Consider the following 114,086-nt stretch of genomic DNA (forward strand, 5'->3'; position numbering starts at 1 on the left):
GAACTCGACGATCGAGGGCGGTTGTTCACCGCTCAGGACCGGGGAGCGTTCCTCGACCATCTCCGTACCAAGCTGAGCGACAAGCATCCCGGAGCTCGTGCGGCCGATGAGTTGCAGGCCGGCAAGACAGTCCCGTCCAAGCAGTTGATGGCTCTGGCGGCACAGGAGGTCCGCGAGCGCGAGCAGTTCGTCCTCCTGGACGCGCAGCAGGTCGCCTACCGGACCGTGCTCAACGCCGTCCGCAAGGCGAAGCGGTCCGACCACAAGGAGGTCGTGGTCGTCACCGGCGGACCGGGAACCGGCAAGAGCGTCATCGCGCTGTCCGTGCTCGGAGAGCTGTACCGGCAGGGTGTTCCGGCCCTGCACGCCACCGGGTCCCAGTCGTTCACGAAGACTATGAGGAAGGTCGCCGGCGCGCGCAAGCGCGAGGTACAGGACCTCTTCAAGTACTTCAACAGCTTCATGACCGCCGAGAAGAACACCCTCGACGTGCTCATATGCGACGAGGCCCACCGTATCCGTGAGACCTCGGCGAACCGTTACACCACTGCCGCCCACCGCACGGGCAAGCCGCAGATCGACGAACTCATCGACGTCGCCCGCGTTCCCGTCTTCCTCCTGGACGAGCACCAGGTGGTGCGTCCTGGTGAGATGGGCACGGTGGACGAGATCGAAGCGGCCGCGACCCGAAAGGGAATCACCTGCCAAGTGGTACGACTCGAAGAGCAGTTCCGCTGTGGCGGCAGCGACGCATATCTGCGCTGGGTGGTACGGCTGCTCGGCCTGGAGCCGGGGGGACCGGTCCTCTGGGAGCCAGACGACCGCATGCACCTGCACGTCGCGCGAAACCCGCAGGAGATGGAGGCATTTCTCGAAGGGTGCCGCGTCAATGGCCAGTTCAGCGCGCGCATGTCCGCGGGCTACTGCTGGCCCTGGTCACCGGAGCCCAAGCCCGGCGACCCGCTCCCGGCGGACGTCGTCATCGGCGACTGGGCACGCCCCTGGAACCTGCGCGGCGAGCGGGCCGTCTCCGGGGCGCCGCCATCTGCCCTCTGGGCGACGGACCCAGCCGGCTTCGGGCAGATCGGCTGCGTCTACACCGCCCAGGGATTCGAGTACGACTGGTCCGGCGTCATCATCGGCCCTGACCTCGTCTGGCGCGGCGACCGCTGGGTCACCGACCGTACGAAGTCCAAGGACCCCGTCTTCAAGAAGGCCACATCCGACGCCGACGTGGACCGCCTGATCCGCAACACCTACAAGGTCCTGCTGACGCGCGGCATGGTCGGCACGGTGCTGTACTCGACAGACCCGGAGAGCCAGGAGAAGCTGCGCGAACTGGTCGAGGGAGAGCGGATCACCGTCCCGAGCTGATCACGCCCTGGAATGTCGCGCCCTCCGACAACTACCCGTCAGACGCAAGCGCGATTCCTTAGGATCTTGCCTACCGGTCGCGGCCCGACGGGCTTCCCCACGTGGACATGCCCCCACCCGCACGAGTCACTCGTGCCTGGGGGATCCCCACGTGTCAATGCTCCTGCTGAAGCTGTCGGCAAAGGACCTGCTCACTCTGAACTCGCGGCGTCGGATGGTGCCGCACCTGGCTGCCCGGTGGCAGCATTTTCTCCGAACGCAGGCATCTCTGCCGGAACGGTCCGCGTGGGCAGTCAGTCTCATAGAGCTCGCGAAAGATCTGGTGGCCGCAGACCGCGGTGACATCGAGATGATCGTCGAGTGCGCCGCGACAAGCGATACTCCGGAGACCGGCGGTCAGCCCCGACTGATCGATGTCGTCCTGATCGGCCAACACCCGGCCAGCAGGTGCCTGTCGGTCCAACTGGTCGAGCTGAAGCAGTGGTCGACCGTGACCAGCCTGGATGCCGCCACAGCAGAGCAAGTCCATGTGCCGGGCATGGGGCCGAAGAAGCACCCTGCAGTGCAACTGCGTGCGAACTACGAGCTCTTCACCGGAGCATCGGGGTGGCTGAACGATGTGACCTACGAGTGCGGCGGCTTCGCTTACCTGCACAACGCGACCGACGAATCCGTTCAGCCCCTGCTCGACGTCGGCGCGCCCACCGGCCCCTACGCGCGCACGTACACCAAGGACAGCCGTGGAAGGCTCCTCCGCGACCTCCGAGAACACTTCGCACAGGACGGCAGCGACTCCGCAGCCGAGACACTGCTGCGTCGAATGAACCTCCGGAACACTCCGCTGCTCGACGCCATGATCAAGTCGCACGGAGAAGACACCGTCTTCACTTTACGAGGCCGCCAGAAGCAAGTCGCGGACGATGTGCTCGATACCGCAGCACACTTTCTCGGCGATCCGACGCAGGGAGAAATCCTTCCCGACCCGAAACGGGCTGTCTTCCTGGTCACCGGTGGTGCCGGTACCGGGAAGAGCGCAATCGGCCTGCAGCTCAAGGCAGAGTTCGAGGCTGCAGGACGATCAGTCAAGTACGCCAGTGGATCCCGGGCCTTCAACGCGGCGATCCAGGAGCACGTGGGGTACGGAGACACAGAGTTCAAGGAGAGCTTCGTCTATTTCAGCAGCTTCGTCGCTCCGCCCGAACTCCCGCTGGACATGCTCATCTGCGACGAGGCACATCGGTTGCGCGACCGCTCCAGCAACTACCGACTCCCGCCGGAGAAGCAGGGCACGCAGCCCCAGGTTGACGAACTGCTGGACGCGTCTCGCCTCACCCTCTTCTTCCTGGACGAGAGCCAGTCGGTGCGACCCAACGAGGTGGGCACGGTACAGCTGATCGAGGACGCTGCCGAACGTCGTGGTGTCCCGGTGACCCGCTATCGGCTCCAGGAGCAGTTCAGGTGCGGAGGCAGCGACGCCTACGTGCGCTGGGTGCGGAATGCCCTCGGGCTGGCCGAAAACGACGCGGAGGAGTGGACTCCCGACGGACTGATGCACGTCGAGGTCGTCGACAGCCCGGAGGAGATGGAGCGGATCATTCGCGCGGAGGCCCTCGCAGGTGCCTCGGCCCGCATGGTCGCCGGCTATTGCTGGCCCTGGACCGAACCGCAGGGGAAGGAGCGCCGACTCGAGGCCGATGTTCGCATCGGCGACTGGCACCGCCCCTGGAACGCTCTGAGTGAGAGCTTCTGCGAGAACAAGACGGTGCCCCCGTCGAAAATCTGGTCCGTGCATCCTGCCGGTCTGGATCAGATCGGCTGCGTGTACACAGCACAGGGCCTCGAATGGGACTGGTGTGGCGTGATCATGGGGGAAGACATGGTCTGGCGCAACGGAGGCTGGGTGTTCCAGCGTGGCAAGAAGAGAAGGGACGCAGAAGCGGGAGTTTATCGCGTACGCGTCCCGGGATCGTTCGATCCCAAGGTGCGAACAAGCAGTCTCAGCGATGACGACTTCGCCCGCTGCGTCCGGAACGCCTATCACGTGCTGATGACCCGCGCGAGCCGCGCCACGGTGCTCTACTCCACGGACGAGGAGACCCGGGCGCATCTCAAAGAGCTCGTGGGGGACGTTCACATACACGGTCTGCGCCCCACATGGGAAAACCTCCCGCCGTCGGCACGTGTGCACCGCCAGGGTCGGCCCCGAAGGGGCAGTAACCGTCGGCGCAAGCGGGCCCGCGCGGCGCAGAATGATCAACAGCCGCTGTTCTGACGAAGGCAGCACACTTGGTCGGCCAGGGAAGGGCGACGCCCGCACGACGTCAATGACGTCAGCCCTTGGTGAATGGCGTGTGATGTGGCGGGCTCCCCGGACCCGCCACTCTGCTCGGCTCAGCCAAGCAGACGCGCTGCCGCCGTCAGCAACTCCAGCACGAGGCTGGACATGACTCCGCCGGCGGCACCGACCAGGACCTCACGGAACCAGGTACGGCGCGCAGGCTTGTACTCGACAGGGTTCATACAGGGACCACTCCTCGGGCGTGAGCTCGGAATGGCAGGGATTGCCCTACCGGGCATCCGCCCTCACGCGAGTGAGGTCCACGAGGTGGATCGCCGTTCGTCGCCCGCGGCCGGCGGAACCGGGCCGTGAACTCCGCGCTCGTACCCTCCGGGGAGGTGCGCAGCCCAAATACCGTACCCCACCGCGAGCTTCGGTCCTAGCGGTGCTCGAAACGGTCGCTCGAAAATTAGGTTCGACTGGCCGTCTCGCCGGGTCACGCACGCCGTCCGCGTCAGCCCTTGGCGCTGGTCAACTGCTCAATGACGAAGCTCATGTGTTGGATGTGACCTACCCGGATCCATGTCTCCGCATTGCCCGTTCCGGCCGAGCCATCGCCAGTCGCGCAATCGACCAGCCAGCGTTCGCCCTGGCTCGCGCCTGGGCGGAATGCCTCCGCCTCGGTGATCTTCCGCGCAGTGGCCCGGACTCGGTCTGCACGGTGTGCACCTCGTGTGGGGGCCGGAGCCACCAGAAAGGCGTCAGGAGCGCTGTAGCGCATCAGAGCCCATGGTGGTCCGGGTCGCTGTATAGACGGGATGTTGGCGCGCAGAGCATGCTCGGCAGAGTAGTCGCCGTAGAGGAGCGGTCTCGGGAACCCTGGGCGCGAGGCGCGGACCAGTCGATGCATATGCCAGTCGTGGCGGGGAACGACAAGCGGCAAGGGGCTTTCGCGGTGCTCGACAGCGCGCGGAAAGGCGCCTGCGGCTAGGACGACCGTACGCCAGGGGAGAAGCCCGCCGAGTAGGTCAACGGCCGCCAGTGCCGTCTTACTCGCGTCGGCTGTATCCGCCACCGGACCGAGGTCAAGCAGGAGATCGAGCTGCGAAGGGGGGAGGCAGACCCTGTCGACAAGGTCGAGGAGCTCAGCCGAGCGGGGTTCCTCAGGTGGTTCGTCCAGCAGAATGCGGATACCCAAGCCTCTCCCAGTGAGAAATGAAAGGTCTGCCGCATACCGCTGAAGATTATGGTCTCGTTCAGGGCCAGTGACCAAACGCAGACGGCTTCTGGTCGCCAGGTGCCACAGGCCGATCGCAGAGGCGTCTACGAGTCGTTCGACATGCGCGGTGTCGACCCAGCCAGTGGCACCGGAAGACGCTTCGAGAAAAGCGTCGACGCGACCGATAAACCAGGGGGCGAGAGCTGCGGGATCCTCGTCGGGATCGGCTGCAGGTCGGTCCCCACGTACCCGTTCGGGGCCGGTGCGCGGCACAACGCTCCAGAGCGGAGCAACGCGCCCGCGGAGGCGAGCGTCGAGGCGTTCGTACGCCTGCCAAGCGGCGCGTCTCATGGGTAGGAGAGGTACATAGACCGGATCCACCAACGCAGTTCCCCCGTCGTCTCTCGCCACGACGCCTTATGGACGAACCACTCTCGGTAGAAGGGTGAGCCAGGTCTGCGGCGGTTGATAGAGGGCCTTTCAGGCCATTAGAGACCCACAGATGCACTTTGAGGTGTAGATCGAGGCCAGAGTTGACCGTCTCGCGCCTACTGAGACGACGCGAACATCGATCGCGTACCTGATGCGATGCGCTTCGGCATGTCGCGAGCCCTCAGGGTGCGCGTTAGCGGTGAGCAGGATTGAGCACGTCAGGCGCCTGATTCCTTGGGAGCCATATGGGAGCCGAACCGCTCCCCGAGACCTCGCGAGACCGCCCCAGCCTCACTCAGCCCAACCCTCTGACCTGCGGCAACGCCAAATGCCCAGGCAGCGGCCCGGGTTCGACGGCATTCGGCACGAAGAGGGTGTGGGTTCAAAGTCTCACCCAGTCGGCTGGTCCTGATGCATTCCCTGCGAGCGTCTATTTACTTCGTACGCTTGGTCCGGGCATCACCAGGGCGGAACTCCGTCGTGATGGCGAGGCACGTGGGTCACGGTTGACCGGAGGCGCCGTGTGGCCAGGACAGTGCGACTCTCCGCCGCGGCTGATCGATGTCACTGACGACGACCTCGACCTCATCGCCGACCTGGACCGGGCCGTCTGGTGAGTGCGGTGGCGCGCCGTCCGGGTCCTCGCGCTGGTGGACCAGTCCCTCGATCCCGTGGGCCACCTCCACGAAGATGCCGAACGGGACGAGCATGGTGACCCTTCCCCGGAGTCCTTGGCCTACGGAGGTGGCCTCGGCGAACGCCATGAGGGGGTCGGGCTGCATGGCTTTCAGGGAGAGACGGGCCTCGCCGTTCCACGTGTCGAACTGGAGGAATTCGCATGCGACATGCTGGCCGACTTGGACGACGTCCGTCGCCGTGTCGAAGTGCGCCCAGGATAACTCCGCGTATGAGATGAAGCCGACGCCGGGGAAGACCGGGTGATCGGGGCCCTCGTCGAGCGCCACGAACACGCCGAACCGCTCGATCGACGCGATGGTTCCCGTCAAGGTCTCACCCCGCCGCCGTCCCTTCAAGAAGGCCCAGAGGTCGGGGTTCTCGGTAGCCGTCATCGCCAGTCGCGCGCAGCACGCCTCCAGGTCGATGCCGATCACTTCGGCGGTGATACGCTGCCCGGCCTCCGGGGGTGCGACTGCCGACGACCGTCCCCACGACCGGTCGGAAGAGAAGACCCTGCCGAGCGCGCGAGCAGGGAATCCATCGAGGATCACGGACACCTCGTGCCGTGGCGTGAAGTCGCTCACCGTCCCACCGCAGATGTCCCCGACGCCGAGCGTCGAGAGGAACTCCCTTGCCGCCGCCTCATCGTCTGCGGATCCGTTCATGGCGATCAGCTTCCCACGGCTGCTGCGCGTCCGGCAGATGCCTGGGTGTGCAGGTGAACGCAGGGACAGCGCCTCCCAAATGCGTGAGCGATGCGTGAGCGGACGTGCTGGCATTCGGCATTAACCGCCGGACGCCGTGGCAACGGGAAACTCGCTGACCTGCGGGTTTCGGAAATACCGGCACCCGCCACCACCCGCCAGCACGCCCCAAGCAGGCCTCGTAATGCGTAGGTCTCGGGTTCGAATCCCGAAGGCGGCTCCACCGAAAAACCCCAGGTCACGGAGTATGTGGCCTGGGGTTTTGTGGTGGGCGGGGGTCAGGTGGTGAGGGTGACGCCGGCGTAGGCGGCGGCTGCGATGAGGAGCCATGAGCCGAGGCCGAGGAGGGCCATGCGGGGGCCGCCGGAGCGGGCGAGGGTCGGGAGGTGGACGGCGCTGCCGAGGCCGAACAGGGCGGCGGCGAGCAGGAGTTGCTGGGTGGTGTCGGCGGCGTCGAGTACCGCGGTGCCGAGGATTCCCGTGCTGCGCAGGGCGACCGTCGCCAGGAAGCCCACGACGAACAGGGGCAGCAGGGCGGGGCGGTGGCCGGAGCCGTCGACGGGGTGCCCGGGGGTGCGGCGGCGGCTCAGCGCCACTCCCGCGACCAGCGGCGCCAGCATCGCGACGCGGATCAGCTTCACCAGGACCGCCTCGGTCAGCGCCTGCGGGCCCGCGGTCTGGGCGGTGGCGACGACCTGCCCGACGTCGTGCACGCCGGCGCCGACCCAGCGCCCGAACTCCGTCGCGTCCAGGCCGAGCGGGGTCCTGAGCAGCGGCAGCACGGCGATCGCGAGCGTGCCGCAGAGCGTCACCAGGGCGACCGACGAGGCGACCTCCGCCTCGTGCCGCTCGTCGCCGTCGTCCTTGCCGAGCACCCCGCTGACCGCGCCGATCGCGGAGGCGCCGCAGATCGAGTAGCCGGTGGCGACGAGCAGCGCCTGGTCGTCGGAGAGGCCGATCCTGCGGCCCAGCCACCGCGTCCCGAAGAACGTGACGAGGACGACCCCGACCACCATGACCAGGGCCTGCCAGCCGAGCCCGACGACGTCGCCGAGGCTCAGCTTCAGGCCGAGCAGCACGATGCCGAGCCGCATCAGTCGCTTGCCCGCCATCGACAGGCCCGGCCGCGCGGCACCGCGTACGAGAGCAGCGCCCCCCGCGGCCCCCGGCAGATGCGCCGCGACGACGCCGAGCACGACGGCCGCGGTGAGCATCGGCACGGCGGGTACCAGCGCGTGCACCCCGAAGGCCGCGGCCACGCCGACGGCGGCGAGCGCGAGACCCGGCACGACGCTGCCCCGGCGATCCCGGCGATCCCGGCGATCCCGCCGGGGCTGGCCTTCCTGGCGCCCCTGGCGTTCCTCGCGGGAGGCAGCTGACGGCAGGGCGCGACGCGGGGACGTGCGGTGTTCGGGACGGGAGAGAGCCACGGTTCTCAGCGTGCGCCGGGCGGGCGGTGCCCAGTAGACGTGATCTTGTGGGCAGCTCATAGAGTTCTTCTATGACCCCTGAGTCCGCCGGCGGGCATCCGCGACCGCTTCCCGACCTGCACGCCCTGCATCTGCTGGTCTGCGTCGCCGAGACCGGGAGCCTGGGGCAGGCCGCCGCGCGGCTGCGCATCAGCCAGCCCTCCGCGAGCGCCCGGATGCGCACGCTGGAGCGGCGTCTGGGGCTGCGGCTGCTCGACCGCTCTCCCTCGGGCTCCCGGCTCACCCCGGCCGGGGCCGTCGTCGGCGACTGGGCGCGCTCCCTGCTCGAACAGGCCGAGGCGCTGGTCGCGGGAGCCGCCGCGCTGCGCTCCCGGCAGGACCACCGGCTCCTGGTGACCGCGAGCCTGACCATCGCCGAGGAGCTGATGCCGGGCTGGCTGATCGCACTGCGCGAGGGGGACGCCGACACGCACGTCGGGCTCACCGTCACCAACAGCTCCGGGGTGATCGAGGCGCTGCGCCGCGGGAGTTGCGACCTGGGCTTCGTCGAGGGCCCCTGGGTGCCGGACGACCTGCATCGCACCGTGGTCGGCCGGGACCGCCTCGCCGTGGTCGTGGCCCCCGGCCACCCCTGGGCCCGGCGCAACCGCCCGCTGGGCGGCCGCGAACTCGCCGACACCCCGCTGCTGCTGCGCGAGCCCGGCTCCGGCACCCGCGAAACCCTGGAGAAGGCGCTGCGCCCCTACGACGGTGTGGCCGTGCCGGTCCTCGAAATGGGCTCCACCGCGCCCTTGCGCAGCGCGGCCGCCCGGGGCCTGGCCCCCGCGGTGCTCTCCGCACTCGCCGTCCACGAGGACGTCGACCAGGGCCGCCTGGTCGAGGTCGAGGTCGACCCGGCGGTCCCGTTGCGCAGGCTGCTGCACGCGGTGTGGCTCAAAGGCCGCGAACTGCCCGAGGCGGCCCTGAGACTGCTCGCGGTGACCCGGTCGGCCTGAGGCCGGGTTCTCCGCCCATGCCGGGTTCTCCGCCCACGCCGGGTTCTCCGGCCACGTCGGGGACGGCGCCAACCGCTGGCCCGCCGTGCACCGTGACGACGCCGCCTCGCTCTTCCGCCTCGCCCTGGAGGAGGCTCCAGCGGGCAGCGCCCTGCACGGCGCCGCCGAGAACGTCACCCTGAAGTCCGTCGCCGAGACGATCGGCGCCCGACTCGGCCTTCCCGTACGGTCGCTGAGCCACGACGAGGCCGTCGAGCACTTCGGCAGCACGTTCTTCGCCGTCGCGTACGCCGCCGTCGCGTACGCCGCCGACGCGCCCGCCTCCAGCGCCCGCACCCGCGAGCTGCTCGGCTGGACGCCGACCCACCCGGGACTGCTCCAGGACCTGGACGAAGGCGACTACTTCGCCGCGCCCGCCGGCGCGTCCGCGGGCCGCTGGGCGTAAGCGACGGCGCCCGCAGGGGAGTTGCCGGTCGAGGAGGGGCGAACCGTCGGCCGGGGAAGGCAGTTACCGCCCGAGCAGGGCGGCCAGGACCAGGGACGGATCGGTGTCGCCCCGCCCGGCGGGCTGCCAGGCGCCGCGGTCCTTGCGGTACGGGTACCACAACCCGTCCGTGCCCAGGCGGAGCTGGACGTCGCCGTCCACGACCGTCCAGCGGTTGCGCCAGGTGCGCAGGCGCGGCGGCGGCCCGTCGGACCAGCCGGCGAGCAGGGCGTCGCGAGCTCGGGCCAGGAGCCCCGGCGGCGGGTTCCAGGAGCCGTCGAGCACGTCCAGGCCCGCGGCACCTCCGTGGCGCCAGGCGCTTGCCGCGGCGGCGAGCCGGGCCGGGTCGTGGCCGCCGTTCGCCGACAGTCGGGCCGACGCCTGCGGGCCGTCCGGGTGCGTGGCGGCGAGCCGGGCGGTGTCCTGCCACTCGGTGAGCAGCGCGGGGAGCGGGGATCCGGCATGGCCGGGGGAGTCCAGGGCCGACGCGAGAAGGCGGTGGGCACGTATCGCGCCGTCGGCGACGAGGAGTTCCAGGCCGACCGGGTCCACGCCGGGCGCGGGAGGCGAGGTCTCCGTGAGGCGAGGTCCCGGGCCGATACGGTCGGGCAGCGGCGGGACCGGTGGCAGCGGCGGGAGTTCGGAGCGGGAGGAGAAGACCGCCCCTGCCGGGTCGGCGTCAGGAGGCCGCGGCACGGCCGCACCCCCGTCGTCCCCGCCTCCGTCGCCCCCACCTCCGGGAGCCACGGCTTCGGCCGCCGCCCGAGCGAGGTTGCGGCGCCCGAGCTCGTCGGTCAACTCCTCCTCGCCGCGCCCCCGGAGGAGCAGCAGGACGAAGGGGTCGCGGTCCAGGAGCCGCCCGACCTGGTAGCACAGGGCGGCGGCGTGTTTGCAAGGGAAGCCCCAGTCCGGGCAGTTGCAGCGCGGCTGGAGGTCCTGGGGGCCGGGCAGCAGCGGGACCTCGGCGGCCCGCGCGTCGTCGGCGAGCCCGGGCGGCATCTCGCCGTCCAGCAACGCGGCGATGTTCGCGGCGCGTTCGGCGATCACGTCCAGGAGCCGGTCCCACTCCTCGCCGGTGAGCTGCCGCACCCGCATCGTGGAGCGGTAGGGATCCGGCCGGCTGCCCTGGACCGCGGCCGTGGCCGATCCGGGAGCCACCGTGACCCGGCCGACCGCACCGCCGCGCGCGTAGGTCCTGCCGCGTTGCAGGCGGCCGGTGTCCAGGGAGGACTCCTCCAGCGCCGCGATCCAGGCCCGGCCCCACCAGGACTCGGCGAACGGCGCCCGGCTGCCCTTGGCGGGAGGCAGCGGCTCGAACGTCCGGGCGGCGGCGGGCCCGCCGCCCCTCGGGTGCCGACCGGTGCTGCGGTGGACGCGGTGCGGGGGACCCGGCGAGCGCGGCTCGGCGGGGCTCATGGCCGCCTCCCGGGCAGCGCGACGCTCATGGCCGCCTCCCGCGCAACGCGACGAGTTCGGCCAGCTCGTCATCGGTCAACTCGCTGAACGCCGCCTCGCCCGACCCGAGGACCGCGTCCGCCAACTCCCGCTTCTGCCGCAGCATTTTGGCGACGCGCTCCTCCACCGTCCCCTCGGCGACCAGCTTGTGGACCTGGACGGCCTGGGTCTGGCCGATCCGGTAGGCGCGGTCCGTCGCCTGGTCCTCCACGGCCGGGTTCCACCAGCGGTCGTAGTGGACGACGTGGCCGGCCCGGGTGAGGTTCAGCCCCGTCCCGGCGGCCTTCAGGGACAGAAGGAAGACCCGCCTCCCGCCGGACTGGAACGTGTCGACCATCTCCTCGCGCCGCGCGACCGGCGTGCCGCCGTGCAGGAACAGCGTCTCCACGCCACGTGCCGCGAGGTGGCGTTCGATCAGCCTGCCCATGGCCACGTACTGGGTGAACACCAGGGCCGATCCGTCCTCGGCCAGGACGGTGTCGAGGAGTTCGTCGAGCAGTTCGAGCTTGCCCGAGCGGCCCGGCAGCCGCGCGTCCCGCGGCTCCTTGAGGAACTGCGCGGGGTGGTTGCACACCTGCTTCAGCCCGGTCAGCAGCTTCATCACCAGCCCGCGCCGGGCCATGCCCTGCGTCCCCTCGATCTCCGCCATCACCTCGCGGACCAGCGCCTCGTACAGGGACACCTGCTCCTTCGTCAGCGTCACCGGCTGCTCGGTCTCGGTCTTGGCCGGCAGCTCCGGCGCGATGCCGGGGTCGGACTTGCGGCGGCGCAGCAGGAACGGGCGGACGAGGGCGGCCAGCCGGCGGGCCGCGTCCTCGTCGCGCTCGCCCTCGACGGCCTTGGCGTAGCGCTCGCGGAACGCCGGGAGGGTGCCCAGCAGCCCCGGCGTCGTCCAGTCCAGGAGGGACCACAGCTCGGACAGGTTGTTCTCGACGGGAGTGCCGGTCAGCGCGACGCGGCCGCGGGAGGGGATCGTGCGCAGGGCCCGGGCGGTGTGCGCGAAGGGGTTCTTCACGTGCTGGGCCTCGTCGGCGACGAGCAGGCCCCAGGGCTGCGCGGCCAGGCGCTCGGCGTCGCGGCGCATCGTCCCGTAGGTGGTCAGGACGAAGCCGGGGTCCGTGGGCGGGGCCTGGCCGGTGGGTGCGGGCGTGCCCGTAGCCGCGTCCGTCTCCGCGATCAGGGCGGTGGCGGCCGGGCCGTCGACGTGCCCGCCCGGCTCTTCCACGTCGGGCGGGCCGGCCAGCCCGCTCAGGTCGCGGCCGGGACCGTGGAAGCGGCGGACGGGGGCCGACGGGGCGAAGCGCCGGATCTCCCGCTCCCAGTTGCCCAGCATCGAGGCGGGGCAGACCACCAGCGTCGGCCCGGCGGTGGCCGCGCGCTCCTGGCGGCGCAGATGCAGCGCGATCAGCGTGACGGTCTTGCCCAGGCCCATGTCGTCGGCGAGGCAGGCGCCGAGGCCGAGCGACGTCATCCGGTGCAGCCAGTCCAGGCCGCGCTGCTGGTACGCGCGCAGCGTCGCGGCCAGAGCCGCCGGCGGTCCGGTGGGTTCGCGGGCGGCGCGGGCCTCGGGATCGGCGATGCGGGCACGCAGCTCCTCCAGGGCGCCACTCGCGCGCACCGCCACCTGCTCGCCGTCCACCTCGACGCTGCCGGTCAGGGCCGCGCCCAGGGCGTCGATCGCGGTCAGCGACGGCCGGGAGGCGCGTGCCCGCCGCAGCCGGCGGACCAGCTCCTGGTCCACGATCACCCACTGGTCGCGCAGCCGCACGATCGGCTGATGCGCCTGGACCAGCCGCTCCAGCTCCTCCGCCGACAGCTCCTCGCCGTCGCCGAGCGCGACCCGCCAGCGGAACTCCAGCAGGCCGTCGGAGGAGAGCAGCGACGCGGCGGACGACGTCGTCGTCCTGCGCGCGGGTTCCAGGACGCCGGCCGCGGACAGCTCGCGCACGAGACCCTTGGGCCAGTGCACGGCCACGCCCGCGGACGCGAGGCGCTCGGCCGCGTCGCCCAGCAGTTCCACGGCCTCCGCGTCGGAGAGCAGCAGCCCGGTGGGCGCGGCGGCGTCCAGCAGCCGTGCGACCGGCTGCCAGGCGCGGGCGGCGCGGCGCAACGTCAGCAGGGTGTCCACCCGGGCCCGCGGCCCGAACAGCTCGGGCGCCGCGGCGGTTCCGGCCCACAGCTCGGCGGCGTCGGCCACCACGGTCGGATCGGCGAGGCTGCGGAGCTGGACGACGGCGCGGAAGGAGGGTGCTGTGCCGGAGCGGACGCCGGTCTGACCGCCGGCCCCCTCTGCCTCCTCGGCTTCATCGGCTTCCTCCAGGGGCGCGCCCCCGTCGTTCTCCCGGGCGGTGTCCGCACCGGCCTCCCCGCCCGGTGCCGTGTCCGCCGACCCGGGCGTCGGCCCCGTCGCCCCGCCTGTTGCCGCGTCCCGCAGCTGGCCCGGGTCCTCGTCGTCCCAGGTGACGGCGCCGGGCCAGGCCGCGTCCGCCAGCTCCAGCCGCAGGGAGACCTGCAGGCCGGCGTCGCGGCCGGCGGCGACCTCGGCGGCCCAGGCGCGCTGCTCGGGAACGGGCTGCGGCGTGCTCGCCGCGAAGGCCGGCCCGCCGGCCAGGTGCCGGGCGGCGGGCGTACGGGTCAGGGAGTCCGCGACGGCGTCCAGGAACGCCCGCAGCAGCGGCTCGGCCGCCGGAAGGGCGAGCGGGGACAGGCCGGGAACGGGCACGGCGCGGGCCTCGGGCGGCATGGCGGCCGCCAGCGCGGCCAGCTTCTCGCGGTCCCCGGTGTCCAGCGGCCCGACCCGCCACGCGTCGAAGCCGTCCGGTGAGACGCCCGGCAGCACCCGTCCCCGGGCGAGCAGATTCAGGCCCAGGACGGCTGCCGTCCCCCAGAACTCCGTGCTCGCGGACGCCCGCCCGCCCGCGGCCAGGGCACGGCACCGGGTGAGCAGCGGAACGGCCTGCCCCACGGGGACGCCGACGGCCGGCACCCGCACCTCGCGCGCGGACACCCCGCCGTCCTCCGGGCGGGCCACCGTCAGGTCCCGCAGCTCGACGCCGAGGTCCGGCAGGTCCCGCCCCGACGCGTGCGGCGCCCAGAACGCGACGCGCGCCAGACGCGGCGGATCCGCGGGAAGGAACACCGCCTCGCCCGAGGCCAGCTCGGGCAGTGCGGCGAGCAGCCGGCCCCGGTCCAGCTCGGGTGCCTCGACCGCGGGCGCGTCGCCGTACCCGGCGGAACCCTCGGGTGCGGCGGAACCCGCGGGGGCGTCCGCCGCGACCCCGTAGCGCCTTGCCAACCGCACCCACTCCTGGAATCCGTGCCTGTCACCGCGGCCGTGGCCGCGGTCCGCGGGGCCCCGGACGCTCCGGTCTCCAGAGGGTCCCCCTATGCCCAGGCTATCCGCCGCCGCGCGCCGGCCGCCCGGACCGGCGGAGTTACCGCCCCTTCGGGCGGCCGGGGCGGCGGGCCGGAAATCACGTGGGGGCGCGCTCGGCGGTCGTGGCACGATGGCGGGCATGACGACGAACCGAAAGGCCCATGCCGCGTAGCCGGCCCGGCCGGGTGCGGACCGGGGCGGCCTGCCGCCCGTCCTGGCAGCCGCGGCCGCACATCGACGGGTTGTCCTCGCGGGCGCGGTCCGACATCGAGCACCTCGAACACACGCGGAACCACCTGCAGCCCGGGGACGTCGGCGCCGCCCTGCGCCTGTGGCGCGAGTACGTCCACCGGCCCGCACGCCAGTTGCGGCGGGAAGACGAGTGGGGCAGCCCGCACGACTACTGCTGCGGCGATCCCCGGGAGGGCCGCGCGCTCCTCGACCGCGTGATGCAGGGCCTGCCCCGGCAGAGCGCGCGCGAACTCCGCGCCGTGGTAGGGCGGTTCGACGCCGTGTACGAGCGGTTGTCGCTGCCGCACGGCCCCGGCGACCGCTGACCATCGGGGTGCGGCCCGCGCCCGAACTCCCCTGTCAGCTCACCGCGTTCAGCACGGCGTCCAGGGCGGGGTGGACGCGCCCCGGGGTGATCGTGGTGATGGTGTACGCGGCGACCTCGTTGACGAACGAAGGGGTCCTCGGCGGCGATCCGTCTCACGGCGGCGCGGTCCACGCCGTGCGCGAGGATCGCCCCGCCGGCGCCGGTGGGCACGGTCTGCCCCGACACCAGGAACGTGCCGTCCCCGTGGTGACGTTCCAGATACGCGACATGTGCGGCGACGAACGGCTCGGCAGCCTGCTCCGAGACCGTGTAGCGCAGTGACAGCAGGTGCAGCATGGGCTCTCCGGGTCGGTGACGGTGACGGCGGCGGCCGGCGACAGGCACCGGCGGTGCGGGCACGGCGACCCGCTGCCTGCCGTGGCCGTCCGGCTCGGGCCGGTGCGTGCGGCGTCGTCCACGGCAGGAGCATCATGGCCGCGTCCCGCCGCGGTGGCGAAGCCCGCTGTGCCCGGGGCCGCCCCGGCTGTCCGGGACCGCGCCCGTGCACCCCCGGGGAACCCCGCGGATGATCGCGGCATGGCCCTTGCGCACAGCTTCAGCATCGCGACACCGCTGCCGCCGGAACGGATTGCCCATGAGCTCAAGGACATCGGCGCCGCCGCCGGGCTCCTCGACGCGGCGGTGACGCCCGAGTCGCTGCTCGGCGAGGGGGCCGTGACGGTCGGCGGCACGTACCTCCGCGTCGTGGAGAAGCGGCCGCAGCCGTGGAGTCCGCTGGTCACCGACCTCGGGATCACGCCGAGCGTGGGCGTGGCGTTCCGGCTCGCCAAGCACATGGACCTGGCCCGGCAGGAGGACGACGTCGTCCGGCTGGCGTGCGGGCTGCTGCGGCGGATCCCTGGAGACGCCGTGCTCCAGTACCACGTCGAGACCGTCTGGCTGCTGCGCCGCGGTGACGACCTCAGCCTGGACGAACGGGACGACCTGTGGTCCCCGCGGCGGCTGGGCGAAGTGCCCGCGCCCTTTCGCCGCGCCACCCACGCCTTCTCGGAGGACTGAACGGCACCGCGCACAGGGGAAGTCGGCCCCGGTGCACGCTCGTGCCACGTGCCACGTACCACGTGCCACGTGCGCCGTCGCGGACTCGGCATCGCCGGGCCGGTCACACCTTTGCCACAGTCGGGGGCGCGGCTTCGCCCCGTCGTGGCCGAGCTGGAATCATGCCGCGCATGGCGAACAACGGGGGGACGGGCGGGCAGCCCGAGGACGAGGTCACGCGGACGGCGACGAGTTACGTGCTCAAGCCGCCGGCAGCGGGGGACGGGGAGGCCGCGGCGGTTCCGCCGGCCGCCCGAGCCGAGGCCGACGTCGAGGCCGCGCCCGCAGTGGTCCCTGCCCAGTCCAACTCCACGCCTGAGCAGCCCGGTTCGCCCGCGCCGTCCGCAACCGCCGCCGTCCCGGCGCAACACGGGGATCCTGAGGCCGCCGACCGGCCGGCCGCGCCTGCCTCGGCGCCGGCTTCCGCGTCCGCCTCGGCCTCCGTCACCCCTGGTGCAACTGGCGGCGGCGGGCGCCTCGTCGGTGGGCGCTACCGCCTCCTCGAACGGCTGGGGTTCGGCGGCATGGGCACCGTCTGGCGGGCGCACGACGAGACCGTCGACCGCGACGTGGCGGTCAAGGAGCCGCGCGTCCCCGAGCACATGACGGGCGCCCAGCGGCAGACCGCGTACCTGCGGATGCAGCGCGAGGCCAGGGCCGCCGCCCGGATCGACCACCCCTCCGTGGTCACCGTGCACGACGTCGTCATCGAGGACGAACGGCCGTGGATCGTCATGGAGTTGGTGCGCGGACGGTCGCTCGCCGAGATGCTGGCCGAGGGCACGCTGCCGCCCCGGGAGGCGGCCAGGATCGGGCTCGCCGTGCTCGGTGCGCTCTCCGCCGCGCACGAGGCGGGCGTGCTGCACCGCGACGTGAAGCCCGCCAACATCCTGCTCGGCCGCCACGACCGGGTGGTCCTCACCGACTTCGGCATCGCGCAGGTGGAGGGCGAGGAGCCGCTGACGGAGACCGGTGCGTTCATCGGGTCGCCGGAGTACATCGCCCCGGAGCGGGTGCTCGGCCACCGGCCGGGGCCGGAGTCCGACCTGTGGTCGCTCGGTGTCGTCCTGTACCAGGCGGTGGAAGGGGTCTCGCCGTTCCGCCGGCAGGCCACGCCGTCGACGTTCCAGGCCGTCCTGCTCGCGGACCTTCCCGCGCCGCGCCAGGCGGGGCCGCTCGCCGGTCCCATCCTGGGCGTGCTGCGCAAGGAGCCGGCCGCGCGGACGACCGCGGCGCGGCTGGCCGACGAACTGCGGGCCGTCCTCGATCCGCCCCGTGCCGCGCCGAAGGTCGACGCCGCGGCGGCCACGCTGCTCGCCGGCGCCGGCGCCGGTCCGCACGACGCCCCCGGCGCCGACTCGGCCGCCGGCCGGGCGGTTCGGGCGCTGCGCGGCAGCCGCCGCGCGAAGGTGCTCACCGGCGTGGTCGCGGTCGCCGCGGTGGCCGCGGTCGTGCTCGCGATCGTCAACCCCTTCGCCGGCGACGGCCTGCCCAAGGGCTGGAAGACCTACCAGGAGCGCGGCGTCGACGCGACGGTGTCGGTGCCCGGCGACTACGTGCGCAGCATCGCCGACAAGAAGGTCACGTACACGTCGCCGCACGAGGTCTTCACGGTGACGCTGCACAAGACGCAGGGCGAGAAGCAGAGCGCCGCGGGCGTCGCGAACGACGACCTGCAGTGGTACAAGGACGGCGGCACGATCAACTACTCCCACACCGTCGAGGACGCAAACGGCCGGGTCACGGAGGCGCAGCAGCAGAGCCAGGCCGGTGCCCAACTCGACGTCCACTACACCGACGTGGAGGACGACGCGCACCCGGCGATGCGGGAGCTGGAACTCTGTGTCGTCAGCGGTGGCGGCGACCTGTACACCCTGGACGTGGTGATGCCCGCGGCGGCCGCGCAGTCCGCGGAGGGCCAGCGCATCTTCGACCAGATCCGCCAGCACATGACCATCCACACCCTGTGAACCACCGCGGCGCCGCGGGCTCCCTCACCGGCCGATGATTCCGCGCCCGTGCCGCGCCCCGCGCCTGGACCGTCAGGCCGACGGCGCGGCCTGGGCTGACGCGGATGCCCGCGCCGACGCCGCGGGGGACTTCCTGCGGGCCCGGTAGGCGGCGGCCTTGATCTTGTTGCCGCAGGCCTCCATGCCGCACCACTGGCGCCGCATCCCGCGGGAGCGGTCGACGAAGATGCGGGTGCACTCGGGGTTGGCGCACTCCTTGAGGAGGGGGACGTCGGGGCCCGCGAGGAGTTCGACGGCCTGGCGGGCGACGAGGGAGAGGGCGCCCTCAGGAGTGGCCTCGGTGCGGCGGCCGCCCGCGGTGAGCTGGGGCGCCGCCGCGGGGTGCCGGGCGGCCGCGTTCACCGTGGCCAGCTCGGCTTCCGGGTACTCCTCGCCCCGGCGCCGCGCCTGCACCAGGACGTAGACGGCCTCTCGCACGACCATGGCCCGCTCGACGTCGGCCTGCGTGCTGCGCGGTGCCACCGCGTCCACCAGGCCGGACTCCAGGAACCAGGCGTCCAGCCGGTCCGGGGCGGCGAACATCTCGAACCGCCTGGACCGGCGGGCGCGCAGCGTCGCGGCGAAGTCGAGCGCCGGGTGGTCGCACACGAAGACATGGTCGAGGGTCACGTCACCAGTCTGACAGGTGATGGGGTCGGGTGCAAAGCCGCACGGGCGCTGCGGGTGGCGGGCCCGGCCGCGGGGCCGTCACAGCCGGTCCGCGTCGATCACGGCCTGGGCGAACGCGGTCGGTGCCTCCTGCGGCACGTCGTGCCCGATGCCGAGCAGCGTGCGGTGGTCGTAGGGCCCGGTGAACATCTGCCGGTACGACGAGCCGTCGAGGGAACCGGTGAACGGGTCCCGCTCGGCGTCCAGGGTGATGGTGGGCACGCCGATCGCCGGCCGGGCGGCGAGAAGCCGCTCGAAGCGGTCGTAGCGGCGCTCGCCGTCCGCCAGGCCCAGCCGCCAGCGGTAGTTGTGGACCACGATCGCGGCGTAGTCGGGGTTGTCGAAGGCGGTCGCGGTGCGCGCGAAGGTGGCGTCGTCGAAGTCCCAGGTGGGGGAGACGACGTCCCAGACCAGCCGGCACAGGTCGCGCCGCTCGTCCGGGTCGTCCATGGCCTTCCGGCCGCGCTCGGTGGCGAAGTAGTACTGGTACCACCAGGCGTACTCGGCCTTCGCCGGCAGCGGCGACAGGTTCGCCTCCAGGCTGGTGATCAGGTAGCCGCTCACCGAGACCAGCGCCTTGACCCGCTCGGGCCACAGGGCCGCGATGATGTCGGCGGTCCGCGAGCCCCAGTCGAACCCGGCAAGCACCGCCTGATCGATCCTGAGCGCGTCCATGAACGCGATGACGTCCAGGGCGATCGCCGACTGCTGGGCGTTGCGGACGGTGCGCGGGGACAGGAACCGCGTCGTGCCGTGCCCGCGCAGGTACGGCACGAGCACCCGGTAGCCCTCGGCCGCGAGCAGCGGTGCGACGTCGACGTAGCTGTGGATGTCGTACGGCCAGCCGTGCAGGCAGATCACCACCGGCCCGTGGCGCGGCCCCAGTTCGGCGTAGCCGACGTCCAGGACGCCGGCGGTGACGCGCTTCAGCGGGGGGAAGGTGGTGTGCGCGCCCGGGGCGGTCGCGGGCACGGTGGGCGGCGTGCCCGGGCCGGGTCGCCCCGCTGCGGCGCCGGGGGCGGCAGCGGCCGGGTGCGCGGCCCCCACCCCGGCCAGGGACGCCGCGGCCACCCCCGTGCCCACACCCAGGGCCTTGCCGAACGAGCGCCTGTCGATCACGGGAATCCTCCAGAAATACGTGGTTTGAGCGATGTGTGCGGTAGGGCCGGGTACGAGCGTGCCGGTCGGCGGGCGGGCGGCGGCGTCACGCCACGGCGGTGGCCCGCACGGTCACCGGGATGTTGCCGCGGGTGGCCTTGGAGTACGGGCACAACTGGTGGGCGGCTTCGGCCAGTTCGTCGGCGGTGGGCTGGTCGACGCCGCCCAGGGCGAGGTGGAGGACGGCGCTGAGGCCGAACTCGCCGTCGTCGCCGTGGGTCAGGGTCGCCTCGACGGTGATGGCCGTGCTGGTGAGGCGGACGCCGCGCTGGCCCGCCGCCCGGCGGACCGCGCCCAGGAAGCAGGCGCCCCAGCCGGCGGCGAACAGTTGCTCGGGGTTGGTGGCGTCCCCTGCCCCGCCCAGCTCCTTCGGGATGGCCAGGCCCGTCTGCAGCAGCCCGTCGGACGCGGTGGCGTGCCCTCCGTTGCGGCCTTCCCCGGTCACGGTGACGACGCCGGTGTAGCTGACGGCCATGGTGTTCCTCCTTGTGTGCGGTGCGCTTCGGTATGCGCAGCCGGCCGGTTCGCGCGCCGCGCACCGGAGCGGTCCGGTGCGCGCCGTCGCGCGGGTGGGGTGCCGTCCCGGCGACCCGCCATGTGGCCGTCACCGGTTCAACTGGTGACTACCCTGGCCGAGCGCTCCGTCACCTGTCAAGTTGGTGACGGAGCGCCGATGGTGACGACGCGGGCCCAGTCCGGCGGGGTGTCGGGCACGTACGCGTAGTCGGGGTCCTGCTCGGCCCTGGCGGACGAGCGCGGGGCGCGTGGGAAGAGGCCCACCACCGTGCGGCACGGCGGGCGGCTCGACGGCCACGGCGTCTGGCCGTCCGTCAGGGCCACGATCACGTCCGGCCGGGGGTGCGAGCGCAGCGCCGCCTCGAAGCCGGCCCGCAGGTCCGTACCGCCGCCGCCGGTCAGCGGGATGCCCTCGGCGCGGCACAGCGTGTGCACCACCGGGGCCGCCGCGTCGCACGGCAGCACCCCGACCAGGTCGCGGCGCCCGCCGAGCGCACGGGAGATCGCCGCGACCTCCAGCAGCGCGCTGCCCAACTCGGCGTCGCTGACCGAGCCCGACGTGTCGACGACCACGCACACCCGCGGCGGCCGGCGCCGCAGTCCCGGCAGGACCACGCCGGGCAGCGACGCCGAACGCCGTGCCGGCCGCCCGTAGTCGTAGTCGTCTCCCGCACCCGAGCCGGCGGCCGCCGCGCGGACCGCCGCACCCAGCAACTGCCGCCACGGCTGCGGCGGATGGAACACCTCCTCGGCCCATCGCCGCCAGCCGCGCGGCGCGCTGCCCGGCCGGGCGCTGATGCCCTGCGCCACCCGGAACCTGACCGCGTCCCGCTCCTGATCGCTCAGGCCGCGCGCGCCGTCCGGGCCCAGGTCCCAGCCCCGCGCGTGGCCGTCGACCCCGCTGCCGCAGTCCAGCCAGGCCATGCGCAGGGTGAGCGGCCCGAGCCGGAACTGCCGCAGGTAGTCCTCCATCAGCTCGCCCGGGGAGAGCCCCAAGTCGCTCGGCTGGATGGCGTCTTCGGGCCAGGGCAGGCCGTCGCCGAACACGTCGTCGTTGATCTCGCAGTCCGCGGCGATGTTCCTCCGCAGCCGCTCGGCCGGCCCGGTCAGCCCCTGCTCCCGCGCGATCCGCTCGCCGCGGCCGGGATGGTCGCGCAGCAGGTGCGCCACCTCGTGCACCCACACCGAGGCCAACTCCTCGACAGGGGTGCGGTCGACGAACAGCGGCGACACGTAGCACCGCCAGTGCCGGTCGACGGCCATCGTCGGCACCTGCCGCGACTCGACGACGTGCAGCGCGAACAGGGCGGACGCCAGGTAGGGGCGGGCGCGGGCGGCGTGCAGCCGGGCCGCGAACAGCTTGTCCTCGTCCAGGACGCGGGGCGTGGTGCCGGTGGCCGCGTTCATCGGCCGGTCACGGGGGTCGCGGCAGGCGCGGCGGGCGCCTTGGGCCGGGGAGTCGGGGCGGAATCGGAGTGCCCGGCGGGCTGGGATGCTGCGGCGGGCGCGGCGGACCTGGTAGGCGCCGCCGGGCGAGGAGCGGTGCCCGGGCGGGGAGTTGCGGTGGGCCGGGACGTGCCGTTCGTCGTCGTGGTGGCGGTGGTGGTGGCGGCGGTCGCACCGGACGTTCCGGGTCCGCCTGTTGTGGCCGGCCCGCCCGTCCCGGTGACGGAAGTCGTGGCCTTGCGGCCGGCCGTGACACGCGCCGCCGCACGGTCGGCGCGCGCGGAAAGCGACACCACGCCGGCCAGGTGCTCGATCGACGCCGGCACCTCCCAGTCCTCGCGCCGCAGCGTGGCGAGCGTCGTCGCGGGGACGACGACGAGGTCCGGGGCGCCGGTCCGCGCCGCCCGCACCAGCAGCGTCCACGCCGCGTCCCAGCGGGCCCGCTCCGGGTGCCGGCGCACCGCGTCCACCACGCCGTCCAGCACCGCCTGCCGCAGGTCGCCGCGCTCGGGCAGCTCGGCGGCGTCCGGATCGGCCAGCAGCGTCTCCGGGTCCGGCAGGTCCATCCGGTCCAGGCCGGCCAGCAGTTCCAGCCCGGGACCGTCGCCGACCGCGCCCCTGACCAGCAGGGACAGCACCTCCCGCGACGAGCCGGCGGCGGTCGCGAACGCGATCAGGAACACCGTCATCTCCCAGCTCCTGGGAGACGGCCACGGGCCGCCGCGGCGGGCCTCGCTGCGGGGCATCTGGTGCACCAGCCCCGGCCGGGCGGCGAGCAGCGTGCACACCGCGCGGCGGGCGAACGCCACGGACTCCGGCAGTCGCGCCGGGTCGAGCGCGGGCAGCACGGTGCGCGGCCAGGTCCCGCCCAGGCCGCGGACGACGACGTCGTGGTCGTGCGTCCACTGCAGGTGGACGAACCGGTTGGCCAGCGGCGGGCTCAGCTCCCAGGCGTCGGCCGCCGACGCACGCGGGTTGGCGGCCGCCACGATCCTGACTCCGGGCGGCAGTTGGAGCGCGCCGATCCGGCGCTCCAGCACCAGCCGCAGCAGGGCGGCCTGCACGGCCGGCGGCGCGGTGGACAGCTCGTCGAGGAACAGCAGCCCGCGCCCGGCCCGCACCAGCCGCACCGCCCAGTCCGGCGGGGCCATCGGCACGCCCTGACGGGCCGGGTCGTCCCCGACCACCGGCAGCCCGGAGAAGTCCGCCGGCTCGTGCACGCTGGCGATCACGGTGGTCAGCGGCAGGTCCAGCGCCGAGGCCAGCTGCGTGAGCGCCGCCGTCTTCCCGATCCCGGGCTCGCCCCACAACACCACGGGCAGGTCCGCGGCGACGGCCAGCGTCAGCGCCTCCAACTGCTCGTCGGGCCGGACTTCGGTGTCGCTCGCACGCAGCAGCCCCAGCAGGGCCCCGGCCACGTCGAGTTGTGAGGCGGAGCCGGAACGGGGGGACTCGGTGACGGGGGAATCGGTGAGAGGGGTGACAGGAGTGACAGGGGAAGGAGCAAGGGGCATCAGTGATCACCTTTGGGGTCGGGACGAACGGAAGCCGGGGGTTGCGCGGCCGGACAGCCGCTCGAGCAGCGGGAGTTGGACGGACCGGGTGCGGCCCGTGGCAGGGGCGGGTGCCCGCGAGGACACGCCGCCGGGGCGCGGTGGTGGCGCGGTCCGGCGGTGTGACGGGCTGGGTCAGTGGGTGTGGGAGTGCGCCGCGACTGGGCGCGGGGAGCGGTGGTGGGCCGGGTGGGACAGGCCCGCGCGGTAGACGCCGTAGTCGATCCGGCGCAGCGCGGCCGTCTCCAGCTCGTCCCGCAACGCGCCGTGCCGCATCAGGGCGTTGGGGCCGAGCAGGGACTCGACGACGGAGAGCGCGCCCGCGGTGTCGCCGTGGTCCAGCCGCGCGCGGACGTCCTCCAGGCACTCGGGGCGGCGGTGCGCCGCGTCGATCGCCTGAAGGCAGGGGAGCGGGGTGCCGGTCAGCGCGGCCAGCAGCTCCTCGCGGCGGACCTCGTCCGGGCCGTGGTCCAGCGGGGCGAGGACCCCGTCGACCAGGCCGATACGGTGCCGGGCGCCGCGGCACCGCACGACGTGCGGTCCGGGCGGCCGCTCCCGGGCCGCCGTTGCCGGAGCGGCCGCCGCACCGCGGCCGGGCGCGAGCGCGTCCGCGACCAGTGGGTGCAGGTCGCCGGGTTCGAGCAGGCCCGCGCGCAGCAGTTCCACGTCGGGCAGCACCCAGGTCGCCGCGTCCGGCAGCAGCGGCAGCGCGCCATGCTTGCCGACCGGGAACGCCGCCGTGATCCGCGGAGTGGGGCCGCCGGCCACGTCCAGGACCAGCCGGTGCCGGGTGCCGTACCGCACGCCGACGCGTCCGGACGTACGGTCGGCGGCCGCCAGCACGAGCGCGGCCTCGGCCGCCCACCGCCCGACGGCGCAGGGGCGGCCGCCCACGAGCCGGGCGAGCGCGTCCGCGACGGCCGGATCGCCGCCGGTCGCGTCATGGACGCTTCGATCCGGCGGAACCGCGGTGCCCGAGCGGACGGCCAGGTCCGCGGACCTTCGGGCGTCCCAGAGGTGCCGGTGCAGGTCGAGGCGGAAGCGGCGGCTGGGGTGGGGGTGCGGGTGCAGGCCGGTGCCGGCCTCGGGGCGGGACGGATCCCAGAGCGCGAGGCTGACCCGCTGGCCGGCGTCCGCCCACGCGGGCGGCGTCCGCACCACCAGGTGCAGCGGGTCCGGCCCGTACCGGGCCAGGGACACGGTCAGCCCCGGACGGAGCAGGCCGTCGGGTGCGATGCGTGGCAGGTGCCAGCGCAGCAGGTCAGGTGTGAGGTGGCGGAGGTCGGCCCGTAGCCGGGTGGCGAGGTCGCGGCCGTACGTGCGGGCCGTGGACCGCAGATCGAGGTCGACGTCGACGGCTGCGGCGGCGCACGCCCCCGCCCAGTCGCCCGCGGCGCGGCGCGCGGTCGCGGTCTCGATCATGGAAGGCGGCACGGCGAAGCGTCGCACGCGCAGCCAGGAGGAAAGTCGGGGGTTCCCGTGCGTGGGGTGATCGTGCATCAGCACTCACCTTGCGCGGACGGGTCCCCCAATCTCACGGGAGTATGAGTACGCATCAGCCCGATCATAACGGGGGTGCCGCCGTCGTGGAACCCGGCCCGAGGTGTGCGGCCCGCCCCCGGCCTCGGGGGTGCCTCGCGCTGCGCGTGGCCGTCTGCTGGTCTCGTCTCGGCTGGTCGCGCCGTTCCCGGCGCCCCCTGCGGCTTCCGGGGTGCCCCCGGGCCGCCATGCCGTGTGCAGGCTTCGTCCCGCTTGAGCGCGCAGTTCCTCGCGCCCCTTTCGGTGCACCTTCGGTGGGTGGGGTCGGGGCCGCCACGGGAGTGTCTCCTCGGAACTGTGCGTGCGGCTCTTCCCGAATGGGTGCCCGGGCGGATGCACAGTTCCTGCGGGGACACTCCCGCACCGTCCCCTCCCAGCCCGGCCCCCGTCTGCGGGAGGAATGGGCCTGGGCTCCCCTGCCCACCGGGCGCACCCAAGAGCGCGGGGAACTCCGCGCCCAGCCCCAACGGGTCCGTGCCCGGCAACGCACCTCCGGGGACAGCCCGGATTCCCGCCCCGGAGGGGCGATGCTCCAGGAGCGCGGGGAACTCCGCGCCCAGCCATAGTCGACCGCTCGACGGCAACGACGCCCAAGGGGGCACCCCAGTTGCCGCAGGGGCGCGGGGAACTGCGCGACAAGCCACGGCGGACCGTTGGACGGGGAAGCACACCCGGGGGCACCCCGGGAGACGCGGGAGGGGTGGGGGGGAATTCCGGGGCTGGGTTGGCGGCTGCTTCCGGGGGCGGCCCTGGGCGCGGCCAGGAGGGGGGCGGGCCGGGGGCCCGTTGTCATGGGGGCCCGCGGCCATGCTGCGCGGGCCCGCTGGAACGGAGGCAGGATGGAAGAGTGGGTGAGGGCGCCGCGATCCGAGTGGCCGAACTGAGCAAGACGTTCGGCGAGGTCACCGCGCTGGACAGCGTGAGCTTCGAGGTCGCGCCGCGCACCATCGTGGGGCTGCTCGGGCCGAACGGAGCCGGGAAGTCGACGGCGATCCGCGTGCTGACGACGATCCTGCGGCCGACCGCCGGGCACGCCGAGGTCCTCGGGTACGACGTGGTGCGGCAGGCGGCGACCGTCCGGGGCGTGATCGGTCTCGCCGGGCAGTTCGCCGCGGTGGACCCCAACCTCACCGGCAGCGAGAACCTGCGGCTGATCGGCCGCCTGAACCATCTGCCGCGCTCCCGGGTGCGGCCCCGCGCCCTGCACCTGCTGGACCGCTTTCGACCTGGCGGACGCCGCCGACCGGCCGGCGCGCACGTACTCCGGCGGCATGCGGCGCCGCCTGGACGTCGCGGCGGCGCTGGTGCCGGAGCCGCCCGTGCTGTTCCTGGACGAGCCGACCACCGGCCTGGACCCGCAGAGCCGCACCGCGCTGTGGGCGATGATCCGCGAGCTGGTGGACGACGGGACGACGGTGCTGCTGACCACGCAGTACCTGGAGGAGGCCGACCGGCTGGCCGAGCGGATCGTGGTGATCGATCACGGCCGGGTGGTCGTCGACGACACTCCCGCGCTGCTCAAGGCCCGGCTGGGCAACACCGTCATCGAGCTGGACATGGCCGAGGCGGCGCGGGCCGCGCGGGCCGCCGCGGTCATCGGTGACGGGTTCGCGGACCGGGCGGAGGTCGAGGGCTCGACGGTGAGCCTGGCCTCCCGCGACGGGTCCCGGCCGCTGCTGGACGTCCTGCACCTGCTGGAGGGCCGCGACCTGGTGCCGCGCACCGTGTCGGTGCGCGAGTCCAGCCTCGACGACGTGTTCCTGGCGCTGACCGGCCACCGCACGGGCGACGTCGGAGCACCCGACGGCCACCCGGACGGCGGTCCGGACGGCCACCCCGACGGCCACCCGGACGGAGGCGGCCCATGACCGCGACGATCGCCCTGGAACCGGCCGCGCCCGCTGCCGGCGGGGCCGGACGGCGGCTGATGTGGGCCGCGCAGGACGGCCTGGCCGTGGCCTGGCGGAACCTGATCGGGCTGCGGCGCGTGCCGCGGCTGCTGGTGTTCTCCACCGTGCAGCCCCTCGTGTTCGTGCTGATGTTCCGGTACGTGTTCGGCGGGGTCGTGGCGCCCGCGCTGCACGGCGTCTCCTACGTCGACTTCCTGATCCCGGGGATCTTCGTGCAGACCGCCGTGTTCGGGTCGATGAACACCGCGATCGGGCTGGCCACCGACATGCAGACCGGGCTGATGGAGCGGTTCCGTTCGCTGCCGATGGCCAGATCCGCGGTGCTGGTCGGCCGGACCACGGCCGACCTGGCGCGCAACGTGTTCGTGGTCGCGCTGATGACCGCGGTCGGGTTCGCCATCGGGTTCCGCATCCACGCCGGGGTGCCGGCCTTCCTCGGCGGGTTCCTGCTGGTGCTGGCCTTCGGGTTCGCCATGTCGTGGATCTTCGCCGTGGTGGGCATGGCCGTCGGCGACCCGGAGACCGCGCAGGCCGCCGCGTTCCCGGTGCTGGCGCCGCTGGTGTTCGCCTCGGCGGCGTTCATCCCGGTGAACACCATGCCGGGCTGGCTGCAGGCGTTCGCCCAGCACCAGCCGGTGTCCAAGACCGCCGAGGCGGTCCGGGTGCTGGTGCTCGGCGGCCCGGCGACGCAGGCGGTGTGGGAGGCGCTGGCCTGGGACGCCGGGATCGTCGCCGTGTTCGCGCCGCTCGGCGTGTGGCTCTACCGCCGCGCGGTGTGACGGCGGCCGGCCCAGACCCGGGCCCAGACCCGGGCCCGGTCCCGGCCCCCGGGTCCATCCCGGCCCCGGGTCGGTGGCCGCGCCCGTCAGGGCAGCGGCGTGGGGTGGGCCAGGTAGCTCTGGGTGCGGGTGACCCAGTAACCGAAGTCGCCCGGCCCGGTCTGGTTGGTGCCGACCATCTCCGGCACGCCGTACGTACCGGTGCCGGTGCCCGCGCCGAACAGGATCGCCACCACGCCGGCCGCCGCCGCCTCGGGGATGTGCGCGCCCCAGGTGACCGTTCCGCCGCTCACCGACACCTTGGGGTCGGCGCCCGGGTTGCTGCCGTAGAAGGCGAGGTTGCTGCCGCTGGAGGTGAACGCGTCGCCGTAGAAGTACGTCGAGGCGGAGTCCTCGTCCTGCTCGGTCGTCACGTCGTCCAGGTCGGGGAAGGTCCCGGAGGCGTTCCAGTACGTGGGGCTGGGCGTGTGCGTGGAGTTGAGGTGGCCGGCCGGGATCTGCCACAGCACCGCGGGCAGCGCGAGGGACTGCCGGACGGTCTGGACGTAGAGCAGGTAGTTGCTCCAGTGCGCGGCGTTGAGATAGCGGATGTCGCCGGCCGGGTCGGGGTCGCGCAGGATGCCGAAGTCCTGCCCCCACTGGTCGAAGGCCACGAAGTCGGCCTCGTAGCCGATGTCGGCGCTCTTCACGAAGTCGGCGACCTGGGTGGCGACCTGGGTGACCGACTGCCGTCCGGCGGTCCAGCCCATGGTGTCGGTGTCCTTCAACGCGTCCCGCACGGGCCAGGTGTTGACCTGCCAGCCGACGAACGCCGACGGGTCGTACTTCTTGATGGTGTGGTCGATGGCCTCGACGAGCCCGCGCAGGTTGTTGCCGAAGGCCGGGTCGGTGCCGGCGGTCAGCACGCCGGAGGAGTAGGCGGCGCTGGTCGCGGCGGGCATCGCGGCCGCGTTGCCGCCGTAGCCGGCCGCGTAGTTCTGCTGGAGGTAGCCGAGCATGTCGGGCTCGACCACCCAGCCGACGGGCAGGCCGGGAGCGGCGGCGTTCGCGGCCTGGGCGGCGGCCTTGAGCGCGGTGAAGTACGTGGTGAGCCAGCCGGCGTTCTGCATGTTGGTGAAGTCGACGGAGGAGCCGTCGACGTTGCCGTTCATGCCGTAGTCGACGAGGACCGGGGTCATGCCGAACTGCCGGGCGTGGCCGACCATCGTGGTGGTCGTGGCCGCCCAGTTCCCGAAGTCGCCGCCGATCAGGTACTCGTAGCCGTAGTCCGGCACCGCGCCGTGCGAGGCGAGCGTGCCGAAGAAGGCGTCGACGGTGCTGCCGGGCGTGTAGACCGTGCCGATCGACAGGTACGACGGGTGCCAGGCCGGCGCCGGCCCTCCTCCGCCACCGGTCTGCGTGGTGGCACTCACCGAGGCCGAACGGGCCGACTCCCCGGCACTGTTGGAGGCGCTGACCGCGAAGGTGTACGCGGTCCCGGCGGCAAGTCCGTTGACGGTGGCGGTGGTTGCCGCGCCCGACGCCACGGCCGCCGAACCCTGGTAGACGGTGTAGCCGGTGGCCCCCGTCGAGGCGTTCCAGGACAGCGACACCGAGGAGGCGGTCGTCCCCGTCACGGTCAGGCCGGACGGGGCGGGCGGCGCGGTGGGGGTGGTGCCGCCGGGGCCGGTCAGCGACACGTCGTCGGCGTGGTAGGTGCCCTGGCCGTACCAGCCGTGCAGGTAGAGCGTGACGGAGGTGGTGGTGGCGCCGGTGGTGAAGCTGGTCGACAGCTGCTGCCAACTCGTCGCGGACGGCGTCCAGGTGGACGCGTAGCCGTCGGCGCCGAGATACACGTACGCGCCCTGCACGTAGGCGGAGAGCGTGTACGCCGCGCCCGGCTGCACCGCGACGGTCTGCGTGCACTGCGCGGTGTCCGCGCTGCCCACCGCGCCGGCCAGCGCGTGACTCCCGCTGTGCACCGGGGAGTTCACCACGCTCCCGGTCGAGCCGCACGACCAGCCGGACAGGTCGCCGGTCTCGAAACCGGCGTTGACCGCCAGGTTGGGGCTGTCGGCCTGCGCGGCGCCCGCCAGGTGCAGCCAGCCGAGCAGCATGACGACGGCCACGGCCGCCGCCGTCCAGGACCTGCGGTTCATGTGCTCCTCCTCGTCGCGCGCGGGCAGGACACGGGAGGACACCGCACCTCCGTCCAGCAGAATGGTCTGGACCTATGAGTGCCGTCAACACCGCATCCGGCCAAGCCTGTTGAGCCCTCCCGGGCGCGAGGAGGACGGGCGGATCCCGGGAGGGCTCAGCGGGCGGTGCGGTGGCTCAGCGGACGCCGCCGGCCGGGCGGAGCTGGTGGCGCCCTGGCAGCGGCGGGAGGCCGGTGACCCCCATCACCAGGGAGTAGAGGGTGGTGTCGGCCGCGAGGAACAGGCGGTTGCGTTTCGGGCCGCCGAAGCGGATGTTGGCGACGGGCGTCGGCACCAGCAGCCGGCCGAGGAGCGTCCCGTCGGGGTCGTAGCAGTGGACGCCGCCGTCCATGGCGGCCGCCCACAGCCGCCCGGCCGTGTCGAACCGGATGTTGTCGAAGTTGCCCAGGCCCGGCGCGCAGGCGACGAAGACGCCCGCGTCCGCGAGCGACCCGTCCTCGTGCACGTCGAAGACCCGGACGTGGTTGGCGCGGCTGTCCGAGACGTACAGCCGGGACTCGTCGGGCGACAGGACCAGGCCGTTGGGCCCGCGGAAGCCGTCGGCGGCGAGGTGGATCCCACCGCCGTCCGGGTCCAGCCGGTAGACGTTGCACGCGCCGATCTCGCTCTGCGCCGCGTGCCCCTCGTAGTCCGTGGTGATCCCGAAGTCCGGGTCGGAGAAGTAGATCGTGCCGTCCGAGCGGACGGCCGCGTCGTTGGGGCTGTTCAGCCGCCGGCCCTCGAAGCGGTCGGCGAGCACCGTGACCGAACCGTCGTGCTCGGTCCGCGTCACGCGGCGGTTGCCCTGCTCGCAGGTGACCAACCGGCCCTGGCAGTCGAGGGTGTTGCCGTTGGGGTGGCCGGCCGGCGAGCGGAACACGCCGATCGTGCCGGTGGCCTCGTCCCAGCGCAGCATGCGGTCGTTGGGGATGTCGCTCCACACCACGTAGCGCCCCGCGGGCACGTACAGCGGGCCCTCGGCCCAGCGGCAGTCCGCGTGCAGCGTCTCCAGGGTGGAGTCGCCGACGTGGCACTTGCCCGTGCGGAACCGCTCGTCGAGGATCTCGTACAACTGGGGGCGTTCGGTGGTCGTCCCGCCGGTCATCGTGCCGCTCCTTCGCTCGCCGCTGACGCTCGGTCGCTCAACTGCCCTGCGCGACGTGACCCTCCACGCCGCTCCCGAACCCGAATGCTGTTCGGCTTGACCTTCATCGTGCAGAATGACAGTCGTCCGATCAAGGGGAAGAGGAGATCTCGTCTTGGACGACATCGACCGCCGTCTGCTGGCGCTGCTCCAGGAGGACGCCACCCGGCCGTACGCCGCGCTGGGCGAGGCGGTGGGGCTGTCCGCCCCCGCGGCCCACGAGCGGGTGCGCAAGCTGCGCGAGCGCGGCGTCATCCGCCGCACCGGCATCGACGTCGACCCGGACGCGGTCGGCCGCGGCGTCCTGGCGTTCGTCATGGTCGAGTCCACCACGTGGATGGGGGAGTCCGGCGACCGCTTCGCCGTGATCCCCGAGATCCAGGAGGCGCACGTCATCGCCGGCAGCGCCTCTGTCCTGGTCAAGGTGCGCACCGCCACCACCGGGCAACTCCAGGACGTGCTGCGGCGGTTGTACGCCATCGACGGCGTCAGCGGCACGCAGGCCACCGTCGTCCTGGAGACGTTCTTCGAACGCCCGCTGGCCCCCTGACGCGACGCGATCCCCTCGGCGAACCGCCCGCTACAGCAACGGCGGTTCGGCCGGCTCCGCCGGCTCCGCGTCCTCGGCCAGCGAGAACCACACCGTCTTGCCCTCCGACTCCGGCCGCACGCTCCACTGCTCCGACAGGATGTCCAGCATCATCAACCCGCGCCCGGACGACGCCAGTTCACCCGGCGCCCGCTGGTGCGGCAGCTCGTCGCCGCGGTCGGAGACCTCCACCTTCAGCTCGCGGTGGCCCACCTCGCCGGTGACCGTGGCGGCCAGCATCGCCGTCTGGTCGGTGTGCACCAGCACGTTGCCGACCAGCTCGGACGCGAGCAGCACCGCGGTGTCCACCTGGTCGGGCTGCGCCCAGTCGTGCAGCAGCGCGACGACCTCGGCCCGCGCCTCCGCCAGCCCCTCGCCCTGGTCCTGGCCGATGGTGAGCACCAGGCGGCGCTCCGGCACCAGCATCCGGCGCACATCGGTGTCCCGGCGCAGCAGCAGCAGCGCGATGTCGTCCTCGTTGCGCGGCGCCAGATGCACCCGCCGCCCGCCGATCCCGTCGTTCAGGCCGGACTCCGCGGCCCCCGCCGCCTCCGCCTGCACCCGGTCCTCGGCGTCGACGTCCTCCTCGTACTGCGCCATCGGGTGCTGCACGGCGTTGATCAGCCGCTCCGCCATGCCCTCCAGGTCGTCGCCGGAACCCGGCTCCATCGCGTCCCTGACCCGCACCCAGCCGGTGAACATGTCGTGCCCGCCGGTCTCGATCAGCCCGTCCGTGCACAGCATCATGACCTCGCCCGGCTGCAGCTCCAGATCGGTCACCGGGTAGTCGTGGTCGTCCGGCATCAGCCCCAGCGGCAGCCCGCCGCGGACGTGCTTGATCATGCAGGTGCCGTCGGGCAGGCGCAGCACCGGATGCGGGTGCCCGGCCCGCGCGATGTGCAGCATGCCGGTATCCGGCTCCGCCTCGATGTACAGGCAGGTGGCGTACCGGTCCTCGTCCAGAGCGCTGAGGAACCGCGACGTGCGGGCCAGCACCGCGTCCGGCCCGTGGCCCTCCGCCGCGTACGCGTGCACCGCCGTCCGCAGCTGCGCCATCAGGCCCGCGGCGTGCACGTCGTGGCCCTCGACGTCGCCGATGACCAGGGCCAGCCGGCCGTCGGGCAGGTTGATGATGTCGTACCAGTCGCCGCCCACCACCAGCCCGCCGCCGGTCGGCACGTACCGGGTGGCGACGCTGATCCCGGGCACCGCCGGCTCCGAGGAGCCCATGCTGCGCCGCAGCCCGCGCGACAGCGCCAGTTCCGCCGTGCTGGTCCTGGTCCGCTCCAGCGCCTGCGCGATCAGCCGGGCCACCAGCACCAGCAGGCCCCGCTCGTCCGGCGTGAACGCGGTCGGCGCGCTGAACGCCAGCATGCACACGCCGGTGATCCGCCCCGACACCACCAGCGGCAGGAACGCCCACGAGCTGCGCCCGTGCCGGGCCGCCAGCGGCCAGGACTCCGGGAAACGCTCCGCGTACTCCTCCGGCGACGGCAGGTACACCGGCCGCCCGCTCCTGATCACCTCGGTGGCCGGGAACGGGTTCGCCACCGGCATCCGGAACTCCTCCTCGCCCGCGACCCGGCGGTAGCCGACCTGGCCCAGGATGTTGAGGAACTTGTCGGTCACCCCGAACACCACCACGCCGTCCAGCGCCAGACCGGGCGTGTACAGGCGGGTGACCTCCTTGAGCGCGTCGGCGAGCGAGTCGGCCTCGGCCAGCGCGTGGCCGGTCTCCAGCAGCAGCGCGTCGCGCCACCGGGACGTCCCCGCGCCGTTCGCCTCGTCCCACGGGGCCGTGCCCGCCATGCCCGCGGGCGCGCCGTGGCCGCCGGGGCCGTTCCCGTTGCTCCGGCTGGCTCCGCCGTCCGGCGCCTTCCCGGCGTCGCGTCCGTTCGCGTGGCGGCGCGCGTCGGGCTCGATCCGGTTCAGTGCCTCGATCTGCCGCAGCTCAGCGGTCTCGGACGGCTCGCCCCGCGCCCCTCCCTGCGCTCCGTTGCCCATCCGGCGCCCTCTCGCCCCGCGTGTCGTCCCAGCCGTCTCCGTACCCATGCTCCGACGAGTGCGGCGTCGCCGCATGTGGAGGCGGTGCCAGGGGGTGGACACGGGGCCGGCGCGGCCACGGCCGCGCGACAGAAGGGCAGGCGGCCCGGACGGCGCGCGCCGGCTACCAGGGCACGGGGGTGCCGTCCCACGAGAAGAACCCGCCGGTGGGGCCGTCGTCCGGCAGCAGGGCCAGCCGGACCGCGCCGGCCGCCGCCTCGGCCGGGTCGCCTTCGCTGGCGGCGGCCCGCGCGTTCAGCCCGGTGCGGCGCAGGCCCGGGGCCAGCGCGTTCACCTTGAACCCGGCGTCGGCCAGGCTCTGCGCGTAGAACAGCGTCAGCGCGTTGAGCGCCGTCTTCGACGAGCGGTACGCCGCGCCGCCGCCCTTCGACACGGCGAACGCCTGCTCCGGGTCCGCGCTCCAGGCCAGCGAGCCCGTGCCGCTGGAGACGTTGACGACGCGCGGCGCCGGCGAGCGGCGCAGCGCCGGCAGGAACGCGTTGGTGACCCGCAGGACGCCGAACAGGTTCGTCTCGTACGTCCGCCGGAACGCCTCGACGTCGCCCTCCGGCGGCGCCCAGCTGTCCAGCATGATCCCCGCGTTGTTCACCAGCACGTCCAGCCGCTCGACCTGCCGCGCGGCCGCCGCGACGCTCTCCGCGTCCGTGACGTCCAGCACCAGCAGGCGCGCGCCGCCGCCGATCTCCTCGACGGTCCGCCGCCCGCGCTCCTCGTCCCGCGAGCCGACCAGCACCGTCATCCCCGCGCCCGCCAGCTGCCGGGCGATCTCCTTGCCGATGCCCTTGTTGGCACCGGTCACCAAAGCCGTGGAATCGTCGTTCATGGCATCGACGATGCCGCGGTGCGGAGGGTGCTGCCAGGGACAGCCGATCCCTGGCGGGCCGGCCCGGCCGGGGGTACCCGGGCCTTTCGCAGGGCGGGTATGGGGCGTGGGCCGCCGATCGTTGTTCCCGGCAGGGGTTCTCGGTGCGGGCCTGCTGCCGTGCACCGGACGGCGGGGCCCGGACGGGGGTCCGGCGTGGCGGAAGGGAGTACGGCGGTGGCGCGGACGGTACGGGCGGACCTGGCGCGGTTCCTGCGGGGCCGGCGCGAGCAGCTGCGGCCCGAGGACGTGGGCCTGCCCGAGGGAATCGCACGTCGTACCCCCGGGCTGCGCCGCGAGGAGATCGCGGAGCTGGCGCACATGTCCGTCGACTACTACGCGCGCCTCGAGCAGGCACGCGCGCCGCGGCCGTCCCCGCGGATCCTGGACGCCCTCACCGAGGCGATGCGGCTCACCCCGGCCGAGCGGGCCCATCTCTTCCGGCTGGCCGGTACCGGCGCGACGCCCCCGTCCGGCCCCGCGCGCCGGGTCCGCCCGCACGTGGCCGCCCTCCTGGAACGCCTCCCCGGCACCGGGGCGATCGTCACCGACGCGGGTTACGACGTCATCGCCGCGAATCCGCTCGCGCGGGCCCTGTTCGGCGCCGGCCTGCGCGACGAGCCGAACCTCGCGCGGCGGCGGTTCCTGGATGCGGGCCGCCCCTATGCGTCCTCCGGCGCGGAGGAGTTCGGCCACGTCGTCGTGTCCCGCCTGCGGCGTTCGGCCGCGCGGTATCCGCACGACCCGGAGCTGGGTCGGCTGCTCGCCGAACTGCGCGCGGGCAGTGAGGAGTTCCGCGCCATCTGGGACGCGGATCCGGTGCATCAGCCCGGGCACCGGGCGAAGACCGTCACCCATCCCGAGCTGGGCCCTCTCCGGGTCACCTGCGACGTCCTGGTCGTCCCCGAGGACGATCAGCAGGTCGTCTTCGTCACCGCCGACCCCGGCTCCCCTTCTGCCCGCGCCTTCCGCCTCCTCGGCTCCGCCTGAGGTGTTCCCGGGTGCGGCTTCCGGTCTGCCCGGGGCCGTGCTCTCCCGTCCACGGTCCGCCCGCGCCCCTCGCGGGGTCGGGGCTGCCCCCTGGGCGCCGTTGCCGTCGTGCGGTTCGTCGTGGCTGGTCGCGCAGTTCCCCGCGCCCCTGGCGGTGCACCTTCGGTGGGTGGGGTCGGGGCCGCCACGGGAGTGTCTCCTCGGAACTGTGCGTGCGGGTTCTTTCGTGGGGTGGGCCGGGTGTGTGCACAGTTCCTGCGGGGACACTCCCGCACCGTCCCCTCCCGGGCCGGCCCCCGTCTGCGGGAAGCATTTGGACCGGGGGTCACCCATGGGGGCGCGGGGTCCCCCAGCGCTTCGCCTGGGAGGTACCCCCAGCGCGACCAGCCACCCACGCACCGCGCACCCGGCAATGCACCTCCGGGGCACCCCGGCTGCCCGCCCCGGAGGGGCGATGCTCCAGGAGCGCGGGGAACTCCGCGCCCAGCCAGCAACGAAGCATGCGACGGCAACGATGCCGATGGGGCAGCCCGGGTGCCGCGGGGACGTAAGGAATTGGGGCGTCGCCGCTGGCGGCAACTGGGGGTGCCCGCGCGGGTGTTCTGCCGTCTGCGGGTCTCGTCCCGCCTGGGCGCGGAGTTCCCCGCGCTCCTGGAGCATCGCCCCTCCGGGGCGGGAATCCGGGGTGCCCCCGGGCTCTGCGTTGCCGGGTGCGGACCCGTTGTGGCTGGGCTCCCTTGGGCGGCCCCGCCCCATTTCCTCCCGCAGACGGGGGCCGGCCCGGGAGGGGACGGTGCGGGAGTGTCCCCGCAGGAACTGTGCATCCACCCGGCCCACCCAACGGAGAGAGCCGCACGCACAGTTCCGAGGAGATACTCCCGTGGCGGCCCCGACCCCACCCACCGAAGGTGCACCGCCAGGGGCGCGGGGAACTGCGCGACCAGCCACGACGGCGGGGCAGACGGGCAGAGCACCCTCGGGGGCACCCCGGATCCCGCGACCCGGGCAGGGCGAGGCAGAGCACCCTCGGGGGCACCCCGGATCCCGCGACCCGGGCAGGGCGAGGCAGAGCACGGCCGGGGGCACCCCGGAAGCCGCACCCGGGCCGCCCGGGGAGTTGCCCCGGGAAGCGGGGAGGGCTACCGTCGAGAGAAGAAAGTAAGTACTTGCTTGCCCCAGTCGGGCCAGGCTGAGCGACGGTCGCTCGAGGGAGGACGCCCACCATGCCGACAACCCCCGCGCGGGACCCCGTCCCGACGCGGACCCGCGTGCTCACAGAAGCCCTGCGCCTCTTCGGCGAACGCGGCTACGCGGCGACCACGATCGCCGCCATCGAGGAGGCGGCCGGCCTCTCCCCAGGCTCCGGCGCCCTCTACAAGCACTTCCGCTCGAAAGCCGACATCCTCGCCGAAGGCATCACCGAGCTGATCGGTGAAGGCGCCCCGCTGCGCGCGCTGCTCGGCGGGACGGCCGAGACCCCGGAGGCGGCCGCACTCGACCGGCTGCCGCTCACCGACCGCCTCGCGTTCGTCGCCGTCGCCGGCCTGCGCCGCCTGGAGCAGGAACGCGACTTCAACCGCATCCTGCTGCGCGACCTCAAGGACTTCCCCGAGCTGCTCGACCGGGCCGGCAACGACGAGATCCGCGACAACCACCGCGGCCTCACCCGCTGGCTGGCCACCCAGGCGGAGGCCGCCGGCGGTGACCTCGACCTGGACTGGGAGGCGCTGGCCGCCGTGACCATGAACGCCACCGCGCACTACTGGCTGCTGCGGGACGTCTTCGGCGGCGAGCACCCCACCGGCGTCTCGGAGGAGCGGTACGTCCGTGCCCTCGCGGACCTGGTCGCGACGCTCGTCGCCCCGCTCGACCCGGCCCCGGCCGGCGAAGGCCCCGGCGCCCCCGGGCAGGCCGCCCCCGCACAAGGCACTCCCGCACAAGCCGCCCCCGCGCAGGGGCCCGGCAGCTCCGACCTCCAAAACCCACCACGACAGGGACAGTTGCCATGAAGGTCCTCCTCGCCGGCGCCACCGGCGCCATCGGCACCCCGCTCGCCGCCCGCCTCATCGCCGCGGGCCACGAGGTCACCGGTCTGACCCGTACCGAGAGCGGCGCGAAGCGGCTCAGCGACGCGGGCGTGGAACCCGTCGTCGCCGACGCCATGGACCGGTCCGCGCTGCTGCACGCGCTCGACGGGCGGGCCGCCGACGCCGTCGTCCACGAACTGACCGCGCTCGCCAAGCCCCCGACCCGGCACCGCGACATGGCGCAGACCAACCGCCTGCGCACCGAGGGCACCCGGAACCTGCTGGAGGCGGCCCGGCTGGTCGGCGCGCGCCGCTTCCTCACCCAGTCCATCGCGTTGGGCTACGGCTACACCGACCACGGGTCGCGGACGCTCACCGAGGACGACCCGTTCGGCGGTGTGCCGCAGGGCCCCTGCGCGCCGCACGTCGCGGCGATGGCCGAGAACGAGCGGCTGGCGTTCACCGCCGGCGGCATCGAGGGCGTGTCCCTGCGCTACGGCCTCTTCTACGGCGGGGACATGTCGCTGCTCGTCGGGATGCTCCGCAAGCGGCGGCTGCCGGTGCCGTCCGGGGTCGACCACCCGCTGCCGTGGATCCACCTGGACGACGCGGCCGCCGCGACCGCCGCGGCGCTGACCCGGGGCGAGGCGGGGACGGCGTACAACGTCGTCGACGACGAGCCGTGCTCGTGGACGCAGATGATCGCGGCGACGGCCGAGGCGTTCGGCACCCCGGCGCCGCGTGCGGTGCCCGGCTGGGTGCTGAGGCTGGCCGCGCCCTACGCCGCGGTGATGGTCCTCGACACCGCCATGCGGGTGTCCAACGCCAAGGCGAAGGCGGCGCTCGACTGGGAGCCGGCCTACCCGACGTACCGGGAAGGCACGCGGGCCCTCACCCCGAGCTGACGGTCCTGGGCCAGCAGTACCGAGCCGGCGGTCCGGAGCCGGCGGTCCGGACCGGGCGTTCCCGAGCCGGCGGCCCTGCTGTCCGTGCGCGGCGAGGCGCGGCGGCAGGACGGCGGACAGGCCCGGGACCGGTCCGGAGTCCGCCCGGCTGCCGCCCGGATGCGCGGCCCGCGCCGGGGGCGGATCGTGGCACCATGCACCGTCACCGGGCCCCGCACCGTCACCGGGCCCCGCACCCCCGCCGCGCCGCGCGCCGTCCCCGCGCCGCCGCGGCGTGAGCGCCGGCCATGGTCGCCGACCTGCTCCTCATCGGACTGGCCATCACCCTGGGGCCGGTGCACAACACGGCGTTCATCCTGCTGCTGTCCTCGCAGCGGGGCGTCCGCAACGGCCTGGCGTTCATCCTGGCCTGGCTGGCGATGCTGGTGCTGCTGATCGCGGCCGTGGTCCTGCTGACCGGCGGCCACCCGCCCAAGCACCAGAGCGCGTCGTCCACCGCCGCGCTGGCCTTCAAACTGGCCCTCGGCACCGGCATGGTGCTGTTCGCCGAGCACCGGCGGCGACGACGCAGGTCCGGGACGGCGGACGCCCGCAAGCGCAAGACCCCGAAGTGGCAGACGCGGCTGGACCGCGTCACCCCGGCGACGTCGGCCGCGCTCGGCGTGCTGCTGCAGCCCTGGGGCGCGGTCGCGGCGGGCGTCGCCACCGTGGTGCAGGCGCACGTGTCGTCGGCCGCCTCGTACGCGGCCCTGGTGGGCTACTGCCTGCTCGCCACGTCCAGCCTGCTGGTCATGGAGATGTACGCGACGTGGCGCCCGGCCGAGGCCAAAGCGCGCCTGACGGGGGTGCGTATGTGGATCGACCGGCACCAGGAGCAGGCTCTTGTGACACTGGCACTGGCGCTCGGCCTGTGGCTGATGGGCCGGAGCATCTACCAACTCGTCACATGATCGGGTGAGGTGACATGACCACTCCGCGGGATCTGGTGATCGTCGCGATGGACATGCCGTCGAGCGGGCCGGTCGAGCACGGTGACCTGTCGCTGGCCCTGGCCGGCGCCGAGGCCGTCGACCTGCTGGGCGCGGGCGCGATACGGGTGGCCGACGGCCGGCTCGTCCCCGTTCCGCGTCCGGCGGGGCCGCCCGCCGGGGAGCAGCCCGCGGACCCGCTGCTCGCCGCGGCCGCCGCGGCGCTCGTCCAGGAGCCGCCGTACGAGCCGCTCGGCGACTGGCTGTGGCGGCGCGGGCGCGGGCTGGCCCGCACCTACCTGGACGCCATGCAGGAGAACGGGCTCCTCGTCCGCGAGAACCGGCGCCGCTGGCTCGTCGTCAGGAACAGCCGCCTGGTCCTTGTCGACTCCGCGGCGCGCCGCCGGGCCCATCACCGCAGGCGGGCGGACGAGCCGGTTCTCGCCACTCTTGCCGCGGCGATCGGTGTCGTCGGCGGGGACGCGGCTCCCGCCTCTGACGAGGCGACGGCCTCGGTTCTGGGCGCCGTCGCCGACGCCGTCGCCGAGCTGTCCGCGGAGCGGCAGCGGAGGGCTCGCCGCCTCGAGGACGCGGCCGCGGACAACGTCCGGCGCGGCTACTGACCGCCCTCCGGCCCGCACCTTCCACCGTCCGACGGTCCGCCGTGGTTGCTCGCGCCGTTCCCCGCGCCCCTGCGGCGTCCGGGGGTGCCCCGGAGTTGCGTCCCCGTCGAACGGTCCGCTGTGGCTTGTCGCGCTGGGGGTACCTCCCAGGCGAAGCGCTGGGGGACCCCGCGCCCCTGCGGCAACTGGGCTGCCCCGCCGGGTGAATTGCCGTCTGCGGTGTGCGTTGTGGCTGGGCGCGGAGTTCCCCGCGCTCCTGGAGCATCGCCCCTCCGGGGCGGGCATCCGGGGTGCCCCCTGGGCCTGCGTTGCCGGGTGCGCGGTGCGTGGGTGGCTGGGCGCGCAGTTCCCCGCGCCCCCATGGGTGACCCCAAGTCCCATTCCTCCCGCAGACGGGGGACGGGCTGGGAGGGGACGGTGCGGGAGTGTCCCCGCAGGAACTGTGCATCCCCCCGGCCCACTTCACGGACAAAGCCGCACGCACAGTTCCGAGGAGACACTCCCGTGGCGGCCCCGACCCCACCCACCGAACGTGCACCGAAAGGGGCGCGAGGAACTGCGCCACAAGCCACAACGATGCCGCTCGACGGCAAAGCACCCCGCGGGGCAGCCCGGATGCCGAAGGGGCGGCGAACCGTTCGACGGGAGAGCACGGCCGGGCAGCCCGGAAGCCGCACCCCGGGCCACCTCAGGCGGAGCCGACACCTCACGACGGATACAGCGAACGCACATTGTCCCGCGGCACAGGCCGAGAGCGCCCCGCCGGCCCCACGGCAAAGGCCCGCAACACGTTCTCCGTGGCACGAGCCACAAAAGCCGCGGCCGGCGCCGTCATCCCGTGGTCGCGCCCGTCGTCGTGGCCACCGGCCATCAACCCCTCGACCCACCTCATCGTGCCGGAGGCGAACACCCCCGCTCCGCTCGGAACCGTGTAGTACGCCGCGTCGGAATAGCTGCTCTTCCCGTTGCAGACCAGCGGCGAGTGGGCGATGACCTCGATCGGCGACGGCGGATGGAACCCCGGGTTCACCCGGTCGTACTCGACGCCCACCAGATGCGGGAAGGAGTCGCCCTTGTGCACGCCGGTACCGGCGAACACCCAGTGGTCGGGCTGCTCGACGACGAACGGCGCGTCCGTCGGGAACCCCTCGTAGATGACGCCGGTCATCGAGGACTCCGGGTCCGCGCCCGGCCCCGCCCGGAAGTCCGTGGTCGCCATCGTCGGGTGCTTCGCGAGGTACGGGTCGGCGTTGTAGTCGGTCTTGTAGCAGACCACGGTGCGGGGCCGCCCGTCGCGGCGGCCGGCGCCGGTGCCGGGCTCCAGCCGGACCCGGCGGAAGCAGGTGTTGGCGCCGAGGAACGCGAGGTTGGTGCCCGCGTCGCGCGCCGCGGTGACGTGCTGCCGCTGCTCGGGCGTCCAGTACTCGTCGTGCCCGAGCGCGACGGCCGCGTGCGCCCCGTGCAGCACGGACGGGTCGAGGTGGACGTCGAGGCCCGTCGTGTAGGCCAGGGGGATGCCGAGGCGCTCGGCGAGGACGACCAGCGCGCGCTCGTAGACCAGGAACTTCTCCGCACCGCTGCCGTCGTACGGCCGGTCGAAGCTGACCGCGAGGGAGCGGTGCGCGTACGAGCCGTCCCGGCCCTGGTAGAGGCTGTAGCCGCCCCACTGGTTGTACGCCTGCCAGGTCGCGGGAGCGTGCATCAGCAGGGTGCGGCCGGCCGCACTGGTCGAGCGGACGACGAGCGGGACGTACCGCTGGTGCCCGTTCTCCGCGTCCAGCCGCAGCAGGTACGCGCCTTCGGGCCAGCCGTGCGTGGGCACCTGCAGGCTGCGCTGCCAGCCGGACGCATCCACCGTGCGGGTGGCCACCACCAGCTGCGCCCGGCCCTGGCGGTGGCCGGCCACCCGGGCCGAGCGCCACACCAGCTGCCCCTGCGTGCCGCCGTACCAGCCGACGCGGAACGCCGAGACCCGGAAGCCGGGTGCCGTCGTCGACACGTACAGGCCGAACTCCTCACCGGGCAGGACGCTGACCTTGTCGGCGTACCCCTCCACCGCGTCCGGCGGGCCGGCCGAGTGGATCCGCCAGTCGTGTGCGGCGGCGTCGGCGGGCGCGGAGGTGGTGGGGCTGGGGCCGGTCCCGGGCTTTGTGGTGGAGCTGGACCCCGAGCCGGAGCCCGACCCCGAGTCGCAGCCGGCGAGGGCGGTGGCGGCGAGGGCCGTGGCGGCTGCGGCCGCGCCCAGGAAGTGCCGCCGGTCCAGCCCCTGCCCGTCGCGGCCGTCCGCCGGCTCCGCGCCGCCGGGCGCCTCGCCGCTGACCTGCCGGTCCTTCTCGCCGTCCGCGCCCTCGCCCATCACGCTCCCGCCTTCCACGTCCTCCTAGAGCATCGTCGGGCCCCGCGCGTTGCCCCACGAGCCGAGAACGACCGAAAGGCGGGCCTTCCCCGCCCCAGGCCCCCGCCCCAGGCCCCGAGGACGGACCCGCGGTCACCCGGCCGGCCGGCGCCTACAGCAGGGCGTTGTAGATGTTCCAGCCGGGCCCGGTGGCGACGCGCGGCTTGTACGGGGTGGTGGTGTTGCCGGTGCCGGCGTAGTACCAGAGCTGGCCGGCCTTGTCGGTGGCGATGACGTCGGGGTGGCCGTCGACGGTCATGTCGCCGACGCCGAGGATGTGGGTGTAGCCCTGCCAGCCGCTGCCGACCTGGATGCGGGCGGCGTAGGGGGCGGCGGCGTTGCCCGTGCCGCGGTAGAGCCAGAGGCGGCCGGCGGTGTCGCGGGCGAGGAGGTCGTTGTGGCCGTCGCCGGTCATGTCGCCGGCCTGGGTGAGCAGGTTGTAGGTGTTCCATCCGGCGCCGATGCGGGTGCGGGCGGCGAAGGGGGCGGTGGCCTTGCCGGTGCCCTTGTAGAGCCAGAGGACGCCTGCGCTGTCGCGGGCGATGAGGTCGGGGTGGCCGTCGCCGGTGACGTCGTTGGCGCCGGTGATCAGGGTGTAGGTGTTCCAGCCGCCGCCGACGCGGGTGCGGGCGCCGAAGGGGCGGGTGATGTTGACGGTGCCGGCGTAGTACCAGAGCACGCCGTCGTGGTCGCGGCCGATCATGTCGCCTGCGCCGTTGTTGCGGAAGTCCGAGAGCGCGGTGAGCGCGGTGTAGGTGTTCCAGCCGGGTCCGACGTTCCGGCGCCGGTCGTACCAGGTGGGTCCGGAGACGTACTGGGCGCCGCGGTACTGGTACAGCTCGCCGGAGGCGTCGCGGGCGTAGAACGCGGCCAGGCGGGCCGGGGGCCGGTAGTCGGCGTCGAAGTCCAGCTCGACGGAGCCGCTGTCGTACGGGCGGCCCTGGGTGTCGAGGACCTGGAGCGATCCGATGAGCTTGCCGGCGGGGAAGCCCCACGGCGCCTTGGCGCCCAGCATCTGGTCGAGTTGGTTGGCGTTGTTCTTCAGGGTGGTCCAGTCGATGGCGGGCATGTCGACGCTGAGCGACCCGTCGGGATCGCGGCTCCAGGCCAGCGGCGTGAGCGTGGTCGCGTCGAGGCCGATGGCCGTCGACATGCTCACGTTCGAGACGACCTGGTCCGCGGTGTATCCGGCCGCTGCGATCTGTTCGGGAGCGAAGGTGACCCGGGTGTGCGTGACCGGGACGGGAGTCGTCCCCGCGGACCACATCTCGGTGTGGAAGTCCGCCAGGGCCGGGCGGGACTGTCCGGTGGTCACCGTTGTGTGCGGCACAACTTCGACGCGGGGTCCCTTGATGTACAGGATGGTGCTCGGGCGTGACACGGTCAGCTCGGTGCCTGTAGCACCGTCCACCAGGACCCCGGTGACCCACACCATCTGGAAGAGGGGGTACTCCGCGCGGACGTGCAGCCGGATCGTGTCCGCAGGCAGGGGCGTTCCGGGCACGCCGTTGCCGTCCGAGTCCTGCGCACCGACGGTGACTTCGGTGTAGTGCTGGATGCCCCAGTTTCCCGTGGCCGGGCCCAGCGGCAACTCCGTACCCGAGTCATCGGTGACATGCAGACCGGCAGGCGTACCGGCGAACTCCAGCCGCACGTACGCGTCCGCTGTGGGCGGCGACGCGATGGTGACGTCCAACTCCTGCGCGGGCCCGTACATGTCAATGGCGTGCGGGGCGGTCACCGTGACCGTGGGCGCGGGGGTGGTGTCCGCTGTGGCGGACTGGATGGGCGCGAGTCCGATGACGGCGCTGAGCACAGTGATGGCGAGTGCGATCCGTCTGGTCCGCGCGGTACGCGCTGGCATGGGTTCCCCTCCCTTGATCCCGCGCGGCGCGCGGGAACCGGCACATTGTGCCAGGGGTCACGGAGGGGGCCGGCGTGCGTGGCCGGAGGTGCCGGGAGCGGCCGAGGCGGGATTGTGGCGGAACGGGGACATACCTGGGCGGGGCCGGGAGCGGGGGGCGCGCCTAGGCTCGGACGTATGGGCACGGGGGATGACTTGGCGCTGGTGGCCGTGGAGCCGGGGAAGCGGCGGCTGCGCGGCGGGGAACGGCTGCGGTTCGCCGTGAGGGCCGCGGAGTTGGGGGATCTGCTGGCCCAGGGGCGGATCGCTGTGGGGGAGCGGCGGATCGAGGTGGTGGATCCGGAGCGGGTGGAGGACCGGCGGCTGAACAACGTGCTCCACAGCCTGGGGACGGCGGATCCGGCGCCGAGCCTGGCGGAGTGGCTGCGGGCCACGCCGCGCGCGTTGACGTACGAGTACCTGTCGCGGCTGGAGGACCGCAAGCTGGTGCGCGTGCGGCGGTGGCGGGACCGCGGGGGCCGCAGCCACCACGACATCCTGTACGTGGACGCGGCGCACCGGCGCGAGGTGCTGGAACGCCTCGACGGGCCGGACGACGGCGGGGGTGACACCGGTCAGGGACACCCGCTGCTCGCCGCGCTGGTCCAGGCGGTGGGGCTGGCCCACATCGCCTACCCGGGGCTGCGCGGACGTGCGGCCCGGCGCCGGCTCGCCGCCCGTACCGAGGCCGCCGGCACCCTCTCCTCGGCCATCGGGGGCGCCGCCCGCGCCGTGGACATGGAGAAGGCCGCGATCGCGGCCAAGGGCATCGACGCCTTCTCCCGCCGCCTCTTCGGTGAACTCACCACGCTCTACGCCGACTTCGGCACCGGCGGCCACGGCCTCGGGCACGACCTCAACGCCGGGACCTGGACGTCCGCGGACCCGAGCGGGGGCCATCACCACGGCGGACACCACGACGGCGGCGGCCACCACGGAGGCGGAGGCGGGGACGGGCACGGCGGCTGGTGAGCGCGCGGCCCTGAGGGATGGGATGCCCGACGAGAGGCTGAGCGTCCGGCCGGGAGAAAAATGGGGGCGGCCCGGTCCGATCCCCTGCTCCGGGCCGAGCCGCCCTCCGAGGGAGGTGGCCAGCTACGGGTTGCCTCCGTAGGAACGACCATGGTCACAGCCGTCCGCCCGCCGCGTATTGGAGAAATGCGCTCCGGTTCGTGCGGTCCCGCCCCCCGGCCGGCCCGCCCCCCGGGCTGGGTCACCGCACCAGCGCGCTCGTCACCCGCCCCGGCATCCGGTCCACCGGGCGCTTCACGGCCGCCCGCCGGAGGCGGAACTCGCCGGGCGTGCAGCCGGTCATCGTCTTGAAGTCCCGGTGCAGGTGCGCCTGGTCGTAGAAACCGCAGGCCGCCGCGGCGGCGGACGGCGCGGCCCCGGCGGTCAGCATCCGCAGGGCCCGCTGGATCCGCAGCACCCGCGAGGCGGTCTTCGGGGACAGCCCGATCTGCTGCCGGAACCGCAGTTCGATGTGGCGGGCGCTCCAGCCGGTCACCGCGCTCAGCCGGCTCAGCGGCACCAGCCCGTCCGAGCGGATCAACTCCGACCACGCCCAGATCACTTGGGGCGCTGGAGTGCGGCCCTCGGACTGCCGCTGCCCCAACAGGGCGTCCAGCACGGCGAAACGGTCGGACCACTGCGGTGTCCCCGCCAGCCGCTCCTCCAACTCCCCGCTCAGCGACCCGAGGACGTCGGACAGCGGCAGCATCAGGCCCCGCACGTCGGCCATGTCGGTGCCCAGCAGCGTGTACGCCATCCACGGCGCCAGATGGATCTCGACGCCCTCCACCCGCCCGCCGTGCTCGCCCATCGTCGCCTCGGAGCGCGGCCCGTTGACCAGCGACGCGAACGACCTGGCCGCCGCCTTGGCACCGTACGCCCCGGCGCCGGAAGGTGCCGCGCCGGTCGCCCCCGCGCCGGTCGCCCCGCTCATGGCTGGCCCCGCCCCCGAACTGCCCTTCGCCGCACCGGTGTCCACCGGACCGATCCGTACCTGCCCGCCGATGTTCACGACCATCGTGATCATCCCGCTGGCGAACTCGATCCTGCGCTCGGGCCGGTTGAGGTCCAGCCGGAACCCGCGGTAGCTCAGCACGCCGGGCCCCAGGCGCCGGCTCGGCGCTCCCGGCACCAACTGCCAGAACCCTTCGTCGGTCCTGCCCTGCGAGCCGCGCATCGACCGCTCCTCGTCCTCGGCGTCGCCGCCTTGCCGTCGCTCTCGACGGTACCCACCACGGGGGACGCGGTGCGACAACGAGCAGCCCCCAGGCCGCCGAAGGGGTGCCACCCGCACCGGGCCGATGGATCGGGTCTGGCCACTTCTCCGCGGCCGGTTCGACGTCCGTGGGCTACCGGCCCGGCAATCAGGACAGTTTGCGCCCGAGCTGCGCTCGCCGCCGGACATCCTTGCAGTCCGAACGTGTCTGCGAACACCAGCTTGAACAGCGGGGCCGGCCCGCCTGCGGCGGCCGCCGCAAGGAAGGAGGACACACGGGTCCGGGCGACGCGCCGGGTGGAAAATGCCTACCGTCCGCGGCCGGCGAGGGCGGAGACTCGGGGCATGTCTGACATGGGGTCCTTCCGGGATGCGGTGATCGCGTGGGCGGCCGGGGCGACCGGCGACGAGGCGCGCGAGCTGGTCGCCCGGGTACCGGTACGGGCGGCCGTGCTGCTGGAAGGGCCGAGCGACGTCGCGGCGGTCGACGCCCTGGCCGCGGCCCGCGGCCGTGACCTCGCCGCCGAAGGGGTGTGCGTGCTGCCGATCGGCGGGGCGATGAGCGTCGCCCGCTTCACCCGGCTCCTCGGCCCGCCCGGCCTCGACCTGCGCCTCACGGGCCTGTGCGACGAACGGGAGGCCGGCTACTACGCCCGCGCCTGGGAGCGGTCGGGCGCGACCCAGCAGGACTTCTTCGTCTGCACGGCCGACCTGGAGGACGAACTCATCCGCGCTCTCGGCGTGACGCGCGTCCAGCAACTCGTCCGCGCGGAAGGCGACCTGCGCGCCCTGCAGACGTTCCTCCAGCAGCCGGCGCAGCGCGACCGCACCCCGCAGCAGCAACTCCGCCGCTTCTTCGGCACGAAGAAAGGCCGCAAGATCCACTACGGCCGCGTCCTCGTCGAGGCCCTCACCCCCGACCGCGTCCCCGCCCCCCTCGACGCCCTGTTCAACACCCTCTGAACCGGGCCCCCGTCACGCGCCCAGGTCGCCCCTCTTCACCGCCGATATGAACGCCGCCCACGCCGCCCGCGGGAAGACCAGGGCAGGTCCCTCGGGGTCCTTGGAGTCGCGAACGGGGACTCCGGCGGGGTAGTCGTCCACGACTTCCAGGCAGCTGTCGTTGTTGTTGCCGCTGCGGCTCGACTTGCGCCACCCGGTGAGGGCGGACGCGTGCGGGATGGTCTGCTCATTCATGGCGTTCCTCGTACTCCTTCGCTGCCGCCCGCAGGAGGTCCAATGACTCCTTCTGTGGAAGTGCGTCGCTCAGCGCGAGAGCGTACATGCCCTGCATGTGCTCCACCGTGACCGGACTGTCGTGCAACTTCCCGACGCTCAACGCCTCCGTGTACGCGGCAGGAGGCTGGTCCTCGAACCGCATCAGCGACAGCATGCCGGACATGAGGATGTGTGATCCGGCGGTGAACGGCAGGACATGGGCCCGGGTGCGTCCCGACTCCACCAGATGAACGATGTGCCTGATCTGCTCGGCCATCACCTCGCCGCCGCCCACGGGGCGCCGCAGAACAGCTTCGTCCAGCAGCGCCCACACCACCGGCGTCACGGGGTCAGCGAGGATGCGGGAACGCTCGAGTCGTGTGACGACGTTCCTGTCACGCTCCTCCTCGCTCACGGGCGGGTACCTGGTGCTCAGAACGGCGCGTGCATACGCCTCGGTCTGGAGGATCCCAGGCACGTACGAGATGCCGAACTCGTGGATCTCCACCGCCTGTTGTTCGAGTTGGCGGGCAGGCTCGAAGTAGTCCGCCACAGTCGCGTCTTCCTGCGGCAGAAAACTGCTGAGCACATCCCCCGTACCCAGGGCCTTGTCCAGGCGCCGCGCGTCGTCGCGTGAGGGGATGCGGCGGCCGGCCTCGATGTGGGCGATGTGGGAGCGGGTCATGAACGCGCGGTCGGCCAGCTCCTGCTGGGTGAGGCTGCGGGCCTCCCGCTGGGCCCGGAGCCACTCCCCGTATCGGTTGCTCACGGTCAACTCCTCTGTGACGAAAGGGGCGTCACCTGCATCTCTCTGGCGAGCCTAGCCCCAAACCTCTCACTGTGTGAGGTGATCGCTACAGAGCGATACGACGGGCATCGCCCTTTGACTACAGGGAGTTGGGAACGTGGTGGGTGTGACGGTCGGGCGGCTGCTGCCGTGGACGACGGCCGAGGGCAAGCCGTGCTATCTGATGGGCGGCGACCGGGGGTACGTGTCCCGGGTCGCGGACAACGTCGAGAGCGTCCAACTCGGCATGGCAACAGACCTGTTGGACCACGCGGCCGATCTGCTCGCGGACGACGCGGCGACGCCGCCGCAGATGCGGTTCCTGTCCGAGCGGCTGGCGGAGTCGCTGCGCGAGGTGCACCGGATCGCCGAGAGCCGGGGGGCGCGGCTTCCCCTGCCCGCGGAGGACGACGAGGACGACGAGGACGGCGGGGGCGCCGGGGACGACGAGGGAGCCGAAGGAGACGACCTCCTTGGTGGGGGCGCGGCCGGATGACCGGCCGGCCGCGCCCCGGCAGGCCCGCACCCCCATGATGCGGGCCTGCGGTCTACTCGGCCGGGCGCACCTCGATGAGGTGGGTGCCGGGCGCGAAGCCGTCCATCACCACGTAGCCGTCCTCCAGACGGGCCTGGTACGCCTTGGACTTGACCCCGTTCCAGGCGATGCGCCGGTCGACGTGGACGGTGACGGCCTGGCCGCCGGTGGGCACGGCCACCGTTCCCGACGTGCCCTTGGGCGAGGTGACGGTGAGGGTGAAGGTGCCGGCCGACCCCTGCTGCCAGTCCGCCTGGACCGGGCCGTGCGGGCTGGGGGCCTGACCGCGGGCCCAGGCGACCGAGCCCGGATGCGGGCGGACCGACCAGGTGGCGTAACCCGGGGACGTCGGCCGGATACCGAGGAGTTCGTTGGTCAGCGCGGGCAGCACGCCCGTCGACCAGCCGTGCGCCATGCTCGTGTACGAGCCCTCGTAGAGGGACCCGTCCGGGCCGATGCCCTCCCACGCGGTGATGCCGGGGTCGTGGGCGTCCATCCAGCCGTAGGTGCGGCGGATCTGGTCCAAGGCGGAGTCGGCGCGGCCGGTCTGGAAGCGCGCGACCAGCTCGGGGTAGGACGTGAAGGCGTACACCCGCTGCGACGCGCCGTCGAAGATCGTGTCGTTGTCCATGAAGGCGTTGCCGTACGGGCGCACGGTGGTGGCGTCCAGGTGGGACAGGGCGGAGGCGGCGCGGGAGGCGTCGGCGACACCCGCGGTGATGGCGATCGCGTTGCCGTCCTGGGCGTGGCGGGCGGGCCCGCTGCCGGAGTCCAGGTAGGCGCCGGCGGCCGCGTCCCACAGGTGGGCGTTGACCGCGGCGGCGACCGTCTTCGCGCGGGCCGTCCAGCGGTCGGCGTCGGCGCTCTTGCCGAGTGAACGGGCCATCGACGCAGCATCGTTGAGGGCCTGGACGTAGTTGGCGTTGTAGTACGTGATGCGGCCGGTGCGGCCGAGGAACGCGTAGTCGCCGTACCCGGACGTGCCGTTGAGGCCCTTGCTGAGCAGGCCGTCGGAGTCCGTCACCGACGGGTACCAGGTGTCGAGGACCTTCAGCAACTGCGGGTAGTAGCGGGCGGCGTAGGCCAGGTCGCCGGTGTAGAGGACGTAGTCCCAGCTGCAGGTCACCCACCAGAGCGGGTAGTCGAAGAGCGGCAGCGTGTACCCGTTGATGGAGGCCGGCGGGATCCAGCCGTCGCCGCGCTGGTGGTCCGCGAGGTCGGCGAGGACGTTGCGGGCGGCCGCGGCCGCGTCGTCGTGCGTCAGGTACAGGGTGCGGCCGGACACGGCGAGGTCGCCGACGTACGGGTCGCGGTCCCGCTTGGCGCCGTCGTGCAGCACCAACTTGCCCTCCAGGCCCGCGGTCGCGGCGCCGCGCGGGTCGATGTCGGTGGCGCGGAAGGTGTCGGTGACCAGCTCGTTGGTGTACGCCGACCCGTACCAGTAGCGGTTGAGGTCGTCGTCGGAGCACAGGAACCAGCCGCGGTACGTGTCGGGCGTGCCGACGTACGCGGTGAACTCCAACCACACGGCGTCGATGGCGACTTCGCCGTACGGCAGGGCGGCGGGCGCGTCGGCGGGCAGTGCGTCGAGGCTGATCTGCAGGTAGCGGAAGCCGTGCAGGCCGTCGGCGTAGACCTTGGTGCCGCTCTGGTAGCCCTGGGTGTCCTTCCAGTCGGCGCCGCCCGCCGGCACGGCGAACTGGTCGGTGCCGTGGCCGGGTGCGCCGGACTGGTCGGAGCGGGTGAAGTCGCTGCGGTCGGTGAGGAATTCGAGTGTCTCGGAGAACGCCAGCCGCACACCGGGGTTGTTGGCGGAGGCGGACGCGAAGTGGACGTGCGGGTAGCCGACGACGACCTTGCCGAAGTCGATGACCACGCGCGGGATCTCGTCGTCCGGCAGGACCGCGGGGTACACCTCGTTGACGCGGGTGAAGTTGCCCTTGGACGTGTTCTGGTCGGCGGTGACGGTGATGCGGACCTGCGAGGTGTTGACATCGTTGTCGAACGGCACGGCCCGCTGGACGGCGGTGTTGCCCGTCACCGTGGCGGCGGTGTGCCACGCGGAGCCGTCCCAGGTCTCGACGGTGAAGTCGGTGGGGACGCCGTCGGCGTTGGACAGCAGCGTGATGCCGGGCAGCGTCACCGCGGAGGGCGTGGTGATGGTGAGGACGTCCGGGTACGCGTTGATCGTGTCGTCGTTCCAGAACGTGTCGGTGTTGCCGTCGATGGCGTTCGAGGCGTCGTACGTCCGGGGCTTGCCGTCGTTGCCGTTGTTGGGGGCGTGGGCGGAGGACGCGGTCGCCGTGGTGCCGTCGGGCCACCGGGGCGGCGGCGTCGGCTCCGGGCGGGTGAGGGTGGTGACCGCGCCGCCGGGCTTCAGCAGCGCGTCCGGCGCGGTGACCTTGCCGATGGACTTCTGGATCCCGGTGGGGCGGACGGTGGGCGTCGCCGGGCCCTGGACGTAAGCCTGCCAGCCGCCGGCCGCCGCGGGGCCGGCTGCGGCTCCGGGGGTGCCCGCGGGGGTGCTGGCGGCGGCGGAGGCCGCGGAGCCCAGGGTCAGACCGGTCGCGGCCAGGGCGGCGCTGCCGAGTCCGGCGAACAGGACCGTGCGGCGCTCGATGCCGTGCGGCGGCTTGGGGTTCGGGGTGTGCGGCATCTGCGGCTCCCTGAGGGTGAGGTGGCACTGGCCGTGCGGGCTTTGGGTTGTGGTGCCGGTGGTGTTCCTGGTGGCGCTTGGGGTGGCGCTGCGCCGTGAAACGATTCAAGTCCGCGCTGCGGGGAGAGACTATAGGGGACGCTTGGCCGCGTCCATACCTTGCGCATTCTGCGGTTACCTCATTCCTTTGAGCGAGGGCTCGGCTCTGAATCGATCACGGGATCTGGGTAACTCTGCTTGCTGGCGCTCCTCGGCAACTGGGGTGCCCCGCAGGGTGCTTTGCCGTCGTGCGGTCTCGTCTCGGCTGGTCGCGCGGGGGGCGCCTCCCGGCGAAGCCCTGGGGGACCTCGTGCCCCTCGGCAACCGGGCTGCCCCCGGGGGGCTTTGCCGCGTGCGGGTCTCGTCCCGCTTGAGCGCGCAGTTCCTCGCGCCCCTGGCGGTGCACCTTCGGTGGGTGGGGTCGGGGCCGCCACGGGAGTGTCTCCTCGGAACTGTGCGTGCGGCTCTCTCCATTGGGTGGGCCGGGGGGATGCACAGTTCCTGCGGGGACACTCCCGCACCGTCCCCTCCCGGCCGTCGCCCGTCTGCGGGAGGAATTGGGGCGGCGGTCACCCCAGGGGCGCGGGGTCCCCCAGCGCTTCGCCTGGGAGGTGCCCCCAGCGCGACCAGCCACCCATGCACAGCGCACCCGGCAACGTGGGCCCGGGGGCACCCCGGACCCCCGCCCCGGAGGGGCGATGCTCCAGGGGCGCGGGGAACTGCGCGCTCAGGCGGGACGAGACCCGCAGCCGGCAAAACACCCGCACGGGCACCCCAGTTGCCGCCAGCGGCGACGCCCCCATTCCTTACGCCCCCCGCGGCACCCGGGCTGCCCGATCGGCATCGGTGCCGTCGCATACATCGTTGGTGGCTGGGCGCGCTGGGGGCACCTCCCAGGCGAAGCGCTGGGGGACCCCGCGTCCCCATGGGCGGCCGCCGCCATATTGCTTCCCGCAGACGGGGGCGGGCCCGGGAGGGGACGGTGCGGGAGTGTCCCCGCAGGAACTGTGCACACACCCGGGCAACCCAATGGAGAGAGCCGCACGCACAGTTCCGAGGAGACACTCCCGTGGCGGCCCCGACCCCACCCACCGAAGGTGCACCGCCAGGGGCGCGAGGAACTGCGCCACCAGCCACGACGAGACCAGCACACGGCCAAGCGCAGCGAGAGGCACCCCGGAACCCGGGGGCGCGAGGTGTGCCCAGCGAGGAACATCCACGGTGAACCGTGGGACGGGGAAGCGCCCCGGGGGCCCGCGACGCTCTGATGGTCGCCGCCGGGTCGGCCGCGGCCATCCCGGCGATCTTCGGCGATCCGCAGGTCGGCGGGGTCATGCTGATGGAGGTCGCTGGGGTGGGCGGCCCGCGGACGTTCGCGGGTGCTGTCGGCCCCGCGGGCCATGGCGGAGGGCGCGGCTTTGGGGGAGTCGGGCGGGTGGACACGCCCACCGACAGGGGAAGCCGGAGGAACGAGGCATATCGGATGTTATGACCGTCCCGACCTTTCCCCGCGGCGAACTGGAAACAGGAATGACACCGCGTCTGCAGATCTCACGGACCGCCCGCACCGCTCGGCCGGTCTCCCCTCCGACCTCCGTCCCCGACTCCCTTCCGGCCGGCGCCGCTCCCCGCCTTGCGCGGCGCCCCAAGACAGGTCTCCGGCGCGGCTGGAAGGCCGTGCTGCTCGCCTCGCTGCTGCCGCTGACGGCCGCCGCGCCCGCGTTCGGCAGCCCGTCCCTCGCGAATCCCGCGCCGGACCCGACCAAGACCGGGCTGATGGAGAAGAAGCTCGTGCCGGACCTGGTCGGCACGATGCAGAAGCTGCGCATCCCCGGCGCGATCGTCTCGGTGACGATGCCGAAGTGGGGCACCACGACCGCCGCGCTCGGCACCGACTACCTGGGCAGCGGCCAGCAGATGGACGCCGCGGAGCACCTGCGGATCGGTGACGTCACCCGGACGTTCACCGGGACCCTGGTCCTGCAGCTGGCCGGTCAGCACCGGCTCGGCCTGGACGAGCCGGTCGCGGCAATCGTCCCGGGCGTGCCCGGCGGCAAGCGCATCACCGTCCGCCAGCTGCTGCAGATGACCAGCGGGCTGTACGACTACGCCGAGGACCCCGCGCTCAACCAGACCCTCGACCAGCACCCCGACACGCAGTTCACCCCGCGGCAGCTGCTGGCCGTCGCGTTCCGGCACAAGCCGTACTTCGCGCCGGGCACGGGGTTCCACGACTCGGCCACCGACAGCGTGCTGCTCGGCATGATCGCCGAGCGCGTCACCCGGCAGCCGCTGCAGACGCTCCTGGAGCAGCGGATCTTCCGCCCGCTGGGCATGAAGGACACCAGGATCGACAACGGCGTCGCGATCCCGGCCCCGCACGCCCGCGGCTACCAGTACGGGCCCAACGCGGCCGGACTGACCGCTCCCGTGCTCACGGGGAAGGACGCGGCCTGGGCGGACTGGTCGGCGGGCAAGCCGGTCGACGTGACGACCGCGAACGCGTCCTGGGCGTGGGCCGCGGGTGCCGCCAGCTCCACCCTCGCCGACCTCAACCGGTGGGCGCCGGCGCTGGCCACCGGCAAGCTGCTGAGCCCGCAGATGCGCAAGCAGCAGATGCTGTTCGCGAAGCTGTCAGGTAAGGCGGGCGCGGCGGGCACCCTGGCCTCGTCGTCGTCCCCGGCCTCCGGTACCGCCGCGTACGGCGCCACCGGGTACGGCCTGGCGGTCGGCGACTACGCCGGCTTCGTCGGCAACGCGGGCAGGATCCCCGGCTACTCCAGCTTCGTCGCCTACGACCCGGTCAAGCAGGCCACGGTCGTGGTGCTGGCCAACTCCAGCCGCTCGCCCGACGGCACCGTGCCGGCGGCCGAGCTGATGAAGCGCGTCCTCGCGGACGTCTTCGGCGGCTGACCCCCGCCGTGCCGCCGCCGGCCGCCGTCCCCGTGCTGGGGCGGCGGCCGGCGGCGCGTAGGGAGCGCGCCCCGGCGTGATCGTCAACTCGCCGCGTCCATCGCGTAGGTGAGGAACGGGGTGCGGGTCGCGTGGCGGTCGTAGGCGGACCGGGCGCGGTAGTTGTCCTCGGCGGTCCGCCAGCGGACGTTCGGCCAGCCCTCGGTGGCCGCGATCCGGCGCAGCTCGGTCAGCAGGGCGTCGACGGCGCCGCCGCCGCGGTGGGCGGGGTCGACGAAGATGTCGTCGAGGAAGCCGCGTTCACCGTGGAGCGCCGACTCCTCGACGCGGAAGTGGGCCAGCCCCACGGTCCGTCCGTCCGCGGTGCGGGCCAGCAGGCACCGCGTGGTCCGCGCGGGGTCGTGGATCCACCGCCAGGCCCGGTCGAACTCCTCGTCGGTGAGGCTGACGGCGTAGAACTCCGCGTATCCGGCGAACAGTTCACGCCACCGCAGGTAGTCGTCGGGGCGGGCGGGCGTGACGGTCAGGGTGTCCATGCCGGGGACGCTAATCGAAGGATTGAACTAGCGTCAAGATAATTCTGCACTAGTGCAATGCGGCGCCTGCTGTCAGGCGGGGCGTTCGCGGGTGACCTCGCGGGGGGACTTGTCGTCGCGCAGACCCAGGTAGCGGGGGTGGCGGAGCAGGCCGTCGCGGGTCCACTCGGTGAACGCGATCTGGGCGACGAGTTCGGGCTCGACCCAGGTGGCCGTGCGGTCGGCCGGGGCGGGGGAGAACGGGGAGGCCGGGCGGCGCAGTCCGGCCAGGCGGGCGCCGAGGCTGCGCAGGGTGCGCCCGGAGAACCCGGTGCCGGCCTTCCCGGCGTACCGCAGGCGTCCCTCGGTGTCGTAGTAGCCGAGCAGCAGTGCGCCGAACTCGGCCCGGGAGCCCGCCGGTTCCGTGAAGCCGCCGATCACGAACTCCTGCCCGAGCGAGCACTTGAGCTTCAGCCAGTCGCGGGAGCGGCGCGGCTGGTAGGGGGCGTCGGCGCGCTTGGCGATCAGCCCCTCCCAGTCCTTGGCGCACGCCTCGTCGAGGTCGGCGGTGTTGCGGTGGGCGGTGAACCGCAGCGGGTCGCGGAAGTCGACGGCCGTGCGCAGCAGCGACTTGCGGGTGCGCTGGGGCAGGCGGCTGGTGTCCCAGCCGTCGAGCGCGAGCAGGTCGAAGAGGTAGTACGTGACGGTGACCGGGCTGGCCCGCACCGCCCGCGGATCCGTCAGGCCCATGCGCTGCTGCAGCAGCGAGAAGTCGGTGCGCCCGCCGCGCAGGGCGACGATCTCGCCGTCGACCGTGAGGCCCCCGCGGTCCTGGGCGGCGAGGGCGGCGACCACCTCCGGGTAGGTGGTGTCGACGACCCGCCCGGTGCGGGACAGCAGCCGCGGCCCGTCCGCGTCGCACACCGCGAGCGCCCGGACGCCGTCGAGCTTGCGCTCGAACAGCCACCGCTCGTCGAAGGACCGGCGGTCGGACAGGGTGGCCAGCATCGGGCCGCGCGGCGGCAGGCCGTCGGCCGGGCGCAGCAGGGCCCGCTGGGCGGCCGGCAGCCGGTCCAGAGGGGACGTGGTCACGGCGTTTCCCACACTGTCCGGCTCCCCGGCTGCGGCACCGGCAAACGGCGCCCTCCGGGTGACGCACGGCCGTCCCCCGCGCCAGGCCGGCGGGCCGCGGCCGCGCCGAGCCGGTCGCCCCGGCGCCTAAGACAGAGCGGTCTAGGCGTGCCAGAGGCGCGGTGCCCCTCGCCATCTGCCCGAGGTACCCCTGCCGGCCTGCGCTTCGGCACACGCGTTTGACGCGAACAGACAGGTCTGTCTAATCTAGGGCTCGCACTAGACAGGTCTGTCCAATCAGGGAGCAGCCGTGACCACCGCCGCCACCGTCCAGCAGCAGAAGCAGGCCGCCACCCCGCGCACCGCCAGGTCCGGCACCCGCGCCGAGCCCGGCCGCCGACGAACCCTCGGCCCCACCGCGTCCCTCGTCCTCATCGCCTCGCTCCTCGTCACCTTCCTCGCCGCCTCCAGCGCCCCCACCCCGCTCTACGCGGTCTACCAGCAGGAATGGGGCTTCTCGCCGATCACCACGACCGTCGTCTTCGGCGTGTACGCGCTGGCCGTGCTGGCCGCGCTGCTGTTCTTCGGCAAGGTCTCCGACCACATAGGGCGCCGCCCGGTGCTGCTCGTCGGACTGGCCGGGCAGATCGCCGCGATGGTGGTCTTCACCACCGCGGGCAGCGTGACCGCGCTGATGGCCGCCCGCGTCGTGCAGGGCATCGCCACCGGCGCGGCGTTCGGCGCGATGGGCGCCGGACTGCTGGACGTGGACCGCAACCGCGGCGCGGTCGCCAACTCCTTCGCCCCGCCGCTGGGCACCGCCTCCGGCGCGCTGGCCTCCGGGGTCGTCGTCCAGTACCTGCCCGCCCCCACCCACCTGGTGTACCTGCTGCTGCTCGGCGTCTTCGTGCTGCAGGCGGTCGGCGTGGCGCTGCTGCCGGAGACCGTCAGCCGCAAGCCCGGCGCGCTGGCCAGCATGACCCCCGAGTTCAAGCTGCCGCGGGCCGCCCGCCGGCCGATCGCGATCGCGGCGCCGGTGCTGTTCGCGGTGTGGGCGCTGGCCGGCTTCTACGGGTCGCTGGGCCCGGCGATCACCCGCAGCCTGGTGCACTCGAACTCCGTCGTCTACGGCGGCCTGAGCCTGTTCGTGCTGGCCGGCGCGGCCGCGCTGTCCGCCCTGGTGCTGCGCAACGCGCCGACCCGCACCGTGATGACGTCCGGCATCGCCACCCTGGTGGCCGGCGTCGCGCTGACCCTGCTGGCGATCGGCTCCGGCAGCGGCGGCGCCCTGTCCGACATCGGCTTCTTCGCCGGCAGCGCGATCGCCGGCTTCGGCTTCGGCTCCGGCTTCCAGGGCGGGATCCGGCTGGTGGTGCCGCTCGTCGAGCCGCACGAGCGGGCCGGCGTGCTGTCGCTGCTGTACGTCGTGTCGTATCTGGGCATGGGCGTGCCCTCGGTCATCGGCGGCGTGCTCGTGGTGCACGGCGGCGGGCTGCTGGACACCGTCCGCGAGTACGGTGCCGCGGTGATCGTGCTGGCCGCCGCCGCGCTGGCCGGACTGCTGCTGAGCGGGCGCAAGGTGCCGCAGGCGGTCCGCGAGAGCTGACCCGCCGCGGCGCCGCGGCCGGCCGGTGGACGGTGATCCGCCCGTGCGCGGGGGGTGACCGAAAACCGCTGGTGGCGGTAGAATAGACAGGTCTGTCTGAAAGGATGATCGGGATGGCGACCAGGGTTCCGGCGGGCACCGCGGCCAGGACCACGGCCGGCTCCGCCGCGCGGCAGCAGGCCAAGCAGCCCGCCAGGCCGTCCGCGCGCGAGCGCCTGCTGGCGTCCGCGAACGAGCTGTTCTACAGCGAGGGCGTGCAGAGCGTCGGCATCGACCGGATCATCGAGCACGCGGGCGTCGCCAAGGCGTCGCTCTACAACACCTTCGGCAACAAGGAAGGCCTCGTCCGGGCGTATCTGGCGTCCCGGCGGGACCGCAACCGTCATCGCATCGCCCGCGCCCTGACCCGGTTCAGGACTCCGCGCGAACGGCTGCTCGGCGTCTTCGAGGCGCAGGGCGAGATGTTCACCGACCCGGACTACAACGGCTGCGCGTTCGTCTCGGCGAGCGCGGAGGCCGGGGCGGACAGTGCGATCACCGGCGAGGCGGACGAGTACCGCGGCTGGATGCGCGGCCTGTTCACCGACCTCGCCGCCGAGGCGGGCGCAGCAGATCCGGAACTGCTCGGCCGCCAACTGCACTTGCTGTACGACGGCGCGATGCTCTCGGCCCGGATGGACCGCGACCCCACCGCCTCCAGCACGGCCCGGGCCGCCGCGGCGGCGCTGCTCGACGCGGCGCTGCCCGGCCCCGCCCAGGGCCCCGCAGCGCCGGCGGCGGCGATCGCCTGACCGGTCGCCGATCCGCAGGCGCCCCCCTGCCGGGTGGCCGCATCACTGCCAGGAGTTTTACGCTGAGTGAGGATGCGGAGTTTCGGGAGTCAAACCCGGAGCACATCCGGTGGCAAGAAGAGTGCACATGCGAAGGAGGTGGCTTAGATGGCCACCGATTCGACTCACCCGACGGGCTCGCGGTCTGCTTCCGCGGCAGCGTCGGACTCCCACATCGAGAGCCATCCGGACATCGTTTCGCTGCGTAACCGGTACGCGGCGATGTCCGACACGCCGGTGTCCGGGCTCGTCGAGGGTCTGTGCGTGCTGTCCGGCCTCTACCTGGCGATCTCGCCGTGGGTGGTGGGGTTCAGCGGCTTCACCAACCTGAGGGTGAGCAATCTGATCACCGGTATTGCGCTGGCCGTGCTCGGCATGAGCTTCGGTTCGGCGTTCGAGAGGACCCACAACCTCGGTTGGGTCGCCTGCGCCATCGGCGTGTGGACGATCATCGCGCCGTGGGCTGTGGCAGGCCACGCCAGTGTCTGGAAGGTGATCCTCAGCAACGCGATCGTCGGAGGCGTGGCGTGCCTGCTCGGCCTCGCGACGATGGGGATGGGACCACTGGCCAAGCGGAGGTCACGGCGTACGCCGGCCACCCCCGCCTGACACGGTCCGGCATCGCCTCACCGTATGCGGGTGGCCCCGGAGTTCCGGGGCCACCCGTGGCGTGTCCGGACCGGGGCAGGGATGCGGCTTGGGGAGCGGGAGCGGGCACGGGCCCGGTCCCGGAATCCGCCCCGGACCTGCGGGCGCGTCAGTCCAGGCCGTGCTGCCGGGCGTAGAGGGCGGCCGCCGAGCGGTCCCGCGAACCGGTCTTGGCGAAGATCCGGTTGATGTGCGTCTTGACGGTGTTGGCGCTCAGGAACAGCTCCGCGGCGATCTCGCCGTTGTTCCGGCCGCGGGCGATCAGCGTGAGGATCTCCGCCTCCCGCCGCGTCAGCCCGTCCGGCAGGTCGCCGGCCGGCCGCCCCTCGGACGACGGCTGGCCCGCGCCGCCGGCCGCCGCCAGCAGCGTCGCCTGCACCTGCGGGTCCAGCACGGTCAGCCCGGCGGCGGCACTGTGCAGCGTGCGCGCGATGTGCAGCCGGTCCGCGTCCTTCGTCAGATAGCTGCGGGCGCCCGCACGCAGCGTGTCCAGCACCGACCGGTCGTCCGCGTACGTGGTGAGGACGACGATCGCCACCTCCGGGTGCTCGGCGGTCAGCCGGCGGGTGGCCTCGGTGCCGTCCATCACCGGCATGTGCAGGTCGAGCAGGATCGCGTCGGGGCGGTGCTCGGCGACCATGGCCAGCGCCTCGCGGCCGTCGGCCGCCGAGGCCACCACGTCGATGTCCGGCAGCAGGTCCAGCATCAGCACCAGGCCCTCGCGCACCGTCGCCTGGTCGTCCGCGACCACGACCCGCAGCGGCTGTTCCGGCGCCGTCACCTGGGCACCCGCGCGGTCACGGTCCAGCGGCCGCGGCTCCCCGCGTCCGGCGCCGCGCCGGCTCCGGCGGCGGCCCGGGAGCCGGGTTCCGTCCCGTCCCCGGGCGTCGCGCCGGGCGTGTCGGGGCCCGCGGTGAGCGTCCCGCCGAGCAGCAGCAGCCGCTCGCGCATGCCGGTGAGCCCGTAGCCGCTGTCCAGCGTGGCGAAGCCGTCCGCCGCCGGGGGCCCCAGCGGATTGCTGACGCTCAGCGTCACGTCCCGGTCCCCGTAGACGAGGTGCAGGCGCACCGGCTGGCGCGGCGCGTGCTTGGCCGCGTTGACCAGGGACTCCTGGGCGGTGCGCACCAGGGCCATGGCCGGCTCGGCCGGCAGCTCCCCGCGCGGGCCCGTCACCTCGGCCGTCACCGCGGCGCCGTGCCGCTCCTCGTGGACCGCGGCCATCCGCGCCAACTCCTCGTCCAGCGGCGGGGTGTCGGCACGCAGCGCGTGCACCGCCCGCCTCGTCTCGGCCAGTCCGTCCGAGGCTATCCGCTGCGCCACGGCGAGCACACCGTCGGCCTGCGCGGCCCGCGACGGGTCGGCGCCGTCCGCGAGCAGCGCCCGCGCGGCCTGGACCTGGATGCCGAGGGCGCCCAGCGAGTGCGCCAGGACGTCGTGGATCTCCCGGGCGATCCTGGCCCGCTCGTCCAGCACCGCGACCCGGCGCTGCTCGGTCCGCAGCCGCTCGACCTGCTCGACCATCGCCGCCGCCTGCTCGGCCTGCACGTGCAGCGACCGGCGGCTGTGGCCCATCAGCAGGCCCACCAGCAACAGGAGCGGATACCCGATGGCGCTGCCCCGGTCGAGGTGGCCCGCCACCACGGCACCGGTCCCGAACACCAGCTCGGCGGCGCCGAGCACCCGCCAGCCGGCCGCCAGCCGGGTCCAGGCACCCGCCTCGACGGTCGCCATCGTCGCGAGCGCCACCATCTCCCCGGCGTTCGGCACCGTGCAGCCCACGCCCGAGGCGACGGCGACCGTGCCGACCGCCACCGGCAGCCACCGCGGATGCCGCGCCGCCACCTCCCGGCACACGTCCAGGAAGACCCAGGCCCCGATGGCCGCGGTGCTCAGCGCGAACGTCGCGACCACCACCGGGAACGCCACCGGCCCGCGCGGCGGCGCGGCGAACACGGAGATCCCGACGAGCACCACCGCGGCCACCCGCACCATCCAGATCGCGGTCCGCAGCACGGGGTCACCATAGCGCCGCACCCCTGCCCACCCCCGGCGCGTGACCGCGGCCAACGCCCCGCCCGCACCCCCGGATTCGGCGCTCGGTCCGTCCCCGGGACGCGGCACGGCGGCGGTGGCGTCCAGGGCTGCCGCCGGGGTTGGAGGCGGGGTGGCACCCGGGCTGACGGCAGCGGGTCCTGCGGCGCCGGGGGCGCCAACTGCCGTGTCCTGGGCTGGTGTCGAGGTGGGGTGCGGGGTGGGGTGCGGGGCGGGATCCGCGATGGGTGCGCCCGCTGTGGCGGCCAGGTCGGCCGCGGTCGCGGAGGCGGGGGCGTCAACTGCGGTGGCCTGGGCTGGTGTCGGGCTTGTGGGAGGGGCGGGATCCGCCCCGCTGGGGACTGCTTCTGCGGCGTCGGGCGCGTCAACTGCGCTGTCCTGGGTGGTCGTTCCCGTGCGGTCGGCGGTGTCGTGCGCCGGGCTGTCCGCTGTGTGCGCGTCCGTGGGGCCGGGCGCGCTGCTCCGGTCGTCCAGGGCCGCGGTCGCCGTGTCGTCCCGATCGGGGGGCGCGCCACGGGGTGCGGGTGTCGGGCGGGTCCAGGGGGTGGGCACGGGTGTCACCGGCGGCGGAGGAGGTCGCGGTGGCGGAGGCCGGTGCGGCGCTGGCCGGTCCAGGCGGGGCGTTCGGCGTCGGTCTGGAGGCGGTCGGCGAGGAAGACGCGGCCGTCCTTCTCCGGGGCGAAGGGGATGCCCGAGGAGAGGGCGCGCAGGGTGATCACGCCGGCCTGTCCGAGGCGGTTCGCGCCGAGCATGAGCACGATCGGCGCGGACGACGCGGCGAGGTGGGCACCGCCCGCGCCGGCCAGCGCGGTCAGGCCGACGCGCGTGCCGATGAGGGCCGCCCACCACCACAGACCGCGGACCGGCATCCGGCCCCACAGCCCGCCGTTCCGGGACTCCAGCCGCATCGCCGCGCCCTGCCCCGCGCCGATCGCGACGGCGAGCAGCGCGCCGGCGACCAGGAACACGAGGTCGGCGGTCGTCACGGCGCCGTGGCCGCGAAGCCGGGTCACGCCCACCACGGCGAGGACGGCCGGCAGCACCAGCACGCGGCGGCCGCGCAACGGCTCGCCCATCAGCTGGCGGCCGATGACGAGGGCGGCGACGGCGATGACGGCGAGGATGTCGATCACGGCGGTGCTCCTTCCGCTCCGGAGGGGTGTGGCTTCCCCGGTGACGCTACGGAGCGGGCGCAGACCCGGCGTCACACCGCGGGGTGAGGTCCGGGGTGATGCGCGGGGTGACCCAGGGGTGGAGACGCGGCGGGGTCGGATCACCCCGGCTCTCGCCCCCTGGTGTGGCGCCCCGCACGGGGGTCCCGGCCCACTGTGGAGCGGTCAGGGCCGGAGCCGTCCGGATCGGAGCCGGCAGGGCCGAGCCGTCCGGGCCCGACCGGCGAACCACCTCGCCCGCGGCACGGCACCACCCGCGGAGCCGTACGGAACCGCTCCTCGACGCCGCGCGACACCTCCCGACCACCCCGCACACAGACAAGGACCCGCCATGTCGTCCCTCGACCAGGCCATGCTGATCAACGCGGCCGTGCTGTTCGCCGTCCTGGAGGCGGACCTCGGCCCGCACCGCAAGGTCAGCGCCTTCCGGGTGCTGCGGCCGGTGCTGCTGGCCGGCGCGATCGTGCCGCTGTACCTGAAGAACGTCGCCACCCACGGCACGGGCCTGGGCCTGGAACTGGTCGCCTGCCTGGCCGGAGTGCTGTGCGGGCTGGGCGCGGCGGCCCTGCTGCGGGTCTACCGCAGCCCGCGCACCGGCCGCCCGGTGACCGCGGCCGGCGCCGGCTACGCGGCCCTGTGGGTCGTCGTCATCGGGGCCCGCGCGGCCTTCTCCTACGGCTCCGTTCACTGGTTCGGCCCGCAGCTCGGGCACTGGATGATGCGGAACTCCGTCACCGCGGACGCGCTCACCGACGCGCTGATCGTGATGGCCCTCGCCATGACCCTGACCCGCACGCTGGCCCTCGCCGGCCGCGCCTCGAAGGCGCTCCGCCCGGCCGCGACGGCCTGACGGAGGCGGGCGGCCGGACGACAATGCCGGAGAGGGCGGCGCTGTGACCCGCCTCGCACCCGCGGGCCGTCACATCCGCCCGGCCCGGTACGTCATCGCAGTGACGGCAGCAGCGACGGCAGCAGCACCATCCGAGGGGACGCCATGACCGACCAGCTCACCGAGGAGTTCGAACGGCACCGCGGGCAGCTGCGGGCGGTCGGCTACCGCATGCTCGGGTCGATCAGCGAGGCGGAGGACGCCGTCCAGGAGGCGTGGCTGCGGCTGAACCGCACGGACGCGGCGTCCATCGACAACCTCGGCGGCTGGCTGACCACGGTCACCGCGCGGGTGTGCCTGGACATGCTGCGCTCGCGCCGGTCCCGGCGCGAGGAATCGCTGGACACCCACGTGCCCGACCCCGTGGTGACCGGCGAGGACGGCACGGACCCGGAGAAGCAGGCGCTGCTCGCCGACTCGGTCGGCCTCGCGCTGCTGGTGGTGCTCGACACCCTGGAGCCGGCCGAGCGGCTGGCGTTCGTGCTGCACGACATGTTCGCCGTGCCCTTCGACGACATCGCCCCGATCGTGGACCGCAGCCCGGCCGCGGCCCGGCAGCTCGCCAGCCGGGCCCGCCGCCGCGTGCAGGGCGCCGACACCGAGCCCGTCCCCGACCTCCACCGCCAGCGGGAAGTCGTGGACGCGTTCCTGTCCGCCTCCCAGGGCGGCGACTTCGAGGCGCTGCTCGCGGTCCTGGACCCGGACGTGGTGCTGCGCGCCGATGTCGGGGCCGGTGTGCTGGGCGTCTCGCAGGAGATCCGCGGCGCGGCGACCGTCGCCGGACAGGCGCTGCTGTTCCGCAGCCGCGCGGGCGCCATGCTCAGCCGTCCGGTGCTGGTCAACGGCGGGGTCGGCCGGCTCAACCTGCTCGAAGGCAAGCCGATCTCGCTGCTGGCCTTCACCGTCCGCGGCGACCGGATCGTCCGGATCCACATCCTCGCCGACCCGCACCGGCTCGCGGAGCTCGACCTCCCCGAGGCGTGACGCGGCGGCGATTCGGCGGCAGCGCGGCGGCTCAGCGCCGCGTCCCACCCGGGATGGCCCGCCGCGTCCCACATTGGGCAGCCCGCCGCGGCGGCTCAGCGCGCGGTCTCGGACGCCGTCGGCTTGGGCGTGCCGCGCAGGGCCGAGGCCGTCGCGGCCAGCAGCGCCATCACCGCGGCCGTGGCGAACACGATCACCAGCCCGTGGTGGAACGGCGCCGAGATCAGGTGCGGGAAGAACTCCTTGCCGGTGAGGACCGACCGGTTGTGCGCGGGCAGCCGGTCCAGCGTGCCGCTCGGGCCGAGCAGGGTCTGCACCGGGTTGATGCCCAGGAACGCCGAGAAGACCGTGGAGACCGGCGGCAGCGAGGCCGCGTGGTGCGCCGCCCCCGCCGGGACGCCCTGGCCGCGCAGGCCCGCCTCAAGGGCGCCGGGCAGCCGGTTCGCCAGCCCCACGATCAGCAGCGAGAAGAACACCCCGATCGACAGCGACATCCCGGAGTTCTGGAACGTCGAGCGCATCCCGGACGCCGCCCCGCGGTGCTCGGCGGGGACGCTGCTCATGATCGCCGAGGTGTTGGGCGCGGAGAACATGCCGGAGCCGATGCCGTTGCACATCACCAGCAGCGCGAACGCCCAGTACGGGAAGTCGATCGGCAGCAGGAGCAGCCCGACGAAGCTGGCGCCGAACACCAGCAGCCCGCCGGTGGTGAACCAGCGCACCCCGAACCGGTCGGACAGCGCGCCCGACAGCGGACCGGCGATCAGGAACCCGGCGGTCAGCGGCAGCAGGAAGATGCCCGCCCACAGCGGCGCGTCCTCGAAGTCGTAGCCGTGCAGCGGCAGCCAGATGCCCTGCAGCCAGATGATCAGCATGAACTGCAGCCCGCCGCGCGCCACCGAGGCCAGCAGCGAGGCGGCGTTGCCCGCGGCGAAGTGCCGGTTGCGGAAGAGCCTGAGCTGGAACATCGGCTGCGCCACCCGCGTCTCGACGATGCCGAAGACGATCAGCAGCGCCGCCCCGCCGATCAGCCCGGTGAGCACCTTCGGGCTGCTCCAGCCCATGGTGTGGCCGCCGTACGGCTGGATGCCGTAGGTGATCGCCACCAGGATCATGCCGCAGCCCAGCGCGAAGGTGACGTTGCCCCACCAGTCGATGCGGGCCGGCCGGCGGGCGGAGATCTCGCGCAGTGAGCGGTACGCCCAGATCGTGCCGAACACGCCGACCGGCACGTTCACCCAGAACACCGCGCGCCAGTCCCACGCGGACAGCAGCCCGCCCAGCACCAGGCCGATGAACTGCCCGGACAGCGCGGAGATCTGGTTGATGCCCAGCGCCATGCCGCGCTGCCGGGCCGGGAAGGCGTCGGTGAGGATCGCCGCGGAGTTGGCCATCAGCATCGAGCCGCCGAGCGCCTGCACCACCCGCCAGCCGATCAGCCACAGCGCGCCGGAGGAGCCCCGCATCGGGTCGAAGGACAGCGCGACCGACGCCAGGGTGAAGACCACGAAGCCCAGGTTGTAGATCCTGACCCGGCCCACGATGTCGCCCAGCCGGCCCAGGGTGACCACCAGGACCGCGGTGACCAGCAGGTACCCCATGATCATCCACAGCAGGTACGTGATGTTGCCCGGCGCGAACGGGTCCAGGTGGATGCCGCGGAAGATCGCCGGCATCGAGATGATCACGATCGAGGCGTCCACGGTGGCCATGAACATCCCGAGGCTGGTGTTGGACAGCGCCACCCACTTGTAGCGGTCGGAGCGCTCGGCCGCGACGCCGCCCGGTTCCGGGACGACGCGCAGCTCCGAGCGCTCAGACACGGCGGGTGATCCGTTCCAGCAGGGGCACGGCGGCGGCCAGTTGCCGCTGCTCGTCCTCGCTCAGCTCCTCGGTGATCGCGGCGGTCAGCCGGCGGGCCCGCTCGGCGCGCGCCCCGGTCAGGCCCTCGCGGCCGGCCCCGGTCAGCGACACCACCATCCGGCGGCCGTCGTCGGGGTCCTGCGCGCGCTCGACCAGCCCGCGCTCCTCCAGCCGGTTCACGATCGTGCACATCGACTGCGGCCTGATGCCCTCGCGGGCCGCCAGCTCGGACGCGGTGGCCGGGCCCTCGCGGTCCAGCCGGACCAGCGCCGAGGTCTGCGACAGCGTGAGCTCGTCGCCGGGCCGGAACTGCCGCAGCCGGCGCACCAGCGGCCCGAGCGCGGCCCGCAGGTCGGCGGCGATCCTGGCCGGTTCAGCCGGCGTGGAGTCCATAGTTCTTCAGTATAAACTGAACAGCTCAGCCTTATGGTAGAGATGGCCTCATGACTCAGCTCCCCACCGGTGCCTCGGCATCGGGTTCCCTCACCGCGACGACCGTCACGCTCCCCGGCCACGGCGGTGACGAGATCGAGGCGTACGTGGCCAGGCCGGAGGGCGACCGCCGGCGCGGCGGTGTCGTCGTCATCCACCACCTGCCGGGCTACGACCGGCCCAGCAAGGAGATCGTCCGGCGGTTCGCCGAGCTCGGCTACGACGCGGTCTGCCCCAACCTGTACTCCCGCGAGGCGCCCGGCGCCTCGCCCGACGACGCGGCGGCGGTGGCCCGCGCCAACGGCGGCGTCCCCGACGAGCAGCTGGTCGGCGACGTGGCCGGCGCCGCGGCGTACCTGCGGGCGCTGCCCACCTCGAACGGCAAGGCCGGCGTCATCGGCTACTGCTCCGGCGGCCGGCAGACCGTGCTGGCGGCGTGCCACCTCGACGTGGACGCGGCTGTCGACTGCTACGGCGCGTTCGTCACCGGGACGATCCCGCCCGGCCTGCCGCTGAAGGTCACCACCCTGGTCGACCAGCTCCCGCAACTGCGGGCGCCGCTGCTCGGCCTGTTCGGCGCGGAGGACACCCACCCCGGCCCCGAGCAGACCGCCGAGCTGGAGCGGATCCTCACCGACCTCGGCAAGGACTTCGAGTTCCACACCTACGAGGGCGCCGGGCACGGCTTCTTCGCGGTCAACCGGCCCAGCTACAACGTGGCCGCGGTGAACGACGGCTGGGAGCGGATCGAGTCCTTCTTCGGCCGCCACCTCGGGAGCTGACCGGCATGTGCACCTATCTCACCGTCAAGGACGGCGTCGAGGGCAGCGCGAAGGGGCCCGGCGGGTCCTGGTTCAAGGTCACCGACGTGACGGTCTACTACGACCACCCCGTGCACGCGATGGCCGAGCACACGCTCAACATCGACTTCAACGCGCCGGCCGCCGGGCCGGGCGCGCGCATCGCGCTCGAACTCACCGCGGACTCCGCTCGGGCGCTGGTCGCGGCCGTGCAGCGGGCGCTGGACGCGGTCCCGCAGGAGATGCTCGGCTGACCCGCCCACGGCCGCCCCTGGCGGCCGGCGGGCGGCGCCCGCGCGGGTCCGGCGCCCGCGCGGGTCCCCGCGGCAGGCGCCTACACGGGCGGTGCGCGCCGTGTCAGCGCCGTGTGGGCGCCGTGTCAGTGCCGGACGGCACAGTGCTGCACATGGGGACGACGAGGACGACCAGGACGACCAGGACGACCGGGGCAACCGGGACGACCACGACGACGAAGACACCGCTGACGACGGGGACGACGGCAACGACGGGGGCGGCCGGCGCGGGGCGCGGCGCGATCAGCGCCTTCGCGAGGTTCGTGCTGTGCGGGGGCGGCGTCAGCCTCCTGTCCAGCGCCGCCCTGCTGGGCATCGGCAGCCGCATACCCTTCGCGGTGGCCAACGCCGTGATCACCGTCATCGGCACCCTGCTGGCGACCGAACTGCACCACCGCTTCACCTTCGGTACCGCACGGGCCGGCCGGGCGGGTTGGGCGGGTTGGCGGATTCACGCCAAGTCCGCCCTGACCCTGGCGGCCGCCTACCTCGTCACGACGGCCGCCGTGCTGGTCCTGGACGCCGTGCACCCGCACCCGCGGCCGCTGCTCGCGCAGGCCGTCTACCTCGCGGCGGCCGGTCTGGCCGGCATCGGGAGGTTCCTGGTGCTGCGGCTCGTGGTCTTCGCCCGGAAGGCCGACACGGGCCAGGTGACAGCGGCGGGACCGGGTCTGCGGCGCGGCGAAGTGACCGTCGCCGCGTAAGTGGCGCACGTCACACGGGAAGTGCTGGAAGGGGGGAGGGTCTTCCCGTTCACGAGCTTTTTGCGCATGCTTTGAGTACCCGGGTGCCGTCGTGGGCGGCTTTCGGGTGACAATGCGACAGTCGAAGCTGTAAGAGTCGGCCCTTTAACGAAGCGAGGATCCCATGTTGCGAAACGGGCTGGAGCCGTGGCACCTGATCGTGGTGGCGATCGTCGTCATCGTGCTGTTCGGGTCCAAGAAGCTCCCGGAGGCCGCCCGCGGCCTCGGCAAGTCGATGCGCATCCTGAAGTCCGAGGCGAAGGCGATGAAGAGCGACGACACGACGGCGGCGAGCAGCGCGCCGACGTCCTCGCCGACCCCGTCGCCCGAGGCGATCACCCCCAGCGACGTGGTGACGGCCAACGAGGCCACCTCCGCCAAGCAGGAGACCACTGCCGCCAAGTGACCCCGGCGGCCCCGGCCCCCGCTTCCTACCTCCGGCAGTCTTGATACGTTCTTGACGTCCTGAAGCCGGAAGAGACAGCGGGGGTTCTGTGGTGCCGTCGGTGGTGGGGGCGGCCGGTGCGGCCGCCGTGGTGCCTCCGGAGTTCGTCGCCGGGTTCCCGGAGGTCCTCGCCGAGATATCCGTCAGCTGCCGGGCGCTCAGCCGCAGCGAGCGGGAGGGCCGGCGGGCGCTCGGCGAGCAGGCCGCGGACGCCGGCTACGGCCTGCGCGACCTCACCGCCCTGCACCTGGCGGTCGCCCGCCGGGCCTGGGCCACGCTGCCCGGTGTCTCCGGCGCTCGTGACGCAGGAGAGCTGCGCAGGGCCGGCGCCGCGGTGCTGGCCGCGCTGGAGGCGGGCATCGCCGCCCTCGGCGAGGGCCACGAGCGGGCCCAGCGGCACGCGGTGCAGCGGGCCGCGGCGGCGCGCCGCGCGTTCGTCGACGACCTGCTGTACGGGCGCAGCGACCCCGGCCGGATCGCCGAACAGGCCGAGGGCTTCGGGCTGCGGCTCGCCGACCGGCACATCGTGGCGGTGGCGCCGGCACCGCAGGACGAGACGTACGACGAGGGGCACCCGCTGCTGCGCCGCGTCGAGCGGGAACTCGCCGGGCGGTTCGGCGACCACGACGTGCTCATCGCCCCCAAGGACGGCCGCCTGGTGTGCATCGCGCCCACCACCCAGCAGCCGGCCCTGGACGCCTTCGTCAAGCTCGCCTCGGGCCACCGGGTGGCCGTGAGCCGGCCGCACAACGGCGCGGTCGGCGTGGTGCGCGGCTACGAGGAGGCGATCAGCGCCCTGGACCTGGCCGAACGGCTGGGCCTGGACCTGAAGGTGCTCAACTCGGCCGATCTGCTGGTCTTCCCGGTGCTGCTGCGCGACCGGGCGGCGATGGCCGACCTCATCCGCTCGGTGCTGGGGCCGCTGGAGCACGCGCGGGGCGGCGCCGAGCCGCTGCTCGCCACCATCTCGGTGTACGCGGAGGCCGGGTACGTCAACGCGGAGGCCGCCCGCCGGCTCGACCTGAGCGTGCGGGCGCTGTCCTACCGGCTGGAGCGGATCGCGGCGCTCACCGGCTTCGATCCCGACGACTCGCTCCAGCGCTACACCCTGGAGACCGCGGCGCTCGGCGCCCGGCTGCTCGACTGGCCCGCGAGCCGGCTCTAGGCCGTGTCCGACGGCGGGTCAGCAGGCCTCCGCCTCGGCCGCCTCGCACTCCTCCGCCTGGGCGGCCTCGCACTCCTTGCGCAGACCGGCGCTGATCGCCCGGCCGATCTCGCGCAGGGTGTCCAGCTGCTCGGGCGTGAGCTGGTCGAAGAGCTTCTCGCGCACGGCCGTGACGTGCCCGGGCGCGGCCTCGGCCAGCGCGGCGAACCCCGCGTCGGTCAGGTCGCACACCCAGCCGCGCCGGTCCCCGTCGGCGGGCCGGCGCCTGACCCAGCCGTTCTTCTCCAGCGCGGCCACCGCGTGGGACAGCCGGCTGCGCGAGGACAGCGACGCCCTGGCCAGCTCGCTCATCCGCAGGCACCGTCCCTCCGCCTCGCTGAGCCGGACCAGGATCTCGTAGTAGGCCATGGGCATGCCGGAGTCACGCCGCATCTGCCGGTCGATGTAGGCGGAGAACTCGACGTTCGCGGTCATGTAGGCCCGCCACGTCTCCTGCTCGGCATCCGTCAGCCACCGCACGTCGCTCATACCCCCAGCATAGTCGGTGGTTGAACTCTCAACCTGAGTCGGTTATGTTCGGATGCGACAGGAGCAGCATCTGCCCGTTATCCCGGCCTCCCTAGGAGCCCCACCATGACCTCGCAGACCGAAGTGATCGACGGCTACGTCGCCGGCACCTGGACCATCGACACCGTGCACTCCGACGTGTCCTTCTACGTCCGCCACCTGGGCGTCTCCAAGGTCCGCGGCAGCTTCGAGGCGTTCGAGGGCACCATCGTCACCGGGGAGAACCCGCTCGACTCCAAGGTCGAGGCGGTCATCAGGACCACCTCGGTGAACACCAACAACGAGATGCGCGACAACCACGTCCGCAGCGCCGACTTCCTCGACGCCGAGCAGTTCCCCGACCTGACCTTCACCTCGACCGCGATCCGTCCCAAGACCGCCGAGCTGTTCGAGGTCGACGGCGAGCTGTCCCTCAAGGGCGTCACCAAGCCCGTCACCCTCCAGCTGGAGCTGAACGGCTTCGGCACCCACTACGAGGGCCACGCGGTCGCCGGCTTCTCCGCCGCCACCGAGATCAGCCGCAGCGAGTTCGGCGTCACCGGCGGCGCGGCCGGTGCCGCGGTCGGCGAGAAGATCCGGATCGCCCTGGAGATCGAGGCCACGCAGAAGAAGGACTGACCTCCTCCCCGCACGTCACCCGAGGCCGCCGGCCGCCGTCCGTCACGCGGACGACAGCCGGCGGCCTTTCGGTTGCGGCAGGTCCAGGACGTCAGCGGGCGACCAAGACTGCCGGGAACCGGAAATGCCGCGCACCGCCCCGAACTGGGATGATCACTCCGGCGATCGAAAAGCCGTACGGGGGAGGCGCAGCGGGAATGGGGGAGTTCACCGGTGTCGTCCTCGGCTTTCCGACCGTGCTGTTCGGAGGGGCGCTGCTGGTCGTGGTGGCCTACTGGGGTCTGGTGCTCGTCGGCGGTGCCGACGCGCACGGCCCGGGCCACCATGGCCACGTCGCGTCCCACGACGGCTCCGGCGTGCACCACGCGGCCGTGCACCACGCGCCTGCGCACGACGCGCACGCGCCCCACGCCGCCGCCCTCCACGCCCCTTCCCACGACGTGCCCGCGCACGACGCCGCCGCGCACCCGGGCTCCGCTACGGAATCCGGGCAGGACGCGCACGGCGGCGGCTCGCGCGGCTCGCTGATCGCGGCCGCCGGCCTGGACGGTGTACCCGTCACGGTCGTGGCGTCGCTGCTGGTCACCTTCGCCTGGTGCCTGAGCCTGGTCGGCTCCACCGCGCTGAACGGCGCCGGCGTGCACGGCGCGCCGCGCCTCGCCGCGGACGTCGCCCTGCTGGCCGCCGCCCTCGCCGGCTCCTGGTCGCTGACCTGGCTGGCCGTCCGGCCGCTGCGGCACCTGTTCCCCGAGCAACGCCCGCCGTCCCGCGAGGACTTCGTCGGGCAGCTGTGCACGGTCCGCACCGGCAGCGTCACCCGCCGCTTCGGCCAGGCCGAGGTCACCTCGCCCGACGGCTCCACCGCCGTCGTCCAGGTGCGCCAGGACGGCGGCGACGCCTTCGCGGCCGGCAGCACGGCCCTGCTCTACGCCTACGAACCGCAAGGGGAGTTCTTCTGGGTCGCGCCGTTCGACGACCCGCTGGGCACCCCACCGACCGGGCCGCTCGACGGCCCAGCCGTCACCTGACCCGCAACTCCACCCTTTTGCATCGAGGTTGATCCGTCATGGATGCCACCGCCATAGGGATCGGCGTGACACTCGCCGTCCTCGCGCTCATCGCCCTCGGAGTCCTCTTCACCGTCGGCCGGCTCTTCCGCAAGGTCGAGCAGGGCCAGGCGCTGATCATCTCCAAGACCCGCCAGGTGGACGTCACCTTCACCGGGTCAGTCGTCCTGCCGGTGCTGCACAACGCCGAGTTGATGGACATCTCGGTGAAGACCATCGAGATCCAGCGCACCGGCCGCGAGGGCCTGATCTGCCGCGACAACATCCGCGCCGACATCCATCTCACCTTCTTCGTGCGGGTCAACAAGACCGCCGAGGACGTGGTGAAGGTCGCGCAGGCCATCGGCACCCAGCGGGCCAGCCACCAGGCCACCCTGCAGGCGCTGTTCAGCGCGAAGTTCTCCGAGGCGCTCAAGACCGTCGGCAAGCAGCTGGACTTCGTCGACCTCTACACGCACCGCGAGCAGTTCCGCGACCAGATCATCCAGGTGATCGGCACCGACCTCAACGGCTACCACCTCGAGGACTGCGCGATCGACTTCCTGGAGCAGACGCCGGTCAGCCAGCTCGACCCGGGCAACATCCTCGACGCGCAGGGCATCCGGAAGATCACCGAGCTGACGGTGATCGAGCACGTGCGGACCAACGAGTCGCAGCGCACCGAGCAGAAGGAGATCACCCGGCAGGACGTCGAGGCGCGCGAGACCATCCTGGAGCTGGAGCGCCGGCAGGCCGAGGCGGAGATCCGGCAGCGGCGTGAGGTCGAGACGCTGCGGGCCCGCGAGGAGGCGGCCACCGCGAAGGTGCAGGAGGAGGAACGCCTGGGCTCCCAGGGCGCGTTCATCCGCACCGAGGAGGCGCTCGGCGTGCAGCGGGAGAACCAGGCGCGCGAGGTCGCGGTCGCCCAGAAGAACCGCGAGCGGGTCATCGCCGTGGAGAACGAGCGGATCGAGAAGGACCGCGTCCTGGAGGTCATCACCCGCGAGCGGGAGACCGAACTCGCCCGCATCTCCAAGGACAAGGAGGTCGAGGGCGAGCGCCGGGAGGTCGCCGACGTGGTCCGCGAGCGGATCGCGGTGGACCGCACGGTCGCCGAACAGGAGGAGTCCATCAAGCAGTTGCGGCTGGTGCAGGAGGCCGAGCGGGAGCGGCAGGCGCTCGTCATCACTGCCGAGGCGCAGGCCCAGGAGCGGCTGGTCAAGGACATCAAGGCCGCCGAGGCCGCCGAGCAGGCCGCCGTGCACCGGGCCCGCGAGGCGCTGACCATGGCCGAGGCCCGCAAGCAGGCCGCGGACCTGGACGCCGACGCGAAGATCCGGCTCGCCGAGGGCCTGCGGGCCGAGGCGGCGGCCGCCGGCCTGGCCGACGTCGAGGTGCAGGAGCGCAGCGCCGAGGCCATCGGCAAGGTGGGCGCCGCGGAGGCGTCCGCGACGGCCGCCCGGCTGACCGCGGAGGCCGAGGGCGCCCGGCTGCTGGCGCTGGCCACCGCCGAGGGCACCACGGCGCAGGCCGCCGCGGAGGCCGCGATGATCGGCGAGAAGCTGCGGGCCGAGGCCGCGGGCCTGACCGAGAAGGCGGCGGCGATGGCCGCGCTGGACGACGCGTCGCGCGGCCACGAGGAGTACCGGCTGCGGCTGGCCGCGGAGAAGGAGATCCGGCTGGCCGGCCTGGACACGCAGCGGCAGATCGCCGAAGCGCAGGCCACCGTGCTGGCCGGCGGGCTGGAGAAGGCCGACATCAGCATCATCGGCGGCGAGGACGTGTTCGTCGACCGGCTGCTCGGTGCGGTCAGCGCGGCCCGCTCGGTCGACTCGTTCGTCACGACCTCCGAGACCGTGCAGACCGCGGCCGCGCCCTGGCTGGACGGCTCCGGCCGCTTCACCGAGGACGCCACCCGGGTGCTCGCCCAACTCGGAGCGAACAACGGCAACCTGACCACGCTGCTGTCGCGGATGGCGGCCGGTGTCGCCGGCGGGCAGCCCGAGCCGGGCACCGGCAACGGCGGCAGCGGCAGCAGCGAGAACGGCACGGCGAACGGGCTCGTGAAGAAGTGAGCGCGGTGCAGGGCGAAGGGGGGCCCGCCGGGGAACACGTCCCGGCGGGCGGCACGCAGGACGCGGCGCCGGCCGGCGAGGAGGCCGGTGCCGAGACCGGTGCCGGGGACGGCGCGGAACTGCTCAAGGCGCGACTCGCCGCATCGGGTCGTGAACTCGCCGCACGGGCCGAGGCGTTGGAGGACCGGCGGCAGGAGGTGTTCGGCGGCGGCGAGCTGCGGCTGGCCGGCGCCGCGGCGGTGCCGACCGCCCGGCCGGCCGTGCCGGCCGACCTCGCGCCGGTCGGGAACCACGTGCTGTTCGCCGCCAACCCGGCGGAGGTCACCGAGCCCGGCGACGTCTTCCAGGTGCTGGCGGCCACGGGCGGCGGCGCGGACCCCACGGCGGCGGGCGCGGCATCGGACGGGGTGGCGGGCGCGGCATCGGACGGGGAGGGTGCCGTCCCGGCGCCGCAGGTGCCCGGGCTGCTGGACGACCCGGAGTTCCTGCGGGACTTCCGCGAGCTGTACCGGTACTACCGCGACACCCGGCTGCTGCGGCTGCGCGTCGAGGAGGACCGGCTGCTCGCGGTGTTCCGCACCGGCGCCGAGCCCTCGGACGTGCGGGTGCTGTCCTGGAAGGCCGCCCGCGACGGCTCGTACCGGTACCAGGGCGCCGCCCGGGAGGCACCGCCGTCCGGTGGCGCGCACGGCATCGCCTGGACGCCCGTCGACCGCACCCACCACGTGGCCGGCCGGCACCCGCACATCGCCCTGACCGGCGACGGCGGCGGCCGCGTCACCCTGGACACCACCGGCGGCCGGCTGCGCATCACCACCGGCGAGGCCGGCCGCGAGACCGTGTACGAGGAGCCCGTCGAGGACGCGCTGCAGTCGCTCGCCGACGCCGACGCGGGATACGCCACCGCGGGCCCGCTGGTGCTGCTGCGGGTGCGGCCGTACCGGGAGGACGCCGACCGGTACTTCGCGGTCAACACCCGCACCGCGCAGGTCGACCGGGCCGACGCGCTGGCGTGCAGCCCGCTGCTGCTGCCCGACGGGCAGGGCGTGGTGTTCCCCGGCGGCTACGCGCTGGCCTCCGGGGGCCTGCGCACCTTCGACCTGGGGGACGAAGTCCGTGCGGAACAGCTGGAGTTCGAACGGCTGGTGCGCTCGCCCGGCGGCGAGGACGTGCTGTACGTCTTCCACGCCGCGGCCGACGGCCGCCGCCTGCTGCTGCCGTACCGCACCATCCGCCAGCAGGCCGCGGCCCCCCTGCACGTCCAGGGCTGCGCGCTGTTCGAGGACGGCACCCTGCTCACCCTGCGGCCCGCCGACGGCGGCGAGCCCGCGCGCGTGCACACCGTGCAGCGCTGGCGCACGCCCTTCCTCGCCGACACCTTCGCCGCGCCGGCCGGCGACGGCCCGCTCCAGCGGATCGGCAACCCCGACCTGGTGCGCGCCGTCTCCGACGCCCTCGCGCTCGCTCGCAGCGCCCGCGAGCCCGCGCCGACCGCCGCCGTCTACGCGGCGCTCGCGGCGGCGGCCGACCGCGTCCTGGACCGCCACCACTGGCTCACCGCGGACGCCGGTACCGGCTCCACGCCGGACGCCGGCCAGGGCGCCGACGCGACGGCGCTGGCCGGACCCCTGCTGCGGCTGCGGGACACCGCGCGGCAGATGGTCGACGCCCACGCCCGCGTCGCCGAGCTGACCGCGCAGGCGGCGCAGGCCGTGGACGAGACGGAGGCCCGGATCGCCGGACTCGGCCGCCGGGTCCGCGGCGAGGCCGCCGAGAGCGCCGAGGCATGGGTCGAGCGGCTCACCGAACTGCGCCGCGCCCAGGGCCGGTCGGCCTCGCTGCGGGAGATGCGGTACGTCGACGCCGGCCGGCTGGACGCGCTGGACGCCGCGCTGACCGGGCACCTGGCGCAGGCCGCCGAGCGGGCCGCCGCCGCCCTCGCCGAGGAGCACGCCTTCGACGGCTACCGGGAGCGGGTCGCCGGGACCGCCGCCGCGGCCGGGGCGCTCGCCACCGCCTCCGACGCCGACCCGCTGGCCGCCGCGCTCGACGAGCAGGCCGCCGGTCTCGCCACCGTCACCCAGACCGTCGCCGGCCTCGGCCTGGCCGACGCGACCGTGCGCACCCGCATCCTCGACCTGGCCTCCGCGGTCCTCGCCGAGGTCAACCAGGCCCGCGCCCTGCTGGACGCCCGCCGCCGCGAGCTGACCTCGGCCGAATCCGACGCCGAGTTCGCCGCGCAGAGCGCGCTGCTGGCCCAGGAGGTGAGCGGGGCCCTGGCCGCCGCGGCCACCCCCGAGGCGTGCGACGAGCACCTCGCGCGGCTCCTGGTGCGGGTGGAGAACCTCACCACGCGGTTCACCGCCGACCCCGCCCGGCTGACCGCCCTCGACGAGCGGCGCGAGGAGATCCAGCAGGCGTTCTCCACCCGCCGCCAGACGCTCGCCGACGAACGCGCCCTGCATGTGCGCCGGTTGACCGCCTCCGCGGCCCGCGTCCTGGACGGGGTGCGGCGCCGGGCGGCCGCCCTGGACTCCCTCGACGAGGTCAACACCTGCTTCGCCGCGGACCCGATGGCCGCCGAACACCGCCGTATCGCCGCCGAGTTGCGCACCATGGGCGAGCCGTCCCGGGCCGCGGAGGTCGAGTCCGCGCTCGCCGCCGCACGCCAGGACACCGGCCGCGCGCTGCGCGACCGCCTCGACCTGTACGAGGACGGCGGTTCGACGCTGCGCCTGGGCCGCCACCGCTTCCCGGTGAACCCGCACCCCTTCGCCCTCGCGCTCGTCCCGCACGGCGACGGGCTGGCCTTCACGATCAGCGCCACCGACTACCTGGCGCCGGCCACCGACCCGCGGTTCGCGGCCACCCGGCGCTTCTGGGACCGCCCGCTGCCCTCCGAGACCCCCGACCTGTACCGGGCCGAGTACCTGGCCGGCTGCCTCCTGCGGGACGCCCTCACCGCGTCCCGCCCGCTGCCGCTGGACCAGGAGGAGGCCGAGCACCTGGTGCGGGAGGCGGTCGCCGCCCGCCCCGCCGAGGGCTACGAGCGCGGCGTGCACGACCGCGACGCCGCGCTCCTGCTGGCGGAGCTGTCCCGGCTGGCCGCGGGCGCCGGGCTGCTGCGGTACCCGGCCGAGGTCCGGGCCGCGGCCCAGGTGTTCTGGGCGTACGGCGTCCCCGAACCCGCCCGCGCGACCTGGACCACCCGTGCCCGCTCGCTGAGCCGCGCCGCCGCGGCCTTCGGCGGCGCCCCTGCCCTGGCCGACCTCGGCCGGGAACTCGACACCGCGGCACGGGAGTTCCTTGAGCCGCTCGGCCTGGAGCCGCCGCACGGCGGCACCCTGGTCGGCGAGTACCTGGTGGCCGAACTCGCTGACGAGCAACCAGGGTTCGCCGAGTCCGCCGGCGCACGGGCGCTGCGCGAACGGCTGGTGGCCGCACTCGGCGGCCAGGACGCCCTGCCCTGCAAGGAGTTCACCGCCGACCTGGACGCCCTCTCCGGCGACCCCGCCGCCCGCCGGCAACTGGCCCACGCCTGGCTCGCCGGACTCGGCGGCGCCTCCGGCCCCGGCGAGCTGGCCGAAGCGGCGGCCGCGCTGGTGTGCGGTCCGGCCACCGGCCGCTACCCGGTGGACGCCCCCGTGACCGCGCACGTCGACGGCCTGCTCGGGGCGCACCCGCGCACCGCGGGCCGCAGGCTGGAGCTGCGCCTGGACGAACTCCTCGCCCGGGTACGGCGGTTCACCGACGAGGAGATGCCCGCGTACGCGGCGTACCAGCGGCACAGGACCGCCGTGCTGGACGCCGAGCGCCGCCGCCTCGACCTCGACACGTACCGGCCGCGCCCGCTCACCGGGTTCGTCCGCAACCGGCTGCTCGACGAGGTGTACCTGCCGCTGGTCGGCGACAGCCTGGCCAAGCAGTTCGGCCCCTCCGGCGGCCTGCTGATGCTCATGTCCCCGCCCGGCTACGGCAAGACCTCGCTGGTGGAGTACGTGGCTGCCCGGCTCGGCCTCGCGCTGGTCCAGGTGTCAGGACCGGCGCTCGGCAGCGGCACCACCTCCCTCGACCCGGCGGCCGCCCCCGACGCGGCGGCCCGCCGCGAGGTGGAGAAGATCGACCTGGCGCTGCGGCTCGGCTCCAACGTCCTGCTCTACCTCGACGACATCCAGCACACCTCGCCCGAACTGCTCCAGAAGTTCATCCCGCTGTGCGACGCGCAACGCCGCATCGAGGGCCCGGACCGGACGTACGACCTGCGCGGCCGGCGGTTCGCGGTGTGCATGGCCGGCAACCCCTACACCCAGTCCGGCACGGTGTTCCGGGTGCCCGACATGCTCGCCAACCGGGCCGACGTGTGGAACCTCGGCGACGTCCTGTCCGGCCGCGAGGAACTCTTCGCGCTCAGCTACGTCGAGAACGCCCTCACCGCCAACCCCGTCCTCGCCCCGCTCGCCGGCCGCGACCGCGCCGACCTCGAACTCCTGCTGCGGCTCGCCGAAGGCGACCCCTCGGCCCGCGCGGCGGACCTGCGCCACCCCTACCAGGCCGCCGACCGCGACGAGATCACCGCGGTGCTGCGCCACCTGCTGCGGGCCCGGACCACCCTGCTCGCCGTCAACGCCGCCTACATCGCCTCCGCGGCCCAGTCCGCGCACACCCGCACCGAACCGCCGTTCCTGCTCCAGGGCTCCTACCGCACGATGGCGGCCATCGCCGCGCGGATCCTGCCCGCCATGGACGACGCCGACCTCGACGCCCTCGTCGACGACCACTACCGCGCCGAGGCCCAGACCCTCGCCGCCGGCGCCGAAGCCTCCCTCCTCAAACTCGCCGCCCTCCGCGGCACCCTGACCCCGGACGACGCCACCCGCTGGGAACAGGTGAAGGCGGAGGTAGGAAGGGGCGCGTGAGGGGGAGGTAGCTCGCAGGGTGGACGGATCGGGTGAAGGTGATCGGTGCGGGTGGCTTGCAGGGTGAACGGATCGGGTGAAGGTGATCGGTGCGGGTGGCTCGCAGGGTGGACGGATCGGGTGAAGGTGATCGGTGCGGGTAGCTCGTAAGGTGAACGGATCGGCTGAACGTGATCGGTTACCCGAGTCCGCAGAGTGAACGTCCTGGCCCTTTTTTGCCGGCCTCTCGCCGCCGGGCCCTTAGATCCGGTGTCTGCCGGTCGATCGTGCTCGCTCGCTCCTTCGTCGCTCACTGCGCGCGTTCTCTCTCTAGACACCGGCGGGCCCTTTGGCTCGATGCCTACACGGAGTAACCGGGAGAATTGGTGCGGGCCTATGGGGCACCCCAGACAGCTGGTCCAGGGTCACCCTGAAAGCGAACCCGGGGACGTTCTGCATGTGCGGCCTCACTCGTTTTTGTAGCGCCCGAGCCGAAGGGCCCGCCGGTGTCTAGAGGGAGAACGCGCGCAGGCCCCGAGGTACGAGGGGCCGAGCACGATCGACCGGCAGACACCGGATCTAAGGGCCCGGAGGCGAGGGCGCGGCAATAAGGGGCCAGGACGTCCACTTTTCGAGCTAGGGCAACCGATCACGTTCAGCCGATCCGTTCACCCTGCGAGCTGCCCGCACCGATCACCTTCACCCGATCCGTCCACCCTGCGAGCTACCCGCACCGATCACCTTCAGCCGATCCGTCCACCCTGCGAGCTACCTCCACCCCTCACGTCCACCTCCCGCTCACCCCACCCCCACCCCCACCCCCACCCCCCACTCCCCCCACGCGAAAGCGGCGCACCTTTCAGCGCGCCGCCCTCGCATCTCAAGCCGTCAGCCCCCCTCCAGCCTCAACCCCCTCGCCAGCCTCAGCCCCCTCCAGCCTCACCCCCGCCAGCCGCACCCCTCAGCCGTTGCCGTTGCCGTTTCCCGACAGCAGGGCGTCGTCGCTGAGGATGTGGGAGAGGGGGGCGTCGCCCTGGATCTGGCTGGAGTTCTCGTCGCACTGCTGGTTCTGCGGGGAGTCCAGCACGTGGGCGTCCTGGACCGTCACCGGGATGATGCCGATCAGGGAGCCGACGTCGGCGTGGCCGGCGAGCGCCAGGCAGGGCTTGTTGAGGGAGCCCTGGACGAGGCCGATCTGCGGGCTCTCGGTGCCGCCGGTGGTGGTGTTGCCCAGCGACTCGGTGGAGCCGTTGCCGTTGACGGTGGTGGTGTCGTGGCTGTCGAAGGGTGCGGCGACGGCGGTTCCGGCGGTGCCGGCGATCACCGCGGCGGCGAGTCCGCAGGCGGCCAGGGCGGTACGGATGCGCATGACGCTCCTAGGTTCCTCTCGGGAAGGACGGGGGGACTGTCGATCATCGGAAGTCCGAAGATCGGAAAAGCGACAACCTGACAGTTCCCCTCGTCGCGCCGGGCGCTCCCGAATTCACCTGAGTGGTGGCGCGCCGCCCGCCGGCGGGCTCAGCCGGACGCGCCGAGCGGCCCGTGCGACGTCCGCGTGAGGGCGGGTCCGAGCAGCCGGGTGCCGCGCATCCGCTCCACCGCGGGAGCGGCCCGCCGGGCGGCCACCGTCAGCGGCCAGGCCACGGCCGTGCCGACCACCACCGCGGCCAGCACGTCGTGCGGGTAGTGCACCCCGATCCACACCCGCGACAAGCCCATGAGCGCCGCGATCGGCAGCGCCACCCAGCCCAGCCGGCGGTTGGCGACCAGCAGCGCGGCCGCGCACGCGAACGCGATGGCGGTGTGGTTGCTGGGGAAGGACCAGTCCCCGAGGCCGGGGCAGGTCTCGACGGTGACGGTGTGCAGGGTCCGGCAGGGCCGCTGCTCGTCGAACAGCGACTTGATCACGTCGTTCACCAGGAAGGCGGTCACCACGACGAGCGGCACGGCCAGCGCCGCCGCCATCCGCGCGGCGTCCGCGGGCCGTGCCCGCCACCAGGCCAGCAGCATCAGTGCGGCGAAGATGCCGAGGCCGTAGTCGCTGAAGAAGCGGATGGTCTCGTTGACCGGTTCCGGCGTGTGCTGCGCGAGGTCGGTGACCCAGCGGTACAGGGCCGCGTCGAAGCGGGATGTCACAGACCCTCCGGGTCCGTCGGGCGACGGTGGGAGGCGGAGGTGGGGGTGGTGTCGTGGTTCGGGGGCTGGTGCGAGACGGCGTGCGCGCCGGACCTGTGCGCGCCGGACCTGTGGGCGCCGGACCCGTGGGCGGCGGTGGTCTCAGAGGCCGTGCCGGTGCCCGCGGCGCGGTTCCTGCGCCCGCGCCAGAACTCCAGGGCGAGCGGCGCCAGCGAGACGATCACGATCAGCGCGACGATGGGCAGCAGGTAGGTGTCCACGTGCGGGATCGACGAGCCGAGCGCGTAGCCGCCGAGCACCAGGCCCACCGACCACACCACGCCGCCGGCGACCTGCCAGATCGTGAAGGTGCGGGCCGGCACGCCCAGCGCCCCGGCCAGCGGGTTGAGCACGGTCCGCACCACCGGGATGAACCGGGCCAGCACCACGGCCTTGGCGTGCCCGTACCGCTCCAGCAGTTCGCCGGCCCGGGCCGCGCCCTCGTGCAGCTTGCTGTTCCTGGACCTGGCGAGCAGGGCGGGGCCGCCGCGCCGGCCGATCACGTACCCGGTCTGCGCGCCCAGCAGCGCCCCGGCCACCGATGCGATCAGCACCTGCCACAGCGAGAGGTGCACGACCTTGGACGCGCCGGATACGCTCAGGAGTCCCGCGGTGAACAGCAGCGAGTCGCCGGGCAGGAAGAAGCCGATGAGCAGGCCGGTCTCGGCGAACATCACGACCGCGATGCCGAGGGCCCCGAAGGACGAGAGCAACGAGGTCGCGTCCAGGACGTTCACGGCCTGGTTCAGCGCGGGCAGGGGCATGGTGGTGGGGCCCTCCCATAATGGGTCCGGGGGCGCGACGAGGCACCCCTACCGTCTACAGTCGTGTAGTCGGTCTACTGCACTGTAGACGAACGAGCGGGAAGGGGCGATCGAGCGATGCCGGACCCCAGCGCGGGACGCCGCCCTTCGGGCGAGTTGGAGGCGAGCGTGCTCGCGGCCCTGTGGGCGGCGGACGGGCGCGCGCTGACGCCGTCCGACGTCCAGCGGGAACTGGGCTCGTCGCTGGCCCGCACCACGGTGACCACGATCCTGGCCCGCCTGCACGAGAAGGGCACGGTCAGCCGCACCCGCTCCGGACGCGGCTACGCCTACCTGCCCGTCCAGGACTCCCCGGGCCTGGCCGCCCGCCGGATGCGCACCGAGCTCGACAAGTCCGCGCAGGACGACCGGCCCACCGTGCTCGCCCGGTTCGTCTCCGAACTGGCCCCCGACGACGAGGCGCTGCTGCGCGCCCTCCTCGCGCAGGCGGCCCCGGAGCTCCCCGCGGACCGGATAGACGGGCCGGTCCCGGCGGTCCTGCCGGACCCCGCGGACCGGCAGAACCCGACCGGCGGGCCCGGCCGGCCCGATCCCCAGGACGTCCGCGAGACGCACCACGGGCGCGACGCGTTCGACGGGCGCGAGGCGCACCTCGGGCAGCACGGGCGCGGCGGGCACGACGACCAGGACGGCCGCCAGGAGCGGACGCTGCCGGGCGGAGGTGCCCGCGGATGAACGTCGCCGTGTGGATCCCCCTGCTGCTGCCGCTCGTCGCCGGACCGGCCGCACGCCGGCTGGCCGAGGCGCTTCCCCCCAGGGCCGCGGCCTGGCTGCTCGCCGGCTCCGCCGTGGTGCTGGCCGGGTGCAGCACCGCCGCACTCGCGCTGCTCGCCGGCGCGGGGGCGCTGCAGATGCCGCCGATCGCCGCACTGGGCCACCTGCGGCTGCCGGTCGTCGGCGACGAGGTGACCGTGCCCGCCGCCTGCCTGGCCACCGCCCTCCTCACCTACGTCGCCGTCGCCTTCGTGCGGACCGCCCGGCGGCACACCGTGCTCACCGCGCGGGCCCGGCGGGCCGCCGCCCGCGACGGCAGCGCCGCGGGCGACCTCACCGTGCTCCAGGACCCCGGGCCCGACGCCTACGCGCTGCCCGGCCGGCCCGGGCGGATCGTCGTCACCACCGGCATGCTGCGCGCGCTCGACCCGGAAGAGCGGGAGGCGCTGCTCGCCCACGAGCGCGCCCACCTGGCCGGGCGCCACCACCTGTTCCTGAGCGCCCTCGCGCTCTCCGCCGCCTGCCACCCGGTGCTGCGGATGCTCAGCGCCCCGCTGTCCTACGCCCTCGAACGCTGGGCCGACGAGTCCGCGGCGGCCGCGGTCGGCGACCGCCGGCTCGCTGCCCGCGCGATCGGCCGCGCCGCCCTGGCGGCCAGGCCCTCGGCCCGGGCGGGCGTCGCGCTGTCGGCGACCGCGGGGCCGGTACCGCGCCGGGTGGCCGCGCTGCTGGCCGCGGCGCCCGCGCCGCAGCTGCGGGCCCGCACGCCCCGCATGATCGCCGCCGTGCTGGCCGCGTGCCTGGCGCTGTCCGCGGCCTGCGCCCTGGAGGCCGCGCACGACCTGCACGGCTCGATCGAGGTCGCCCAGGGCGAGCCGTGACCGCACCCGGTACGGCGTTCGACGCCGCCCTCGCCGCGGCGGTGGGCGGCGGTGGACGCGACCGCGACGTCGACGCCGCCGCGTCGGTGCTCGCCGCCTCCGGCGAGGGCTGGGGCGAGGTGTCCGCGCTGGCCGCCGGCGCCGCGGCGCGCCTGGTGCGGGAGAGCGCGGCCCGCGGCTGGACCGTCCCCGACCTGGTACGGATGGCCGGGCGCGAGCTGACCCCGCGCCACCAGCGACTCGCCGAGTCGGTGCTGCCCGGGCCGGCCGGCGCGCTCGCCGACTTCGCCGCCGCCGAGCGCCTCGACCGCTTCTCCGCTGCCGCGGTGCTCGTGGAGGTGCTGTGCCTTGTCGCGCGGCTGCCGCGGATCCCGGTGCTGCCGTCCGGCGGGCCGGGGCGGGCTGCCGGGGCGCGCGCGGGTGCCGGGGCGGGCGGCGGGCCCGCTTCCAAGGTGCTCGGGCGGATCAGGGCGCTGCTGGCCAAGGCGGAGTCCACCGGCTTCCCCGAGGAGGCGGAGGCGCTCTCGGCCAAGGCCCAGCAGCTGATGGCCGCGCACAGCATCGACGAGGCGCTGCTCGACGCCCACGGCGGGGCGGCGGGCCCCGCGGCGCGCCGGATCGGCGTCGAGCGGCCCTACGAGGGCGCGAAGGCGCTGCTGCTGGACGCGGTGGCGTCGGCGAACCGGTGCGAGGCGGTGTGGGCGCAGGAGTTCGGCTTCTCCACTGTCGTGGGGCACGCCGGGGACCTCGACGCGGTCGAGCTGCTGTACACCTCGCTGCTGGTCCAGGCGGACCGGGCGCTGCACCGGGGGCGGTCCCGGTCGCGGGACTACCGCGAGAGCTTCCTCATCGCGTACGCCGCCGGGATCCGCGAGCGGCTCGCGGACGCGGCCGCCACCGAGGTCGCGGCCCGTCCCGCCGCGGACCTGCTGCCCGTGCTGGCCGCCCGGGACCTGGCCGTTCGCGAGACCCGGGAGCGGCTCTTCCCGTCCACCTCCACGGCGCGGCTCAAGGGCCGCGACGTCGACGGATGGGAGGCCGGGCGCAGCACGGCCCGCTCGGTCCGCCTCTGAGTCCCCCTCTCGGGGGCCCGCCTTCCGGACTCCGTCCCGCCGGGCTTTCCCGTCCCCCGGTGCGGATTCTGTGCGTTTCCCTCGGTGTCCGGAGTGCCTGGTGCTGCGCGCTGCCTGGCGCGGGTCCGTTCTGGCTGGTCGCGCAGTTCCCCGCGCCCCTCGGGTTCGGGGGTGGCCCCGGGGGTTGTCTGCCGTCGGACGGTGCGTTCTGGCTGGGCGCGCAGTTCCCCGCGCCCCTTCGGTGTCCGGGGTGGCCCCGGGGGTGGGGTGCCGGCTGACGGTTTGTCGTGGGTTGGGCGCGCGGTTCCCCGCGCCCCGGGGCTTCCGTCGTGTGGTGGGGGTGGGGGCTAGTAGAGGAAGGGGACGTGGGGGAGGGGGGTGGGGTTGTGGGTGGTGAGGTGGGGGGTCGGGGGGCGGCCCATGAGCCAGGAGAGGAGGTCCGCCTGGGGGGCGCGGATGAGGGGGGAGCCGTCCGGGGGCGGGTGGGGGACGGAGTGGTGGGTGCCGGTGTCCGTGGCGTGGAGCCGCATCGCGGGGGCGTCCGCGCGACCGCTGAAGGAGGCGGTGACCCGGCCGAGCATCTCCGCGACGAAGTCGGCGGGCCATTGCGCGCAGGTGTAGGCGGTGTCCAGGTCGGCGTGGTGCACCAGTACCTCGGTCAGCCGGGAGTCCGCGGCCCGGGCGGCCGGGCGCTGCTGCCCGCCGGTCCAGCGGACGACGGTCTCCCACGCGGGATCCGGCATGCGCGCGTACTCCGCGGCGAACCGGTCGGCGCTGTCGCGCACGTCGGCGAGCAGCGCGCGCGCCGGGCGGCCCGCGCCGTCCTCGATCGCGCGGGCGCGGGCCTCCATGCTCGGGTACTCCGGGGTCTCGACCCCCGTCCTCGCCCACACCAGCAGGTTGGTGCCGCCGTCGGCGTTGCGGGCGAGGTGGGTCAGCACGTGCGCGCGGGTCCAGCCGGGCAGCAGGGAGGGGGCGCGGACGTCGGCGTCGTCGAGGGACGCGGCGGTGTGCAGCAGCGCCGCGGTCGCGGTGCTCAGCCGTTCCAGGACCGCGGCCGGATCGAATTCCTGAGTCCTCGTCACCCGACGGTCCTGCCCGCTGCCCCGGCCCGCCTAACGGGCCGCACGCCCCGGGTTCGGCCGCCGCGCCGCGGAGGAGCGGCGCGGCGGCGGAGTCGTGGGCGTCAGGGGGCCAGCGGGTCCCTGGGGGTGGGGCGGAAGCGGGCCTCGATCATGGCGCCCAGGCCGCGGACGGCGACCGTGTCGGGGTGCGGCGCGATGTGCACCGGCACGTTGGTGGCCTGGCGGAGCATCAGGTCCAGGCCGGGCATGTGGGCGCTGCCCCCGGCCAGCATGATGCCCCGGTCGGCGAGGTCGGCCACCAGGTCGGGCGGGCTCTGCCGCAGCACGGAGGTGATCGCGTCCAGTACCGCGGTCAGCGGCGGGCGCATCGCGTGCCGGACCGTCTCGGTCTCCACCGTGACGGTCCTGGCCAGCCCGGAGACGACGTCCCGCCCGTGCACCTCGGTGGTCGTGGTGCCGCCCAGCAGCTGGTGCAGCGGCCGCACCGACTGGCTCGGCAGCATCAACTCGTGCTGGCTGCGCAGGTGTTCCACCACCGCGCGGTCGATCGCGTCGCCGCCCACCGGCACCGTCTCCGCGGACACGATCGCGCCGAGCGAGAGCACCGCGACGTGCGTGGTGCCCGCGCCGCACACCACGATCATGGTGGCCTCGGGCTGCTCGACGGGCAGCCCGCAGCCCACCGCCGCCGCGATGAGCGTGTCGACCAGCTCCACCTTGCGCGCGCCGAGCCCGTACATCGTCTCCATCGCGGCCCGCAGGGCGATCGGTTCGCTGCCGTGCGGCATGCACACCGCGGCCCGCAGCACCGGCACCGGCATGCCCCGCGTCGAGGACATCCGGCTCCAGCGGCGCCCCAGCTTGTCGCCGAGGACGTGCCGCAGCATGCGCTGGGCCATGGCGATGTCGACGACCGCGCCGCTGGACACCGGCCGGACGACCCGGATGTGCTGCGGGGTGCGGCCGGCCATCGTCTCGGCCCGGGCGCCCACCGCGATCAGCGCGCCGGTGCGCACGTCGACCGCGGCCACGCTCGGCTCGTCCACCACGATCCCCTCGTTGCGCAGGTACACGCGGGTGCGGGCGGCGCCGATGTCCACCGCGATCTGGCAGCGCCTGAGGTGCTCCAGGGTGGGAGTGAGCGGTCCTGTCGCCAGGTGCGGGTTCACAGTAGGACACCTCCGTTGCGGCTCTCGGCCGGGTGGTAGGTGGCGAGCGCCCAGATGATGAAGACGTCGATGGCCACCATGACGATCGCCCACACCGGCTGGTAGGGCAGGAACAAGAAGTTGGCGATCATGTTGAGACCGGCGATGAAGATGCCCGCCCAGCGGGCCCACTCCATGCCGCGCAGCACGCCGTAGCCGACGACCACGGCGAGGACGCCGAGCACCAGGTGGATCCAGCCCCAGGACGTGACGTTGAACTTGTACGCGTAGGAGCCGCGGGTCACCACGTAGACCGCGTCCTTGTGGATGCCGACGATGCCCTCGAGGATCGCCATCACGCCCGCGATCAGCAGCATCAGGCCGGCGAAGACCGTGCCGCCGGCCGCCCACGCGTCACGCGTGTCGGACTCCTGCCGCGGGTGGCGGCCGCCGTGCGGGGCGGGCCCGGTGGTGGGTCCCGACGGGGTGGGACCGGTCGAACCCGGGGGTTTGGACCCGGGCGGGGGAGGCTGGGGAGGAGGGTCCTGGTGGCTCATGCGGTCTCCGGAGACTTCGTGGTCCGGTGTGCGTCGGTCGGACGTCGGGGGGCGACGTCAAAGGCTTTGACGGATGGTCGGATTTTGCGACCTTTGTTGCGCCGTTCGGGAGCGGCCGTCCGGGGAAACGCCCCCGTACGGCGCAACGGGGACCCGCACGGCCCGGGGCGGCCCGCGCGCGGCGGGTCCGCGCCCCGCGCCCCGCCGCTACGCCTCTTCGAGCCGGAAGCCGACCTTCAGCCCGACCTGGTAGTGCTCGACCTCGCCGTCCACGATGTGCCCGCGGACCTGTGTGATCTCGAACCAGTCCAGTCCGCGCAGGGTCTGCGCGGCCCGCCGGACGCCGTTGCGCACGGCGGCGTCCACGCCTTCGTGCGAGGTGCCGACGATCTCGGTGACGCGGTAGGTGTGATCGGCCATGGCGGGTCCTTTCGGGGCTGTCGGGTCAGTGGTGGAAGGCGGTCGCGACGTTCCTGGGGCGGTCCAGCGGGTGGGACTGGGCGCACAGCTCCGGCAGCAGCCGCTCGATGTCGGCCATCAGCAGGCTCGACAGGTCCTCGGAGAAGCCGTTGCGGCAGACCACCCGCAGCACGGCCAGGTCCTCGCGGTCGGCGGGGTAGGTGTAGGCGGGCACCAGCCAGCCGCGCTCGCGCAGCCGCCGCGAGACGTCGAAGACGTCGAAGTTCTTCACGTCGGGCGCGGTGGTGACGGCGAACACCGGCAGCTGGTCCCCGTGGGTGATCAGCCGGAACTGCTCGTGGGCGGCGAACTCGCCGGCCACCGAGCGGGCCACGTCGCGGCTGGCCTGCTGCACCGCGCGGTAGCCGCCGAAGCCCAGCCGCAGGAAGCTGTAGTACTGCGCGACGACCTGGGCGCCGGGCCGGGAGAAGTTCAGGGCGAACGTCGGCATGTCGCCGCCGAGGTAGTTCACCCGGAACACCAGCTCGTCGGGCAGCTCGTCCGCGTCGCGCCACAGCGCCCACCCGACGCCCGGGTACACCAGGCCGTACTTGTGCCCGGAGGTGTTGATCGAGGCGACCCGCGGCAGCCGGAAGTCCCAGACCAGGTCCTGGTCGAGGAAGGGCGCGATCATCGCGCCGGAGGCCCCGTCGACGTGCACCGGGACGTGGACGCCGGTGCGCTGCTCGTAGTCGTCCAGCGCCGCGCAGATCTCGGCGACCGGCTCGTAGGAGCCGTCGAAGGTGGAGCCGAGCACGGCCACCACGCCGATGGTGTTCTCGTCCACCAGCTCCATGGCGCCCTCGGCGTCCAGGTGCAGCCGGTCGCCGCGCATCGGCGCCAGCCGCGCCTCGACCTCCCAGAACGTGCAGAACTTCTCCCAGCACACCTGCACGTTGGCGCCCATCACCAGGTTGGGGCGGGCGGTCGCGGGATAGCCGGGGGTGCGCTTGGACCAGCGGCGCTTGAGCGCCATGCCGGCGAGCATGCACGCCTCGGAGGAGCCGGTGGTCGAGCAGCCGACGGTCTTCGCCGGGTCCGGCGCGTTCCACAGGTCGGAGAGGATCGCCACGCAGCGCCGCTCCAGCTCGGCGGTGCGCGGGTACTCGTCCTTGTCGATCATGTTCTTGTCGACGCACTCGGTCATCAGCAGCGTGGCCTGCGGTTCCATCCAGGTGGTGACGAAGGTGGCCAGGTTCAGCCGGGAGTTGCCGTCGAGCATCAGCTCGTCGTGCACCAGCTGGTACGCCGCCGAGGGGGCCATCGGCCCTTCCGCCAGCCGGTGCTTGGGCGGCGCGGTCTCCATGCCGCCGACCGGATCGGCCACCCCGACGAAGGGGTTGACGGAGACGTCGTGCGGTGCGCTGGAGCCTTTGTGCAGCGACATGACGGGCCTCCCGGCCGAACGCGGATCCGTGCCCCGGAACAGGTGCACCAATCGCGACGATAAGGGCATTTCGGTCATCGCGCAGAGCAGTGCCCGTCAGCCGGCGGCACGCGAAGGCGGGGCGACGGCAGCCCGGGCCCCGGCGGAGCCCGCGGGAAACTCCTTGCACCTGACGCGACGTGAGGACGCAGGGTGGCCGGTGACAGGAAAGGAGGCGGGACGATGAGCTACACGATCGGGCAGGTGGCCCGGTTCGCCCGGGTCACGGTGCGCACGCTGCACCACTACGACGAGATCGGGCTGCTGCGCCCGCGGTTGCGCAGCGCCGCGGGCCACCGGCGGTACGACGACGCCGACCTGGACCGGCTGCAGCAGATCCTGTTCTACCGGGAGCTCGGCTTCCCCCTCGACGAGGTCGCCGTCCTGCTGGACGACCCCGACGCGGACCCGGTGGCGCACCTGCGCCGGCAGCACGCGCTGCTCACCGGCCGCATCGACCGGCTCCGGCAGATGGCGGAGGCCGTCCGACGCGCCATGGAGGCACGCACGATGGGCATCAACCTCACACCCGAGGACAAGTTCGAGGTCTTCGGGGACTACGACCCCGACGAGCACGCCGAGGAGGTCAGGGAACGCTGGGGGAACACCGAGGCGTACGCCCAGTCGCAGGCCCGCGTCTCCTCGTACACCAAGGAGGACTGGCTGCGGATCAAGGCCGAGCAGGACGCGTGGTTCGGGCGGATCACCGCGGCGATGGACGCCGGCGAACCGGCCGGCGGCGGGGCCGCGATGGACCTCGCCGAGGAGCACCGGCAGTCCATCACGCGCCACTACTACGACTGCGGGTACGACATCCACACCGGGCTGGCCGGCATGTACCTCGCCGACCCGCGGTTCACCGCCTACTACGAGGGGATCGCGCCGGGCCTGGCCCGGTACCTGCACGACGCGATCCTGGCGAACGCGGCACGCCGCACCTGATCCGGACGACCCGTTACCCGGGCCGTGCCCGGGCCTAGGCCGCGTCCGCGGGGGTCAGCACCACCGCGGTGCCGTAGGCGCAGACCTCGGTGCCGACGTCGGCCGCCTCGGTGACGTCGAACCGCATCATCAGCACCGCGTTGGCGCCGCGCGCCCTGGCCTGTTCGACCAGCCGCTCCATGGCCTGGTTGCGGGTCTGCACCAGGGTCTTGGTCAGGCCCTTCAGCTCGCCGCCGACCATCGACTTCAGTCCGGCGCCGATCTGGCTGCCCAGGTGGCGGGAGCGCACGGTCAGGCCGAACACCTCGCCGACCACCCGCTCCACCCGGAAGCCGGGGGCCTCGTTCGTGGTCACCACGAGGACGTCCGAGTCCTGGGTCTGGCCGCCGCCGTACTCGTCGATGCTCATGGCGGCAGCCTGCCCGGGGCCCGGACGTCCCGCACCCGCAGCTACTCCAGGCGCGGCTGCTCGGCGGGCGCCGGGCAGATCCGGCGGCCCTCGTGGTCGAAGACGTACAGATGCGCCAGGTCCACCAGCAGCGGCACCCGGTCGCCGCGGCGGACCCGGATGTCGGGTCCGGTGCGCACCACCAGGTCGCCGGTCTGCGTCTCGGGCGGCGCGGCCGGGCGGTCCATCACGGAGACCGGGCCGCGGCCCGGTGCGTGGTCGGGCCGCGGCGGCACACCGCCGGGCACCGGCGCCTCGCGCTCCATGACGGACGCCTGGATCCGCCGGGCCGCCTTCTGGGCGAGCCGGCCGAACCCGCCGGAGCCGCTGGAGCGCCGCGAACCGCCGCGGGCGTCCGCGGCCACCGGCCGCGGCGCCTCCAACTCGGGCACGACCGCGGGGCGCGAGCCGGTGTTCAGGTGCACCAGCGACTCGTGGCCCTGGTACTCCACGTGCTCGACGATGCCGCTGATCACGACCTCGCCGGAGTGCGCCTGGCTGGGCTGGGCGATCCGCACCGCCTCCGAGCGGAGCCCGACGATGATCGGGCGGCCCTGCTGGATGCGGAGCATCTGGTGGTCCAGGCTGAGCGGTTCCGGCAGCCCGAGGCGCTGCCGGCCGAAGTCGATCCACATGCCGCCGCCGAGCGGCGCGAGCACCGTGGCCTGCAGCAGGTTGATGCGCGGGGTGCCGACGAACGCGGCGACGAAGACGTTCTCCGGCAGGTGGTACGCCTCTCGGGGCGTGCTGAGCTGTTGCAGCACGCCGCTGCGCATGATGGCGACCCGGTCGCCGAGGGACATCGCCTCGGCCTGGTCGTGCGTGACGTACACGGTGGTGACGCCCATGCCATGGGTGAGACGAGCGATCTCCGCGCGCAGGTGGGAGCGGAGTTTGGCGTCCAGGTTGGACAGCGGCTCGTCCATCAGGAAGACGGAGGGGTGGCGGGAGATCGCGCGGCCCATCGCCACGCGCTGCCGCTCGCCGCCGGACAGCTGCCCGGGGTAGCGGTCCAGGATCTCCTCGATGCCGAGGATGCGGGCCGTCTCGTCGACGCGGGGCCCGGGCTCCTCGCCCGGCATCTCGAAGCGCAGCGGGAAGCCGATGTTCTCGCGGCTGGTCATGCTGGGGTACAGGGCGAAGTTCTGGAAGACCATCGCCATCTTGCGGTCCCCGGGGGCGAGGTCGTTGGAGTATTCGCCGTCCAGCAGCAGCTCGCCGGTGGTGATGTCCTCCAGGCCGGCGATCATGCGGAGCACGGTGGACTTGCCGCAGCCCGAGGGCCCGAGCAGGACCAGGAACTCACCGGGGGCGATGTCCAGGGAGAACCTGTCGACCGCCGGTGAGGGCTGCTTCGGGTAGTACTTGGAAACTTCGTGCAGGGTGATGGCGCGAGTCATAGCGGGAGCCGCCCGGTTGGTCGGACTAGGTGACGTGGGCACGTGGGGGGAAGACTTGCGTAACGCACGGATGACGCTGCGGAGAAGGTAGTCCACTACCGGTCGGTTGCGGAACGTTTGTATCAACACTGCATTGATACTTTTGGATCGTGACGAACCTCGCGCTGGGCCCGAGCTGGCTCGACCCCGACCACCTGATCAACACCTACGGCCTGTGGGGCGTGCTGCTGATCGTGTTCGCCGAGTCCGGGCTGCTGATCGGCTTCTTCCTGCCGGGTGACTCGCTGCTGTTCACCACGGGTCTGCTGGTCGCCACCGGCACCCTGCACCAGCCGCTGGCCCTGGTCGCGGCGGCCATCGCGGTGGCCGCGGTGGCCGGCGAGCAGGTCGGCTACCTGTTCGGCCGCAAGGTCGGGCCGTCGCTGTTCCGCCGGCCGGATTCCCGGCTGTTCAAGATGGAGAACATCGAGAAGGCGCACGCGTTCTTCGAACACCACGGGCCCAAAGCCATCGTGATGGCGTGCTTCGTGCCGATCGTGCGCACGTTCACGCCGATCGTCGCAGGCGTCAGCCGAATGAACTACCGCACCTTTCTCACCTTCAACCTCATCGGTGGCACCTTGTGGGGCGCGGGCGTCACGCTTCTGGGTTACTGGCTCGGCCAGATCGAATTCGTGCACAAGAACATCGAGGCGATGCTCGTCCTCGTCGTGCTGATCTCCGTGGTGCCGATCGGCATCGAGTACCTGCGGTCGCGCCGCAAGGCAGGCAAGGGCGCCGAGGCCGGACAGCAGGGCGCGTCCGCCGCCGGCGTCCGGGCCGACGGGCAGGCGCCGGCCGAGCACGAGTCGCTGTCGGCGCCGCGCGGCGGGCGGCACCGGGCGCAGAAGCGCTGACCCCGTTGGGACCGGTGTGACAGGCGATCAGGGCGGGCAGGAGCGCGGGCGCGGCCCCCAGAACGGACCCGCGGGCGGCGGCACCCCCGCGGGCGGCGGCACCCCGCCAGGCGCGGGCGAGCCCGGCGCCGGCGCCGGCGCGGGCATGGGATCCGGCGCGGGATCCGGCACCGGCGCGGGCCCGGGCATCGGGTCGGGTTCGGGCGTCGGCTCGGCGTTCACCCCGCCCGAGGGCTTCCCCGTGCTGGCGATACCGCCCGAGGGCGCGCTGTGGCAGGACCGGATGCGCGCCATGCTGCGGATGCCGTCGACCGAGCGCCCGGCGCCCGCCGAGCGGCAGCCGGGCGCGTCCGTCTCGGTGCCGCGCGTCCTCGACCTGACCCTGCGCATCGGCGAGTTGCTGCTGGCCGGCGGCGAGGGCGCGGAGGACGTCGAGGCGGCCATGTTCGGCGTCGCCTTCGCGTACGGGCTCGCGCGGGTCGAGCCCACCGTCACCTTCACGCTGCTGGGCATCTCGTACCAGCCGGCCCTCACCGAGCTGCCGGTCACCATGAGCCGCACCGTGCGGCGGCGCGGCACCGACTACACCCGGCTCGCCGCGGTCTTCCACCTGGTCGACGGGATCACCGCGCACGAGGTGAGCCTGGAGGACGCCTACCGGCGGCTCGCCGACATCCGCCGCAACCGGCACCCGTACGGCAGCTGGGTGCTCACCGGCGCCGCCGGGCTGCTGGCCGGCGCGGCGAGCATCCTCGTCGGCGGCAACCTGATCATCTTCGTGGCCGCCGCGATCGCCGCGATGCTCGGCGACCGGCTGGCCTGGCTGCTGGCCGGGCGCGGGCTGCCGGAGTTCTACCAGTTCGCGGTGGCGGCGATGCCCGCGGCCGCGATGGGCGTGTTCGTCGACCGGTACGCGCACTGGATCCCGGGCGCCACCGGGGTGCAGTCCTCCGCGGTGATCACCGGTGGGCTGTTCGCGGTGCTGCCCGGCCGCGCGCTGGTCGCCGCCGTCCAGGACGGCCTCACCGGCTTCTACATCACCGCTTCCGCCCGCCTGCTCGAAGTGGTCTACCTGGTGGTCGGCATCGTCATCGGCGTCACCCTGATCCTGTACGCGGGCGTGGGCCTGGGCGCCGACCTCAACCCCGACCAGGCGCTGCGCGCCTACGACCACCCGTGGGTGCAGCTGGCCGCCGCGATGGTGCTGACGCTGGCGTTCGCGGTGCTGCTCCAGTGCGAGCGCGGGGTGCTGCTGCTCGCCACCGTCAACGGCGGTGTCGCCTGGACGGTCTTCGGGGTGCTGCACCAGCAGGCCGGCGGCAACCAGGTCGCGTCCACCGCCGCCGCGGCCGGACTCGTCGGCCTGTTCGGCCAGCTGATGGCCCGTTACCGGTACGTCTCGGTGCTGCCGTACGTGACCGCGGCGATCGGGCCGCTGCTGCCCGGCTCGGCGACGTACTTCGGGCTGCTGGCCGTCACCCAGCACCACCTGAACCAGGGCCTGGCCCAGCTCACCAAGGCCGCGGCGCTGGCCATGGCCATCGCCATCGGCGTCAACCTCGGCAACGAGATCGCCCGCCTCGCCCTCAAGACCCCGGGCCCGCCCGGACCGCGCCGCGCCGCCAAGCGCACCCGCGGCTTCTGACCGGGCGGCCGGTGCGGACCGGCCCCTGGCCGGCCCGCACCGGCCTGGTTCCGCGGCGGGCGGTTCAGGCCATGGCCGGGTGCAGCAGGTCCTCCAGGCCGAGGCGGCGCAGGAACTCCAGCCGCATCCGGTCGGCGACCGCGTTCACCACGGCGGCGCCGTCGTCGGTGGGATCGACGTGCACCCGGAACGGCCGGTGGCCCTTCTCGGCGTCCACCACGGCGACGATCGCACGGGCCACCTCCGAGACGTCGGCGTCCGGCGGCTCCAGCTGCTGCATCCGCTGCCCGATCTGCTCCATCAGGCCGCCGTACAGCTCCTCGTAGCTCGCGACGACCTCCTCGTCGGCGGGGTGGCCGGCGTGCGCGTAGTGGCTGGTGCCGCTGGTGAAGGAGCCGGGCACGACGATGGTCGTCTCGATCCCGAAGCGGGCGACCTCCAGCGCGTAGCTGGCGGCGAGCGCGTCCATCGCGGCCTTCGCGGCGAAGTACGGCCCCAGGTAGGGCGGGGTGCCGCCGCGGGTGCTGGAACTGCCCACCCACACCAGCAGCCCGTCCCTGCGCTCCCGCATGTGCGGCAGCACCGCCTGGTTGACGCGCTGGGCGCCGAGCACGTTGATGTCGTACAGCCGCAGGTACTGCTCCGGGGTGAACGCCTCGGCCGGGCCGGTCACCATGTGCCCGGCGTTGTGGACCACGACGTCCAGGGCGGGCTGGTCGTCGAGGATCGCCGTGACGGCCTTGGCGGCGGACTCCTCGGACTGCACGTCGAGTTCGACGGTGCGCAGGTCGCGGCCGTGGTCCGCAGCCCAGGCGGCGGCCTCGGCCACCGCGGGCGCGTTGTGGCCGCCGGTGTCGCGCATGCTCGCGTAGACGATGTGGCCGGCCTGGGCCAGGGCACGGGCGGCGAGCGCCCCGAACCCGCTGGAGGCGCCGGTGACGAGGATGGTGGACATGTCGCACTCCTTGGGGGTGTCCCGAGCCGGTCAGCCGAAGGTGATCACCGAGCGGATCCCGCCGTGGCCCTCGGCCATCGCGTCCAGCGTCTCCGGCGCCTGGTCGAGGGTGATCGGCCGGAACTCCGGCAGGATGCCCTGTGCCGCCGAGAACTCCAGCGTGTCGCGCAGGTCGTGCGGCGAACCCGACGGGTTGGCCATGGCGTGCAGCCGGTTCAGCACCATCGGCGAGGTGGGCAGCGTGAGCGGCTCGGGACCGTAGCCGCAGAGCACCAGCGTGCCGTCCGGGGCCAGGCCGCCGAACGTGGTCTGCGCGGCAGCGGTGGACGGGGCCGCGCTCAGGATGACGTTCGCGCCCTGGGCCCACTGCTGCAGCGCCTCGCCAGGGTCGCCCTCGTCGGTGGCCACGAAGACCTCGGCGCCGAGCCGCTTGGCCCGGTCCTCGCCGTGCCGAGAGCGGCCGATCGCGGCCACCCGGCAGCCCAGGGCGGCGGCGTAGCGGATCGCCAGCGCGCCGACGCCGCCGGTGCCGATCACCGCGACGCGCGAGCCCGGGACCGCCCCGGCCTGCCGCAGGCCGTTGAACGCGGTGATGCCCGCGCACATCAGCGGGGCCGCGGCCACCGGGTCGAGGCCCGCCGGCAGCTCGGTGACGAAGCCCGCCTTGAACACCGCGTACTCCGCGTAGCCGCCGTCGACCATGATCCCGGTGATCTTCTTCTCCCGGCACAGGATCTGGTCGCCGCGCCGGCAGTACTCGCAGTGGCCGCACGAGTCGTTCAGGAACTGGGCGCCGACCACGGTGCCCTCGGGCGGCCAGGTCACGCCGGTGCCGGTCGCCACGACCGTGCCGGTCACCTCGTGGCCGGGCACGACGGGGAAGCGGGCGAACGGATAGTGGCCCTGCAGCAGGCCGAGATCGGTGAAGCAGACGCCGCAGGCGATCATCTTGAGGAGGACCTCGCCCGGTCCGGGCTCGGGGACGTCCCGGTCGGTCAGGCTGAGCGGCTCCGAGGCCGCTGTGGCGAGCGCGGCACGCATGGCGTACCTCCCGGTGGAGGGGGTGGGGGGATCTGTCCTGGAATGGGAACTTCTCCTCCGCCGAGTATTCCCGCGCCGCCCGCACCTGTCCAAGGCAGGCGGCGCGCCCCGGAGACGGCGGTGGGCGGTACGGGACCCGGTCCCGTACCGCCCACCGAATGCTCGGGGCCGTGCCCCGGGGGCTCAGTGCCCGTCGCCGTGCTCCTTGAGGCGGCGGAAGGACTCCTCGATCTCCGCCTCGGCCTCGGCGCGGCCGACCCAGTTCGCGCCCTCGACGGACTTGCCGGGCTCCAGGTCCTTGTAGACCTCGAAGAAGTGCTGGATCTCCAGCCGGTCGAACTCGCTGACGTGGTGGATGTCCCGCAGGTGCTCGACGCGCGGGTCCGACGCCGGCACGCACAGCACCTTGTCGTCGCCGCCGGCCTCGTCCGTCATCCGGAACATGCCGATCGCCCGGCAGGTGATCAGGCAGCCGGGGAACGTCGGCTCGTCCAGCAGCACCAGGGCGTCCAGCGGGTCGCCGTCCTCACCGAGGGTGTTCTCGACGAAGCCGTAGTCCGCCGGGTAGCTGGTCGAGGTGAAGAGCCGGCGGTCCAGGCGGATACGACCGGTCTCGTGGTCCACCTCGTACTTGTTCCGCGAACCCTTCGGGATCTCGATCGTGACGTCGAACTCCAAGGCCCTACTCCTCCATGATCAGCGCACAGTGCGGGTGATTAAGTGTCTCCCACGCATCGGGGTGGTCGCGAAAGGGGCTGGTCGGCAGTGCCGCTCGGCAGAACGTGGCAGGTCGTGGCGGGGTCGGCCGCGATAGGTCTGGCGGTGGCCGCCGGGGCGGTGGCCGCGGCCGGTCCGTGGGAGTCAGGCCAGCGTACGGCGGAGCGGTCCTTCGCCGCCGCCAGGGACCGTCAACTGGACGCCGCCGCCCATCCCGTGGCCACCGGGCGCGCCGTCCCCCCGCCGCCCTCGGCCGCCCCCGTCCTGCAGCCGGCCGGCGCCGCGCCGCAGGCCGGCGGCGACGCGGCCACGCTCACCGGGCGCCTCGACCGCCTCATGGCGAGCCCCGACCTCGGCCCGGTGCGCACCGGCGCCGTGATCGACGTCACCACCGGGCAGGTGCTCTACAGCCACCGCGCGGCCACCGCGAGCACGCCCGCCTCGCTCACCAAGATCGCCACCGCCATCGCCGCGCTGGGCACTCTCGGGCCCGGGCACCGGCTCACCACCGGCGTCGTGACCACCGCCCCCGGCCGGATCGTGCTGGTCGGCGGCGGCGACCCCACCCTGGAACTCGGCGGGCTCGCCGACGACACCGCCGCCGCGCTCAAGGCCCGCGGCGTCCGCACGGTGCGGCTCGCCTACGACACCTCGTACTTCGCCGGGCCCGCCCTGCACCCCATCGGCTACAACGAGAACCTCGCGCCGGTCACCGCGCTGATGGTCCGCGAGGGACGGCTGGACGGCACGTCCAGCGGGCCCGCGCCGCGCACCACCGACCCGGCCGGCGCGGCGGCGGCGAGCTTCGCCCAGCTCCTGCGGGCCCGCGGCATCGCGGTCACCGGCACGCCCGCGCGCGGCTCCGGCACCGGCGGCACGCAGCTGGCCGCCCACCAGTCCGCCGCGCTGTCCGACCTCGTCGAGCGGATGCTCACCAACTCCGACAACGACATCGCCGAGGCGCTGGCCCGGCAGGTGGCCCGGGCGAGCGGGCAGCACACCGACTTCGCCGGGGGCGCGAGGGCGATTCGGGCCGCGCTCGCCCGGTACGGGGTGCCGCTCGGCGGCGCGGTCTTCGCCGACGGCAGCGGGCTGGACCACGCGGACGCCCTCGCCCCGCTGACCCTGGCGCGGCTGCTCGCCCTGGCCGGCGAGGCCGGGCACCCCGAGCTGCGGTCCGTCCTGACCGGGCTGCCGGTCGCCGCCTTCACCGGGACGCTCGCCTCCCGCTTCCACGGGTCCGGCGGGGCGGGCCTGATCCGGGCCAAGACGGGGACGCTCACCGGTACCAACACGATCGCCGGCACGACTGTCCTGGCGGACGGCCGTGTGCTGGCCTTCAGCTTCATGACCCAGGGCGCTCCCGCCGCCCTCCCCGCCGAATCCACCCTCGACCGCCTGGCCACCTCCCTCACCTAGCCCCGCCTCCCGCGGCCCGCCTTCCGCCCCGAACGGGCCGTGCTCCGCCCTCCGCGGCCCGCCCCCCGAACGGGCCGGGCTCCGCCCTCCGCGGGCTGGCTTCCGCTTCGAACGTGCGAGGGGCACCCCTCAAGGGGCGCGGGGAACTGCGCGACCAGCCACCCACGGCCCGGTGGTCCGGGACGGACCGATCTGCCCCTCCGGGGCGGTGACGACCCGCGGCGCCGCGGTGGCTGGTCGCGCTTGGGGCACCTCCCAGGCGCAGCGCTGGGGGACCCCGCGCCCCTGCGGGGCTTGTCCTGCCCCGTGAGGGGCGTTGCCGTCGCACGGCCGGTGCGTGGCTGGTCGCGCTGGGGCACCTCCCAGGCGCAGCGCTGGGGGACCCCGCGCCCCTGCGGGGCTTGTCCTGCCCCGTGAGGGGCGTTGCCGTCGCACGGCCGGTGCGTGGCTGGTCGCGCTGGGGCACCTCCCAGGCGCAGCGCTGGGGGACCCCGCGCCCCCTGGGGGGCGACCCACACCGTCAGGTGAAGCCGCACCGGGGCGCAGCCCGGAAGAGGCGAACCGCTGCCCGCGGGGGCCGGAAAGGGCGGTGGGAACCCCCAAAGCGGGAGCGGCAACGTACCGTGAAGACATGACGAGCATCGGTGCAAGCGAGATGGTCGACTGGAACCTCGCCGTGGCGACCGCGCAGCGCCTCACCCGGCCGGGGCCGGAGGTCAGCCGTGACGAGGCCCGGCGGATCGTCGCCGAGCTGAGGACGCACGCCCAGGACTCCGAGGCCCACGTCCGCGCGTTCACCCGGATGTACGGGGACGTGGAAGGGGGCGAGCCGCACGGCACCCCCGTGCTGATCGTGGACCGGCCCGGCTGGGTCAAGGCCAACGTCGCCGGCTTCCGCGAGGTCCTCAAGCCGCTGCTCGGCAAGATGCAGGCCCGCCGGCCCGCAGGTCCCGGCGGCGCCGTCCTGGGCACGGTCGGCGGCAAGGTGACCGGCGTCGAGGTCGGCATGTTGCTGAGCTTCCTGTCGTCCCGGGTGCTGGGGCAGTACGAGACCTTCGCGCCGCCGACCCGCGAGATGCCCGCAGGGCCGGTGAAGCCCTCGCCGGGCGCCTCCCGCGCCGGGCGGCTGCTGCTGGTCGCCCCGAACATCGTCCACGTCGAGCGCGAACTCGACGTCGACCCGCACGACTTCCGGCTGTGGGTGTGCCTGCACGAGGAGACCCACCGCACCCAGTTCTCCGCCGTGCCGTGGCTGCGCGACCACATCGAGGGCGAGATCCAGGGATTCCTCGGCGAGACCGACCTCGACGCGTCCACCGTGATCGAGCGGGTCCGCGAGGCCGTCCAGTCCTTCTCCGGCCCCGGCGGCGAGGACGAGCCGTCCGACGACGGCCGCAGCCTGGTCGACCTGGTGCAGACGCCCACCCAGCGGGAGATCCTCGGCCGGATCACCGCCGTGATGTCGCTGCTGGAGGGACACGCCGACTTCGTGATGGACGGCGTCGGCCCGGACGTCGTGCCCTCGGTGGCGGAGATCCGCGAGAAGTTCACCCAGCGCCGGGCGAGCGGCGCGGGCCGCCTGGACCAGGCGCTGCGCCGGCTGCTCGGCCTGGACGCCAAGCTGCGCCAGTACCGCGACGGGGAGCGCTTCGTGCGGGCGGTGGTCGAGGAGACCGGCATGGACGGCTTCAACCGGGTGTGGACCTCGCCGAACACGCTGCCCACCAAGGCGGAGATCGCCAAACCCGCGGACTGGATCGCGCGGGTCCACGGCCGCACCGAGTCGTAGGAGGCGGGGGAGTCCCGGAGGGATGCGGGGGCCGCGAGGGGACCGCAGGGGCCGCTGGGGCCCGCGCCGGCGCGAGTGGCCCGTCCGGGCGGCTCGCGCGGCCGTTCCGGGGCTCCGGGTTCACCCGTCCGAGGGACCGTAGCGGTGGGGTGGCGCGTGCGATGCTCGGGTAATGCTCCGGCTTCTGTCACCATCTGAACACCCTGCGTCATTCCCCTTGCTCACTGCAGCCCCTCACAGCCTCCCCAGGAGGGATCCGGACATGGGACCCCATCCCACGGTCGCGGCGATACGCCTGGCGGTCCGCCGCGTCCTGCACGACATCCTCAGCGCGTCCGACGACCCGCACCCGCTCGTCCTCGCGGCGTGCAGCGGCGGCGCCGACTCCATGGCGCTTGCCGCCGCCCTCGCCTTCGAGGCCCCACGGCTCGGCGTGCGCGCCGGAGCCGTCACCGTCGACCACGGCCTGCAGGCCGGCTCGTCCGTGCGCGCCGCCGAGGTCGCCGACCGGCTGCGCGGTCTCGGCCTGGACCCGGTGGACGCGGTCGGTGTGACCGTGGGCCGCCAGGGCGGCCCCGAGGCCGCCGCGCGCGACGCGCGGTACGCCGCGCTCGACGCCACCGCCGAACGCCGCGGCGCCTCCGCCGTGCTGCTCGGCCACACCCGCGACGACCAGGCAGAAACGGTGCTCCTCGGGCTCGCCCGCGGCTCCGGCACCCGGTCGCTGTCCGGCATGGCGGCGGTCTCCGGCACCGGCGGCCGCTACCGGCGCCCCTTCCTGCTGCTCGACCGCGACACCGTGCGCCAGGGCTGTCTGGCCCAGGGCATCACCGTGTGGGAGGACCCGCACAACCACGATCCCGCCTACACCCGCTCCCGGGTGCGGCACGAGGCGCTGCCCATCCTGGAGAAGTCCCTCGGCAAGGGCGTCGTCGAAGCACTCGCCCGTACCGCCCAGCTGTCCCGCGACGACGCCGACGCGCTCGACCAGTGGGCCGCCGACGCCGAGGCCGACGCGGCGGGAGAGGACGGCAGCCTGGACGTGCGCCGGCTGCACGCGCTGCCCGCGGCCGTCCGCCGCCGGGTGCTGCGCCGCGCCGCGATCGCCGTCGGCTCGCCCCCCGGCTTCCTGTTCGCCCGGCACATCGAGGAGGTGGACCGCCTGGTGACCGGCTGGCACGGCCAGAAGGCGCTGAACCTACCCGGCGGCGTCGCCGTGCGCAGGGCGAATGGCAGACTGTTCTTCTCGCCGTCGTAGAGCCGCAGAGCCGCAGACCTAGGGACGTACCGCGCAGTGAACGAGAACGACATGGGCGCCGACCTCGAAAAGGTGCTCATCTCCAAGTCAGAGATCGACGCGAAGCTGAAGGAGCTGGCCGCCGAGATCGACCGGGACTACGCGGGCAGGGACCTGCTGATCGTGGGCGTGCTCAAGGGCGCCGTCATGGTGATGGCGGACCTGGCCCGCGCCCTCTCCAGCAACGTGACCATGGACTGGATGGCCGTGTCGTCGTACGGCGCCGGCACCAAGTCCTCGGGCGTCGTCCGCATCCTCAAGGACCTGGACACCGACATCGCCGGCCGCGACGTGCTGATCGTCGAGGACATCATCGACTCCGGTCTGACGCTCTCCTGGCTCATCAGCAACCTGGGCTCGCGCGGCCCCGCCTCCCTGGAGGTGTGCACGCTGCTGCGCAAGCCCGAGGCCGCGAAGGTCCGGATCGATGTCAAATACACTGGATTCGACATCCCGAACGAGTTCGTCGTCGGATACGGCCTGGACTACGCGGAGAAGTACCGCAATCTCCCCTTCGTCGGCACTCTGGCACCGCACGTGTACGGCGGCTGACCGGCGGCGGGGAACCCCTGCCGGTTTTCCGCCGTTGGAGCAGGGGAAAGCGGGATTGTTAACGGTCGGCGGCAACCTCGGGTGACAATGCTGGGGTACCGTCCGAAGGTCGGGTCAATACACCGGATGCATGCGGCGCCATCAGGCGTCGGTGCCTCACTGTGGCAGGAGGGACGGGGCGTGATCGCCCCGCATGGATGGACGTGAAGCGCTATTTCCGTGGGCCAGTGATGTGGATCGTGCTGGCTGTCCTCGCCGTGGTCGTGTTGATGCAGGTCGTCGGGTCCGGCGGCGGCTACAAGACGGTGGACACCGGCGCGGTCGTGCACGCGATCGACACCAGCCAGGCCAAATCCGCCGAGCTGACGACCGGGGACGACAACTCGATCAAGGTCCAGCTCAAGGACGGCATCAAGATCGAGGGCAGCAGCAAGGTCCGGGCCAGCTACATCGGCAACCAGGGCTCTGACATCGCCAACCACCTGCAGGACATCGTCAACGGCAAGGTCAAGGGCGTCACCCTGCCTGACAAGTACACGGTCACGCAGTCCAAGCAGAACGCCTTCGTCGGCATCCTGCTGTCGCTGCTGCCGTTCGTGCTGATCGTGGTGGTCTTCCTCTTCCTGATGAACCAGATGCAGGGCGGCGGCTCCCGCGTCATGCAGTTCGGCAAGTCCAAGGCGAAGCTGATCACCAAGGACACGCCGAAGACCACGTTCGCCGACGTCGCGGGCTGCGACGAGGCGGTGGAGGAGCTCCAGGAGATCAAGGAGTTCCTGCAGGAGCCCGCGAAGTTCCAGGCCGTCGGCGCCAAGATCCCCAAGGGTGTGCTGCTCTACGGCCGCCCCGGTACCGGCAAGACCCTGCTCGCGCGGGCCGTGGCCGGCGAGGCGGGCGTGCCGTTCTACTCGATCTCCGGTTCCGACTTCGTCGAGATGTTCGTCGGTGTCGGTGCCTCCCGGGTCCGCGACCTGTTCGAGCAGGCCAAGGCGAACGCCCCGGCGATCGTCTTCGTCGACGAGATCGACGCCGTCGGCCGGCACCGCGGTGCGGGCCTCGGCGGCGGCCACGACGAGCGCGAGCAGACCCTGAACCAGCTGCTCGTCGAGATGGACGGCTTCGACGTGAAGGGCGGCGTGATCCTGATCGCCGCCACCAACCGGCCGGACATCCTCGACCCGGCGCTGCTGCGCCCGGGCCGGTTCGACCGCCAGATCGCGGTGGACCCGCCGGACCTGCAGGGCCGCCTGGAGATCCTCAAGGTGCACCAGAAGGGCAAGCCGATCGCGCCGGACGTCGACCTGATGGCCGTCGCCCGCCGCACCCCCGGCTTCACCGGCGCCGACCTGAGCAACGTGCTCAACGAGGCCGCGCTGCTGACCGCCCGCAGCGACAAGAAGCTGATCGACAACGGCATGCTGGACGAGGCCATCGACCGCGTGGTGGCCGGTCCGCAGAAGCGCACCCGGATCATGTCGGACAAGGAGAAGAAGATCACCGCGTACCACGAGGGCGGACACGCCCTGGTCGCGGCGGCCTCGCCGAGCTCCGACCCGGTCCACAAGGTGACGATCCTGTCCCGCGGCCGCGCCCTGGGTTACACCATGGTGCTGCCCGACGAGGACAAGTACTCCACCACGCGCAACGAGATGCTGGACCAGCTCGCCTACATGATGGGCGGCCGGGCCGCGGAGGAACTGGTCTTCCACGACCCGACCACCGGCGCCTCGAACGACATCGAGAAGGCCACCACCACCGCCCGCGCCATGGTCACGCAGTACGGCATGACCGAGCGGCTCGGCGCGATCAAGTTCGGCTCCGACAACTCCGAGCCGTTCCTGGGCCGTGAGATGGGTCACCAGCGCGACTACTCCGAGGAGGTCGCCGGGCTGGTCGACGAGGAGGTCAAGACCCTCATCGAGACCGCGCACAACGAGGCCTGGGAGATCCTGGTCGAGAACCGGGACGTCCTGGACAACCTGGTGCTGGCGCTGCTGGAGAGGGAGACGCTGAACAAGGAGGAGATCGCCGAGATCTTCGCCCCGGTCGTCAAGCGGCCGGCGCGGCCGGCCTGGACCGGCTCCTCCCGGCGTACCCCCTCCACCCGGCCGCCGGTGCTGTCGCCGAAGGAGCTGGCGCTGACCAACGGCTCCCAGCCCGCCAACGGCAACGGGCCGACGCCGATCTCCACCACCAAGCCGGCCGAGCCGGTGGACCTCCCCGAGGACGGCTCCACCGACGGCTGAGCCGTCAGGAATGCAGGTCGCGGCCCCAGGGTTTGTAACCTTGGGGCCGCGGCCTTTGTCAGGGCGGCCGCACTCAGCAACAGGAACGAGACACCGATGACCGATCCCGTGACCCTGCTCGGTGAGAGCCCGGCCGGCGAGTTCGACGAGAAGCGGGCCGAGGCCGCCATCCGCGAGCTGCTGATCGCCGTGGGCGAGAACCCGGACCGCGAGGGCCTGCGGGAGACCCCGGCGCGGGTGGCCCGGGCCTACCGCGAGATATTCTCCGGGCTGTGGCAGCAGCCGGAGGACGTGCTGACCACCACCTTCGACCTCGGTCACGACGAGATGGTGCTGGTGAAGGACATCGAGGTGATGTCCTCCTGCGAGCACCACCTGGTGCCGTTCGTCGGCGTCGCCCACGTCGGCTACATCCCGTCCACCAGCGGCAAGATCACCGGACTGTCCAAGCTGGCCCGGCTGGTCGACGTGTACGCCCGCCGGCCGCAGGTGCAGGAACGTCTCACCACGCAGATCGCGGACGCCCTGATGCGGATCCTGGAGCCGCGCGGCGTGATCGTGGTCGTGGAGTGCGAGCACATGTGCATGACCATGCGCGGCGTGCGCAAGCCCGGCGCGAAGACCCTGACCTCGGCGGTGCGCGGGCAGCTGCGCCACCCCGCGACGCGCTCCGAGGCGATGAGCCTGATCATCGGCCGCGGCTGATCGCCACCACGGAGGAGGACGGGCGCGGCGCGCTCGCGTCCGGCACCAGGCGCCCGGACAGCCACTGCAGGGCCGGCGGGATCTCCCGCCCCCAGGTGGTGAAGTTGTGGCCGCCGCTCGGCAGGATGATCGACGACAGCTTGGTCGGGCCCTTGACCAGGCCGATGAACCGCAGCGTCGCGTGGTAGTTCTTCTCGCCCTGCCGGCTGCTGGTCACCAGCAGGCTCACCGGCGGCTGGGGCAGGTGCTGCAGCCGCCAGGGCAGGTTGTTCTCCTCGCGGACCCGCGTGCTGCCGCCGAACAGGTCGCCGGTCGTCGCGTCCTTGGGCGCCGCGTAGTCCGCGGACAGGCCGACCGCCGCCGAGTAGGCCTTCGGGTCCTCCATGGCGAGCTTGAGGGCGCAGTAGCCGCCCGTGGAGTCGCCGATGATGCCCCAGCTGGCCGCGCCCGCCCCGACCCGGTAGTGCGCGAGTATGCCGGCCCTCAGGTCCTTGGCGAAGAAGGTCTCGGTCTGCGGCCCGTGCGGGACGTTCATGCACTCGGTGTCCCGCGGCGGCGCCACGGTGGGCCGCAGCATCACCAGGACCATCGGCTGCGCCCGCCCGCCGTGGACCAGGGACGCCTCGATCGACGGGTACTTCATCTTCTTGTAGAGCGCCTCGGCGACCCCCGGGTAGCCGGTGAGCACCACCGCGGCCGGGAACACCCGCTGCGGCTCGCGGAAGTACTCCGGCGGCAGGTAGACGTAGGCCGTCGTGCTGATCTTCGACAGCCCGCCGGCCAGCGCCACCTTCTGGATCTGGCCCCCTATGGTGGGCACCGCGCCGCCGGGGACGTTCACCGCGAGACTGTCCAGCACCCGCAGCTGGCCGCCGGAGCCGCCCGCGGCGTGGTCCACCACCACGCCGGGCGTGGTCTCCTGCCCGAACAGGTCCGCCCACGAGGCGTAGAAGCCGAAGTTGTCGTTCCCCGCCAGGGCGAGCGCCGCGATCAGCGCGAACTGGGTGGTGACCAGCACCCCGACCCGGCCCAGCACCGGCAGCACGCCCTTGCGGGACAGCCGTGGCCACAGCCACACCGTCACTGCGAACAGGGCCACCGCGAGGACGACGGCGAGGAGGAGGACCTTCTTACTCGTGAGACCCATGTCTGCAGGTGTACTTTCCGTCTCGGCCGAACTGCGTCCGCCCCGGAGGGAACCCGCGGGCGCGGCTTCCCGTCCTAGAGGGCGCAAATTATTCGTACTGGCGCAGGTTGCGGGCCATGTCCCGTGATTCCCGGTGATGGTGTGGTTTGGTGACCCATGTCTGTACAGCTAGAGGGCGAAAGCCTGACCCGGGTTCCGTGGGCGGTGTCACATGTCCTCTGAGCGCGTCGACCCCAGGCGCCTCCCCTGGCCCCTGCGTCCCTCCGCGGTGCCGGCGATCATGGGCACCGGAGCGGCCGTCATCGGCCTGCTGGACGTGGTCTCCGCGGTGTTCCCGGCCTTCCGCAACGGCCGGATGCACCACATGGCGGCGTTCTTCCCCGGCACCGTCAGCTCGCTGGCCGCGGCCACCTCGGTGGTCACCGGCATCCTGCTGCTGATGCTGGCTCACGCCCTCAAACGGGGGAAGCAGCGTGCCTGGTGGGCGGCGGCGCTGCTGCTGCCGGTCGGCGCCGCCACCCAGCTGATCTACCGTCACTCCCTGTTCGGCGCGGCGATCTCGCTGGCGCTGCTGACCCTGCTGATCCGCAACCGCGCCGAGTTCACCGCGCTGTCCGACCCGCGCACCCGCTGGCGCGCCGCCGCCAACTTCGTCGGCCTCAGCGCGTTCGCCTTCGCCCTCGGCCTGGTCATCACCAGCGCCCACCCCGCCTCCGAGCGCGGCACGCCGAGCTTCGCCGCGCGCTGCGAGCACGTGATCTACGGCCTGTTCGGCTTCGAGGGCCCGGTGGCGTACACCAGCGACCGGGTCAACGACATCGTCGCCTACTCGCTCGGCGGCCTCGGCCTGCTGATCGCCTGCTCCACCGTCTACCTGCTGCTGCGCCCGGCCCGCCCGGTCGCCGAGCTGAGCGTGGCGGACGAGGAGCGGCTGCGCGCCCTGCTGGTGCGGCACGGCCACCGCGACTCGCTCGGCCACTTCGCGCTGCGCCGCGACAAGTCCGTGGTCTTCTCGCCCAGCGGCAAGGCCGCGGTCTGCTACCGCGTGGTCTCCGGTGTGGCCCTGGCCAGCGGCGACCCGATCGGCGACGTGGAGGCGTGGCCGGGCGCGATCGAGCAGTACCGGGAGCTGGCCCGCGCCCACGCGTGGCTGCCGGCCGTCGTCGGCTGCAGCGAGACCGGCGGCGAGGTGTGGACCCGGGAGACCGGCCTGGACGCGCTGGAGCTGGGCGACGAGGCGATCGTCACCACCTCCGAGTTCACCCTCGAGGGCCGGGCGATGCGCAACGTGCGGCAGATGGTCAAGCGGATCGAGCGCTCGGGCTACGTGTGCCGGGTGCGCCGGGTGCGCGAGCTGACCGAGGACGAGAAGCACCGGGTGCGGCTGGCCGCGGACGCCTGGCGCGGCACCGACACCGAGCGCGGGTTCTCCATGGCGCTGGGCAGGTTCGGGGAGGACGCGGACGGCGACTGCGTGGTGGTCACCGCGCACAAGGAGCGCGAGCCGGGCGCCCCGCACCCCGAGCTGGGCGACCTGCGGGCGGTGCTGCACTTCGTGCCGTGGGGCACCGACGGCATGTCCCTGGAGCTGATGCGCCGGGACCGGTCCGCCGACCCCGGGCTCAACGAGCTGCTGATCGTCGCGGCCCTGCAGCAGGCGCCGGAGCTGGGCATCGCCCGGGTCTCGCTGAACTTCGCGATGTTCCGCTCGGCGCTGGCGCGCGGCGAGCGGATCGGGGCGGGGCCGGTGCTGCGCGGCTGGCGCGGGCTGCTGGTGTTCCTGTCCCGCTGGTTCCAGATCGAGTCGCTGTACAAGTTCAACGCGAAGTTCCAGCCGGAGTGGGTGCCGCGGTTCCTGGTCTTCCCCAACTCCCGGGACCTGCCGCGGATCGGCTTCGCGATCATGCAGGCCGAGGGCTTCGTCACACTCTCCCTGCCGCTGCCCGGCGCGATCCAGCGCTTCCTGCCCGGCCGCGCCAAGCGGCCGGTCTCCCGGCAGCAGTCCGGCTACGCGACCGCCGACGCGACCGCCGACGCGGCCGCCGGCGACGGCGATGACGAGCGCGGCGACGGGCAGGGCCCGCACCAGGCCGATGCGGTCGCCTGAGCGGTGCCCCGCGGGTCCCGGCCCCGCGCTGAACGGGGCCGGACGGGCGCCCGTAGGCTGGGGGCATGAGTAGGTCACAGGCGCGCAGGGGGCCCGCGGGGCTGCCCGCGTGGGACCGCTGCGCGGTCATGGGCGTGGTGAACGTCACACCCGACTCGTTCTCCGACGGCGGGCAGTGGTTCGACCCCGAGCTGGCCGTCAAGCGCGGCCTCGACCTGGTCGCGCAGGGCGCCGACCTGGTGGACGTCGGCGGCGAGTCGACCCGGCCCGGTGCCGCGCGCGTCGACGCCGCCGAGGAACTGCGGCGCGTCGTGCCGGTGGTCCGCGAGCTGGCCGCGGCCGGCGTCGTGGTCAGCGTCGACACGATGCGCGCCACCGTCGCCGAGCAGGCGCTGGCCGCCGGCGCCCGGCTGGTCAACGACGTCAGCGGCGGCCAGGCCGACCCCGGGATGATCCCGGTCGTCGCCGCGGCCGGAGCCCCCTTCGTCGTGATGCACTGGCGCGGCCAGAGCATCGACATGAACAACCGCGCCGTCTACGCCGACGTGCTCGGCGAGGTCCTCGCCGAGCTGCGCACCAGCCTGGACCGGGCGGTCGCCGGGGGAGTGGACCCCGAGCGGATCGTCATCGACCCGGGCCTGGGCTTCGCCAAGGACGCCGACCACGACCTCACGCTGCTCGCCCACCTCGCCGAGCTGCACGCGCTCGGCCGGCCGCTGCTGGTCGCCGCCTCCCGCAAGCGGTTCCTCGGCCGGGTCCTGGCCGCCGGCGCCGGCACCCCGCCGCCGGCCCGCGAGCGTGACGCCGCCACCGCCGCGGTCACCGCCATCGCCGCCCGCGAGGGCGCCTGGGCGGTCCGCGTCCACGAGGTCCACGCGAGCGCGGACGCGGTCCGGGTGGCCCGGGCCATCGAGACCGCGGCGGCGCCGGGCGGGCCGGCCGCGTGACGCCGACCACCGCGGAGGCGCGGGCCGTGGAGGCGGCCAACCAGGCGTTCTACGACGCCGTCGAGACCTCCGACCTGGACGCGCTGGAGGCGATCGTGCTCACCGGCCCGCTCGCCGAGTCGGTCACCGTCGTCCACCCCGGCTGGCCGGTGCTGCGCGGCCGCCGCGAGGTCATGCGCTCCTACGCGCTGATCATGGCCAACACCGAGTACATCCAGTTCTTCCTCACCGACGTGGAGGTGGCCGTCGACGGCGGCACCGCGCTCGTCACCTGCACCGAGAACATCCTCACCGGCGGCCCGGCCGAGGACGACGGCTCCGCGGGCTCGCTGGTCGGCGGCCTGGTGGTGGCCACCAACGTGTTCCGCCGCACCTCGGAGGGCTGGCGGCTGTGGGTCCACCACGGCTCCCCGGTGCTCGCCGACGAGTCCGACGACCCCGAGGCGGCCGGCGACCCGGACGCGTGACGTAGATTCGTTCCCGCCGGGCCCGCACGCAGGGACGGGACCCGTCACAAACTGCACCGACCGGCAGGAGCGAAGTCGTGGATCGAGTCACGTTGCGGGGCCTGAGCGTCCGCGGGCACCACGGGGTGTTCGCGCACGAACGCGAGGACGGCCAGATCTTCGTGATCGACCTCGCACTGGGCCTGGACACCGCCGCCGCGGCCGCGGGGGACGACCTGGAGAAGACCGTGCACTACGGTGTGCTGGCCGAACAGGTCGCGGCGGTCGTCGCCGGCGAACCGGTCAATCTCATCGAGACCCTGGCCCAGCGCATCGCGGACACGTGCCTCGGGCATGACGTGGTCGAGGAGGTCGAGGTGACCGTGCACAAGCCGGACGCTCCGATCACCGTGCCTTTCGACGATGTGACCGTCACCATCACCCGGAGGCGCCCGTGACTCCCCCGAGCCCCGAGTACCCGTCCGAGCAGCAGCCCGCCGACCCCACCGTGCAGCCCGTGCCGGCCGCCGTCACCGCCACCGTCGACGCCGCCGACAGCACCTTGCAGAACCCCAGGACCGCGGTGATCGCGCTGGGCAGCAACCTGGGCAACCGCCTGGAGACCCTGCAGGGCGCGGTCGACGCGCTGGAGGACACCCCCGGCGTGCGGGTCAGGGCCGTCTCGCCGGTCTACGAGACCGACCCCTGGGGCGTCGAGGCCGGCACGCAGTCCGACTACTTCAACGCCGTCGTCCTGGTCCGCACCACCCTGCCCCCGCAGTCCCTGCTGGAACGCGGCCACGCCATCGAGGAGGCGTACCTGCGGGTACGCGCCGAACGCTGGGGTCCGCGCACCATCGACGTGGACATCGTGGCCTACCAGGGCGTGGTCTCCGACGACCCCGTACTGACACTCCCGCATCCCAGGGCGCACGAGCGGGGCTTCGTGCTCGTACCGTGGTACGACGTGGAGCCGGCCGCGGAGCTGCCCGGCCACGGACCGGTCGCCGACCTGCTGGCGGCGGTCGGCCGGGACGGCGTGCGGCTGCGGTCCGACGTGGAACTCCGGCTGCCCGAGTAAGCGTTGGCAGTCACGAGAACCAAGGAACGGTGGAGGCGGGCAACTCGGTGAGGACGCTGCGGATCAGGACGCTTGCGGGACTCTTCTTGGTCGCGGGGGTGATCTCGTGGGCCGTGGCCCGGCTGTGGGACTCCGTGGGCACGCTGCCCGGTGTCCCGGTCGCGGCCCCGATCGTGCTCGCCCTGATCGCGGCGGTCCTGCTCGGCACCGCGCTCAACATCCGGGCGCGGCTGCGGGCCCAGCGGGAGCGCCGGCCCGGCGCCAAGGGCGTCGACCCGCTCGCCGCCGCCCGGGCGGTGGTCTTCGGCCAGGCCAGCGCGCTGGTCGCGTCGCTGGTTGCGGGGCTCTACGGCGGGACGTGCGTCTACCTGCTGATGTACAAGCTCGACATGGTGCCGAGGCAGCAGCAGGCCATCTACGCGGGGCTCGCGGTGCTCGCCGGGATCGCGGTGGTGGCCGCGGCTCTCTTCCTTGAGCGCGTGTGCAAGCTTCCCGAGGACGACGAGGGGAACCCCCCCTCCGGCGGCTCCGCCCACCACCCCCGCCGCCGCACCACCCACTGACCCCCCTCCGCGGGCCGCGTTCCGCCCTGAACGGGCTGGCTTCCGCCCTCCGCGGGCCGCGGTCCGCCCTGAACGTGCGAAGGGCAACCATCAGGGGCGCGGGGTCTCCCAGCGCTGCGCCTGGGAGGTGCCCCCAGCGCGCGCAACCGCCCTCCGGCCGGTGGTCCGGGACGGACCGATCCGCCCCTTCGGGGCGGTGACGACCCGCGGCAGCGTCGTGGTTGAGCGCGCAGTTCCCCGCGCCCCTTTGGGGTACGACCCGCCGTCGTCGAGGCGCGGGAGCGTCGGGGCTGGGTGCGGGGTGCGGGGTGCCCCGTGTCACTGAGGGGGCGTTGCCGGCGTGCGGCCGGTGGAGGGGATGGGGTGCGGTTGACTGCGGGCGGGTGGGCGTGGTTCATTCGCGGCGTGAACGTGTTCACGCTGCGCCTGCACCGGAGGGTCCACCTGGACCTCCTCCGGTACGCGGGCTGCGTGTGTACGGCCGCGCGCTGACGCGCGCCTCAGGCCCACCGTTCGCCCACGACTCCGGGTGGTGACCCGTGTCCGCCGTACCCCGTACACCTTCCTCGTCCCGTACCTCCCGCCGGGGCCCGAGCCCCGCCGACCTGCTCGACTTCGCGCGCCGCGTCGCCGCTGACACCGCGCTCGTCTCCCACCTGCCGCTCGATCCCGAAGGCCGCACCTGGACGCGGCTGGAGGGCCCCGCCGGCGCCGAGGCGTGGCTGATCGGCTGGCCGCCCGGTGCCGAGACCGGCTGGCACGACCACGGCGGCTCGCACGGCGCCTTCGTGACCGCGGCCGGCGAACTGACCGAGCTGTCGCTGTCGGTGCCGCTGCCCAGCGAGGGGTGGCGCTCGCTGGAACTGGCCGACGGCCTCGACCGGGTGCGGGTGCTGCCCGAGGGCCGCGGCCGGGCCTTCGGCCGCAACCACCTGCACCAGGTGGAGAACCGCTCCACCAGCGGGCACGCCGTCTCGGTGCACGCGTACTACCCGCCGCTGCCGCTGATCCGCCGCTACAGCCGCAAGGCGAGCACGCTGCGGCTGGAACTCGTCGAGCGCCCCGAGGAGTGGTGATGGCCGCCCGGTCGGTGGACGAGCACCTGGCCCGGGTCCGCACCCGGCTGGCCCGCCTGACGCCGCGCCAGGCGGCCGACGCCGCCGCGGGGCAGGACGCGCTGCTCGTCGACATCCGGTACCAGGCGCTGCGCGACCGCGACGGCACGGTGCCGGGCGCGGTCGTGGTCGAGCGCAACGAGCTGGAGTGGCGGCTCGACCCGTCCGGCTCGCACCGCCTCGCGCAGGCCACCGGCCACGACCGGCTCGTGGTGGTGTTCTGCAACGAGGGCTACGCCTCGTCGCTCGCCGCCGTCTCGCTGCAGGACCTCGGCCTGCACCGGGCGACGGATCTGGTCGGCGGTTTCCAGGCGTGGCGCGCGGCCGGGCTGCCGGTCGCCGCCCCCACCGGCGAACCGACCGTCCCGACCCCGCACATCGGGACAACGGCCGGAAACGATCTTGAAGAATGATCTTGGTCGAGGGCATGCGGAAGGCATTCGCGCACGCATCGTGGCCGGTCGTGCGCCCTCCGTGTCGAGGAGGGGAATCGGGGGGCCAAACCCCCCGAAAAATGGGGCCCCGGCCCCCCACGGCGCCGCCGCGCACGCTAAATTTCTGGCCATGCCCCGTGGACGCCACCGCCATTCGCAGCCGTTGCACCGGCTGCTGCCGCCGCTGACCGTCGCGTGCTGCTCCGCGGTACTCGCCGCGGCCTCGCTGTTCGACGGTGATACGGCCGTACTGCGGGCCATCGCGGTGGCCACGGCGCTCACCGCGTGCGCCGGCGCGCTGCTCGCCCGCACCTGGGACCGGGCCGCCGGCCGCGAGGTCGCCGAGCTGACCGCGGCCCGCACCCGGGACGAGTGGCGTACCGACGAGCGGATCGCCGAGGTCGAGACCGACCTGGAGGAGTCCCGGGAGATCCGCGGCCGGCTGGAGAAGAAGCTGCGC

96 protein-coding genes and 4 pseudogenes (2 of these 100 cut by a window edge) are annotated in these 114,086 nt (G+C 73.6%); 55 read left to right on the top strand and 45 right to left on the bottom strand.

Annotated features, from left to right (window positions below; all coding sequences use genetic code 11):
* Both ACH4TG_RS33710 and ACH4TG_RS33715 read left to right on the top strand, forming a co-directional pair.
* Window positions 1-1,374: the 3' portion of a DNA/RNA helicase domain-containing protein gene (locus ACH4TG_RS33710; RefSeq protein ID WP_398246446.1), read on the top strand. The gene continues 513 nt to the left of window position 1, outside the view; only the last 1,374 of its 1,887 coding nucleotides appear in the window; its start codon lies off the left edge, out of view; it ends in the stop codon at window positions 1,372-1,374.
* A 157-nt stretch (window positions 1,375-1,531) separates the two neighbouring features.
* Window positions 1,532-3,646: a DUF2075 domain-containing protein gene (locus ACH4TG_RS33715; protein WP_398246548.1), complete on the top strand. Its 2,115-nt coding sequence runs from the start codon at window positions 1,532-1,534 to the stop codon at window positions 3,644-3,646.
* 119 nt (window positions 3,647-3,765) lie between these two features.
* Here ACH4TG_RS33715 and ACH4TG_RS33720 read toward each other — a convergent pair whose 3' ends face one another.
* From ACH4TG_RS33720 to ACH4TG_RS33735, 4 genes are all read right to left on the bottom strand, one after another.
* Window positions 3,766-3,894, bottom strand: coding sequence for a DUF6408 family protein (locus tag ACH4TG_RS33720; protein ID WP_398246447.1), 129 nt, complete (start codon window positions 3,892-3,894; stop codon window positions 3,766-3,768).
* A 272-nt stretch (window positions 3,895-4,166) separates the two neighbouring features.
* Window positions 4,167-5,282, bottom strand: a complete 1,116-nt coding sequence (locus tag ACH4TG_RS33725; protein ID WP_398246448.1) for a hypothetical protein — start codon at window positions 5,280-5,282, stop codon at window positions 4,167-4,169.
* Between the two features lie 521 nt (window positions 5,283-5,803).
* The gene (locus tag ACH4TG_RS33730) at window positions 5,804-6,646 is read right to left on the bottom strand and encodes a S1 RNA-binding domain-containing protein (protein WP_398246449.1); all 843 of its coding nucleotides are present in this window, start codon (window positions 6,644-6,646) and stop codon (window positions 5,804-5,806) included.
* Between the two features lie 317 nt (window positions 6,647-6,963).
* Window positions 6,964-8,175 carry a YeiH family protein gene (locus ACH4TG_RS33735; protein WP_398246450.1) on the bottom strand — a complete coding sequence of 404 codons (1,212 nt, stop codon included), beginning with the start codon at window positions 8,173-8,175 and terminating at the stop codon, window positions 6,964-6,966.
* Window positions 8,176-8,186: 11 nt separating this feature from the next.
* Between ACH4TG_RS33735 and ACH4TG_RS33740 the strand changes: the two genes are divergently transcribed.
* Both ACH4TG_RS33740 and ACH4TG_RS33745 read left to right on the top strand, forming a co-directional pair.
* Window positions 8,187-9,110 carry a LysR substrate-binding domain-containing protein gene (locus ACH4TG_RS33740; RefSeq protein WP_398246451.1) on the top strand — a complete coding sequence of 308 codons (924 nt, stop codon included), beginning with the start codon at window positions 8,187-8,189 and terminating at the stop codon, window positions 9,108-9,110.
* 85 nt (window positions 9,111-9,195) lie between these two features.
* Window positions 9,196-9,555: a hypothetical protein gene (locus ACH4TG_RS33745; RefSeq protein WP_398246452.1), complete on the top strand. Its 360-nt coding sequence runs from the start codon at window positions 9,196-9,198 to the stop codon at window positions 9,553-9,555.
* A gap of 63 nt (window positions 9,556-9,618) precedes the next feature.
* On the opposite strand, the gene ACH4TG_RS33750 is transcribed toward ACH4TG_RS33745, so the two are convergent.
* Both ACH4TG_RS33750 and ACH4TG_RS33755 read right to left on the bottom strand, forming a co-directional pair.
* On the bottom strand, window positions 9,619-11,010 hold the full coding sequence (locus tag ACH4TG_RS33750; RefSeq protein WP_398246453.1) for an SWIM zinc finger family protein: 1,392 nt from the start codon (window positions 11,008-11,010) through the stop codon (window positions 9,619-9,621).
* A 25-nt stretch (window positions 11,011-11,035) separates the two neighbouring features.
* Entirely contained in the window at window positions 11,036-13,792 is a 2,757-nt protein-coding gene (locus ACH4TG_RS33755; protein WP_398246549.1) for a DEAD/DEAH box helicase, read from the bottom strand.
* A 794-nt stretch (window positions 13,793-14,586) separates the two neighbouring features.
* Here ACH4TG_RS33755 and ACH4TG_RS33760 point away from each other — a divergent pair.
* Window positions 14,587-14,982 (top strand): hypothetical protein, encoded by a 396-nt coding sequence (locus ACH4TG_RS33760; protein WP_398246454.1) that lies wholly within the window; start codon window positions 14,587-14,589, stop codon window positions 14,980-14,982.
* A gap of 179 nt (window positions 14,983-15,161) precedes the next feature.
* On the opposite strand, the pseudogene ACH4TG_RS33765 reads toward ACH4TG_RS33760, so the two are convergent.
* A pseudogene (locus ACH4TG_RS33765) lies at window positions 15,162-15,320 on the bottom strand (hypothetical protein); the annotation flags it as partial.
* 240 nt (window positions 15,321-15,560) lie between these two features.
* On the opposite strand from ACH4TG_RS33765, the gene ACH4TG_RS33770 reads away from it, so the two are divergent.
* Together ACH4TG_RS33770 and ACH4TG_RS33775 are read left to right on the top strand one after the other, a co-directional pair.
* On the top strand, window positions 15,561-16,043 hold the full coding sequence (locus ACH4TG_RS33770; protein ID WP_398246455.1) for a SitI3 family protein: 483 nt from the start codon (window positions 15,561-15,563) through the stop codon (window positions 16,041-16,043).
* Window positions 16,044-16,213: 170 nt separating this feature from the next.
* Complete coding sequence (locus ACH4TG_RS33775; RefSeq protein WP_398246456.1) at window positions 16,214-18,052, top strand: serine/threonine-protein kinase; 1,839 nt, start codon at window positions 16,214-16,216, stop codon at window positions 18,050-18,052.
* A 72-nt stretch (window positions 18,053-18,124) separates the two neighbouring features.
* Here ACH4TG_RS33775 and ACH4TG_RS33780 read toward each other — a convergent pair whose 3' ends face one another.
* From ACH4TG_RS33780 to ACH4TG_RS33805, 6 genes and pseudogenes are all read right to left on the bottom strand, one after another.
* Entirely contained in the window at window positions 18,125-18,721 is a 597-nt protein-coding gene (locus ACH4TG_RS33780) for a CGNR zinc finger domain-containing protein (RefSeq protein ID WP_398246457.1), read from the bottom strand.
* 78 nt (window positions 18,722-18,799) lie between these two features.
* Window positions 18,800-19,879 (bottom strand): alpha/beta fold hydrolase, encoded by a 1,080-nt coding sequence (locus ACH4TG_RS33785; RefSeq protein ID WP_398246458.1) that lies wholly within the window; start codon window positions 19,877-19,879, stop codon window positions 18,800-18,802.
* An 85-nt stretch (window positions 19,880-19,964) separates the two neighbouring features.
* Window positions 19,965-20,393 (bottom strand): Ohr family peroxiredoxin, encoded by a 429-nt coding sequence (locus ACH4TG_RS33790; protein ID WP_398246459.1) that lies wholly within the window; start codon window positions 20,391-20,393, stop codon window positions 19,965-19,967.
* Between the two features lie 176 nt (window positions 20,394-20,569).
* Complete coding sequence (locus ACH4TG_RS33795) at window positions 20,570-21,841, bottom strand: VWA-like domain-containing protein (protein ID WP_398246460.1); 1,272 nt, start codon at window positions 21,839-21,841, stop codon at window positions 20,570-20,572.
* A 272-nt stretch (window positions 21,842-22,113) separates the two neighbouring features.
* Window positions 22,114-23,394, bottom strand: a pseudogene (locus ACH4TG_RS33800) (AAA family ATPase); the annotation flags it as partial.
* A gap of 174 nt (window positions 23,395-23,568) precedes the next feature.
* Window positions 23,569-24,933 carry a hypothetical protein gene (locus ACH4TG_RS33805; protein WP_398246461.1) on the bottom strand — a complete coding sequence of 455 codons (1,365 nt, stop codon included), beginning with the start codon at window positions 24,931-24,933 and terminating at the stop codon, window positions 23,569-23,571.
* A 439-nt stretch (window positions 24,934-25,372) separates the two neighbouring features.
* Here ACH4TG_RS33805 and ACH4TG_RS33810 point away from each other — a divergent pair.
* The 3 genes and pseudogenes from ACH4TG_RS33810 to ACH4TG_RS33820 all read left to right on the top strand — a co-directional run.
* Window positions 25,373-26,119, top strand: a pseudogene (locus tag ACH4TG_RS33810) (ATP-binding cassette domain-containing protein); the annotation flags it as partial.
* Between the two features lie 124 nt (window positions 26,120-26,243).
* A complete protein-coding gene (locus tag ACH4TG_RS33815) occupies window positions 26,244-26,840 on the top strand; it encodes a hypothetical protein (protein ID WP_398246462.1) in 597 nt (198 codons plus the stop codon).
* A complete protein-coding gene (locus ACH4TG_RS33820) occupies window positions 26,837-27,661 on the top strand; it encodes an ABC transporter permease (RefSeq protein WP_398246463.1) in 825 nt (274 codons plus the stop codon). The genes ACH4TG_RS33815 and ACH4TG_RS33820 overlap by 4 nt, the downstream gene beginning before the upstream one ends.
* A gap of 86 nt (window positions 27,662-27,747) precedes the next feature.
* On the opposite strand, the gene ACH4TG_RS33825 is transcribed toward ACH4TG_RS33820, so the two are convergent.
* On the bottom strand, window positions 27,748-29,841 hold the full coding sequence (locus ACH4TG_RS33825) for a carbohydrate binding domain-containing protein (RefSeq protein ID WP_398246464.1): 2,094 nt from the start codon (window positions 29,839-29,841) through the stop codon (window positions 27,748-27,750).
* Window positions 29,842-29,974: 133 nt separating this feature from the next.
* Complete coding sequence (locus tag ACH4TG_RS33830; protein ID WP_398246465.1) at window positions 29,975-30,943, bottom strand: SMP-30/gluconolactonase/LRE family protein; 969 nt, start codon at window positions 30,941-30,943, stop codon at window positions 29,975-29,977.
* 154 nt (window positions 30,944-31,097) lie between these two features.
* Here ACH4TG_RS33830 and ACH4TG_RS33835 point away from each other — a divergent pair, with 154 nt between their 5' ends.
* Window positions 31,098-31,532 (top strand): Lrp/AsnC family transcriptional regulator, encoded by a 435-nt coding sequence (locus tag ACH4TG_RS33835; protein ID WP_398246466.1) that lies wholly within the window; start codon window positions 31,098-31,100, stop codon window positions 31,530-31,532.
* A 30-nt stretch (window positions 31,533-31,562) separates the two neighbouring features.
* Here ACH4TG_RS33835 and ACH4TG_RS33840 read toward each other — a convergent pair whose 3' ends face one another.
* Window positions 31,563-33,575 (bottom strand): SpoIIE family protein phosphatase, encoded by a 2,013-nt coding sequence (locus tag ACH4TG_RS33840; protein WP_398246467.1) that lies wholly within the window; start codon window positions 33,573-33,575, stop codon window positions 31,563-31,565.
* Window positions 33,576-33,738: 163 nt separating this feature from the next.
* Window positions 33,739-34,458: an SDR family oxidoreductase gene (locus ACH4TG_RS33845; RefSeq protein ID WP_398246468.1), complete on the bottom strand. Its 720-nt coding sequence runs from the start codon at window positions 34,456-34,458 to the stop codon at window positions 33,739-33,741.
* A gap of 216 nt (window positions 34,459-34,674) precedes the next feature.
* Between ACH4TG_RS33845 and ACH4TG_RS33850 the strand changes: the two genes are divergently transcribed.
* The 5 genes from ACH4TG_RS33850 to ACH4TG_RS33870 all read left to right on the top strand — a co-directional run bounded on the left by ACH4TG_RS33850 (window position 34,675) and on the right by ACH4TG_RS33870 (window position 40,010).
* Window positions 34,675-35,487 carry a helix-turn-helix transcriptional regulator gene (locus ACH4TG_RS33850; protein WP_398246469.1) on the top strand — a complete coding sequence of 271 codons (813 nt, stop codon included), beginning with the start codon at window positions 34,675-34,677 and terminating at the stop codon, window positions 35,485-35,487.
* Between the two features lie 1,223 nt (window positions 35,488-36,710).
* Window positions 36,711-37,496, top strand: coding sequence for a TetR/AcrR family transcriptional regulator (locus ACH4TG_RS33855; RefSeq protein ID WP_398246470.1), 786 nt, complete (start codon window positions 36,711-36,713; stop codon window positions 37,494-37,496).
* Window positions 37,493-38,419 (top strand): NAD-dependent epimerase/dehydratase family protein, encoded by a 927-nt coding sequence (locus ACH4TG_RS33860; RefSeq protein ID WP_398246471.1) that lies wholly within the window; start codon window positions 37,493-37,495, stop codon window positions 38,417-38,419. The genes ACH4TG_RS33855 and ACH4TG_RS33860 overlap by 4 nt, the downstream gene beginning before the upstream one ends.
* Window positions 38,420-38,706: 287 nt before the next feature.
* Window positions 38,707-39,369 carry a GAP family protein gene (locus tag ACH4TG_RS33865; RefSeq protein WP_398246472.1) on the top strand — a complete coding sequence of 221 codons (663 nt, stop codon included), beginning with the start codon at window positions 38,707-38,709 and terminating at the stop codon, window positions 39,367-39,369.
* A gap of 14 nt (window positions 39,370-39,383) precedes the next feature.
* On the top strand, window positions 39,384-40,010 hold the full coding sequence (locus tag ACH4TG_RS33870) for a GPP34 family phosphoprotein (RefSeq protein WP_398246473.1): 627 nt from the start codon (window positions 39,384-39,386) through the stop codon (window positions 40,008-40,010).
* Window positions 40,011-40,716: 706 nt separating this feature from the next.
* On the opposite strand, the gene ACH4TG_RS33875 is transcribed toward ACH4TG_RS33870, so the two are convergent.
* Both ACH4TG_RS33875 and ACH4TG_RS33880 read right to left on the bottom strand, forming a co-directional pair.
* The gene (locus ACH4TG_RS33875; RefSeq protein ID WP_398246550.1) at window positions 40,717-42,366 is read right to left on the bottom strand and encodes a N,N-dimethylformamidase beta subunit family domain-containing protein; all 1,650 of its coding nucleotides are present in this window, start codon (window positions 42,364-42,366) and stop codon (window positions 40,717-40,719) included.
* A 151-nt stretch (window positions 42,367-42,517) separates the two neighbouring features.
* Window positions 42,518-44,269: an FG-GAP repeat domain-containing protein gene (locus tag ACH4TG_RS33880; RefSeq protein ID WP_398246474.1), complete on the bottom strand. Its 1,752-nt coding sequence runs from the start codon at window positions 44,267-44,269 to the stop codon at window positions 42,518-42,520.
* A gap of 177 nt (window positions 44,270-44,446) precedes the next feature.
* On the opposite strand from ACH4TG_RS33880, the gene ACH4TG_RS33885 reads away from it, so the two are divergent.
* Window positions 44,447-45,280: a GPP34 family phosphoprotein gene (locus tag ACH4TG_RS33885; protein WP_398246475.1), complete on the top strand. Its 834-nt coding sequence runs from the start codon at window positions 44,447-44,449 to the stop codon at window positions 45,278-45,280.
* Between the two features lie 241 nt (window positions 45,281-45,521).
* Here ACH4TG_RS33885 and ACH4TG_RS33890 read toward each other — a convergent pair whose 3' ends face one another.
* Window positions 45,522-46,496, bottom strand: a complete 975-nt coding sequence (locus ACH4TG_RS33890; RefSeq protein ID WP_398246476.1) for a helix-turn-helix domain-containing protein — start codon at window positions 46,494-46,496, stop codon at window positions 45,522-45,524.
* Window positions 46,497-46,880: 384 nt separating this feature from the next.
* Here ACH4TG_RS33890 and ACH4TG_RS33895 point away from each other — a divergent pair, with 384 nt between their 5' ends.
* The gene (locus tag ACH4TG_RS33895) at window positions 46,881-47,498 is read left to right on the top strand and encodes a TOPRIM nucleotidyl transferase/hydrolase domain-containing protein (RefSeq protein ID WP_398246477.1); all 618 of its coding nucleotides are present in this window, start codon (window positions 46,881-46,883) and stop codon (window positions 47,496-47,498) included.
* Window positions 47,499-47,510: 12 nt separating this feature from the next.
* On the opposite strand, the gene ACH4TG_RS33900 is transcribed toward ACH4TG_RS33895, so the two are convergent.
* Window positions 47,511-47,732, bottom strand: a complete 222-nt coding sequence (locus tag ACH4TG_RS33900; protein ID WP_398246478.1) for a DUF397 domain-containing protein — start codon at window positions 47,730-47,732, stop codon at window positions 47,511-47,513.
* The gene (locus tag ACH4TG_RS33905) at window positions 47,725-48,522 is read right to left on the bottom strand and encodes a Scr1 family TA system antitoxin-like transcriptional regulator (protein ID WP_398246479.1); all 798 of its coding nucleotides are present in this window, start codon (window positions 48,520-48,522) and stop codon (window positions 47,725-47,727) included. The genes ACH4TG_RS33900 and ACH4TG_RS33905 overlap by 8 nt, the downstream gene beginning before the upstream one ends.
* Window positions 48,523-48,658: 136 nt before the next feature.
* Between ACH4TG_RS33905 and ACH4TG_RS33910 the strand changes: the two genes are divergently transcribed.
* The gene (locus ACH4TG_RS33910) at window positions 48,659-49,036 is read left to right on the top strand and encodes a hypothetical protein (RefSeq protein WP_398246480.1); all 378 of its coding nucleotides are present in this window, start codon (window positions 48,659-48,661) and stop codon (window positions 49,034-49,036) included.
* 52 nt (window positions 49,037-49,088) lie between these two features.
* Here ACH4TG_RS33910 and ACH4TG_RS33915 read toward each other — a convergent pair whose 3' ends face one another.
* Window positions 49,089-51,731: an alpha-L-rhamnosidase C-terminal domain-containing protein gene (locus ACH4TG_RS33915; protein ID WP_398246481.1), complete on the bottom strand. Its 2,643-nt coding sequence runs from the start codon at window positions 51,729-51,731 to the stop codon at window positions 49,089-49,091.
* A 1,569-nt stretch (window positions 51,732-53,300) separates the two neighbouring features.
* Here ACH4TG_RS33915 and ACH4TG_RS33920 point away from each other — a divergent pair.
* A complete protein-coding gene (locus tag ACH4TG_RS33920) occupies window positions 53,301-54,683 on the top strand; it encodes a serine hydrolase domain-containing protein (RefSeq protein ID WP_398246482.1) in 1,383 nt (460 codons plus the stop codon).
* Between the two features lie 83 nt (window positions 54,684-54,766).
* Here ACH4TG_RS33920 and ACH4TG_RS33925 read toward each other — a convergent pair whose 3' ends face one another.
* Complete coding sequence (locus ACH4TG_RS33925; protein WP_398246483.1) at window positions 54,767-55,219, bottom strand: GNAT family N-acetyltransferase; 453 nt, start codon at window positions 55,217-55,219, stop codon at window positions 54,767-54,769.
* Between the two features lie 72 nt (window positions 55,220-55,291).
* Window positions 55,292-56,290 (bottom strand): non-homologous end-joining DNA ligase, encoded by a 999-nt coding sequence (gene ligD / locus ACH4TG_RS33930; RefSeq protein ID WP_398246484.1) that lies wholly within the window; start codon window positions 56,288-56,290, stop codon window positions 55,292-55,294.
* 289 nt (window positions 56,291-56,579) lie between these two features.
* On the opposite strand from ligD, the gene ACH4TG_RS33935 reads away from it, so the two are divergent.
* The 3 genes from ACH4TG_RS33935 to ACH4TG_RS33945 all read left to right on the top strand — a co-directional run bounded on the left by ACH4TG_RS33935 (window position 56,580) and on the right by ACH4TG_RS33945 (window position 59,314).
* A complete protein-coding gene (locus ACH4TG_RS33935) occupies window positions 56,580-57,875 on the top strand; it encodes an MFS transporter (protein WP_398246485.1) in 1,296 nt (431 codons plus the stop codon).
* 113 nt (window positions 57,876-57,988) lie between these two features.
* Window positions 57,989-58,666 (top strand): TetR/AcrR family transcriptional regulator, encoded by a 678-nt coding sequence (locus ACH4TG_RS33940; RefSeq protein WP_398246486.1) that lies wholly within the window; start codon window positions 57,989-57,991, stop codon window positions 58,664-58,666.
* Window positions 58,667-58,813: 147 nt separating this feature from the next.
* Window positions 58,814-59,314, top strand: a complete 501-nt coding sequence (locus ACH4TG_RS33945) for an SPW repeat protein (RefSeq protein ID WP_398246487.1) — start codon at window positions 58,814-58,816, stop codon at window positions 59,312-59,314.
* 148 nt (window positions 59,315-59,462) lie between these two features.
* On the opposite strand, the gene ACH4TG_RS33950 is transcribed toward ACH4TG_RS33945, so the two are convergent.
* From ACH4TG_RS33950 to ACH4TG_RS33960, 3 genes are all read right to left on the bottom strand, one after another.
* The gene (locus tag ACH4TG_RS33950; RefSeq protein WP_398246488.1) at window positions 59,463-60,134 is read right to left on the bottom strand and encodes a response regulator; all 672 of its coding nucleotides are present in this window, start codon (window positions 60,132-60,134) and stop codon (window positions 59,463-59,465) included.
* Complete coding sequence (locus ACH4TG_RS33955) at window positions 60,131-61,366, bottom strand: sensor histidine kinase (RefSeq protein WP_398246489.1); 1,236 nt, start codon at window positions 61,364-61,366, stop codon at window positions 60,131-60,133. Before ACH4TG_RS33955 ends, ACH4TG_RS33950 begins: the two co-directional genes overlap by 4 nt.
* A gap of 596 nt (window positions 61,367-61,962) precedes the next feature.
* The gene (locus ACH4TG_RS33960; RefSeq protein WP_398246490.1) at window positions 61,963-62,538 is read right to left on the bottom strand and encodes a hypothetical protein; all 576 of its coding nucleotides are present in this window, start codon (window positions 62,536-62,538) and stop codon (window positions 61,963-61,965) included.
* Between the two features lie 370 nt (window positions 62,539-62,908).
* On the opposite strand from ACH4TG_RS33960, the gene ACH4TG_RS33965 reads away from it, so the two are divergent.
* Window positions 62,909-63,427, top strand: coding sequence for a hypothetical protein (locus tag ACH4TG_RS33965; RefSeq protein ID WP_398246491.1), 519 nt, complete (start codon window positions 62,909-62,911; stop codon window positions 63,425-63,427).
* A gap of 144 nt (window positions 63,428-63,571) precedes the next feature.
* The gene (gene sigJ / locus ACH4TG_RS33970; protein ID WP_398246492.1) at window positions 63,572-64,450 is read left to right on the top strand and encodes an RNA polymerase sigma factor SigJ; all 879 of its coding nucleotides are present in this window, start codon (window positions 63,572-63,574) and stop codon (window positions 64,448-64,450) included.
* A gap of 95 nt (window positions 64,451-64,545) precedes the next feature.
* Here sigJ and ACH4TG_RS33975 read toward each other — a convergent pair whose 3' ends face one another.
* Together ACH4TG_RS33975 and ACH4TG_RS33980 are read right to left on the bottom strand one after the other, a co-directional pair.
* Window positions 64,546-66,255 (bottom strand): MFS transporter, encoded by a 1,710-nt coding sequence (locus ACH4TG_RS33975; protein ID WP_398246551.1) that lies wholly within the window; start codon window positions 66,253-66,255, stop codon window positions 64,546-64,548.
* Window positions 66,256-66,265: 10 nt separating this feature from the next.
* Window positions 66,266-66,706 carry a MarR family winged helix-turn-helix transcriptional regulator gene (locus ACH4TG_RS33980; RefSeq protein WP_398246493.1) on the bottom strand — a complete coding sequence of 147 codons (441 nt, stop codon included), beginning with the start codon at window positions 66,704-66,706 and terminating at the stop codon, window positions 66,266-66,268.
* A gap of 50 nt (window positions 66,707-66,756) precedes the next feature.
* Here ACH4TG_RS33980 and ACH4TG_RS33985 point away from each other — a divergent pair, with 50 nt between their 5' ends.
* The 5 genes from ACH4TG_RS33985 (at window position 66,757) to ACH4TG_RS34005 (ending at window position 70,191) form a co-directional block, all read left to right on the top strand.
* Window positions 66,757-67,527: a dienelactone hydrolase family protein gene (locus ACH4TG_RS33985; RefSeq protein ID WP_398246494.1), complete on the top strand. Its 771-nt coding sequence runs from the start codon at window positions 66,757-66,759 to the stop codon at window positions 67,525-67,527.
* Window positions 67,528-67,532: 5 nt separating this feature from the next.
* On the top strand, window positions 67,533-67,799 hold the full coding sequence (locus ACH4TG_RS33990; protein WP_398246495.1) for a DUF6295 family protein: 267 nt from the start codon (window positions 67,533-67,535) through the stop codon (window positions 67,797-67,799).
* 152 nt (window positions 67,800-67,951) lie between these two features.
* Window positions 67,952-68,542: a hypothetical protein gene (locus tag ACH4TG_RS33995; RefSeq protein WP_398246496.1), complete on the top strand. Its 591-nt coding sequence runs from the start codon at window positions 67,952-67,954 to the stop codon at window positions 68,540-68,542.
* A gap of 163 nt (window positions 68,543-68,705) precedes the next feature.
* Window positions 68,706-68,987 (top strand): Sec-independent protein translocase subunit TatA, encoded by a 282-nt coding sequence (tatA, locus tag ACH4TG_RS34000; RefSeq protein WP_398246497.1) that lies wholly within the window; start codon window positions 68,706-68,708, stop codon window positions 68,985-68,987.
* A gap of 91 nt (window positions 68,988-69,078) precedes the next feature.
* On the top strand, window positions 69,079-70,191 hold the full coding sequence (locus tag ACH4TG_RS34005; protein WP_398246498.1) for a PucR family transcriptional regulator: 1,113 nt from the start codon (window positions 69,079-69,081) through the stop codon (window positions 70,189-70,191).
* An 18-nt stretch (window positions 70,192-70,209) separates the two neighbouring features.
* Here the strand turns inward: ACH4TG_RS34005 and ACH4TG_RS34010 are convergent, their stop codons facing one another.
* Window positions 70,210-70,719, bottom strand: a complete 510-nt coding sequence (locus ACH4TG_RS34010) for a MarR family winged helix-turn-helix transcriptional regulator (RefSeq protein ID WP_398246499.1) — start codon at window positions 70,717-70,719, stop codon at window positions 70,210-70,212.
* A 105-nt stretch (window positions 70,720-70,824) separates the two neighbouring features.
* Here ACH4TG_RS34010 and ACH4TG_RS34015 point away from each other — a divergent pair, with 105 nt between their 5' ends.
* The 4 genes from ACH4TG_RS34015 (at window position 70,825) to ACH4TG_RS34030 (ending at window position 79,413) form a co-directional block, all read left to right on the top strand.
* Window positions 70,825-71,376, top strand: coding sequence for a YceI family protein (locus tag ACH4TG_RS34015; RefSeq protein WP_398246500.1), 552 nt, complete (start codon window positions 70,825-70,827; stop codon window positions 71,374-71,376).
* Window positions 71,377-71,573: 197 nt separating this feature from the next.
* The gene (locus ACH4TG_RS34020; RefSeq protein ID WP_398246501.1) at window positions 71,574-72,404 is read left to right on the top strand and encodes a hypothetical protein; all 831 of its coding nucleotides are present in this window, start codon (window positions 71,574-71,576) and stop codon (window positions 72,402-72,404) included.
* Window positions 72,405-72,442: 38 nt separating this feature from the next.
* Window positions 72,443-74,497, top strand: a complete 2,055-nt coding sequence (locus ACH4TG_RS34025; protein ID WP_398246502.1) for an SPFH domain-containing protein — start codon at window positions 72,443-72,445, stop codon at window positions 74,495-74,497.
* A gap of 5 nt (window positions 74,498-74,502) precedes the next feature.
* A complete protein-coding gene (locus ACH4TG_RS34030) occupies window positions 74,503-79,413 on the top strand; it encodes a DNA repair ATPase (RefSeq protein WP_398246503.1) in 4,911 nt (1,636 codons plus the stop codon).
* Window positions 79,414-80,353: 940 nt separating this feature from the next.
* On the opposite strand, the gene ACH4TG_RS34035 is transcribed toward ACH4TG_RS34030, so the two are convergent.
* The 3 genes from ACH4TG_RS34035 to ACH4TG_RS34045 form a co-directional block, all read right to left on the bottom strand.
* Window positions 80,354-80,761, bottom strand: a complete 408-nt coding sequence (locus ACH4TG_RS34035; RefSeq protein WP_398246504.1) for a rodlin — start codon at window positions 80,759-80,761, stop codon at window positions 80,354-80,356.
* A 149-nt stretch (window positions 80,762-80,910) separates the two neighbouring features.
* Window positions 80,911-81,528 carry a phosphatase PAP2 family protein gene (locus ACH4TG_RS34040; protein WP_398246505.1) on the bottom strand — a complete coding sequence of 206 codons (618 nt, stop codon included), beginning with the start codon at window positions 81,526-81,528 and terminating at the stop codon, window positions 80,911-80,913.
* Complete coding sequence (locus ACH4TG_RS34045) at window positions 81,525-82,331, bottom strand: DedA family protein (RefSeq protein WP_398246506.1); 807 nt, start codon at window positions 82,329-82,331, stop codon at window positions 81,525-81,527. Before ACH4TG_RS34045 ends, ACH4TG_RS34040 begins: the two co-directional genes overlap by 4 nt.
* 117 nt (window positions 82,332-82,448) lie before the next feature.
* Here ACH4TG_RS34045 and ACH4TG_RS34050 point away from each other — a divergent pair.
* The 3 genes and pseudogenes from ACH4TG_RS34050 to ACH4TG_RS34060 all read left to right on the top strand — a co-directional run.
* Window positions 82,449-82,811: pseudogene (locus tag ACH4TG_RS34050) on the top strand (BlaI/MecI/CopY family transcriptional regulator); the annotation flags it as partial.
* A gap of 251 nt (window positions 82,812-83,062) precedes the next feature.
* A complete protein-coding gene (locus ACH4TG_RS34055) occupies window positions 83,063-83,986 on the top strand; it encodes a M56 family metallopeptidase (protein WP_398246507.1) in 924 nt (307 codons plus the stop codon).
* Complete coding sequence (locus ACH4TG_RS34060) at window positions 83,983-85,059, top strand: DUF2786 domain-containing protein (protein ID WP_398246508.1); 1,077 nt, start codon at window positions 83,983-83,985, stop codon at window positions 85,057-85,059. The genes ACH4TG_RS34055 and ACH4TG_RS34060 overlap by 4 nt, the downstream gene beginning before the upstream one ends.
* Before the next feature lie 347 nt (window positions 85,060-85,406).
* On the opposite strand, the gene ACH4TG_RS34065 is transcribed toward ACH4TG_RS34060, so the two are convergent.
* The 5 genes from ACH4TG_RS34065 to ACH4TG_RS34085 form a co-directional block, all read right to left on the bottom strand.
* Entirely contained in the window at window positions 85,407-86,144 is a 738-nt protein-coding gene (locus ACH4TG_RS34065) for a maleylpyruvate isomerase family mycothiol-dependent enzyme (protein WP_398246509.1), read from the bottom strand.
* A gap of 101 nt (window positions 86,145-86,245) precedes the next feature.
* Window positions 86,246-87,313: a rod shape-determining protein gene (locus tag ACH4TG_RS34070; RefSeq protein WP_398246510.1), complete on the bottom strand. Its 1,068-nt coding sequence runs from the start codon at window positions 87,311-87,313 to the stop codon at window positions 86,246-86,248.
* On the bottom strand, window positions 87,310-87,849 hold the full coding sequence (locus tag ACH4TG_RS34075) for a hypothetical protein (RefSeq protein ID WP_398246511.1): 540 nt from the start codon (window positions 87,847-87,849) through the stop codon (window positions 87,310-87,312). The genes ACH4TG_RS34070 and ACH4TG_RS34075 overlap by 4 nt, the downstream gene beginning before the upstream one ends.
* 207 nt (window positions 87,850-88,056) lie before the next feature.
* The gene (locus ACH4TG_RS34080; protein WP_398246512.1) at window positions 88,057-88,269 is read right to left on the bottom strand and encodes a dodecin; all 213 of its coding nucleotides are present in this window, start codon (window positions 88,267-88,269) and stop codon (window positions 88,057-88,059) included.
* Between the two features lie 25 nt (window positions 88,270-88,294).
* On the bottom strand, window positions 88,295-89,695 hold the full coding sequence (locus tag ACH4TG_RS34085; RefSeq protein WP_398246513.1) for a glutamate decarboxylase: 1,401 nt from the start codon (window positions 89,693-89,695) through the stop codon (window positions 88,295-88,297).
* 222 nt (window positions 89,696-89,917) lie between these two features.
* On the opposite strand from ACH4TG_RS34085, the gene ACH4TG_RS34090 reads away from it, so the two are divergent.
* Window positions 89,918-90,676 carry a MerR family transcriptional regulator gene (locus ACH4TG_RS34090; protein WP_398246514.1) on the top strand — a complete coding sequence of 253 codons (759 nt, stop codon included), beginning with the start codon at window positions 89,918-89,920 and terminating at the stop codon, window positions 90,674-90,676.
* A 34-nt stretch (window positions 90,677-90,710) separates the two neighbouring features.
* On the opposite strand, the gene ACH4TG_RS34095 is transcribed toward ACH4TG_RS34090, so the two are convergent.
* Both ACH4TG_RS34095 and ACH4TG_RS34100 read right to left on the bottom strand, forming a co-directional pair.
* A complete protein-coding gene (locus tag ACH4TG_RS34095; RefSeq protein WP_398246515.1) occupies window positions 90,711-91,085 on the bottom strand; it encodes a YbjQ family protein in 375 nt (124 codons plus the stop codon).
* A gap of 41 nt (window positions 91,086-91,126) precedes the next feature.
* The gene (locus ACH4TG_RS34100; protein WP_398246516.1) at window positions 91,127-92,524 is read right to left on the bottom strand and encodes an ABC transporter ATP-binding protein; all 1,398 of its coding nucleotides are present in this window, start codon (window positions 92,522-92,524) and stop codon (window positions 91,127-91,129) included.
* Between the two features lie 149 nt (window positions 92,525-92,673).
* Between ACH4TG_RS34100 and ACH4TG_RS34105 the strand changes: the two genes are divergently transcribed.
* Together ACH4TG_RS34105 and ACH4TG_RS34110 are read left to right on the top strand one after the other, a co-directional pair.
* A complete protein-coding gene (locus ACH4TG_RS34105; protein WP_398246517.1) occupies window positions 92,674-93,420 on the top strand; it encodes a DedA family protein in 747 nt (248 codons plus the stop codon).
* A gap of 16 nt (window positions 93,421-93,436) precedes the next feature.
* Window positions 93,437-95,065 carry a threonine/serine exporter ThrE family protein gene (locus ACH4TG_RS34110; protein WP_398246518.1) on the top strand — a complete coding sequence of 543 codons (1,629 nt, stop codon included), beginning with the start codon at window positions 93,437-93,439 and terminating at the stop codon, window positions 95,063-95,065.
* Window positions 95,066-95,129: 64 nt separating this feature from the next.
* Here the strand turns inward: ACH4TG_RS34110 and ACH4TG_RS34115 are convergent, their stop codons facing one another.
* The 3 genes from ACH4TG_RS34115 to ACH4TG_RS34125 form a co-directional block, all read right to left on the bottom strand.
* The gene (locus tag ACH4TG_RS34115) at window positions 95,130-96,020 is read right to left on the bottom strand and encodes an SDR family NAD(P)-dependent oxidoreductase (protein ID WP_398246519.1); all 891 of its coding nucleotides are present in this window, start codon (window positions 96,018-96,020) and stop codon (window positions 95,130-95,132) included.
* Window positions 96,021-96,050: 30 nt separating this feature from the next.
* A complete protein-coding gene (locus ACH4TG_RS34120; RefSeq protein ID WP_398246520.1) occupies window positions 96,051-97,061 on the bottom strand; it encodes an alcohol dehydrogenase catalytic domain-containing protein in 1,011 nt (336 codons plus the stop codon).
* A 183-nt stretch (window positions 97,062-97,244) separates the two neighbouring features.
* Window positions 97,245-97,739 carry an inorganic diphosphatase gene (locus tag ACH4TG_RS34125; RefSeq protein WP_398246521.1) on the bottom strand — a complete coding sequence of 165 codons (495 nt, stop codon included), beginning with the start codon at window positions 97,737-97,739 and terminating at the stop codon, window positions 97,245-97,247.
* 87 nt (window positions 97,740-97,826) lie between these two features.
* On the opposite strand from ACH4TG_RS34125, the gene dacB reads away from it, so the two are divergent.
* The 6 genes from dacB (at window position 97,827) to folE (ending at window position 105,786) form a co-directional block, all read left to right on the top strand.
* The gene (gene dacB, locus ACH4TG_RS34130) at window positions 97,827-99,197 is read left to right on the top strand and encodes a D-alanyl-D-alanine carboxypeptidase/D-alanyl-D-alanine-endopeptidase (protein WP_398246522.1); all 1,371 of its coding nucleotides are present in this window, start codon (window positions 97,827-97,829) and stop codon (window positions 99,195-99,197) included.
* A 631-nt stretch (window positions 99,198-99,828) separates the two neighbouring features.
* Complete coding sequence (locus ACH4TG_RS34135) at window positions 99,829-100,986, top strand: zinc-dependent metalloprotease (RefSeq protein ID WP_398246523.1); 1,158 nt, start codon at window positions 99,829-99,831, stop codon at window positions 100,984-100,986.
* Window positions 100,987-101,248: 262 nt separating this feature from the next.
* Window positions 101,249-102,244 carry a tRNA lysidine(34) synthetase TilS gene (tilS, locus tag ACH4TG_RS34140; protein ID WP_398246524.1) on the top strand — a complete coding sequence of 332 codons (996 nt, stop codon included), beginning with the start codon at window positions 101,249-101,251 and terminating at the stop codon, window positions 102,242-102,244.
* A 36-nt stretch (window positions 102,245-102,280) separates the two neighbouring features.
* Entirely contained in the window at window positions 102,281-102,835 is a 555-nt protein-coding gene (hpt, locus tag ACH4TG_RS34145; protein ID WP_398246525.1) for a hypoxanthine phosphoribosyltransferase, read from the top strand.
* A 197-nt stretch (window positions 102,836-103,032) separates the two neighbouring features.
* On the top strand, window positions 103,033-105,081 hold the full coding sequence (gene ftsH, locus ACH4TG_RS34150) for an ATP-dependent zinc metalloprotease FtsH (RefSeq protein WP_398246526.1): 2,049 nt from the start codon (window positions 103,033-103,035) through the stop codon (window positions 105,079-105,081).
* A 96-nt stretch (window positions 105,082-105,177) separates the two neighbouring features.
* The gene (folE, locus tag ACH4TG_RS34155; protein WP_398246527.1) at window positions 105,178-105,786 is read left to right on the top strand and encodes a GTP cyclohydrolase I FolE; all 609 of its coding nucleotides are present in this window, start codon (window positions 105,178-105,180) and stop codon (window positions 105,784-105,786) included.
* Here folE and ACH4TG_RS34160 read toward each other — a convergent pair.
* Entirely contained in the window at window positions 105,770-106,933 is a 1,164-nt protein-coding gene (locus ACH4TG_RS34160) for an alpha/beta hydrolase (RefSeq protein ID WP_398246528.1), read from the bottom strand. The genes folE and ACH4TG_RS34160 overlap by 17 nt on opposite strands.
* Before the next feature lie 211 nt (window positions 106,934-107,144).
* On the opposite strand from ACH4TG_RS34160, the gene ACH4TG_RS34165 reads away from it, so the two are divergent.
* The 9 genes from ACH4TG_RS34165 to ACH4TG_RS34205 form a co-directional block, all read left to right on the top strand.
* Window positions 107,145-109,040 (top strand): phosphatidylglycerol lysyltransferase domain-containing protein, encoded by a 1,896-nt coding sequence (locus ACH4TG_RS34165; protein WP_398246529.1) that lies wholly within the window; start codon window positions 107,145-107,147, stop codon window positions 109,038-109,040.
* Between the two features lie 65 nt (window positions 109,041-109,105).
* Window positions 109,106-109,987: a dihydropteroate synthase gene (gene folP, locus ACH4TG_RS34170; RefSeq protein ID WP_398246530.1), complete on the top strand. Its 882-nt coding sequence runs from the start codon at window positions 109,106-109,108 to the stop codon at window positions 109,985-109,987.
* Window positions 109,984-110,454: a nuclear transport factor 2 family protein gene (locus ACH4TG_RS34175; protein WP_398246531.1), complete on the top strand. Its 471-nt coding sequence runs from the start codon at window positions 109,984-109,986 to the stop codon at window positions 110,452-110,454. Before folP ends, ACH4TG_RS34175 begins: the two co-directional genes overlap by 4 nt.
* A 77-nt stretch (window positions 110,455-110,531) precedes the next feature.
* Complete coding sequence (gene folB, locus ACH4TG_RS34180) at window positions 110,532-110,891, top strand: dihydroneopterin aldolase (protein ID WP_398246532.1); 360 nt, start codon at window positions 110,532-110,534, stop codon at window positions 110,889-110,891.
* Window positions 110,888-111,514, top strand: coding sequence for a 2-amino-4-hydroxy-6-hydroxymethyldihydropteridine diphosphokinase (gene folK, locus ACH4TG_RS34185; RefSeq protein ID WP_398246533.1), 627 nt, complete (start codon window positions 110,888-110,890; stop codon window positions 111,512-111,514). The genes folB and folK overlap by 4 nt, the downstream gene beginning before the upstream one ends.
* A gap of 47 nt (window positions 111,515-111,561) precedes the next feature.
* Window positions 111,562-112,077, top strand: a complete 516-nt coding sequence (locus tag ACH4TG_RS34190) for a DUF3180 domain-containing protein (protein ID WP_398246552.1) — start codon at window positions 111,562-111,564, stop codon at window positions 112,075-112,077.
* Between the two features lie 539 nt (window positions 112,078-112,616).
* Window positions 112,617-113,153: a cysteine dioxygenase gene (locus ACH4TG_RS34195; protein WP_398246534.1), complete on the top strand. Its 537-nt coding sequence runs from the start codon at window positions 112,617-112,619 to the stop codon at window positions 113,151-113,153.
* Entirely contained in the window at window positions 113,153-113,605 is a 453-nt protein-coding gene (locus ACH4TG_RS34200; protein WP_398246535.1) for a rhodanese-like domain-containing protein, read from the top strand. Before ACH4TG_RS34195 ends, ACH4TG_RS34200 begins: the two co-directional genes overlap by 1 nt.
* Before the next feature lie 151 nt (window positions 113,606-113,756).
* Window positions 113,757-114,086, top strand: partial view of a hypothetical protein gene (locus ACH4TG_RS34205; RefSeq protein WP_398246536.1) — the 5' portion only. The gene runs 672 nt beyond the window's last position; only the first 330 of its 1,002 coding nucleotides appear in the window; its start codon is at window positions 113,757-113,759; the stop codon falls past the right edge of the window.

It is taken from the genome of Streptomyces sp. NPDC020917 (assembly GCF_044333795.1).
Classification (GTDB): domain Bacteria; phylum Actinomycetota; class Actinomycetes; order Streptomycetales; family Streptomycetaceae; genus Actinacidiphila.

Coding starts and splice junctions, on each gene's coding strand:
- ACH4TG_RS33715 (WP_398246548.1), top strand. CDS start 1,532: ATGCTCCTGCTGAAGCTGTCGGCAAAGGACCTGCTCACTCTGAACTCG.
- ACH4TG_RS33720 (WP_398246447.1), bottom strand. CDS start 3,894: ATGAACCCTGTCGAGTACAAGCCTGCGCGCCGTACCTGGTTCCGTGAG.
- ACH4TG_RS33730 (WP_398246449.1), bottom strand. CDS start 6,646: ATGAACGGATCCGCAGACGATGAGGCGGCGGCAAGGGAGTTCCTCTCG.
- ACH4TG_RS33735 (WP_398246450.1), bottom strand. CDS start 8,175: ATGAGCTGCCCACAAGATCACGTCTACTGGGCACCGCCCGCCCGGCGC.
- ACH4TG_RS33740 (WP_398246451.1), top strand. CDS start 8,187: ATGACCCCTGAGTCCGCCGGCGGGCATCCGCGACCGCTTCCCGACCTG.
- ACH4TG_RS33750 (WP_398246453.1), bottom strand. CDS start 11,010: ATGAGCCCCGCCGAGCCGCGCTCGCCGGGTCCCCCGCACCGCGTCCAC.
- ACH4TG_RS33755 (WP_398246549.1), bottom strand. CDS start 13,792: ATGCCGCCCGAGGCCCGCGCCGTGCCCGTTCCCGGCCTGTCCCCGCTC.
- ACH4TG_RS33760 (WP_398246454.1), top strand. CDS start 14,587: ATGCCGCGTAGCCGGCCCGGCCGGGTGCGGACCGGGGCGGCCTGCCGC.
- ACH4TG_RS33770 (WP_398246455.1), top strand. CDS start 15,561: ATGGCCCTTGCGCACAGCTTCAGCATCGCGACACCGCTGCCGCCGGAA.
- ACH4TG_RS33775 (WP_398246456.1), top strand. CDS start 16,214: ATGGCGAACAACGGGGGGACGGGCGGGCAGCCCGAGGACGAGGTCACG.
- ACH4TG_RS33790 (WP_398246459.1), bottom strand. CDS start 20,393: ATGGCCGTCAGCTACACCGGCGTCGTCACCGTGACCGGGGAAGGCCGC.
- ACH4TG_RS33795 (WP_398246460.1), bottom strand. CDS start 21,841: ATGAACGCGGCCACCGGCACCACGCCCCGCGTCCTGGACGAGGACAAG.
- ACH4TG_RS33805 (WP_398246461.1), bottom strand. CDS start 24,933: ATGCACGATCACCCCACGCACGGGAACCCCCGACTTTCCTCCTGGCTG.
- ACH4TG_RS33815 (WP_398246462.1), top strand. CDS start 26,244: ATGCGGCGCCGCCTGGACGTCGCGGCGGCGCTGGTGCCGGAGCCGCCC.
- ACH4TG_RS33820 (WP_398246463.1), top strand. CDS start 26,837: ATGACCGCGACGATCGCCCTGGAACCGGCCGCGCCCGCTGCCGGCGGG.
- ACH4TG_RS33830 (WP_398246465.1), bottom strand. CDS start 30,943: ATGACCGGCGGGACGACCACCGAACGCCCCCAGTTGTACGAGATCCTC.
- ACH4TG_RS33840 (WP_398246467.1), bottom strand. CDS start 33,575: ATGGGCAACGGAGCGCAGGGAGGGGCGCGGGGCGAGCCGTCCGAGACC.
- ACH4TG_RS33845 (WP_398246468.1), bottom strand. CDS start 34,458: ATGAACGACGATTCCACGGCTTTGGTGACCGGTGCCAACAAGGGCATC.
- ACH4TG_RS33855 (WP_398246470.1), top strand. CDS start 36,711: ATGCCGACAACCCCCGCGCGGGACCCCGTCCCGACGCGGACCCGCGTG.
- ACH4TG_RS33860 (WP_398246471.1), top strand. CDS start 37,493: ATGAAGGTCCTCCTCGCCGGCGCCACCGGCGCCATCGGCACCCCGCTC.
- ACH4TG_RS33865 (WP_398246472.1), top strand. CDS start 38,707: ATGGTCGCCGACCTGCTCCTCATCGGACTGGCCATCACCCTGGGGCCG.
- ACH4TG_RS33870 (WP_398246473.1), top strand. CDS start 39,384: ATGACCACTCCGCGGGATCTGGTGATCGTCGCGATGGACATGCCGTCG.
- ACH4TG_RS33875 (WP_398246550.1), bottom strand. CDS start 42,366: ATGGGCGAGGGCGCGGACGGCGAGAAGGACCGGCAGGTCAGCGGCGAG.
- ACH4TG_RS33880 (WP_398246474.1), bottom strand. CDS start 44,269: ATGCCAGCGCGTACCGCGCGGACCAGACGGATCGCACTCGCCATCACT.
- ACH4TG_RS33885 (WP_398246475.1), top strand. CDS start 44,447: ATGGGCACGGGGGATGACTTGGCGCTGGTGGCCGTGGAGCCGGGGAAG.
- ACH4TG_RS33890 (WP_398246476.1), bottom strand. CDS start 46,496: ATGCGCGGCTCGCAGGGCAGGACCGACGAAGGGTTCTGGCAGTTGGTG.
- ACH4TG_RS33895 (WP_398246477.1), top strand. CDS start 46,881: ATGTCTGACATGGGGTCCTTCCGGGATGCGGTGATCGCGTGGGCGGCC.
- ACH4TG_RS33900 (WP_398246478.1), bottom strand. CDS start 47,732: ATGAATGAGCAGACCATCCCGCACGCGTCCGCCCTCACCGGGTGGCGC.
- ACH4TG_RS33915 (WP_398246481.1), bottom strand. CDS start 51,731: ATGCCGCACACCCCGAACCCCAAGCCGCCGCACGGCATCGAGCGCCGC.
- ACH4TG_RS33920 (WP_398246482.1), top strand. CDS start 53,301: ATGACACCGCGTCTGCAGATCTCACGGACCGCCCGCACCGCTCGGCCG.
- ACH4TG_RS33925 (WP_398246483.1), bottom strand. CDS start 55,219: ATGGACACCCTGACCGTCACGCCCGCCCGCCCCGACGACTACCTGCGG.
- ACH4TG_RS33940 (WP_398246486.1), top strand. CDS start 57,989: ATGGCGACCAGGGTTCCGGCGGGCACCGCGGCCAGGACCACGGCCGGC.
- ACH4TG_RS33945 (WP_398246487.1), top strand. CDS start 58,814: ATGGCCACCGATTCGACTCACCCGACGGGCTCGCGGTCTGCTTCCGCG.
- ACH4TG_RS33965 (WP_398246491.1), top strand. CDS start 62,909: ATGTCGTCCCTCGACCAGGCCATGCTGATCAACGCGGCCGTGCTGTTC.
- sigJ (WP_398246492.1), top strand. CDS start 63,572: ATGACCGACCAGCTCACCGAGGAGTTCGAACGGCACCGCGGGCAGCTG.
- ACH4TG_RS33980 (WP_398246493.1), bottom strand. CDS start 66,706: ATGGACTCCACGCCGGCTGAACCGGCCAGGATCGCCGCCGACCTGCGG.
- ACH4TG_RS33985 (WP_398246494.1), top strand. CDS start 66,757: ATGACTCAGCTCCCCACCGGTGCCTCGGCATCGGGTTCCCTCACCGCG.
- ACH4TG_RS33990 (WP_398246495.1), top strand. CDS start 67,533: ATGTGCACCTATCTCACCGTCAAGGACGGCGTCGAGGGCAGCGCGAAG.
- ACH4TG_RS33995 (WP_398246496.1), top strand. CDS start 67,952: ATGGGGACGACGAGGACGACCAGGACGACCAGGACGACCGGGGCAACC.
- tatA (WP_398246497.1), top strand. CDS start 68,706: ATGTTGCGAAACGGGCTGGAGCCGTGGCACCTGATCGTGGTGGCGATC.
- ACH4TG_RS34010 (WP_398246499.1), bottom strand. CDS start 70,719: ATGAGCGACGTGCGGTGGCTGACGGATGCCGAGCAGGAGACGTGGCGG.
- ACH4TG_RS34015 (WP_398246500.1), top strand. CDS start 70,825: ATGACCTCGCAGACCGAAGTGATCGACGGCTACGTCGCCGGCACCTGG.
- ACH4TG_RS34020 (WP_398246501.1), top strand. CDS start 71,574: ATGGGGGAGTTCACCGGTGTCGTCCTCGGCTTTCCGACCGTGCTGTTC.
- ACH4TG_RS34025 (WP_398246502.1), top strand. CDS start 72,443: ATGGATGCCACCGCCATAGGGATCGGCGTGACACTCGCCGTCCTCGCG.
- ACH4TG_RS34035 (WP_398246504.1), bottom strand. CDS start 80,761: ATGCGCATCCGTACCGCCCTGGCCGCCTGCGGACTCGCCGCCGCGGTG.
- ACH4TG_RS34045 (WP_398246506.1), bottom strand. CDS start 82,331: ATGCCCCTGCCCGCGCTGAACCAGGCCGTGAACGTCCTGGACGCGACC.
- ACH4TG_RS34055 (WP_398246507.1), top strand. CDS start 83,063: ATGAACGTCGCCGTGTGGATCCCCCTGCTGCTGCCGCTCGTCGCCGGA.
- ACH4TG_RS34075 (WP_398246511.1), bottom strand. CDS start 87,849: ATGAGCCACCAGGACCCTCCTCCCCAGCCTCCCCCGCCCGGGTCCAAA.
- ACH4TG_RS34080 (WP_398246512.1), bottom strand. CDS start 88,269: ATGGCCGATCACACCTACCGCGTCACCGAGATCGTCGGCACCTCGCAC.
- ACH4TG_RS34085 (WP_398246513.1), bottom strand. CDS start 89,695: ATGTCGCTGCACAAAGGCTCCAGCGCACCGCACGACGTCTCCGTCAAC.
- ACH4TG_RS34090 (WP_398246514.1), top strand. CDS start 89,918: ATGAGCTACACGATCGGGCAGGTGGCCCGGTTCGCCCGGGTCACGGTG.
- ACH4TG_RS34095 (WP_398246515.1), bottom strand. CDS start 91,085: ATGAGCATCGACGAGTACGGCGGCGGCCAGACCCAGGACTCGGACGTC.
- ACH4TG_RS34100 (WP_398246516.1), bottom strand. CDS start 92,524: ATGACTCGCGCCATCACCCTGCACGAAGTTTCCAAGTACTACCCGAAG.
- ACH4TG_RS34115 (WP_398246519.1), bottom strand. CDS start 96,020: ATGTCCACCATCCTCGTCACCGGCGCCTCCAGCGGGTTCGGGGCGCTC.
- ACH4TG_RS34120 (WP_398246520.1), bottom strand. CDS start 97,061: ATGCGTGCCGCGCTCGCCACAGCGGCCTCGGAGCCGCTCAGCCTGACC.
- ACH4TG_RS34135 (WP_398246523.1), top strand. CDS start 99,829: ATGACGAGCATCGGTGCAAGCGAGATGGTCGACTGGAACCTCGCCGTG.
- tilS (WP_398246524.1), top strand. CDS start 101,249: ATGGGACCCCATCCCACGGTCGCGGCGATACGCCTGGCGGTCCGCCGC.
- ftsH (WP_398246526.1), top strand. CDS start 103,033: ATGGACGTGAAGCGCTATTTCCGTGGGCCAGTGATGTGGATCGTGCTG.
- folE (WP_398246527.1), top strand. CDS start 105,178: ATGACCGATCCCGTGACCCTGCTCGGTGAGAGCCCGGCCGGCGAGTTC.
- ACH4TG_RS34160 (WP_398246528.1), bottom strand. CDS start 106,933: ATGGGTCTCACGAGTAAGAAGGTCCTCCTCCTCGCCGTCGTCCTCGCG.
- ACH4TG_RS34165 (WP_398246529.1), top strand. CDS start 107,145: ATGTCCTCTGAGCGCGTCGACCCCAGGCGCCTCCCCTGGCCCCTGCGT.
- folP (WP_398246530.1), top strand. CDS start 109,106: ATGAGTAGGTCACAGGCGCGCAGGGGGCCCGCGGGGCTGCCCGCGTGG.
- ACH4TG_RS34200 (WP_398246535.1), top strand. CDS start 113,153: ATGGCCGCCCGGTCGGTGGACGAGCACCTGGCCCGGGTCCGCACCCGG.